This window comes from Streptomyces sp. NPDC002306, assembly GCF_053593435.1.
This window is the reverse complement of record NZ_JBSFCK010000004.1, coordinates 57,672-173,014: the sequence shown is the minus strand read 5'-3', so window position 1 is coordinate 173,014 and position 115,343 is coordinate 57,672. Positions and strand designations below refer to the sequence as shown.

General features: G+C 70.7%; 98 protein-coding genes (2 of these 98 cut by a window edge). 64 read left to right on the top strand and 34 right to left on the bottom strand.

From position 1 onward, the window contains the following. Positions 1-592, top strand: the final stretch of a protein-coding gene (locus ACWCQK_RS10960; protein ID WP_451154222.1) for a carotenoid oxygenase family protein. Its footprint begins 806 nt before the window's first position; the window shows 592 of its 1,398 coding nt (coding positions 807-1,398); its start codon lies beyond the left edge, outside the window; it ends in the stop codon at positions 590-592. 4 nt (positions 593-596) lie between these two features. Beyond that, complete coding sequence (locus tag ACWCQK_RS10955; RefSeq protein ID WP_451154220.1) at positions 597-1,643, top strand: RNA polymerase sigma factor; 1,047 nt, start codon at positions 597-599, stop codon at positions 1,641-1,643. On the opposite strand, the gene ACWCQK_RS10950 is transcribed toward ACWCQK_RS10955, so the two are convergent. The 3 genes from ACWCQK_RS10950 to ACWCQK_RS10940 all read right to left on the bottom strand — a co-directional run bounded on the left by ACWCQK_RS10950 (position 1,548) and on the right by ACWCQK_RS10940 (position 7,426). Continuing rightward, a complete protein-coding gene (locus tag ACWCQK_RS10950; RefSeq protein WP_451154218.1) occupies positions 1,548-2,723 on the bottom strand; it encodes a HupE/UreJ family protein in 1,176 nt (391 codons plus the stop codon). The genes ACWCQK_RS10955 and ACWCQK_RS10950 overlap by 96 nt on opposite strands. A gap of 131 nt (positions 2,724-2,854) precedes the next feature. Beyond that, entirely contained in the window at positions 2,855-6,841 is a 3,987-nt protein-coding gene (locus ACWCQK_RS10945) for a metallophosphoesterase (RefSeq protein ID WP_451154216.1), read from the bottom strand. Between the two features lie 195 nt (positions 6,842-7,036). After that, entirely contained in the window at positions 7,037-7,426 is a 390-nt protein-coding gene (locus ACWCQK_RS10940; protein WP_451154214.1) for a hypothetical protein, read from the bottom strand. A 282-nt stretch (positions 7,427-7,708) separates the two neighbouring features. Between ACWCQK_RS10940 and ACWCQK_RS10935 the strand changes: the two genes are divergently transcribed. From ACWCQK_RS10935 to ACWCQK_RS10925, 3 genes are all read left to right on the top strand, one after another. After that, positions 7,709-8,668: an ABC transporter ATP-binding protein gene (locus tag ACWCQK_RS10935; RefSeq protein WP_451154212.1), complete on the top strand. Its 960-nt coding sequence runs from the start codon at positions 7,709-7,711 to the stop codon at positions 8,666-8,668. After that, positions 8,665-9,519, top strand: a complete 855-nt coding sequence (locus tag ACWCQK_RS10930; RefSeq protein WP_451154210.1) for an ABC transporter permease — start codon at positions 8,665-8,667, stop codon at positions 9,517-9,519. Before ACWCQK_RS10935 ends, ACWCQK_RS10930 begins: the two co-directional genes overlap by 4 nt. Before the next feature lie 155 nt (positions 9,520-9,674). Next, positions 9,675-10,880, top strand: coding sequence for a lactonase family protein (locus ACWCQK_RS10925; protein WP_451154208.1), 1,206 nt, complete (start codon positions 9,675-9,677; stop codon positions 10,878-10,880). A gap of 118 nt (positions 10,881-10,998) precedes the next feature. Here ACWCQK_RS10925 and ACWCQK_RS10920 read toward each other — a convergent pair whose 3' ends face one another. From ACWCQK_RS10920 to ACWCQK_RS10910, 3 genes are all read right to left on the bottom strand, one after another. Continuing rightward, a complete protein-coding gene (locus ACWCQK_RS10920) occupies positions 10,999-11,907 on the bottom strand; it encodes an oxygenase MpaB family protein (RefSeq protein ID WP_451154206.1) in 909 nt (302 codons plus the stop codon). 299 nt (positions 11,908-12,206) lie between these two features. Then, positions 12,207-12,716: an SRPBCC family protein gene (locus ACWCQK_RS10915; protein ID WP_451154624.1), complete on the bottom strand. Its 510-nt coding sequence runs from the start codon at positions 12,714-12,716 to the stop codon at positions 12,207-12,209. 81 nt (positions 12,717-12,797) lie between these two features. Beyond that, positions 12,798-12,929 (bottom strand): hypothetical protein, encoded by a 132-nt coding sequence (locus ACWCQK_RS10910; protein ID WP_451154204.1) that lies wholly within the window; start codon positions 12,927-12,929, stop codon positions 12,798-12,800. 77 nt (positions 12,930-13,006) lie between these two features. Between ACWCQK_RS10910 and ACWCQK_RS10905 the strand changes: the two genes are divergently transcribed. Then, on the top strand, positions 13,007-14,293 hold the full coding sequence (locus tag ACWCQK_RS10905; protein ID WP_451154202.1) for an NAD(P)/FAD-dependent oxidoreductase: 1,287 nt from the start codon (positions 13,007-13,009) through the stop codon (positions 14,291-14,293). Between the two features lie 56 nt (positions 14,294-14,349). Here the strand turns inward: ACWCQK_RS10905 and ACWCQK_RS10900 are convergent, their stop codons facing one another. The 4 genes from ACWCQK_RS10900 to ACWCQK_RS10885 form a co-directional block, all read right to left on the bottom strand. Then, a complete protein-coding gene (locus ACWCQK_RS10900) occupies positions 14,350-15,708 on the bottom strand; it encodes a mycothione reductase (protein ID WP_451154200.1) in 1,359 nt (452 codons plus the stop codon). 136 nt (positions 15,709-15,844) lie between these two features. Then, on the bottom strand, positions 15,845-16,357 hold the full coding sequence (msrA, locus tag ACWCQK_RS10895; RefSeq protein WP_451154198.1) for a peptide-methionine (S)-S-oxide reductase MsrA: 513 nt from the start codon (positions 16,355-16,357) through the stop codon (positions 15,845-15,847). A 207-nt stretch (positions 16,358-16,564) separates the two neighbouring features. Further along, positions 16,565-17,839, bottom strand: coding sequence for an alginate lyase family protein (locus ACWCQK_RS10890; protein ID WP_451154196.1), 1,275 nt, complete (start codon positions 17,837-17,839; stop codon positions 16,565-16,567). 62 nt (positions 17,840-17,901) lie between these two features. Continuing rightward, the gene (locus ACWCQK_RS10885) at positions 17,902-19,626 is read right to left on the bottom strand and encodes a glycosyl hydrolase family 28-related protein (protein ID WP_451154194.1); all 1,725 of its coding nucleotides are present in this window, start codon (positions 19,624-19,626) and stop codon (positions 17,902-17,904) included. A gap of 212 nt (positions 19,627-19,838) precedes the next feature. Here ACWCQK_RS10885 and ACWCQK_RS10880 point away from each other — a divergent pair, with 212 nt between their 5' ends. The 4 genes from ACWCQK_RS10880 (at position 19,839) to ACWCQK_RS10865 (ending at position 22,536) form a co-directional block, all read left to right on the top strand. Continuing rightward, positions 19,839-20,345 carry a DUF6584 family protein gene (locus ACWCQK_RS10880; RefSeq protein WP_451154192.1) on the top strand — a complete coding sequence of 169 codons (507 nt, stop codon included), beginning with the start codon at positions 19,839-19,841 and terminating at the stop codon, positions 20,343-20,345. A 227-nt stretch (positions 20,346-20,572) separates the two neighbouring features. Beyond that, positions 20,573-20,950, top strand: coding sequence for a cupin domain-containing protein (locus ACWCQK_RS10875; protein ID WP_451154622.1), 378 nt, complete (start codon positions 20,573-20,575; stop codon positions 20,948-20,950). Positions 20,951-21,276: 326 nt separating this feature from the next. Beyond that, positions 21,277-21,483 (top strand): DUF6417 family protein, encoded by a 207-nt coding sequence (locus ACWCQK_RS10870; RefSeq protein WP_451154190.1) that lies wholly within the window; start codon positions 21,277-21,279, stop codon positions 21,481-21,483. Positions 21,484-21,708: 225 nt separating this feature from the next. Beyond that, on the top strand, positions 21,709-22,536 hold the full coding sequence (locus ACWCQK_RS10865) for an alpha/beta fold hydrolase (RefSeq protein ID WP_451154188.1): 828 nt from the start codon (positions 21,709-21,711) through the stop codon (positions 22,534-22,536). Between the two features lie 87 nt (positions 22,537-22,623). Here the strand turns inward: ACWCQK_RS10865 and ACWCQK_RS10860 are convergent, their stop codons facing one another. After that, positions 22,624-23,421: a carbon-nitrogen family hydrolase gene (locus ACWCQK_RS10860; protein ID WP_451154186.1), complete on the bottom strand. Its 798-nt coding sequence runs from the start codon at positions 23,419-23,421 to the stop codon at positions 22,624-22,626. 287 nt (positions 23,422-23,708) lie between these two features. Here ACWCQK_RS10860 and ACWCQK_RS10855 point away from each other — a divergent pair, with 287 nt between their 5' ends. Continuing rightward, complete coding sequence (locus ACWCQK_RS10855) at positions 23,709-25,181, top strand: multicopper oxidase family protein (protein ID WP_451154184.1); 1,473 nt, start codon at positions 23,709-23,711, stop codon at positions 25,179-25,181. Positions 25,182-25,327: 146 nt separating this feature from the next. After that, complete coding sequence (gene mdlC / locus ACWCQK_RS10850) at positions 25,328-26,899, top strand: benzoylformate decarboxylase (protein WP_451154182.1); 1,572 nt, start codon at positions 25,328-25,330, stop codon at positions 26,897-26,899. 11 nt (positions 26,900-26,910) lie between these two features. Here mdlC and ACWCQK_RS10845 read toward each other — a convergent pair whose 3' ends face one another. Together ACWCQK_RS10845 and ACWCQK_RS10840 are read right to left on the bottom strand one after the other, a co-directional pair. Next, positions 26,911-28,602 (bottom strand): alpha-keto acid decarboxylase family protein, encoded by a 1,692-nt coding sequence (locus ACWCQK_RS10845; protein WP_451154180.1) that lies wholly within the window; start codon positions 28,600-28,602, stop codon positions 26,911-26,913. Between the two features lie 234 nt (positions 28,603-28,836). Continuing rightward, positions 28,837-29,904, bottom strand: coding sequence for an NAD(P)H-dependent flavin oxidoreductase (locus tag ACWCQK_RS10840; RefSeq protein ID WP_451154178.1), 1,068 nt, complete (start codon positions 29,902-29,904; stop codon positions 28,837-28,839). A gap of 213 nt (positions 29,905-30,117) precedes the next feature. On the opposite strand from ACWCQK_RS10840, the gene ACWCQK_RS10835 reads away from it, so the two are divergent. Then, positions 30,118-30,744 (top strand): TMEM175 family protein, encoded by a 627-nt coding sequence (locus ACWCQK_RS10835; RefSeq protein ID WP_451154176.1) that lies wholly within the window; start codon positions 30,118-30,120, stop codon positions 30,742-30,744. Positions 30,745-30,784: 40 nt separating this feature from the next. Here ACWCQK_RS10835 and ACWCQK_RS10830 read toward each other — a convergent pair whose 3' ends face one another. Then, complete coding sequence (locus ACWCQK_RS10830; RefSeq protein WP_451154174.1) at positions 30,785-31,417, bottom strand: TetR/AcrR family transcriptional regulator; 633 nt, start codon at positions 31,415-31,417, stop codon at positions 30,785-30,787. A 101-nt stretch (positions 31,418-31,518) separates the two neighbouring features. Between ACWCQK_RS10830 and ACWCQK_RS10825 the strand changes: the two genes are divergently transcribed. Next, positions 31,519-32,433 (top strand): NmrA family NAD(P)-binding protein, encoded by a 915-nt coding sequence (locus ACWCQK_RS10825; protein WP_451154172.1) that lies wholly within the window; start codon positions 31,519-31,521, stop codon positions 32,431-32,433. Between the two features lie 88 nt (positions 32,434-32,521). On the opposite strand, the gene ACWCQK_RS10820 is transcribed toward ACWCQK_RS10825, so the two are convergent. Continuing rightward, positions 32,522-33,037 (bottom strand): MarR family winged helix-turn-helix transcriptional regulator, encoded by a 516-nt coding sequence (locus ACWCQK_RS10820; protein WP_451154170.1) that lies wholly within the window; start codon positions 33,035-33,037, stop codon positions 32,522-32,524. A gap of 120 nt (positions 33,038-33,157) precedes the next feature. Between ACWCQK_RS10820 and ACWCQK_RS10815 the strand changes: the two genes are divergently transcribed. The 4 genes from ACWCQK_RS10815 (at position 33,158) to secY (ending at position 37,316) form a co-directional block, all read left to right on the top strand. After that, positions 33,158-33,718, top strand: coding sequence for an NADPH-dependent FMN reductase (locus ACWCQK_RS10815; protein ID WP_451154168.1), 561 nt, complete (start codon positions 33,158-33,160; stop codon positions 33,716-33,718). Positions 33,719-33,837: 119 nt separating this feature from the next. Beyond that, entirely contained in the window at positions 33,838-34,905 is a 1,068-nt protein-coding gene (locus tag ACWCQK_RS10810; protein WP_451154166.1) for an LLM class flavin-dependent oxidoreductase, read from the top strand. Between the two features lie 247 nt (positions 34,906-35,152). After that, on the top strand, positions 35,153-35,608 hold the full coding sequence (locus ACWCQK_RS10805; RefSeq protein WP_451154164.1) for a MarR family winged helix-turn-helix transcriptional regulator: 456 nt from the start codon (positions 35,153-35,155) through the stop codon (positions 35,606-35,608). Positions 35,609-36,005: 397 nt separating this feature from the next. After that, positions 36,006-37,316, top strand: coding sequence for a preprotein translocase subunit SecY (gene secY, locus ACWCQK_RS10800; protein WP_451154162.1), 1,311 nt, complete (start codon positions 36,006-36,008; stop codon positions 37,314-37,316). A 39-nt stretch (positions 37,317-37,355) separates the two neighbouring features. Here the strand turns inward: secY and ACWCQK_RS10795 are convergent, their stop codons facing one another. The 3 genes from ACWCQK_RS10795 to ACWCQK_RS10785 form a co-directional block, all read right to left on the bottom strand. Continuing rightward, positions 37,356-37,595, bottom strand: a complete 240-nt coding sequence (locus ACWCQK_RS10795; protein WP_451154160.1) for a hypothetical protein — start codon at positions 37,593-37,595, stop codon at positions 37,356-37,358. 248 nt (positions 37,596-37,843) lie between these two features. Next, positions 37,844-38,926 (bottom strand): MerR family transcriptional regulator, encoded by a 1,083-nt coding sequence (locus ACWCQK_RS10790; RefSeq protein ID WP_451154158.1) that lies wholly within the window; start codon positions 38,924-38,926, stop codon positions 37,844-37,846. Between the two features lie 115 nt (positions 38,927-39,041). Further along, the gene (locus tag ACWCQK_RS10785; RefSeq protein ID WP_451154156.1) at positions 39,042-39,197 is read right to left on the bottom strand and encodes a hypothetical protein; all 156 of its coding nucleotides are present in this window, start codon (positions 39,195-39,197) and stop codon (positions 39,042-39,044) included. Between the two features lie 209 nt (positions 39,198-39,406). On the opposite strand from ACWCQK_RS10785, the gene ACWCQK_RS10780 reads away from it, so the two are divergent. Then, on the top strand, positions 39,407-40,561 hold the full coding sequence (locus tag ACWCQK_RS10780) for an alpha/beta hydrolase (RefSeq protein ID WP_451154154.1): 1,155 nt from the start codon (positions 39,407-39,409) through the stop codon (positions 40,559-40,561). A 154-nt stretch (positions 40,562-40,715) separates the two neighbouring features. On the opposite strand, the gene ACWCQK_RS10775 is transcribed toward ACWCQK_RS10780, so the two are convergent. After that, a complete protein-coding gene (locus tag ACWCQK_RS10775) occupies positions 40,716-42,401 on the bottom strand; it encodes an FAD-dependent oxidoreductase (protein ID WP_451154152.1) in 1,686 nt (561 codons plus the stop codon). Between the two features lie 449 nt (positions 42,402-42,850). Between ACWCQK_RS10775 and ACWCQK_RS10770 the strand changes: the two genes are divergently transcribed. From ACWCQK_RS10770 to ACWCQK_RS10760, 3 genes are all read left to right on the top strand, one after another. Then, positions 42,851-43,546 (top strand): type 1 glutamine amidotransferase domain-containing protein, encoded by a 696-nt coding sequence (locus ACWCQK_RS10770; RefSeq protein ID WP_451154620.1) that lies wholly within the window; start codon positions 42,851-42,853, stop codon positions 43,544-43,546. A 229-nt stretch (positions 43,547-43,775) separates the two neighbouring features. Next, on the top strand, positions 43,776-44,495 hold the full coding sequence (locus tag ACWCQK_RS10765) for a DinB family protein (protein ID WP_451154150.1): 720 nt from the start codon (positions 43,776-43,778) through the stop codon (positions 44,493-44,495). Between the two features lie 192 nt (positions 44,496-44,687). After that, entirely contained in the window at positions 44,688-45,359 is a 672-nt protein-coding gene (locus ACWCQK_RS10760; protein ID WP_451154148.1) for a beta-glucanase, read from the top strand. Between the two features lie 165 nt (positions 45,360-45,524). Here the strand turns inward: ACWCQK_RS10760 and ACWCQK_RS10755 are convergent, their stop codons facing one another. The 3 genes from ACWCQK_RS10755 to ACWCQK_RS10745 all read right to left on the bottom strand — a co-directional run bounded on the left by ACWCQK_RS10755 (position 45,525) and on the right by ACWCQK_RS10745 (position 51,570). After that, on the bottom strand, positions 45,525-46,529 hold the full coding sequence (locus ACWCQK_RS10755) for a helix-turn-helix domain-containing protein (protein ID WP_451154146.1): 1,005 nt from the start codon (positions 46,527-46,529) through the stop codon (positions 45,525-45,527). A 230-nt stretch (positions 46,530-46,759) separates the two neighbouring features. Continuing rightward, complete coding sequence (locus tag ACWCQK_RS10750) at positions 46,760-50,440, bottom strand: S8 family serine peptidase (protein ID WP_451154144.1); 3,681 nt, start codon at positions 50,438-50,440, stop codon at positions 46,760-46,762. A 374-nt stretch (positions 50,441-50,814) separates the two neighbouring features. After that, positions 50,815-51,570 (bottom strand): esterase/lipase family protein, encoded by a 756-nt coding sequence (locus tag ACWCQK_RS10745; RefSeq protein WP_451154142.1) that lies wholly within the window; start codon positions 51,568-51,570, stop codon positions 50,815-50,817. A gap of 227 nt (positions 51,571-51,797) precedes the next feature. Between ACWCQK_RS10745 and ACWCQK_RS10740 the strand changes: the two genes are divergently transcribed. Continuing rightward, on the top strand, positions 51,798-52,868 hold the full coding sequence (locus ACWCQK_RS10740) for an ABC transporter permease (RefSeq protein ID WP_451154140.1): 1,071 nt from the start codon (positions 51,798-51,800) through the stop codon (positions 52,866-52,868). Positions 52,869-52,908: 40 nt separating this feature from the next. Here the strand turns inward: ACWCQK_RS10740 and ACWCQK_RS10735 are convergent, their stop codons facing one another. From ACWCQK_RS10735 to ACWCQK_RS10725, 3 genes are all read right to left on the bottom strand, one after another. Continuing rightward, positions 52,909-53,811, bottom strand: a complete 903-nt coding sequence (locus ACWCQK_RS10735) for an RNA polymerase sigma-70 factor (RefSeq protein WP_451154138.1) — start codon at positions 53,809-53,811, stop codon at positions 52,909-52,911. Between the two features lie 216 nt (positions 53,812-54,027). Continuing rightward, positions 54,028-54,792 (bottom strand): SDR family NAD(P)-dependent oxidoreductase, encoded by a 765-nt coding sequence (locus tag ACWCQK_RS10730; protein WP_451154136.1) that lies wholly within the window; start codon positions 54,790-54,792, stop codon positions 54,028-54,030. Between the two features lie 63 nt (positions 54,793-54,855). Continuing rightward, positions 54,856-55,329, bottom strand: coding sequence for a carboxymuconolactone decarboxylase family protein (locus tag ACWCQK_RS10725; RefSeq protein WP_451154134.1), 474 nt, complete (start codon positions 55,327-55,329; stop codon positions 54,856-54,858). 345 nt (positions 55,330-55,674) lie between these two features. On the opposite strand from ACWCQK_RS10725, the gene ACWCQK_RS10720 reads away from it, so the two are divergent. The 5 genes from ACWCQK_RS10720 to ACWCQK_RS10700 all read left to right on the top strand — a co-directional run bounded on the left by ACWCQK_RS10720 (position 55,675) and on the right by ACWCQK_RS10700 (position 61,709). After that, positions 55,675-58,179, top strand: a complete 2,505-nt coding sequence (locus ACWCQK_RS10720; protein ID WP_451154132.1) for a SpoIIE family protein phosphatase — start codon at positions 55,675-55,677, stop codon at positions 58,177-58,179. A gap of 429 nt (positions 58,180-58,608) precedes the next feature. Next, on the top strand, positions 58,609-59,166 hold the full coding sequence (locus tag ACWCQK_RS10715; protein WP_451154130.1) for a hypothetical protein: 558 nt from the start codon (positions 58,609-58,611) through the stop codon (positions 59,164-59,166). 33 nt (positions 59,167-59,199) lie between these two features. Continuing rightward, a complete protein-coding gene (locus ACWCQK_RS10710; protein WP_451154129.1) occupies positions 59,200-59,847 on the top strand; it encodes a hypothetical protein in 648 nt (215 codons plus the stop codon). 300 nt (positions 59,848-60,147) lie between these two features. Beyond that, on the top strand, positions 60,148-60,555 hold the full coding sequence (locus ACWCQK_RS10705) for a YciI family protein (RefSeq protein WP_451154127.1): 408 nt from the start codon (positions 60,148-60,150) through the stop codon (positions 60,553-60,555). Positions 60,556-60,563: 8 nt separating this feature from the next. Beyond that, positions 60,564-61,709: an RNA polymerase sigma factor gene (locus tag ACWCQK_RS10700; RefSeq protein WP_451154618.1), complete on the top strand. Its 1,146-nt coding sequence runs from the start codon at positions 60,564-60,566 to the stop codon at positions 61,707-61,709. Positions 61,710-62,105: 396 nt separating this feature from the next. On the opposite strand, the gene ACWCQK_RS10695 is transcribed toward ACWCQK_RS10700, so the two are convergent. Then, positions 62,106-66,188, bottom strand: a complete 4,083-nt coding sequence (locus ACWCQK_RS10695; RefSeq protein WP_451154125.1) for a discoidin domain-containing protein — start codon at positions 66,186-66,188, stop codon at positions 62,106-62,108. A gap of 283 nt (positions 66,189-66,471) precedes the next feature. Between ACWCQK_RS10695 and ACWCQK_RS10690 the strand changes: the two genes are divergently transcribed. From ACWCQK_RS10690 to ACWCQK_RS10610, 17 genes are all read left to right on the top strand, one after another. Beyond that, entirely contained in the window at positions 66,472-66,900 is a 429-nt protein-coding gene (locus tag ACWCQK_RS10690) for a hypothetical protein (RefSeq protein WP_451154123.1), read from the top strand. A gap of 35 nt (positions 66,901-66,935) precedes the next feature. Further along, positions 66,936-68,222, top strand: a complete 1,287-nt coding sequence (locus tag ACWCQK_RS10685) for an ABC transporter substrate-binding protein (protein WP_451154121.1) — start codon at positions 66,936-66,938, stop codon at positions 68,220-68,222. A gap of 1 nt (position 68,223) precedes the next feature. Further along, positions 68,224-69,162: a carbohydrate ABC transporter permease gene (locus tag ACWCQK_RS10680; protein ID WP_451154119.1), complete on the top strand. Its 939-nt coding sequence runs from the start codon at positions 68,224-68,226 to the stop codon at positions 69,160-69,162. Further along, entirely contained in the window at positions 69,162-70,100 is a 939-nt protein-coding gene (locus ACWCQK_RS10675) for a carbohydrate ABC transporter permease (protein ID WP_451154117.1), read from the top strand. The genes ACWCQK_RS10680 and ACWCQK_RS10675 overlap by 1 nt, the downstream gene beginning before the upstream one ends. Continuing rightward, positions 70,097-72,202, top strand: coding sequence for an alpha-galactosidase (locus ACWCQK_RS10670; protein WP_451154115.1), 2,106 nt, complete (start codon positions 70,097-70,099; stop codon positions 72,200-72,202). Before ACWCQK_RS10675 ends, ACWCQK_RS10670 begins: the two co-directional genes overlap by 4 nt. Positions 72,203-72,267: 65 nt before the next feature. Beyond that, positions 72,268-73,041, top strand: coding sequence for an SDR family NAD(P)-dependent oxidoreductase (locus tag ACWCQK_RS10665; protein ID WP_451154113.1), 774 nt, complete (start codon positions 72,268-72,270; stop codon positions 73,039-73,041). A 31-nt stretch (positions 73,042-73,072) separates the two neighbouring features. Continuing rightward, positions 73,073-73,810 (top strand): FadR/GntR family transcriptional regulator, encoded by a 738-nt coding sequence (locus ACWCQK_RS10660; RefSeq protein WP_451154111.1) that lies wholly within the window; start codon positions 73,073-73,075, stop codon positions 73,808-73,810. After that, on the top strand, positions 73,807-74,952 hold the full coding sequence (gene dgoD, locus ACWCQK_RS10655; protein ID WP_451154109.1) for a galactonate dehydratase: 1,146 nt from the start codon (positions 73,807-73,809) through the stop codon (positions 74,950-74,952). The genes ACWCQK_RS10660 and dgoD overlap by 4 nt, the downstream gene beginning before the upstream one ends. Continuing rightward, positions 74,949-75,767, top strand: coding sequence for a hypothetical protein (locus tag ACWCQK_RS10650; RefSeq protein ID WP_451154107.1), 819 nt, complete (start codon positions 74,949-74,951; stop codon positions 75,765-75,767). The genes dgoD and ACWCQK_RS10650 overlap by 4 nt, the downstream gene beginning before the upstream one ends. 66 nt (positions 75,768-75,833) lie before the next feature. Further along, positions 75,834-76,466, top strand: coding sequence for a bifunctional 4-hydroxy-2-oxoglutarate aldolase/2-dehydro-3-deoxy-phosphogluconate aldolase (locus ACWCQK_RS10645; RefSeq protein WP_451154105.1), 633 nt, complete (start codon positions 75,834-75,836; stop codon positions 76,464-76,466). Continuing rightward, a complete protein-coding gene (locus tag ACWCQK_RS10640; protein WP_451154103.1) occupies positions 76,463-77,368 on the top strand; it encodes an SMP-30/gluconolactonase/LRE family protein in 906 nt (301 codons plus the stop codon). Before ACWCQK_RS10645 ends, ACWCQK_RS10640 begins: the two co-directional genes overlap by 4 nt. Continuing rightward, positions 77,365-78,372, top strand: coding sequence for a sugar kinase (locus ACWCQK_RS10635; protein WP_451154101.1), 1,008 nt, complete (start codon positions 77,365-77,367; stop codon positions 78,370-78,372). Before ACWCQK_RS10640 ends, ACWCQK_RS10635 begins: the two co-directional genes overlap by 4 nt. Before the next feature lie 161 nt (positions 78,373-78,533). Beyond that, a complete protein-coding gene (locus ACWCQK_RS10630; protein WP_451154099.1) occupies positions 78,534-78,980 on the top strand; it encodes a MarR family transcriptional regulator in 447 nt (148 codons plus the stop codon). A 202-nt stretch (positions 78,981-79,182) separates the two neighbouring features. Beyond that, positions 79,183-80,334, top strand: coding sequence for an anion permease (locus ACWCQK_RS10625; protein ID WP_451154097.1), 1,152 nt, complete (start codon positions 79,183-79,185; stop codon positions 80,332-80,334). Between the two features lie 69 nt (positions 80,335-80,403). Continuing rightward, positions 80,404-80,637, top strand: a complete 234-nt coding sequence (locus ACWCQK_RS10620) for a hypothetical protein (protein ID WP_451154095.1) — start codon at positions 80,404-80,406, stop codon at positions 80,635-80,637. A 116-nt stretch (positions 80,638-80,753) separates the two neighbouring features. Next, a complete protein-coding gene (locus ACWCQK_RS10615) occupies positions 80,754-81,041 on the top strand; it encodes a hypothetical protein (protein ID WP_451154093.1) in 288 nt (95 codons plus the stop codon). 157 nt (positions 81,042-81,198) lie between these two features. Beyond that, a complete protein-coding gene (locus ACWCQK_RS10610) occupies positions 81,199-81,687 on the top strand; it encodes a hypothetical protein (RefSeq protein ID WP_451154091.1) in 489 nt (162 codons plus the stop codon). Positions 81,688-81,730: 43 nt separating this feature from the next. On the opposite strand, the gene ACWCQK_RS10605 is transcribed toward ACWCQK_RS10610, so the two are convergent. Next, on the bottom strand, positions 81,731-82,642 hold the full coding sequence (locus ACWCQK_RS10605; protein WP_451154089.1) for a LysR substrate-binding domain-containing protein: 912 nt from the start codon (positions 82,640-82,642) through the stop codon (positions 81,731-81,733). A 141-nt stretch (positions 82,643-82,783) separates the two neighbouring features. Between ACWCQK_RS10605 and ACWCQK_RS10600 the strand changes: the two genes are divergently transcribed. Both ACWCQK_RS10600 and ACWCQK_RS10595 read left to right on the top strand, forming a co-directional pair. Next, positions 82,784-83,794 (top strand): aldo/keto reductase, encoded by a 1,011-nt coding sequence (locus ACWCQK_RS10600; RefSeq protein WP_451154087.1) that lies wholly within the window; start codon positions 82,784-82,786, stop codon positions 83,792-83,794. Between the two features lie 28 nt (positions 83,795-83,822). Then, positions 83,823-84,236, top strand: coding sequence for an SRPBCC family protein (locus tag ACWCQK_RS10595; RefSeq protein WP_451154085.1), 414 nt, complete (start codon positions 83,823-83,825; stop codon positions 84,234-84,236). Between the two features lie 162 nt (positions 84,237-84,398). Here the strand turns inward: ACWCQK_RS10595 and ACWCQK_RS10590 are convergent, their stop codons facing one another. Next, complete coding sequence (locus tag ACWCQK_RS10590) at positions 84,399-84,836, bottom strand: GNAT family N-acetyltransferase (protein ID WP_451154083.1); 438 nt, start codon at positions 84,834-84,836, stop codon at positions 84,399-84,401. Between the two features lie 241 nt (positions 84,837-85,077). Between ACWCQK_RS10590 and ACWCQK_RS10585 the strand changes: the two genes are divergently transcribed. The 9 genes from ACWCQK_RS10585 to ACWCQK_RS10545 all read left to right on the top strand — a co-directional run bounded on the left by ACWCQK_RS10585 (position 85,078) and on the right by ACWCQK_RS10545 (position 94,489). Then, complete coding sequence (locus ACWCQK_RS10585; RefSeq protein ID WP_451154081.1) at positions 85,078-85,818, top strand: DUF1684 domain-containing protein; 741 nt, start codon at positions 85,078-85,080, stop codon at positions 85,816-85,818. 51 nt (positions 85,819-85,869) lie between these two features. Next, positions 85,870-87,387, top strand: coding sequence for an ABC transporter substrate-binding protein (locus ACWCQK_RS10580; protein ID WP_451154079.1), 1,518 nt, complete (start codon positions 85,870-85,872; stop codon positions 87,385-87,387). Next, positions 87,387-88,352, top strand: a complete 966-nt coding sequence (locus ACWCQK_RS10575; protein WP_451154077.1) for an ABC transporter permease — start codon at positions 87,387-87,389, stop codon at positions 88,350-88,352. The genes ACWCQK_RS10580 and ACWCQK_RS10575 overlap by 1 nt, the downstream gene beginning before the upstream one ends. Beyond that, complete coding sequence (locus tag ACWCQK_RS10570; protein ID WP_451154075.1) at positions 88,349-89,203, top strand: ABC transporter permease; 855 nt, start codon at positions 88,349-88,351, stop codon at positions 89,201-89,203. Before ACWCQK_RS10575 ends, ACWCQK_RS10570 begins: the two co-directional genes overlap by 4 nt. Continuing rightward, positions 89,200-90,000, top strand: a complete 801-nt coding sequence (locus ACWCQK_RS10565) for an ATP-binding cassette domain-containing protein (RefSeq protein WP_451154073.1) — start codon at positions 89,200-89,202, stop codon at positions 89,998-90,000. Before ACWCQK_RS10570 ends, ACWCQK_RS10565 begins: the two co-directional genes overlap by 4 nt. Continuing rightward, entirely contained in the window at positions 89,997-90,761 is a 765-nt protein-coding gene (locus tag ACWCQK_RS10560; protein WP_451154071.1) for an ABC transporter ATP-binding protein, read from the top strand. The genes ACWCQK_RS10565 and ACWCQK_RS10560 overlap by 4 nt, the downstream gene beginning before the upstream one ends. Positions 90,762-91,151: 390 nt before the next feature. Further along, positions 91,152-91,415, top strand: coding sequence for a hypothetical protein (locus tag ACWCQK_RS10555; protein ID WP_451154069.1), 264 nt, complete (start codon positions 91,152-91,154; stop codon positions 91,413-91,415). Positions 91,416-91,592: 177 nt separating this feature from the next. Next, entirely contained in the window at positions 91,593-93,614 is a 2,022-nt protein-coding gene (locus tag ACWCQK_RS10550) for a SpoIIE family protein phosphatase (protein WP_451154067.1), read from the top strand. A gap of 569 nt (positions 93,615-94,183) precedes the next feature. Further along, positions 94,184-94,489, top strand: coding sequence for a hypothetical protein (locus ACWCQK_RS10545; protein ID WP_451154065.1), 306 nt, complete (start codon positions 94,184-94,186; stop codon positions 94,487-94,489). A gap of 280 nt (positions 94,490-94,769) precedes the next feature. Here ACWCQK_RS10545 and ACWCQK_RS10540 read toward each other — a convergent pair whose 3' ends face one another. Together ACWCQK_RS10540 and ACWCQK_RS10535 are read right to left on the bottom strand one after the other, a co-directional pair. Further along, entirely contained in the window at positions 94,770-95,975 is a 1,206-nt protein-coding gene (locus ACWCQK_RS10540; RefSeq protein WP_451154063.1) for a cytochrome P450, read from the bottom strand. Positions 95,976-96,509: 534 nt separating this feature from the next. After that, positions 96,510-98,807: an FUSC family protein gene (locus ACWCQK_RS10535; RefSeq protein ID WP_451154061.1), complete on the bottom strand. Its 2,298-nt coding sequence runs from the start codon at positions 98,805-98,807 to the stop codon at positions 96,510-96,512. 238 nt (positions 98,808-99,045) lie between these two features. Between ACWCQK_RS10535 and ACWCQK_RS10530 the strand changes: the two genes are divergently transcribed. Continuing rightward, complete coding sequence (locus ACWCQK_RS10530) at positions 99,046-99,588, top strand: hypothetical protein (protein ID WP_451154059.1); 543 nt, start codon at positions 99,046-99,048, stop codon at positions 99,586-99,588. A 339-nt stretch (positions 99,589-99,927) separates the two neighbouring features. Here the strand turns inward: ACWCQK_RS10530 and ACWCQK_RS10525 are convergent, their stop codons facing one another. Beyond that, a complete protein-coding gene (locus ACWCQK_RS10525; RefSeq protein WP_451154057.1) occupies positions 99,928-102,312 on the bottom strand; it encodes a beta-L-arabinofuranosidase domain-containing protein in 2,385 nt (794 codons plus the stop codon). A 311-nt stretch (positions 102,313-102,623) separates the two neighbouring features. Beyond that, positions 102,624-105,227 (bottom strand): PA14 domain-containing protein, encoded by a 2,604-nt coding sequence (locus ACWCQK_RS10520; RefSeq protein ID WP_451154055.1) that lies wholly within the window; start codon positions 105,225-105,227, stop codon positions 102,624-102,626. A 159-nt stretch (positions 105,228-105,386) separates the two neighbouring features. On the opposite strand from ACWCQK_RS10520, the gene ACWCQK_RS10515 reads away from it, so the two are divergent. The 5 genes from ACWCQK_RS10515 (at position 105,387) to ACWCQK_RS10495 (ending at position 111,144) form a co-directional block, all read left to right on the top strand. After that, entirely contained in the window at positions 105,387-106,400 is a 1,014-nt protein-coding gene (locus ACWCQK_RS10515) for a LacI family DNA-binding transcriptional regulator (protein ID WP_451154053.1), read from the top strand. 144 nt (positions 106,401-106,544) lie between these two features. Then, positions 106,545-107,642 carry an ABC transporter substrate-binding protein gene (locus ACWCQK_RS10510; RefSeq protein ID WP_451154051.1) on the top strand — a complete coding sequence of 366 codons (1,098 nt, stop codon included), beginning with the start codon at positions 106,545-106,547 and terminating at the stop codon, positions 107,640-107,642. Position 107,643: 1 nt separating this feature from the next. Then, positions 107,644-109,161 carry a sugar ABC transporter ATP-binding protein gene (locus ACWCQK_RS10505; RefSeq protein ID WP_451154049.1) on the top strand — a complete coding sequence of 506 codons (1,518 nt, stop codon included), beginning with the start codon at positions 107,644-107,646 and terminating at the stop codon, positions 109,159-109,161. Further along, a complete protein-coding gene (locus ACWCQK_RS10500; RefSeq protein WP_451154047.1) occupies positions 109,154-110,116 on the top strand; it encodes an ABC transporter permease in 963 nt (320 codons plus the stop codon). Before ACWCQK_RS10505 ends, ACWCQK_RS10500 begins: the two co-directional genes overlap by 8 nt. After that, positions 110,113-111,144 (top strand): ABC transporter permease, encoded by a 1,032-nt coding sequence (locus ACWCQK_RS10495; protein WP_451154045.1) that lies wholly within the window; start codon positions 110,113-110,115, stop codon positions 111,142-111,144. The genes ACWCQK_RS10500 and ACWCQK_RS10495 overlap by 4 nt, the downstream gene beginning before the upstream one ends. A gap of 167 nt (positions 111,145-111,311) precedes the next feature. Here ACWCQK_RS10495 and ACWCQK_RS10490 read toward each other — a convergent pair whose 3' ends face one another. After that, entirely contained in the window at positions 111,312-111,836 is a 525-nt protein-coding gene (locus ACWCQK_RS10490; protein WP_451154043.1) for an RICIN domain-containing protein, read from the bottom strand. A gap of 428 nt (positions 111,837-112,264) precedes the next feature. On the opposite strand from ACWCQK_RS10490, the gene ACWCQK_RS10485 reads away from it, so the two are divergent. Further along, positions 112,265-113,209 (top strand): RNA polymerase sigma-70 factor, encoded by a 945-nt coding sequence (locus tag ACWCQK_RS10485; RefSeq protein ID WP_451154616.1) that lies wholly within the window; start codon positions 112,265-112,267, stop codon positions 113,207-113,209. 93 nt (positions 113,210-113,302) lie between these two features. Next, positions 113,303-114,505 carry an NAD(P)/FAD-dependent oxidoreductase gene (locus ACWCQK_RS10480; RefSeq protein ID WP_451154041.1) on the top strand — a complete coding sequence of 401 codons (1,203 nt, stop codon included), beginning with the start codon at positions 113,303-113,305 and terminating at the stop codon, positions 114,503-114,505. A 29-nt stretch (positions 114,506-114,534) separates the two neighbouring features. Here ACWCQK_RS10480 and ACWCQK_RS10475 read toward each other — a convergent pair whose 3' ends face one another. Further along, a protein-coding gene (locus ACWCQK_RS10475) for a sensor histidine kinase (protein WP_451154039.1) crosses the window boundary here: on the bottom strand, positions 114,535-115,343 show its end. Its footprint extends 1,003 nt past the window's final position; the window shows 809 of its 1,812 coding nt (coding positions 1,004-1,812); its start codon lies beyond the right edge, outside the window — the gene reads right to left on this strand; it ends in the stop codon at positions 114,535-114,537.

The following is a 115,343-nucleotide window of genomic DNA, read 5'->3' as shown; positions in this document are numbered from 1 at the left end:
CGAGGACGCCCGGGGACACATCGTGCTGGACGCGGTGCGCTACGACCGCGCGGGCTTCCGGCAGGCCTGGGCGGGCATCGGCGGACCCATGGGACCGAGCGGTCCGGCCGGTGTGCCGGAGCCGGATCTTTCCCGGTCGCCCGCCGTGCTGCACCGCTGGATCCTGGACCCGGTCGACGGCCGGGTCACCGAGTCCGGGCTGGACGACCGCCCGGCGGAGTTCCCCACGCACAACGAGACCCGTACCGGGAGTGCGCACCGCTACCTGTACACCGTCTCCGGTGACGGCATCACCAAACACGACCTCACCCGGCACGCCGATCGTGTCCACGAGACGCCCGGCGACCGGTACGCGGGCGAGGCCGTCTTCGTCCCGGCGGCGGACGCCACCGGCGAGGACGAGGGCTGGCTCCTGTCGCTCGTCTCGAACGACGAGGGCGCCGCCGGGGAACTGCTCGTTCTCGACGCCATGGAGCTCTCCGTCCAGGCGGTGGTAGAACTGCCCCACCCCGTCCCGGCCGGCTTTCACGGAAGCTGGCTGCCCGACACCGCACAGCACACGTCGAACGACCCGTCCGCACGGAGGCGTTGAGTTCATGGTGCCCCTCGACCCACCCACGGATGAGGAACTCACCCGCAGGGCGCAGGCCGGCGAGTCCGGCGCCCTCGGGCTGTTGCTGGCCCGGCACCAGGCGCCGATGCGCGCGGTGGCGATGAGCCTGCTGGGCTACGGCCCCGACGCGGAGGACGCGATGCAGGATGCCGCGCTCACCGCGCTGCGGCGCATCGCAGACGTACGGGATCCGGCGGCCGTGGGGGCGTGGCTACGGGCGATCGTCCGCAACGCCGCGCGCATGCGTCTGCGCGCCACCCGGGAGACACCGGGACTGGACGGCCTCGACCACCCGCACCCGCACGACCGTGGGCTCTCGCACCCGGAGGAGGTCGTCGAGCGGCACGCGATGCGGGACTGGATCTGGTACGCGGTGGAGGAACTGCCGCCGCGGCTCCGGCTGGTGGTGCTGCTGCGGCACTTCAGCGGCATGACCTCCTACCAGGAGATCGCCGCCGCCTGCGACATCCCGGTCGGCACGGTGCGGAGCCGGCTCAACCAGGCCAAGGGACGCATGGCGCGGGCGCTGCTGGCGACCGCCACGCAGACGCACGACGACGCCTCCGTGCTCACCGAGGAGAGTACGCAGGAGGCGGTGGCGACGCTGGAGGCGTGGAAGCACGGCTTTCTGCCGGAGGAGATATCCGAGCTGTGGCCGGCGGAGACCGAACTGGTGGGCAGGCTCGCCACGCTGGGGGAACGCACCCATCCCGTCCCGGTCATGCGACAGACCCTGGAGGCCGGAGTGCGCCAGCGGCTGCGGCACGTGGTGGCCAGCCGTGACATCACCCTCTGGGAGATGAACGTCACCAATCCACCCGACTCCGTCGACCCCTGCCCGCCGACCCTCGTCTGGCTCATGTTCCGGGAGAACAGAAGGGTCCGAAGGCTGCGGCTGCTCTTTCCGGAGCCGCCGCCCGCCGGCCCGCGGCGCTCAGGCGCTGACGGCCACCCGGTCCCAGAGCCAGTAGAGGCTGACGAGGACGATGGGCAGCGTCAGCGCGGGCAGGACCCATCGGTGCACCGGTGACCTGCGCACCATGACCAGCAGCGGAAACACGACGGCGATGATGCCCAACTGCACCGCTTCGATACCGACGTTGAAGCTGAGCAGGGACAACAGCAGTTCACCCGACCAGCTTTCGTGGATGCCCAGTGATCCCGCGAAGCCCAGGCCGTGGACGAGGCCGAACACGAAGACGGTGGGCAGCCGCCAGCGCGCGTTGTCCTCACGGTCGCGCAGCAGGAAGCCCGCCACCGCGACGACGGCGATGGACGCGGCGATCACCGGCTCCACGACCGCGCCGGGCACCTCGACGACGCCGCACGCGGCCAGCAGGAACGTGATGCTGTGCGCCGCGGTGAACGTGGTCGCGGTGAGCACGATGTCGCGCAGGCCACGGGCGCCGATGAGCAGCGACAGCAGGAACAGGATGTGGTCCAGGCCGAACAGCAGGTGTTCGGTGCCCAGCAGGAAGAACTCCCACACCTGGTGGGTCTCCTGGCCGGTGGCCGCGACGGCGGTCACGGAGGGGTCGGCGGGGGTGAGGATCTGGGAGCCCCGCTGACCGTCGATGTCGTAGTGCACGATCGTCCTCGTGCTGTGGACGAAGTTCTCGACGTCGGGGAACAGCGCGCTGCTGACGGTGACCGGTCCGTCGGTGCCCGCCGGGCAGGTGTAGGCGAGGGTGATCACGGCGTACGGGCGCTTGCCTCGGGTGCGGACGTCCGCGTCGCCCTCGGCGCGGGCGGCGCAGGCGGTGTCGTCGCGGACGACGGCGAAGTGCCGGGTGGTGTACGCGGACACCGCGTCCGCGTTGAGCCGGAGCTGACGCAGTTGCTCGGCGCGGCCCTTCGCGTCGTACGCCTCGGCGTACAGCCAGGCCGACTTCATCAGCAGGTCGTACTCGAGGTCGAGGGTGGCCACGGGCCGGGCCGAGCTGCCGGTGACCTCGACGTAGGCGTCGGAGGTGGCGTCATGCGCGGCGGCCGGGGCCGCCCCGGCCAGGGCGACGCCGAACAGCGCGGCCAGGGCGGCGAGGACGGTGAGCAGGGCGCCGCGCGGCCGGCCCGACCGGAGCGGGGGAGTGGGAGTGACGCAGGGACGCATGACGGGCTCGGTTCTCCTGTCTGACGGCCACGGCTGTGACGGGCGCCGTGATCAGGGAGGGGACGGAGGGCACGGCCCGCCGCCCGGGACCGGTCGGGTCCGGGCGACGGGCCGTGCCGGAGGTCAGCCGGTCAGGACCGGCTCTTCGACGGGGTGAACCAGTCGTAGTACGGCGTGTCCGGGCCCCACGTGCCGGGCCGGCCCTGGGCGTCCCTCGTCACGAAGACGCTCGGCTCGGAGGCGGTGACCCCGCCGCCGCCGGAGCGGGCCGTGACGAACCACGCGTGGGTGGATCCGGGCCTGAGCCCGCGCCACGTCACCGAGGCGGCCGCGCCGGACTTCACCTTCGTACGCCCGATCACGCTGACCGGGTTGTACAGCGCGACCGAGTCGGTCGCGAGGGTCGTCTCGCGGGAGTTGAGGTCGATCGGCAGCACCATGTTGTCCTCGGTGCCGTCGTAGCGGTGGTTGGTGTCGTACTCGGTGGCCCCGAACTCGTCGAGCAGCGGCGAGTACGTGTCGACGGTCAGCTCGGAGCGGTCCACGTCGAACTGGAGCATCCGGAAGAAGCTCGCGCCGAACTGGAGCTGGTCGTCGGGCCGGTAGCCGCCGATCTCGGTGAGCCCGAGCCGGTCCGCGGACACCGTGTAGAACTGGTAGTCCGCGAGCAGCTCGACCACGTCGTGGCTGATCTCGCCGACCTTCGGCTTCACGTTGGTGCCCACGCCGTGCTCGTGACCGGCCAGGATCAGGAACACGTTCGGGTTGTCCTGGACCACCGTCTTGTACAGCATCGAGCCGTCGGGCACGGAGAACGGGGCTCCGCGGCCGTCGGGGTTGCTGCTCGGCGCGAGGTAGTCGTGCGAGAGCAGGATGCCGTTGCGGTCGGGGTAGCGCTTGAAGACCGAGTCGGCCCACTCGGCCTCCTCTCGCGTCACCCCGTAGGACAGACCGACCACGACGAAGTCCTGGCCGCCGGCGCTGAACAGGTCGTAGTGGTTCTGGTTGTCGCCCGCCCGCCAGGGGCCGCCGTAACTGGCGTGCTCCCAGCCCTGGGAGAGCGCCTGGTAGCGGTCGGGGCCGTAGTACTGGTTGTAGATGGCGTCGGGGCCGTTCTCGGTCCCCGACTGGTTGTCGTGGTTGCCGGCGATGACACCGTTCGGGATGCCCGCGTCGTCCAGGATCTTCTGCTGCCTGGAGGACACCTCCAGCTCACCGACGACCTCCTTGCGGGTGGCCTCGTCGGCGGGCTTGCGGATGTTGTTCTCGATGAGGTCGCCGGTGTGGGCGACGTAGGCGATCTTCCGCTTGTCCTTGTTGGCCGCGATCCAGCGGGAGACGTCCCCGTACGCCTTCTCCCAGACCGCGCGCTCCTCGGCCGTCTCCTGCTCGACCGCGCCCTCGGAGAGGTACTGCGTGTCGGTGTAGTGGACGATCGAGAAGTCGTACGAGCCGGGGTCGGCGAACGAGTTCGCGTCACCGGCGTCGATGTCGTCGGCGAAGGGGTCCTCACCGGTGACCATGACGTGCACCCGCCGGTGGTCGACGTAGGGGCCGTCCAGCACCGAGGTAAGCACGGTGTTGCCCTCGGCGGCGCCGCGGGCGCTGTTGACGACGTCCCACTGCCCGGTGTCGTTGTTCCACACCCGCAGCGCGGCGAGGCGCTCGGGGTCGATGACGCCTTCCCAGCGCAGCACCGGCTGGTCGACGTGGCCCGTCACCTGGACGTCGAACCGCTGGAAGGTGACGTCGGCGGAGGAGGGCGCGGCGAGCGTCCTGCCGTCGGCGGGCGCGAGACCCGCGGCCTTGACCTTCTTCTCGCCCTTGACCTTCAGCGTGGTCGGGACGGCGGTGGCCGTGCCCTGGTACACCTCGCCCGGGGTGAGGATCTCGGCCTCGGAGAAGGTCGCGGTCACGGTGCCGCCGTCGGGCTCGGCCACCTTCGCGGACAGGGTGACGTTCCGGCCGGCGTCGGTGGTGCCGGACGCGGGGGTCAGCTGTGCGGGGGTGTCCGGGATGCCGGCGGAGGTGAACCGCACCTCACGGGTGCCGGTGTTGCCCAGCGCGTCGGTGGCGGTCACGGAGAGCGTGTGCGCACCGGCGGACAGGCCGGGGCCGACCTCGGCTCCGGCCTCGACGGCCGTACCGTCGAGCTTGATGTCCGGGCCGCTCACCACGCCGGAGAGGTCCTTCATCTGCACGCCGAGGACGACCGACGCGGTGATCCTCTGACCGGCCCGGGGGGTGCTGCTGGCGACCTGGGGCGCCGAGTTGTCGGTGGCAAGGACGCGGGTGGCGGTCCTGCCGGTCTTCGAGGTGGCGGCCAGCGTGTGTGTGCCGTCCTGGAGCTTCGCGGTGTCGAGGTCGGCGCGGACACCCTGGGCCGGGCCGTCCACGAAGAACTCGAGGTCGACCTCGGTCAACGGGTTGACGTTGTCACCGCAGTTGCCGTCGCCGAAGCTGTAGGAGCCCTTGACCATCCGGCCCTCGGCGCTGCCGACGGCGGGCGTCAGCGTGATCCCGGACAGTGCGAAGTCGTCCCGGTTGGCGCCGCAGGCGGTGGCGTAGGTGCCGGTGACGATGTCGACGGTGTTCCAGCCGGGCACCAGCCACTCGTCGGGGATCGCCAGATCGACGTGCCGGCTGACGTAGTCGGCGTCCAGCACGGTCTTCTGGCCGTTGACCAGGACGTAGTTCTGGTAGCGGGCCTCGATCGAGTTGCTGCCCACGGTGAAGCCGAGGGTCGCGGTGCCGGAGCCCAGCGTGTCGGTGACCGCGACGGCCGGGGCGTCGATCGTGTAGTGCAGTTCGGCCTCGGCGAGCCGGTCGGTGGCGGTGCCGCAACTGCCGTCGCCCATCGCGTACGAGGCGGCGATGTCCTTGCCGGTGACGGTGGCGCCGTCCAGGGCGAGGCCGAGGTTCGCGAGGTCGAAGTCGTCGCGGTTGTTGCCGCAGGTCTCCTTGTACGGGCCGGTCACGACCTCGACGGTGTTGTCACCGGGGACCAGGAACCGCGCGGGTATCGCGATCTCCACGCGCTGACTGACCCAGGTGCCGCCCAGGTCGATCCGCTTGCCGTTGACCAGCAGGTGGTTGTCGTACTTGTCGTCGAGCGAGTTGGCGCCGACATCGAAGGAGAATGTGGCCGCGCCATTGCCCAACCCGGGTGCGGCGAGGGGCTTGTCGCCGTCCACGGTCAGCGAGGCGACCTCGCCCTCGGTACCCGCCGGGAAGTCGGCGAACACCGACTGTCCGCCCCTCACCAGCGTGCCGTCCTTGGGCAGCAGCCGGGGAGCGCCCGCCGGGGCGTTGTTGACGGTCACCTTGTTGGTGACCGACTTGCGCGAGGCGGTCGTCGCGGTGATCGTGTGCTTGCCGTTGGAGAGCTTCGTGGTGTCCAGGTCGCTCTGGAGGCCGGTGGTGCCCCGCGGGTCGCCGAGAACGAAGAAGCTCAGCGACGCCTGCGTCAACAGGGTGTTGTTGGAACCGCAGTTGCCGTCACCGAAGGAGTACGTGTACTCGTTCTCCTCGCCGTCCGCGACCTCGCCCAGCAGGGTGAGCTCGATGTCGGACAGCACGAAGTCGTCGTAGTTGGTACCGCACGAGCTCTCGACGGTGCCCGCGAGGAACTTGATCGTGTTCTCGCCCTTGACCAGGTGCTCGTTCGGGATCTCGATGGTGCCCCGCTCGTTGACGAGGTCACCGATGTCCGCCCGGTACTCGCCGTTGACGAGTACGTGGTTGCGGTAGCGGGCCTCCGTCGAGTTCGAGCCGACGTCGAAGCTCAGCCGGGACACCCCGAGCGTCTTCGCGGCGTCGACCGGCCGTCCGTCGACGGCGACCTTGGTGACCGAGTCCCCGGCCAGGGTCGGGGTGGCCGCGACCTTCTGGGCGCCCTCGAGATACGTCCCGTCGGCGGGGGTGAGCGTGGGCAGCGTCGTCGCGTTCTCGCTCGACGACTCCTGCTTCGCCGTGGCGCGCTGGTCGTCCGTGCCCGGGTCGGCGTACGCCACCGTGGCGTTTCCGCACACCAGGACGAGTGCGGTCAGGGCGGCACTCGCGAGCCGCCGGCCGCCGGATCCACCAAACTGCCGTCTTCGCGGCTGTGTTGACCGCATCAGCAGTCGTCCTTCCTGATCGTCCGACAATGTGGGCACGCCGCGAACCTGTCGGGCATGCACATGATGAATCGTCGACGACGCAGGTGAACGCCGGTGAGTCGGCTGTGAACGATCAGCGAAAAGATCTTGCGACGGGAGCCGGCCCGCCCGCACCGCGTGGTGGCGGCGCCTCGGTGCGGCGACGCCGGGGGCTCAGGCGCCGAACCAGTCCCGCGTGCGTTCCGTGGTCGACAGGACCGTCAGCACGGCGCCCAGGGTGATCCCGGCGCCACCCCACATCTCCCGCCCGGCCAGCAGAGCGACCGCGCCCGCCACGATGACCACCCAGCCGACGGCCACCGCGCCGACCCGGACCGAGTCGCCGCCGTCGGCGAACTTCCGGGCGAGGACGAAGGAGGTCACGGCGAGGGCCGCGCAGGGAATCGCGGCGAGAGCCATCATGCCCAGGACCAGTTCGCCCAAGGCGCCCGTCCTGAACGTCACGGCGGCCACGATCAGTCCCGTCAGGCCGACGGCGCCGGCCGCGCCCACGACGACGAGCAGGGCGCGGGCGGATCTGGCCGTGCCGGGCAGTTGGGTCATGCGCGTTCCTTCGATCGAGTGCGGCGGGGCTCGGCAATTATCGGCGGCTGCCCGGACGGACAGACAGACCTCGCTGCCGAATCGATATGCGGCTGTGGCGGGGACCGTCCGCGCCGCGGGGCCGCCACGGCGCCACGACGGACCACGACCCGCGTCGGAGCTACCGCGGTACCACCACACGGCGTCATCCACCTCGCCGTGCCGCGGATTCCCGGCCCGCGAGTCCTAGCGTTGCGGGAGAGGGACCAGGAGGGTCCGCCGGCGCGAGGTGAGGGAGCAGCGATGATCGAGGCGCAACAGCTGACGAAGCGTTACGGGGAGAAGACGGCGGTGGACCGCCTGGACTTCGTCGTCAGACCGGGCACGGTCACCGGCTTCCTGGGCCCGAACGGCGCGGGCAAGTCCACCACCATGCGCATGATCGTCGGACTCGACGCGCCCACCGCCGGCCGGGTGACCGTCAACGGCAGGCGCTACGCCGAGCACAGCGCGCCGTTGCAGGAGGTCGGCGCCCTGCTGGAGGCCAAGTCGATCCATCCGGGCCGCTCCGCGTTCGACCACCTGATGGCGCAGGCCCACACCCACGGCATTCCGCGCCGACGGGTGGCGGAGGTCGTGGAGCTGACCGGCCTTCAGTCCGTGGCCAGGAAGCGGGCCGGCGCGTTCTCCCTCGGCATGGGCCAGCGGCTGGGCATCGCGGCGGCACTGCTGGGCGACCCGGCCACCCTCATGCTGGACGAGCCGGTCAACGGGCTCGACCCCGAGGGTGTGCTGTGGATCCGCGGCCTGCTCACCCGACTCGCCTCCGAGGGCCGCACCGTCTTCGTCTCCTCACACCTGATGAGCGAGATGGCGCTGGTCGCCGACCATCTGATCGTCGTCGGGCGGGGCCGTCTGCTGGCCGACACCACGGTGCGTGAGCTGGTCCGCCGGGGCGGCGGCGACACGGTGACGGTCGCCTCCGACCGGGCCACCCGGCTGCGTGAGGTCCTGGCCGGTCCGGGCGTCGAGATCACCGGAGCGATCGGTACCGAGGAACTCCAGGTGACCGGCCTGTCGGCACGGGCCATCGGCCTCAAGGCCGCCGAGCACGGCATCGCCCTGTACGAACTCAGCTCCCGGACGGTCTCGCTGGAGCAGGCGTTCATGGACCTCACCAACGACGCCGTCGAATACCGCGGCACCGCCGCCGCCCGTACCGCTACCACCGCAGCCGTCGAGACCCCCCGGAGTGTGGCATGAGCGCGACGACCGTGACCGAGAGTTCGGCGACCGCACCGGTCCCCGCGCGGCCGGGACATCCGCGGTACAGGGTGACCGGACGCGGAGTGCTGCGCTCGGAGTGGGCCAAACTCTGGTCCCTGCGCTCCACCTGGATCACCCTGGGCCTCGGCCTGCTGTTCCTGGTCGGATTCGGTGTCATCGCCGCGGTGCACTACCACGCCGAGTACACCTCGGGGCGGCCCATGTACCGGGAGAGCGCCGATGCCACCGCCCTCAGCCTCTCGCTGTTCGGCGCCAACTTCGCCCAGTTGGCCGTGGGCGTCCTGGGCGTGCTGGTCGCCGCCGGCGAGTACTCCACCGGCATGATCCGCTCCACCCTCGCCGCGGTGCCGCGGCGCCTGCCGGTCCTGTGGTCGAAGGCGGCCGTGTGCGGCCTGGTCACCCTCGCCGTCGCCACCGTGGGCATCGCCATCGTGTTCCCCGTCGCCGGCGGCATGCTGTCCGGCACCCCCGCGGCCCTGCCGCTGTCGCACACGGGCGTCGTACGCGGTCTTCTGGCCGCCGCCCTCTACCTCGGCCTGGTCGCCGTGATCGGCGTCGCCCTCGGCGCGCTGCTGCGGTCGGTCGCCGGAGGCATCGCGCTCCTGGTCGCCGCGCTGATGCTGGTGCCCGGCCTGGTCGCGCTGCTGCCCGCCTCGTGGCAGGACGACATCAGCAAGTACCTGCCCAGCAACGCGGGTGCGTCGATGTTCGCGCTGACCCACGACACGGCGACCCTGTCACCCGTCGCCGGGCTCCTGGTGTTCGTCGCCTGGACCGCACTCGCGCTGGCGGGCGCCGGGTACCGACTGGTGCGCACGGACGCCTGACGCGGTGCGCGTCCTCGGTGAGCCGATCTCTCCGCCGCAGTTCTTACGAGAGGCTGACGCGAGCCATGAACCTCTCCTGCCACACTCGACTCGTGGGCAACTCTGTCTCTGCCCGCCACCGGTCCGAGGGGGCGGCGAAGGCCGAGGAGCAACGCATGAGCAGGCACCACAGGCGCAGGTCGTCCTCTCAGGTCCGGCTGACCATCGGCGGAGCCGCCGTCCTCGCCGCCGCGGGGGCCGTCGCGACGGTGACCGTCGCCTCCGCGGGAGAGCCGCATCGGTCTCCTGCCACGGCCAGGGCCGACCACGCGGTGTTCGTCCAGGGCAACGAACTCGACGGCAACACCATCCGCGTCTTCAAGCGGTCCGGGAAAGGCGAGTTGACGGCCGCGGGGCGCTACGCGACCGGCGGCAGGGGCGGCGACCAGGTCGACGCTCCGACCGACTCCCTCGCCTCCCAGGGTTCGCTGGTCTACGACGACCGGTCGGGGCGACTGCTGGCGGTCAACGCGGGCAGTGGCACCGTGACCTCGTTCCGGGTGCGCGGCCAGAAGCTGACGGACCGCCAAGTAGTGGCGTCCGGAGGGGATTTCCCGGCCTCGATCGCGGTGTCCGGTCATCTCGCCTACGTCATGAACGCCGGTGGCGCGGGAAGTGTCCAGGGTTTCCGGATCACGGCCGAGGGGCTCCGGCCGCTGAGCGGCTCGCACCGCTCCCTCGGGCTCGACAACGCGAAGGTGCCGCTGTTCTCCAGCTCGCCCGGCCAGGTCGCGTTCACACCGGGCGGTGGTGAGCTGGTGGTCACCACCAAGTCCGCCGACACGGTCGAGGTGTTCCCGATGCGCCGCGACGGTCGTCCCGCGCGCCACGCCGTGGTCAACGACTCGGCCGGCGGTGTGCCCTTCGCGATCACCTTCGATCGGGCGGGCCGGATGCTGGTGGCCGAGGCCAAGGACTCGACGGTCACCACCTACAAGGTGCGCGCCGACGGCACCCTCAAGGTCGTTCAGCGGCCCCTGGCTAACGGTCAGAAGACCTTGTGCTGGCTGGAACGCGCGGGTGACTTCTTCTACGGAGGCAATACCGGCGACTCCGCCGTGACCGGCTACGGCACCGACCGCCACGGCCGGCTCGCGCTCACCGACGCCACGGGCGTCGCCACCCCGCCGTCGGCGGGATCCCAGGGTGTCATCGACCTGGCGGTGACGAAGGACGCGAAGTTCCTCTACGTGCAGAACGCCACCTCGGGCACGGTCGACGGGTTCCGTGTCGGCACCGACGGCGCGCTCACCAAGGTCACCACCGTCACAGGGCTCCCCTCCTTCGCCGCGTCCGGCATGGAGGGCATCGCCGCGGTGTAAGAAGCGGCCACCGCGGCGATGGGCGTCCCGGAATCTCCTTCTCCGGGACGCCGTGCCGCTCCCCTCGCGGCGACCGGGCCGAGTGCGGGCCGGCGGCCATCCGCGCCGCGCGGTGCTCTCACACGGTCGTGACGGTCGGCGGTGGCGACGGTGACGGCAGAGGTGACGGCGGAGGTGCCATCGCCCACCGGATCGCCCAGGTCACGGCGGAGCCGAGCGGCCGTACGCACAGGTCCTCGACCAGTGGCAGCCGGGGCAACCGGAGCTCCCGGGCGGCCCAGTCGGGCAGCAAGGACACGGCGTTCGCGGCGAGGACACCGTAGGGGAGGCGGGCGACGAACGGCAGCGGCGGGTCGAGCAGGAGGAAGCGCGCGGCGCCGCGCGCCTGCTCGCCGGCCCGCAGTTCCGGACGGTATGCGCTCAGCAGCTCGGCGAGTTCCGCCCGGCTCCGCGGTGGATCGGCGACGCCCAGCGCGCCTGCGACGCGTGCCGTGTCCTCGACGTACCCGTCGCATTCCGCCGCCGTCAGCCGGTGGCGTCCGTAGCGTTGGTGAGCGCGCAGGAAGCTGTCGACTTCGGCGGCGTGGACCCAGGCCAGCAGATGCGGGTCTCCCGCCTGGTAGGGCGTACCGTCCGGGGTCACGCCGTACACGCGCTCGTGCACCGCCCGCACCCGCGCACAGGCGAGCCGGGCGCTGTCGGCCGTGCCGTACGTCGTCGTGGCCAGGAATGTACTGGTGCGCTGCAACCTGCCCCACGGGTCGCCGCGGAACCCCGAGTGGGCGGCCACCGCCGCCATGGCGAGCGGATGAAGGGACTGGAGCAGCAGTGCGGACAGACCGCCGATGAACATCGACGCGTCCCCGTGGACCCTGCGGATGGGGCGCTCCGGTCCGAACCAGCGGGGACCCGGCGTGCCGTGGATGCGGGCGCGGTTGCGGGGGCCGTCGGGTCCCGCCACGCGGGCGAAGAGCCCGCTGCCGAGGCGTTCCCGCAGTCCGTCGACGTACGGTCCGGTCGGTCTCATCGGCGCGGTGTCCTCCTGCCGGACGGTGTCTCTGACGCGCCTCGCCCTCTCGATTCTCTCGCTTCCTTCGATTCGCTGCCGTCGATTCCGTGGCTCCCGAGGATGGGCGACGGGCGTAGTGCTCACCCTGTATTCGGGTCCCCGGCGGCTTTCGGACGCAGCAGCCATGGGCGCAGGTTCCATGAAGACACCGCGGGCGACCGGGATCGTGGTCTCCGGCGTCCGGGAGTTCTGGTCCCGGATGGTCTCCAGCAGCGACGGAGCGCTGTCCGCTCACTGAAGGCAGCGCCGTCCAGCGGTCAGGCCGTCCGGTCCAGTTCCAGTTCCCGCTTGAGGTTGCGCAGCGTCTTCTCGATGTTGCGGGTCTGGAAGTCGGCGAAGGTACTGCCCGCGGTGGCGAGCCGGTCGAAGGTGTGGGCCACGAACGTCGGCCACGCGCGTCGGTCGTCGGTCCAGGTCTCCGTCACCCTCGTACCGTCGCCACTCGGCTCGAAGCGGTACTCCCAGGTGGCGATCGGGCCGCGCAGACGCGGTCGGTCGAGTCCGATCGCGTGGACGCGGAAGGCGAAGCGACGGCCGGGATCGGCTGCCGTGACCGTGCAGCGCGTCACCCACCGGAACCGTCCGCGCTTGTTGCGCCCGACGAAGGTCGAACCCAACGCGGCCGGTCCGTCGGCCGGTCCGGCCGTGGTCCCCAGGTTCTCCGGGCTCCAACGGCCCATGTCACCCGGGCAGCTGACGGCCTGATAGGCGACTTCGGGCGGGACGGCGATGACGACGCTGCTGTGCACCGTGAATACGCGGGCCAAGACACTGCCTCTCACCGGGAAAGCCTGCTACTGGCAAGTAGGAATGATGGCATGCGCGGCCGGCACCGTCACTGCCGCCCGTCACCGCCGTCCGCCCTGGCCGCCCGCGACGGCCGCCGGCCCGGTGATCGTGTGCGGGAAGCCGGTCAGCGTGCCGTGCGTCCATCGCGGCGGCGAGCCGGTCAGCGTGCCGTGCGTCCATCGCGGCGGCACGGCGGGAAGATCGGTCGTGGAGACCGCGTACGGACGTGCGCGGCGGTCAGCGAGGCCGGAGACGGCCCCGGTGGCGGATGCGCTGGAGCCGTCGGACGAGGAGAGTGCCTGTGGCCACCCCTAGCGGAGTACCGGATGTCCTGGTGGTCGGCGCCGGCCTCGCCGGTCTTGCCTGCGCCGCGGACCTCCTGAGCGGAGGCCTCGACGTCACGGTCCTGGAGGCGTCCGACGAGGTCGGCGGCCGCATGCGAACCGACCGCCACGAGGGCTTCCTCATCGATCGCGGCTTCCAGGTGTTCAACACCTCCTACCCTCAGGTGCGCCGCAGGCTTCCGCTGCGGGAGCTGCGGCTGCGGCCCTTCACGCCGGGAGTCCTCGTGCACACGCAGGACGGGACGCTGCGGTTCAGCGACCCGACCCGCAGCCCGACCGGCACGTCACGTGGTCTGCGCGATCTGCTCCCCGGACGGCTCGCGGGGACACGCGACCTCATCGCGCTGGGCGCACTGTCGGCGCGGGACATGCTCGCACCCGTACGACTGTTGAAGCACGGCGAGGACCGCACCACCCGGACCGAGCTCGCGGCGGCCGGATTCTCCGAGGAGTTCGTCGAACGCTTCTTCCGCCCCTTCCTTTCGGGCGTCTTCCTGGAGGACGAGCTGGAGACCTCGGGACGCTTCTTCCACCTCGTCTGGCGCAGCATGCTGCGCGGCACGCTCTGCCTGCCGGGGGAGGGGATCGGAGCGGTGCCGCGGCTGCTCGCCGCCGCGCTTCCGGCGGCGACCGTACGGCTCGGCACCGAGGTGGCGCGCCTGACGGACGACGGCGTCGAACTGGCCACGGGTGCCGAACTCCCGGCCCGTGCCGTGGTGGTGGCGACCGGTCCGGGGCCGGTCGCCCGTCTGCTGCCGGAGCTGGACATGCCCGCGTACCGGGTGGTGACGACCTACTACCACGCCGGTACACGCACCCCGCTCGCCGAACCCACCCTCCTCACCGACACGCGCGGGCGGTTCCTGAACACCTGCGTCCTCAGTGAGGTGGTACCCGGGTACGCGCCCGCGGGGATGTCCCTGATCGCGACCTCGGTGCTCGGTGAGGACGGCGCGGGCCGCGAACGCGCGGTCCGGGCCGCACTCGCCGAGGCGTACGACGCTGACACCGACGGCTGGGACCTGCTGACCGCGCGCACCGTGCCCGACGCGCTGCCCGCCATGTCGCCGCCACAGCCTCTCAGCCGCACCACCCGGGTCGCTCCCGGCCGGTATGTGTGCGGAGACCACCGGGCCACCGGATCGGTCCAGGGAGCTCTGGCATCGGGTGCACGCGCGGCCCGCGAGGTGTCCCGGGACCTCGGCCGCTAGGCGACGACCGTGACGTCGGCCGTGGCGCGGGGGACGAAGGCGCCGCGGGTGAGGTGTCACAGGGCCAGCAGCGCCTGCTCCACCACTTCGGTCAGGGCGGGATGGATGTACAGCACGTCCCGGGCGACCTGGTCCACCGTCATCCCCAAGGACATGGCCTGGAGCAGCGGTTGGATGAGCGTCGCGGCCTGGGGGCCGATGATGTGCGCGCCGAGGATCGTGCGATCGGCCGGGTCGGCCAGGATCTTGGCGAAGCTGGTGGTGTCCTCCAGGGCCCATCCGTACGCCGTGTCGGCGTAGTCACGGACGCTCACCAGGAAGTCCGTCCCGCGGCGCCGCGCGGCCTGCTCGGTCAGGCCGACACTCGCGATCTGCGGGCTGGTGAACACCGCGTGCGGAGCGACCGTGTTGGTGAGTGTGCGCACGTCGTCCGGGTGCAGCACATTGTGCTGCACGACCCGCGACTCGGCGTTCGCCATGTGCTTGAGCTGGAAGTGGTTCACCACGTCGCCCAGTGCCCAGACTCCCGGCACGGATGTCCGGTAGGCGCTGTCGGCGATGATGTGGCCGTGCTCGTCGAGTTCGAGTCCGCCGGCGAGGGCGTCCAGGCGGTCGGTGTTGGGCCGGCGGCCGACGCTCACCAGCAGCGTGGCGGCCTCGATGACCTGCTCGCCGCCGTCCGGGAGCCGCACGGTCACCGCCACGCCGTCGCCGTGCCGCGCGACGGAGGTGGTCGTGGCATCGAGCAGCACGCGATGGCGCCGTGCGGCGAGTTCGGTGAAGCGCGCCGACACCTGTTCGTCCTCCGCCATCAGCAGGCGCGGCCCGCGCTGCACGATCGTGACGTCGGTGCCGAAGGCGCTGAACACGTGACTGAACTCGGCCGCGATGAAGCCGCCGCCGAGCACGATCATGGACGGGGGTACCTCGTCGATCCGCATGACGGTGTCCGAGGTGTGGTAGTCCACCGTGTCCAGGCCGGGTATGTCCGGCACCACGGGCCGAGAGCCGATCGCGACGACGAACGTGTCGGCCGTTATCCGCTCGGCGCCGACCTGCAGCACCTTCGGGGCGACGAATCGCCCTTCCTCGGTGTACACGTCGACGCCGCTCTTCCTGCGGTACTCGATCCCGCTGTCATGGATCGGGTCGATACGGCGGAACACCCGGTCGCGGACGGTCTTCCAGTCGACGGGCGCCACGCTCGCGTGCACACCGAGACGCTCCGCGGCCAGCGCGTCCTCGACCGCGTCAGCGGTGAGGACGAACATCTTGCTCGGGATGCATCCCCGGTTGAGGCAGGTGCCGCCGAATCGGCCCGGTTCCACGATGGCGGTGCGGAGAGGGGCGAATTCCTCACTGAGCAGCATGTTGCCGCTGCCCGTCCCCAGGACGACGAGATCGTAGTGCCGCATGCCCGTCCGCCTTCCGTCGACGAAATACCGATCGAGCGAAATGCCGTTGCGGCTGGATACCGTTCCGGCGAGATATCGATCCGGAGAGATAACTGTTCGGCGAGATATCGATCCCGCGGCGCGTAGGGACGCCGGCTCAGGAATCCGCGCGCTTCGGCAGTCGCCAGTTCGGCCGCGGGAAGTGGCAGGTGTAGCCCTCGGGATAGCGCTGGAGATAGTCCTGGTGCTCGGGCTCGGCCTCCCAGAACGGGCCGGCCGGGACGACCTCCGTCACCACGGACCCCGGCCAGAGCCCTGACGCCTCGACATCGGCGATGGTGTCCTCGGCCACACGCTTCTGCGCGTCGCCGAGATAGAAGATCGCGGACCGGTAGTCGGCGCCGATGTCATTGCCCTGGCGGTTCTTCGTCGTCGGATCGTGGATCTGGAAGAAGAATTCCAGGATCGCGCGATAGCTGGTCACGTCCGGATCGAAAACTATCTCGATCGACTCGGCGTGCGTTCCGTGATTTCGGTAAGTGGCGTTCTCCGTGGTGCCGCCGCTGTATCCCACCCGGGTGCTCAATACGCCCGGCAGCGTCCGGACCAGTTCCTGCATTCCCCAGAAGCAGCCACCCGCGAGAAGCGCCGTTTCCTCATGAGTACTCAATTGGTCCCACTCCTTCAAGGCAATGAATAATTCGAGGTGTCACATAATCCGCACCGGCCCGACTGCGGCATCACATTCTACTGCTGTTCCGTGACCGACCGCCGGGTGGTACCGGAGGGGCAGAGGCGCACCGCGACGAGCGGGTGACCGACGACGAGCGGGTGGCCGGTGGTCGCCGGCCACCCGCTCGTCGCGGACAGGTGTGGGTCAGCCCGTGATGGAGTCCAGTTGCTCCGCCGCGGGGCGCAGGGCCCACAGGTCGCCGCCCGGCGGCTCCTCCAGGAGGGGCAGGGCCTTTCGCGCCCGCGTGTCTCCGGCGTCGGCGGCCGCGTGGACGACGTCGGTGGCCGCGTACCGGTAGAACTCGAGCTCCGGGTGTGGCCAGGCGGACGACGCGGTGGCGGCGGGCAGAAGGTAGTCGACCGCCTTGAACAGACTCTGTCCGTCCGGACCCCGGTACTGCCACAGGTTCACACCGACGTGCCGGCCGATGGCGGCGAGCCGCGTGTAGGCGACCAGGTCGAAGGTCGAGTAGTGCCAGCTGCGTGTACGGGCCAGCTCCTGGGGCTGGCTGCCGTCGCCGGCGATCTGCGGCGCGATGCGCCTGCTCCGCGAGTCCAGCACGGTCCGCCGGGCCAGGTCCCTGTCGCCGGTCGCGTAGGCGAGGGCCGCGAGCTGCATGTCGTAGAAGGTGCCGTGATTGTTGGCGGCGGCGCCCTCCTGCCGGCCGAACTCGCTGTTCTTGAGCCAGCCGAGGAAGTCGGTGTTCCACGTGGTCATACCGGTGCTGTCGGTCCTGCTCCAGCCCGGAGCACCGGTGTCCAGGATGGCGAGGGCGTCGAGGACGCTGGTGTAGGACTGCGAGAAGTCGATGATGCCGATGGCCCTGCCGTCGTACTTGCAGGGGATGAACTGCGCGTGGTCGAGGTTCGGGTTCATCCTCGTGGCCGGGGCGAGGAACCAGGTGCGCAGGATCTGCCCGGCCTTCTCGGCGTAGCGCTTCTCGCCGGTGTAGTACCAGGCGAGGGAGAGGTCGTAGGTGGCGTCGAACACCTTCTCGACATCCTGACGGTCGGTGCCGGTGTCGACCTCGGGATTGCGCTGGCCGTCGCGTTGCACGTACGGGCAGCCCCACGGGTTCTCGGCGGTCGGCGGCTGGGAGGGCCACCAGTACGGAGCCTGACTGAGATAGTCGTGGACATCGCCGCCCGGTGCGGGTCTGGGCTTGTCGACGACGGTCCACGGGCCCTGGCCGAGCCACCGGTCGGCGCGGTCCGCCAGCGCCTCGGCGGCTCGCCGCAGCCGGGGGTCGCCGTGATCCAGCCGGATCTTCGCCTGTTGCAGCCGAGTGCCGTCGAGCACGGCGGTGTGCGGCACTCGGGGCGCCGAGTGCGCCGGGTGCGCCGATGCGGCGGGTACGACCCCCGCGGTGAGCGCGGCCAGGACCGTCACGAGGACACCCAGGCGGGAACGCATGGTCATCGATCAACTCCGATCATGTCGGTGAACGCGACGCACCCACGCGGTGAGTCCGTCGCGCGAGCTCAACGCCCGGTCGGCGGAGCCTGCCGGTCCCGCAGCCCTCGCTGGGCCTCGTAGAGGTTCCGCGGCCGTACGGCGTCCGGGGCGCCGTACAGCTCCAGACGCGTGTGCAGGTCGCCGGTGAAGTCGCTGACGTCGATCTGGTCGAACTCCCTGACCTCGTCGATGGCCACGGTGGCGGAGTACGGGGCCAGGTTGTCGATCTTCACCAGGCCCGCCCGGCCGTTGGTGACGCGGATGTTCCAGTGCGTGAAGCGGGCGCCGAACAGGGGGCCGGCGCTCGCGTCACCACCGTGGCGCCCGTTGTTGTTCAGCGTGATGTCGGTGCGGACGTCGGCGAAGGGCAGACCGCGGTGGCTGTCGAACGTGCCCATCCGCATGTCACCCCGTGACCAGACGTTGTACGAGGACAGCCCCTCGACGTTGACGCCGTGCAGCTGGGTGGTGGCCGGCGCGGGAGTCGTCCGCTCCTCGATCGTGAAGTCCTCGATCAGGTTGTCGTGCGAGCCCTCGCGGCAGAAGTAGGGATGGTGGCTGCCACGGCCCGCGACCCGCGTCCGGCGCAGGGTGCAGGCGGACGCGGCGACCAGCCCGAACCCGTTGTCGACATGGCGGACCGTCACGTCGTCCACCCAGCAGTCGTACGCGCATTGCAGGACGACGCCGTTGTACCCCTTGTCGAGGAGGTGCGGCTGCTGCGGGGTCTCCACCGCCTGTACGGTCAGGCCCTCGACGCCCGAGCCGGTCAGCTCCGTCACGTGGGTGGTCAGCTGCGGATTCCACTCCGGGCGCGCGTCGAGCGGCAGGGGGCGCTCCAGCGTGACCCGCCGCCCCCGGACGCGGGTGATGCGCACCGGCCACTCGTAGGGGACGTACGAGGTCAGTTTCGTCTTGTCGTCCCAGAAGTACGCTTCCGGTCCCGGTCCGCCGCCCGCCATGTGCTCCAGGAGTGTGTGCGCGGAGTCGTCGACGAGGCGCAGCAGAACCAGCGCGCCCGGACGCAGTCCGGCGGGGTCGGTGACCGTCACGGTCCAGTCGCCCTGCCGCGCCGGTTCGATACCGGTGAGCGGCCGCCACTCGTCGCGCCGGTTGCCGGTCCAGCCCTCGAACGGCCACGCCTTCGCCCGGATCGCGGCGACGAGCGAGTTCCAACGCGCCTCGGGGGCCAGCCAGATGAGGCCGCCCGCCCAGGACCAGGACGACTTGTCGCCACCGTAGCGGGAGCCGTAGACGCCGATCAGCTCGGTCAGGTTCCGCGTCGCGAGGAGCGTCGTGCGGTCGCTGCCGGCGCCGCGCAGCACGACGTTCGAGTGACCGACGCGGATCACGTCGTCGATACGGAACGTCCCGGGCGGAAGGGTGACCGTGCCACCGCCGGCCCGTCCGGCGGCGGCGATGGCACGGTTGATCGCGGGGGCGGAGTCGGTGTCGGCGCCCGCCCGGGCCCCGAAAGCGCGTACGTCGTACACGCGGCGGTGGCGGAGGAAGCGAGCCGCGCCGGTGCGGCAGCCCGCACGCCCGACGTACGGGATCTGCGGGTGCGTGTACGGAGTTTCGGTGAACTCCCGCCAGAGAAGCGGGATTTCACCACGGGTGACGGGGATCGCGGCAGCCGTACCACTCACGGCGGCGGTGCCCACCGCCACGACCGCGGCGGTGCCGAGCAGGCCTCGTCTGGTGATCCCGGCGCGCCGGTCGTCGCTCCCGGTGCCGTGCGTGTCGGTCATGCCCGTCCCTCCTTGGAGATGAAGTCGCCTACATGAAGTCGCGTACGTAGCAGGTGTATTCATGTACATGAACAGCATTCATAACCGTGTCGGACGCGAGCATGGCACGGCTGCCCGGGGCCGGGAAAGTGGCGTGCAGGGGCCAACTCGCGGCGGGGCCATGGGGTGAAACCGGGTCGACGGCGATGATCGCGGTGGCCGATCATGTGTCTATGCCGCTGAGAGACACCCTTGCCCGAGTGGACACGGACCTGGCCGCCGGTCGAGTGCCCGCCGCGCGCCAGCGCCTGCGCGGGCTGGTGTCGTCCTTTCCGGACGACCTGACACTGCGCCGCCGCCTGGCCGAGGTGTACCGCCTGTACGGAGAGCCCGCGGAAGCCGGCCGCTGGATGTACCTCGAACAGGACCGGGACGCGGCCGAGACGTCCGCCTTCGAGGCGAGGCACCACACCGCTTTCCTGCGCATGCGGGCCCTCGCCTGGCGAGGGCCCGAAGAGCTTGCCTCGACGGCCTTCGCCAGGGAGCAGCTGGCGGCGGTGCGAACGGCCTGCTCCGAGGCGGTGGGACGCCCCGTCGACTGGGACGGCGATCTCGTCGGTGAGCGGGAGGACGGCGGGCGAGGCGCCCTTTCCGGATTCCTGGCAGCCACCGGATGCCTGGTCGCCCTCCTGGCGTTCCTCGCGATCTGGGTGTACGGACTCCTCGCCCTCTTCGGCTGACGCGAATCGCCAGGATTCCCCGTTCCTCGATCCACGGCCGTCGTGGATGCGGCCCGAAATACGTGCACGCTGTTACCGTCGGACGAGAGATATCGGTACACCGAATTCACCGTCCGGCGGCAGGCAGCCGCGTCTCCGGCCAGCAGTTATCGAGGTGTGGAACAGTGAGCGCAAACTCAGCGGGCGACGCCGATAAAGAACCGCGTTCCGAGGTCTGGAAGACCGCGGTGACGGTCATCCAGGACGTCAAACCGCCCCACATTCCGGACGGCGCCGCGGGTATGACCATTCTGGTCGAGTGGCCGCCTGGTGACCCCGGCACCCCTCCGCACCGTCACACGGGACCGGCGTTCGGGTATGTGCTCGAAGGCGAGGTGCGTTTCGAACTCGAAGGGGAGCCGGAACGCGTGGTCAAGGCGGGCGAGACCTTCTGGGAGCCCGGCGGTGACGTGATCCATTACCAGGACGGCAATGCCCGCACGGATGCCCGGTGCCGATTCGTCGTGACCATGCTGTGCGAGCCGGGCAAGCCCATGCTCACGCTCGTCGACGAGGCGGAACTGGCGCGACGGGCCCCGCTGCGTGCTCCGCGTCCCACGGACTGACCCGCGAACCGGAGGCCCCTCGGAATACTCTTCGCGTGGCGCACCGGGCGTAAAGGGCGGGAGTATTTCGGAGTGCGCGGCGGAGTTGTCGCGTAAGACGTGCTGCCCGCCCTTCGAGACATGCGGGAAATCCCCTCACCGCGCATCGCTCCATTGTTCACCGTGGGAAAGGCGAACAGTACCGTCGAGATGCAAAAGCCACTCCGAGATGGTGCGGCACCGGGGCGCCACGCTCGGTGACGGTCCGTGCCGCTCACACGGTCCTGGGGCCGAGTTCGGCACTCCGCGTGCGTGACCTCGGGCTCGGCGGGTACGTTGCCCAGACCATGGATGACTACGACCACCTGGACCTGGACGCCATCATTGCCGCGTCGGCGGAGCGCACCTCCGAGTGTCTCGCTCTGCTCATGCGGGAAGAGGCGCACGACCTGCTCGCGTTGCTCGCGGTCGTCGCGCAGGAGGACGCGACCGTGTCGCCGGAGGCGGACCGGCTGGCGCGCGAGATCGCTGTGCGCATCCCGTCGGAGAACTGACGCGGGGGTGATCCCGTCGCGCACCGCCGCTCGGCGCGCTGATCCGCATACCCCCGACTACAGTGAAACGGACGACGTGCCCCGTCCGGTCGCCCCCTGCTGCTGACCTCGTCCGACTTCCTCCGTGTCGTTCGCAGGGGGCGTGGCGTGACCTTTTACGTGCGGCTCGGGCACTGAACTCCAGCGAAGTACGGAGTTCCGGACCAGCACGAGAGGGACACGCGCATGTCCTTTGTCACTGCCCAGGACGGCACGAAGATCTTCTACAAGGACTGGGGATCGGGCCAGCCAGTCGTCTTCTCCCACGGCTGGCCGCTGACCGCCGACGCCTGGGACCCCCAGCTGAGACTGATGGCGGACAACGGCTTCCGCGCGATCGCCCACGACCGGCGTGGCGGCGGACGATCCGACCAGAGCTGGGACGGCAACGACCTCGACACCTACGCCGACGACCTCGCCGCGGTCATCGAGGGACTCGACCTGCGCGACGTCATCCTGGTCGGACATTCGACCGGCGGCGGTGAGGTCACGCGCTACATGGGCCGGCACGGTACGGGCCGTGTCGCCAAGGCCGTGCTGGTGGGCGCGATTCCGCCCCTGATGCTCAAGACGGACGCGAACCCCGAGGGCCTGCCGCTCAGCGTCTTCGACGAGATCCGCCAGGGGGTGGAGACCGACCGCTCCCAGTTCTACCAGGACCTCAGCGCCCCGTTCTACGGCGCCAACCGTGACGGGTCGACCGTCTCCCAGGGCACGCGTGACGAGTTCTGGCTCTGGAGCATGTCGGTGGGGATCAAGGGCGCCTACGACTGCGTCAAGGCGTTCTCCGAGACGGACACCACCGAGGATCTCAAGAAGATCGACGTCCCGACGCTGATCGTGCACGGCGACGACGACCAGATCGTTCCCATCGTGGCCGCGGGCGACAAGAGCTCCAAGCTGGTCAAGGGCGCGATCTACAAGGTCTACCCGGGCGCCCCGCACGGCCTGGCCATGGTGCCCAAGTTCGCCGAGCAGTTCAACGCCGACCTCCTTGAGTTCGCCCGGAGTTGAGCGACCAGGAGGACAACCTGCTTTCCGCGGGCGGCGGGTGAGCAACGCTCGCCCGAACCCCCGCCCGCGGAACGTCAGGCCGCCTCCTCACCGGCCCCCGGGAGCCTCGATCGCCAGGACGCGGTCGCGCAGCACCGGGAGTTCGGTGCGGATCCGGGCGACCTCGGCCAGATCGCAGTCCACCGTCACGGTCTCCGGCCCGGTGCCGGCCTCGCCCAGGACGGTTCCCCAGGGGTCGATGACCATGCTGTGTCCCCCCTGCTCCATGCCCCCGTGGGTCCCCACCGCGCAACAGGCCAGCAGAAAGACCTGTTCCTCCAGGGCTCTGGTACGCGTGAGGAGCTGCCAGTGGCCGGACCGTGCCGCGGGCCACGCGGCGGGCACCACGATCAGCTCCGCGCCCGCGTCGAGCAGGCCCCGGAAGAGTTCGGGGAAGCGAAGGTCGTAGCAGATGGCGAGGCCGATCACACCGATGTCGGTGGGTACGGTGACGAGGTCGCGACCGCCGCCCATCAGGGTCGCCTCCCCGGTGTCGAAGCCGTACCGGTGCACTTTGCGGTAGCGGCCGCGCAGCTCACCGGCCCGGTCGAAGAGCAGAGCGGTGTTGTACAGCGTCCCGTCCCTGTCCCGCTCCACGATCGACCCGGCATGGAGCCAGACCCGGGCCGCGCGGGCGGCGGCGGACATGACCTCGGCGGTGGGGCCGTCGACCGGTTCGGCGTCGGACGCCCAGCGGTCGTACGACCAGGCGCCGGCCGCCCACAGCTCCGGCAGGACCACCAGATCGTCACCGGTCCGGCCGCGGACCAGCGACGCCGCCCGGCGCCGGCGGTCGTCGGCGGAGTCCGGCGAGTCCACGGACAGCTGGATCAGCGAGACGCGCATGGCTGCCACCTCCGAGACCGTCTTCACGGCCTGAGCGAGACCCTCTTCACGGCCCGAGCGAGACCGTCTTCACGGCCCGAGGGGAGAACCTGTTCCCTACGAGCCTAGGGACCCCGTCGGCCCGTCGCGCGTCCTGCCCGGGGAGGGCCCGGCGTCGGCGGCTCGCTCATCAAGGTGACGCCCGCGCGGATCCTTCGGGTCGTGACCGATCTCATCGGATTCCCGGATGCATGATGGCAGCCCATGGCCGCCCGTCCGCCGCCCTTCGCAGGGCATGGGGGTTCAGCTTGTCCGTACACGCCCGTCGCACCCGGACCACCATCGGATCCGCGCTCGCCACGCTCGCACTGGCGGCGGGATGCACCGCGCCGGATACCGGGACGAGCGCACTCGGCCGTCCGCGGACGGCGACCGCCTCCCTGCCGAGCGTGTCCCCGTCGCCGGCCCTCACCGCGCCGGCGACGGAGGATCTGCGCGATCCCCCGGAGGTCCTGAGCAGCAACGGACTGCTCAGGACCAGGATCGTCGTCGAGCGCAGGAAGGTGCGCCTGGCGGGCCGCGATCTGTGGGCCCTGACGTACAACGGGATGTACATGCCGCCCACGCTGCGGCTGCGACCAGGGGACCGCATGGAGGTCTCCTTCGCGAACAAGCTCGACCAGCAGACGAACCTGCACGTGCACGGCATGCATGTCTCACCCGTCGGCAATTCGGACAACGTCTTCCTCAAGATCGAGCCTGGGAAGTCGTTCACCTACAAGTACGCTTTCCCCAAGAGCCTGGAGCCGGGCACGTATTGGTACCACCCGCACCCGCACACGCTCTCCGCCGCCCAGACCGCCGGCGGCATGGCCGGCCTGATCGTGGTCGACGGTCTCGACACGTATCTGCCCGCGGCGCTGCGCGGGATCACTCAACACGTCGTCGCGCTCAAGGACTTCCAACTCGTGGGAGACGACGTCAAGACCACGGACCTCAAGATCGGCGCCCCCACGACACGTACCGTCAACGGGCAGCTCGATCCACGGATCCGGATCAGGCCCGGCGAGACGCAGCTGTGGCGCCTCGCGAACATCGGGGCCAACATCTTCTACAAAGTGGCGCTGCCGGGCACCAGGTTCCACGTCGTCGCCCAGGACGGCTACCCGGTCAACAAGGTCTACTCCGTCGACTCCTTGGTCATCCCCGCAGGCGCCCGCTACGACGTGCTCGTGCAGGGCCCGAAGGCCGGGGTGTCGGAGCTGCGGACCCTCCCGTACGACACCGGCAAGGCCGGCAACCGGTTTCCCGGGGTGACACTGGCCACGGTCCGTTCCGAGGGCGAACCGATGCGGCCGGTGGCCCTGCCCACGGCCTTCGCCCCGGTGGACGACCTCGGTGACGAGCCCGTCGCGGGACGCAAGACGGTCACCTTCACGGAGAACAAGGCGGGCACGCTCTTCTACATCAACCACAAGCAGTTCGACCATCACCGCGTCGACTTCCGGGCCAGACTCAACACCGTCGAAGAGTGGACGATCAAGAACGACAGCGACGAGGTCCACTCGTTCCACATCCACACCAACGACTTCCAGGTGATGAGCATCAACGGCGAGCCGCAGACCAACTACGGTCTGCGGGACACCGTCGACGTCCCGCCGCGCGGAACCATGGCCGTCCGGATCCGGTTCCTCGACTATCCGGGCAGGACCGTCGTGCACTGCCACATCCTCAACCACGAGGACGCGGGGATGATGGCGGTGCTCCAGATCGACAAGTGACCGCGCCGACCACGGTGGTGCGACGCCCCTGACGTGCCGTCGGTGGACTGGAAGTGTGTCTCGCGGTCCGTTCTGGTTTGCCCAGGTTTGCCGGAGGTCATATCGGCCAGAGTGTGACCGCACCGACTTTTGACAAGGGGCATCCTGTGGCGACCGTCAGCGACGCTTTCTACGACATCCTCCGTCATCACGGGGTGAAGGCGGTGTTCGGCAACCCGGGATCGAACGAACTGTCGTTCCTGACCGGGCTTCCGGATGACATCCCGTACTACCTGGTGTTGCAGGAGGGCGCGGCGATCGGCATCGCGGACGGTTTCGCCCAGGCCTCCGACTCGACCGGATTCCTCAACCTGCACGCCGCGTCGGGCACCGGAAACGCGATGGGGTGCATGACCAACACGGCCAGTTGCCACACGCCGATGGTCGTCATGGCCGGCCAGCAGTCGCGACGGTACGTGCCGGTCGGCGCGATGCTCACCAACGTGGACCCCGTCAAGCTCTGCGACCCGCTGGTGAAGTGGTCCGGTGAGCCGTTGCGTCCCCAGGACGGCCCGGCCCTGGTGTCCAAGGGGCTGATGCTCGCCGACTCCGCGCCCCGGGGTGTCGTCTATCTGTCCGTGCCGCTGGACGACTGGACCGAACCGGCCGAGGACAACGCGCTGCGGCTGCTGCTCGACCGCACCACGCACGGAGACCCGGTGGTGCCGCAGCGGTCCCTGGACGCGCTGGTCGCGGCGCTGGACGGTGCCTCATCGCCCGCCCTGGTGCTCGGGCCGGGTGCCGACACCGAGGAAGGCTTCCAGGCCGCCGTCGAGCTGGCCGAACGGGCCCACCTGCCCGTCTGGATCGCGCCCAGCCCGCCCCGCGCGCCGTTCCCCACCCGACACCGCTGCTATCAGGGGCAGTTGCCCTCCTCCGCGGGCGCCATCGCCGACGTACTCGCGTCGTACGACGTCGTGGTCTGCTTCGGAGCACCGGTCTTCCGCTACCACGCGCCCAGCGACGAGGACTTCCTGGCCCCGGGCATCAGCGTGTACGCGGTGACCGACGACCCCGACGAGGCGGCACGCGCGCCCTTCGGGCACATCTCCGTCGGCGATCCCTCGGACGCGCTCGTCCGGGTCGCCGCCACCGTCGCCGAGAGCGACCGTCCCTGGCCGCCGACGCGCACCCTCGCCGAGGCCGACACCGGTGGACCGCACTTCACGACCGAGGCGATCCTGGACGCGATCGACCGGGGGAAGAACGACGACACGGTCATCGCGCTGGAGTGGACCTCGGCCGACCTGGCGCGCGACCGCCTGACCATCAGCAGGCCCAAGTCGCTGTTCTACCCGGCCGCAGGCGGGCTCGGCTGGGGTCTCCCGGCGGCCATCGGACTGAAACTCGGCTGCCCGGAGCGCCCCGTCGTCGCCCTCCTCGGCGACGGCGCCATGCAGTACACCACGTCCGGTCTGTGGACCGCGATGCGCCACCAGGTACCCGTGACCTTCGTGGTCTGCACGAACACCAAGTACCGCGCGCTCGAGGAGTTCTCCGAGCTCCTGCACGTGCCGAAGGGGGAGTACCTCGACATCTCCGGCCTCGGCGTCCTGGACATCGCCCGCGGCTACGGCCTCGAGGTGCACCGTGCCGAGTCGCTGGAGGACCTCACCGAGTACGTACGGCAGGGCATGACCGCGACCGGACCACGGCTCGTCGAGGTCCTCCAGAGCTGACCGGCGGCCGCTCAGATCTCGGTGCCCGGCCGTGCCTGGGGGCCACGCGGGCCGTAGTCGAGCGCGGCCGACTTGTGGCCTCCTCGGACGAGGTCGGCCGGGGCGTCGAACATGTCCATCCGCAGTTCGATGAAGACCAGGCCGTCGTGGTGCGTGGTGAGGGCGTGGTCCAGTTCGTCGGCCGTCTCGACGACGAAGCTCCGCGCGTTGCCGGAAGGCTTCAGCACCTCGGGAAGTCCCGCGTAGTTCCAGTTCGCCACGTCGTTGTACCGCGCGTCCTTCCCCAGGATCGTGCGCTCGATCGTGTACCCGCGGTTGTTGATGAGGAAGATCACGGGCTTGAGGTCGTGCCGCAGGATCGTGGACAGCTCCTGGGCGGTGAGCTGGAAGGAACCGTCGCCGACGAACAGCAGGTGACGCCGTTCGGGTGCCGCGATGAGCGTGCCCAGCAACGAGCCCACCGTGTAACCGATCGATCCCCACACCGCCTGGGTGACGAAGGTGCAGCCCCGCGGAAGTCTCAGTCCGCCGCAGCCCGCGACCGCCGTGCCGTCCTCGGCGATGATGACGTCGCCCTCGCGCAGGAACCCCTGGACGGCCCGCCACAGTGCCGACTGGGTCAGACGTCCCTCCTCGTCCGGTGGGCTCTGCTCCGCGGTCGGCGCGGGGTAGGCCGCCCGGCTCGCGATGGCGGTGGCCGGCAGCATCCGGACGACTTCGGCCAGTAGGTCACGTAGTGTCACCGCTTGGTAGTTCACGCCGTTCACGTCCACCGAGTAGGCGCGGACGTCGATCGTGTTCTGCGGGAGCCGGGACGCGAAGAATCCCGTGGTCGAATCGATGTTGCGGTAGCCGATCGCCACAGCGCAGTCGCTGTTCTCGACGATCTCGCGGGCCGTCGGGCTGCCCGGGTAACTGCCGCAGAAGGTCGGGTGTTCTTCGTCGATGACGCCCTTGGCGGTGTTCACCGTGGCCACAGGGATGCCCCGCAGGTCGCTCAGGGCGGTCACGAGGTCGCCCACACCGAAGCGGTCGGCGTCCAGGTCGACGACGATGGCGGGCCGTTGCGCCTCGGCCAGCCGCCGGACGACGGCACCCGACGCCGAGCGGAGCCGCTCCCGGTCGCTGGCGGGCAGCGACATGTCGATCGGCCCCTCGGGAGCGGGCACTTCGAGATAGGAGATGTCCGACGGGACCTCCATGTACACGGGCAGTTTCAACCGCCAGGCCGTGTCCAGGAGTCGGTCGATCTCCCGCACGGCGTTCTGCGGTGTCAGTTGTGCCTGGGCCGCCGTCACCTCGGCGAAGGCGCGCAGGAACGCGTTCTGCGAACCGTCCGCGAAGGAGTGGTGCATCAACAGCCCGCGATCGCTCACCACTCGCGGCAGCGATCCCGTCACGCAGATGAGCGGTACGTGTTCGCTGTACGCGCCGGCGACGCCGTTGATGGCGCTCAGGGCACCGACTCCGTGCGTCACGACGACGGCACCGAGACCGTTCAGCCGCGCGTAGCCGTCAGCGGCGTAGGCCCCGTTCAGTTCGTTGCAGGTGCCGACCCACACCGGGTCACCCGCGTCCTCCAGCTGTTGCATGAGTCCGAGGTTGAAGTCGCCCGGGACACCGAACAGATGGGTCACCCCCGCTTCACGGAAGCGGCGCAGCAGGAACTCGCCGATCGTCGTCCTCGACGGGTCGTCCGGCATGATCGGCCTTCTTTCGACGAGTTGGCGCGGAGCGCCGAGGCGGAGACGTGTCTGCCGTCGGCCGCTACGCCCTCCGCCGCTCGCTTGCGCCCTATGCCACCCCTTCAAGTCAACGCCTCTCCCTGGACGGTCGCCACCTGAGACGCGCGCGGCCGAGCATGCGGTCCTGAACAGAGCGAGCCCGCCCCGGATGTCGCGTTCCGGGACGGGGTGTCATGGGTGGCCGTGTGGCCGTCAAGCCAGCAGCGCGGAGGCCTCGTGCCACAGGTCGGCGACCACCTGGCCCGCCGGCTTCGCGGTGGCCAGCGCGGCGCTCTGACCGGCCCAGTGGTTGGCGCGGTCGACGCCGCTCGTGCCACCCTGCCGCCACTCGTCGACGAGTCGCAGTTGATCCGGAAACGGTGCGGGTCCCGCCGCGCCGGGCTCGCTCCACGCCGTGACATAGGGGGTGGCCACCGCCCTGGCCAGCCGTCCGGTGTAGGCGCGGGTGGTCATCGTGGCGTCCGGGGCCAGACCGCTCAGCGCAGCTGTCCATTCCGCGCTGGTGCCTGTCTCCGGGCAGGGCAGCAGGACGGTTCCCACCTGGACCGCGCTGGCGCCCAGGGTCAGCGCGGCGGCCACTCCGCGGCCGTCGGCGATGCCGCCCGCGGCCACGATCGGCACCCGCAGGTGATCGGCGAACCAGGGAAGCAGGGCGAACAGTCCGACATCGGTCTGCTCGGCCTTCTCCTGGTCGAAGCAGCCACGATGGCCGCCCGCCTCCATTCCCTGGGCCACGACCGCGTCCGCGCCGGCCTCTTGGGCGGCGAGCGCCTCGTCGAGCGTGGTGGCACAGGCGAACCAGGCGATGCCCTCGTCGTGGAGGCGGCGTACATAGGCCGGTTCGAAGAGACCCATGATGGACGAGACCACGGTCGGGCGGGCCGCGAGCATGGCCTCACACTGGTCCTGGAACACGGGCGGAGCGGCCTGCCCCGACGGCCGGCCCGGAGCGCCGAACCGGCCCAGGAACGCCCGTGCGTCCGCTACGAGACGCCGTCGCGTCTCCGGATCGGGGCCGCTCCGCTCGGGAATCCAGACGTTCAGTTGAAAGGCGCCGGTGGCTCGGGACCTGAACCGGTCCACCCATGCCGCGATCTCGACCGGCGTGCTCCGCAGTACCCCGGCGGCCCCCATCCCCCCGGCCTGTGCCACCGCCACGGCGAGGTCCGCGGGGGAGGACCCCGCCATCGGCGCCTGGACGATCGGCAGCCGCATCCCGAACCTGTCACAGAACGTGCGTGCTCGTTGCCGTCCTGTCATCGCCAGGCTCCTTGCCGAGATCCGGGCCACTTCGATCGCCGTGTCATCGCGAGAACTGTTGGGTCAATTTTCCCATACTGGGTGGTTTTTCTCGTTCGGCCTGATCCGGTCGGTTCATCAAGCCGGCATCCGTGAACCAGTCGGTTCATCGATGGGGTGACGACCGGCGACCTGGACCGTCCGAGGGTCCCTGTCCGCCCGTAATGTTGCCGTATGACGGATGCGCGTGCGGAGGCGATGTCCCGGTCCGGTACCGACCGGTTGATCACGCTGTCCGACGGCATCTACGCCATCGCGATGACGCTGCTCGTACTCGACTTGCGGATTCCGCCGAACCTGGACAGCGGCGCGTTTCATCAGGCGCTGCGGGAGACCTGGCCCAACTTCGGTGCCGCCGCACTCAGTTTCGCCGTCCTCGCCGGCTTCTGGCGCGACCAGCGCCGCATCCTCGCGCCGCTGACCGCTGTCGGCCCCCTGGTCACCCGTCTCACGCTGCTCGGGCTCGGGCTGGCGGCGGTACTGCCGTTTCCCACCGTGCTCCTGGCCGAATACTCGGCACACCCCGAGACCATCGCGCTCTACGCGGGCACCATCGCCGCCGTGGACGCCGTCCATGTCGCCGTGCTGCTGCTCACTCAGCGACAGGCGCACCCGTCATCCACGGCACCCGCGTTCGGCGACCGTCGAAGGTTCACCGCGCAGCTCGTCGCCAGTGCCGCGATCTTCTCCGTGTCCATCCCTGTCGCCCTCTACGACACGAAGGCCGCCATGCTGACGTGGCTCGCCGTGATCCCCGCGCACCACCTCCTCGCCCGTCGCGAGCGCGACGCACATACCTGAGGTCGGCGGTCCCGCTCGTCCGCGTGGCCGCTCGTCGGGTTCACAGTCGGCCGGCCTCGATGAGGACCAGCAGGTCGGCGGCGGCCTGCTGGGAGCGTGTGCGGACGGCGGTCGCGTCGGGAACCGGTCCGCCGAGCAGGGCGGTGTCCATGAACTCGGCCTGGAGGAGGGCGGAGAAGACGTGCGCGGCCCGCGAGGGGTCGCCGACCTTGGCGCGCAGCTCCGCAGGCCAGCGGGACAGGTAGTTCGTGAACAGGGCCAGGCGGTTGCCGAGGATCTCCTGTTGGTAGCGGCTGCCGAGCTCGGGGAAGCGCTGCGCGTCGCGCACCACCACTCGCTGTAGCGCCAACTGCTCCTTGGCCAGGCTGTGTTGGAGCAGCTCGGCACCGGCCTCCGTCAGGCCCTCCAGGGGTGCCAGGTCGAACCACCCGGGTTCCGCGGTCTGTGCGGCGGTGCCGCAGGCCTTCTGGATGACGGCGACGAAGAGATCGTCCTTGCTGTCGAAGTGCCGGTACAGGGTGGTGATGGACACGCCGGCGCTCGCGGCGATGCGGTTCACCGAGCTGCCGCTGTAGCCCTCGTCGAGGAAGGCCGCGAGGGCGGCAGTGACGATCGCCTCGCGCTTGCGCGCCATCAGGCGTGCTTTGGGGTCGTCCTCGGTCCAGGTACGCACGGGTTTCCTCCGGTCTCATGTCGACTTGACAGAGCATACGACAGCGCTCACTATCGTGTCATTCGACAGCGAGTGCTGTCGTATGACGTCAGGAGAGACGGATGCCCAAGTCGGACACCCCGCGCGTACTGATCCTCGGGGCCACCGGTCGTACCGGAGCGGCGGTCGTGCAGGCGTTGGAGGAGATACCCGGGCACGTCGTCCCGGTGCGCGCCTCCCGCAGCAGGGAGACGGTGCAACAGTGGATCAAGGCCGGCAAGGACGCGGTCCGGATCGATCTCGATGACCCCGACACCTTCCCCGGCGCGCTGGAGGGCATCGACCGCGTCTTCCTCATGACCGGCTACACCTCGGCCATGACCCACCAGACCAAGACCCTGGTGGACGCGGCCGAGGACGCCGGCGTCAGCTTCGTCGTGCACCTCGGCGTGTTCGGCGACAACCGCTCCACCGACCCCCACTTCGCCTGGCACGAGCTGGTGGAGCGCTACATCGCCGGATCCCGGCTGGCCTGGGCGAACGTGCATCCGCACGTGTTCATGGAGAACCTGCTGGGCATCAACCGCCTGCGCGACGGCCAGATGCTCTGGCCCATGGGGGACAAGCGGGTCGGCTGGATCGCCAATGACGACATCGCCGCGGTCGTGGCCAAGGTCCTGGCCGAAGGGCCGGAGAAGCACGCGGGCCAGGACTACTACCTGTCCGCCGATCTCCTCAACGGTGCCGAGGTGGCCGAGGCCCTCTCCGCCGCCCTGGGGCGCGAGATCCCCTCCCTGATCCTGACCCCGGACGATCTGCAGCGCCTGGTCGAGACGGGGCTGGACATCGCGCCGTCCGACATGGACGCGGCCTACGCCGCCAGCGCGCTCATCTGGCTGCGACAGACCTACGAGGGCCGCATGGACTACTCCGCGGTGACCACCAGTACGGTCCAGGACCTGCTGGGCCGCGAACCCCTCCGCTTCGCCGCGTGGGCCGCCGCGCACCGCCAGGAACTCCTGGAGCAGCTCGGCTGACCACCACGGCTCCGGGGTCCGGGCCGCGCGCGGTGCCACCCCCGCCGATGCCCGAGTGGTCGTCGGTGACCCGGGCGGGCCCGTTCGGTCAGGCCGGCCCCCGCGACGCCTTCCTCGCGGCCGCGGATCTCGACGGCGCGGGAGTCCTCGGGTGTGCGATCTTCCGCAGCGCGGCGCTGAGTTCCGTCAGGTCCTGGCCGGTCAGGTGGTCGAAGACGTGCCGCCGCACGCTGGCTAGGTGTGTCGGCCAGGCCTGCTCCAGGCGGGCGAGTCCGGAGGCGGTCAGGACGGCGTTCCAGCCGCGTGCGTCCTCGGCGCACCGGTCGCGCCGGACCAGCCCACGCGTCTCCAGGCGCGCCACCACCCGGGTCAGTCCGCTCAGCGAGAGATTGCAGGCGGAGGCGAGCTCGCTCATGCGCATCCGTCGTTGAGGAGCCTCGGAAAGCTGCATCAACAGCTGGTACTCGGACAGCGGCAGCTGTCCCTCGCCGACCATGTCGGTGTCGATCAACCGCGGCAGGGCGATCATCACCTGCCCCAGCACACGCATGAGCGCCTCTTCGCGCGGGTCGAGGGGCTGCGGGTGGCGCGTGTGTGGTGGCATGCCTCTCACTGTAGTTCCTTGACAAGTCAAGGAGTCGATGCATTTACTTGCCTAGTCAAGCATGTGCTTGACCGAGCAACTAATGATCCTCTGTGGCGATCACCGCATGTAAGGAACCTCATGACCAAGATCGGCATCATCCTCGGCAGCACCCGCCCGGGCCGCAACGGCGCGGCCGTCGCCCAGTGGGTGCTGGAGCACGCCGTCCAGCGCACCGACGCGGAGTTCGAACTCGTCGACCTGGCGGACTACAAGCTGCCGCTGCTCGACGAGGCGTTCCCGCCCGCGATGGGCCAGTACACCCAGCCGCACACCCAGACCTGGGCGGCGAAGATCGCCTCCTTCGACGGGTTCGTCATCGTCACGCCCGAGTACAACCACTCGGTCCCCGGTGCGCTGAAGAACGCCATCGACTTCCTCTTCGCGGAGTGGAACCACAAGGCCGTCGGCTTCGTCAGCTACGGTTCCACCGGAGGCACGCGTGCCGTCGAGCACCTGCGCCTGATCGCCGGAGAGCTGTACCTGGCGGACGTCCGCTCCCAGGTGGCGCTCTCGCTGTTCACCGACTTCGAGAACTTCAGCGACTTCAAGCCGGCCGATGGCCAGCGGGACACGCTCACCACGACCCTCAACGAGGTCATCGCCTGGAGCAACGCGCTCGCCCCCCTGCGCGCCAACTGACCCTGCGCACCGCCTCATCGCGGCCTCGCTCCCGCGCCCGGACCGGCGCGGGAGCGTCCGCGCTCCACGGCCGCCCGGCACCCATCTCGGGCGGCCCCGTTCCAGGCAAGGAACCTGTCATGACGAACCGTTCCGCCCTTCCGGCGGACCCGCACCGGATCACTCTCGGGCTGGACACCTTCGGAGACGTGACGAACGATTCCCTGGGCCGTCCGCTGTCCCACGGGCAGACGATCCGCAACCTCGTCGACGAAGGGGTCCTCGCCGACGAGGTGGGGCTCGACCACTTCGCGATCGGGGAGCACCACACCGACTGGATGCCGCTCTCGGCGGCCGACGTGGTGCTCGGCGCGATCGCGGCGCGCACCACACGCATTCGCCTCGGGTCGGGCGTCACGGTCATCAGCTCGGACGATCCCGTCCGCGTCTACCAGCGCTACGCCACGCTGGACGCGGTCTCCCAGGGCCGGGCGGAGGTCATACTCGGCCGTGGCTCGAGCACGGAGTCCTTCCCGCTGTTCGGCTACGACCTCGGCGACTACGACCGGCTCTTCGAGGAGAAGGTCGATCTGTTCGCCCGCCTCCTCAAGGAAGAACCCGTCACCTGGTCGGGCACTACGAGGGCGAGCCTGGCGGGCCTGTCCGTCTATCCGCACACCGAGTCCGGGACGATACCGACCTGGATCGGCGTGGGCGGCAGCCCCGAATCGGTCGTGCGCACGGCACGCCACGGCTTCTCACTGATGCTCGCGATCATCGGGGGACCGACGGCCAGGTTCGCCCCCTTCTCCGAACTCTTCCGCGAGGCACTCCAGAAGTTCGGGCAGCCGGCGCGGCCGGTCGGCGTGCACTCCCCGGGCCATGTGGCGGCGACGGACGCCGAGGCGGTCGAGCAGTTCTGGCCGTACTACGAAAGCACGATCCGCATGGTGGCCCGGCAGCGAGGATTCCGTGTGCCGACCTTCGAGCAGTTCATGCAGGACGTCGGCCCCGAGGGAGCCCTGTACGTGGGGTCCCCGGAAACCGTGGCCCGGAAGATCGCCGCGACGCTCCGCACGCTGGGCGCGACCCGCTTCGACCTCAAGTACGGAATGAACGGGCTGCCGCACGAGACGCTGATGACGAACATCGAGCTCTTCGGCACTCAGGTGGCGCCGCTGGTGCGCGAGATGGCGGCATCGGCCTGAGCCTTTCCCGGCCCGGCCCGGCCCGGCCCGGCCCGGCTTTCCTCGGCCCGGCCCTCGGAACGGGACGGTGGGGCTCACGGCGAAGCCGCTCCCGTGGGCCCGCGCGCCGTCGTCCAAAACGGGTCGAGGAAAATTCCCGCGCCTACGTCCACGTGCTGAGGCTCGCCCTCTCGTGACAGGTGTCCAGAACGGGCAAGGCGTATACGTGCCTCATTTGCGACCTGGTGCGGCCAATTACACTGGGCCCATGGCAGACGCGACGACGATCAAGCCTCTCGATCGTGACGAGGAGGCGTTCCTGCGCGCGCTCGGCAGGGTCATGGCCCTCCTGCCCCGCACCGTCGACGCGGACATGCTCGAGGAACTCCCGATTTCCACCACCGAGTACATGGTCTTGGTACATCTCTCCGAGGCGCCGGACGACCAACTGCGCATGAGCGAGCTGGCCAACATGTGCGGGCTGTCCCTGAGTGGCATGACCAGAGTGGTGAGCCGCCTCGAAGGGCGGTCACTCGTCCTGCGTGAGAAGTCGTCCGACGACGGAAGGGCGTGGCTCGCCGTCCTCACCGATTCCGGGTGGACGCAGCTGAAGCAGGCCTGGCCCACCAACCTGGCGAGCGTGCGCCGCCATATCTTCTCCAGGCTGGAGGGCTGCGACATCGCCGCGGCCGCCGAGGTACTGGAGCGCATAGCTCCCCGGTAGGAACCAGGACTGACGGCGCTCGCCCTTCGGGGCCGACTGCCGGACTGCTTGCCGCCGAATGGCCGAACGGCCGATCGACGCAGGCGTGGGCGCACGCCGGGATCGCCGCGCGGCTCCACATGAGCGTCTCCACCGCCGGGTCCGGCGTCCGGTGCGCCAGGGGTGACCGCCACGGCGCGCTCCGGTTGCTGGACCGGTGTGCCCGTTCGAGGATGGTGCCTGTCGCAGGCCGTTGAGTGATATCGCCTGTTCAGAGCATGCGTGCCGCGCGTGCCGACTGGTGTTCGCCGGTGTCCACCGGCGTCTGCGGCGTCGTGAACGATCTGCGTTGACCTCTCGCGCTCTGGTTGACGGACTGTCACCTTTGCGTACCGGCGCAGGGGCGAAGGAGGAACCCTTGCACAGCGCGTTCGCCCGGGTGTTCAAGACCCCTGACCTGCGTAAGAAGCTGTTCTTCACGCTCGGAATCATCGTGCTGTACCGCATCGGGGCGCACGTGCCCATCCCAGGGGTGAACTACAGAAGTGTCCAGGCCTGCGTGGATGCGGCGGCCGCGGGCAACAGCGGCCTGCTGGGCCTCGTCAACGCGTTCAGCGGCGGGGCTCTGCTGCAGATCACCGTCTTCGCGCTGGGCATCCTGCCCTACATCACGGCGAGCATCATTCTTCAGCTGCTGACCGTGGTCATTCCCCGGCTGGAGTCCCTGAAGAAGGAGGGCGCGGCCGGGCAGGGGAAGATCACCCAGTACACCCGCTATCTGACGGTCGCGCTGGCGGTCCTGCAAGGCACGGGCCTGGTCGCCACCGCCCGTACCGGTGCGCTGTTCCCCGGCTGTCCGTCGGCGGCGGGCATCGTGCCGGACACCTCGATCCTCATCACCGTGGTGATGGTGGTCTCGATCACCGCGGGAACGGCCTGCGTGATGTGGTTCGGCGAGCTGATCACCGACCGGGGCATCGGCAACGGAATGTCGCTGCTCATCTTCATCTCCATCGCCTCCACCCTTCCGTCCGCGCTGTGGGCCGTGAAGCTACAGGGCAAGATCGCCGGCGGGTGGCTCAGCTTCGGCATCGTCCTTCTCGTCGGGTTCGCCATGGTCGGCCTGGTCGTGTTCGTGGAACAGGCCCAGCGTCGTATCCCCGTCCAGTACGCGAAACGGATGGTCGGTCGTAAGTCGTACGGTGGAACGGCGACCTATATTCCGCTGAAGGTCAACCAGGCCGGTGTCGTGCCCGTCATCTTCGCCTCGTCCATCCTGTACCTCCCCGCGCTGATCGCTCAGTTCTCGCACTCGAAGTCCGGCTGGGCGACCTGGATCACGAACAACCTGGTCCGCGGTGACCATCCGTTCTACGTGGTCGCGTACTTCCTCCTGATCGTGTTCTTCGCCTTCTTCTATGTGTCGATCACCTTCAACCCGGAGGAGGTGGCGGGAAACATCAGACAGGCAGGCGGCTTCATCCCGGGTATCCGGGCGGGCCGTCCCACGGCCGAGTACCTGAGCTATGTCCTCAACAGGCTGACCTGGCCGGGGTCGCTCTACCTGGGGTTGATCGCGCTGGTGCCCACCGTGGCGTTCGCCAGCTTCGGCGGCGCCAATCAGCTCACCGGAACGAGCATCCTGATCATCGTGAGTGTCGGCCTGGAGACGGTCAAGCAGATCAACAGCCAGATCGAGCAGCACAACTACGAGGGCTTCCTGCGATGAGCCGGGCAGGCGGGACGCGGTCGCACCGCGCTCGAGCGTTCAGTCCGGCAGCGGCTTCCACGTCGTGTCGCCGGGTGTCCGGCCCGCCGGAGGGTAGTCGCAGTCGATGCTGGTGACCTCGCGGTCACCGTCGTCCGAGTCGACCACGGCGACACCCGTACAGGCTCTGCCGTGCTCGTCGGTCCAGGTGACGACCTCGCTGCGGTCGGCGCAGCCCGCGAGGAGCAGCGTGCCCGCGACGGCCAGCCCGGCGAGCGCGGTCGTGCGGCGAACCCTCATGTGTTCCCCCGTCATCGCGAGCCCCGTGACACGAGACGGCCTGCCCCGCGTCCACCATGTCTTCCACCTTGGTAGCGGCGGCAGGTGAACACGTCCCCAACGGACCGTCACAGAGGTGGTCGAGCCGGACGGCCGGGCGATCGCGGGAGTGACGCGGACGTCCTTGCCGGGGAGACGCGCTCCTGAGCGTGGATCAGGAGCGAGTCATCCTGACTACGGCTCTCTTCTACGCCTGCCGCGGTTCCCTTCTACGCCTGCCGCGGCTCGATCACGTCGGCGATCACGCAGCTCACGTTGTCGGGACCGCCTGAGCCGTTGGCGAGGGCGACGAGTTCGCGTACGGCCCGCTCGGGTTCGCCGACCTCCGAGAGCACGCGGCGGATCTCCCCGGTCGGTACGACGGTCGAGAGGCCGTCGGAGCAGAGCAGGTACCGATCTCCCTGTCGGACGTCGTGCAGGCGTATGTCGGCGGTGGCGTCGGATCCCTGTCCGAGGGCTCGCACCAACAACGAGCGCTGTGGATGGGAGGCGGCCTCCTCCGGGCTGAGGCGCCCCTCGTCGACCATCGACTGCACCATGGTGTGGTCGTGCGTGATCTGGAACAGCCCTCCGTCGCGCAGGAGGTAGAGGCGGGAGTCGCCGATGTGGACGAGGGCCAGCTGTGACCCGGTCCAGAGCATCGCGGTCAGCGTCGTACCGGCCTCCTCCGACGCGGTGCCGGTCCCGGCGACGCCGTGCACGGCCCGCTCGGCCTGTTCGACGGCGTCTTCGAGGACGTCGAGGAGGTTGCCGGCCGGGATGCCGTCCGTTTCGAGGCGCTTGAGCACGTCGACGGCGGCGGCACTCGCGGGTGCTCCCGCGGTGCCGTAGCCGTCGGCGACGGCGAGCAGCCGCGACCCGGCGTAGACGGTGTCCTGGTTGCTCGCGCGGACATGCCCCGGGTCGGAGAGCGCGGCGTAGCGGATACCGAGGGGCTTGGCGGTCGAGGACATGGCAGGGTCCTTCCATGACAGGTGGTCGATGAGGAAGGCGGCCAGGTCCCGCCGTGCGGCGGTGTCGGCCTCTACCTGGGACCAGTACGCGCGGATCTCCTGAGCCGCCGGCCCGGCCTCCAGCGTGCAGACGCGCTGGATGCGGGCCAGGGGCATCCCCAGGCGTCGGAGCCAGGCGACGAGCCGTGCCTGCTCCAGTTGCTCCGGCGCGTAACGGCGGTAGCCGTTCACCGGGTCGACGCGGACGGGGCGCAGCACACCGAGTTCGTCGTAGAGTCGCAGTGCCTTCGGCGACAGCCGGGACGCCTTCGCGAACGCCCCGATGGTCAGCAACCCCATGCTCGCTCCTCCTCATGCCGGGCACATCGCCCGGCCCCACCGATGCTGTGGGTTCCCCCAAGGTGAAGGTCAACCGAGGACCCGGCGACGGTTCCCGGTCGAGTGGTTGCTGACGTCACTCACGGCTCAGCGGGGCCGCCGATCGTTCCGCCACCCAGTCGTCGAAGTCGGCCGACGATCCGATCCGGCGGCCCGCGCTTCCGGGACGGACCGCATCCTTCAGATCCGTCGGCCCCACATACGGATAGGTCCGCCGCCCCCACACGCTCATACGGGCCAACCTAGAACACGCCGAGCGACCGCTCCCACCCGTGACGACAGCGGTCCGCCGGTGCCCGCCCCCTTCCCTGTTCCGCGGGACATCAGCCCGCTCCGGCCGAGGTGCCGCCCGGGTGGCCTAACCCGGCTGGTCGACTCATGGCCGCCCCCTCAGGCTGACAGCGAGGAGGGGGCCGTCCTACGTTCAGGTTGGGAATCCGCATGAATTCGTCCCGAGCCGTGTCCAAGTACCGGCGCCTGCGCCGCGCCGCGGTGGCAGCGCTCCTGGTGGCCGCCGCCACGACGCTCAATGCCTGCGGTACCGAGCGTGCCGGCAGCGAAACCGGCCAGGACCTGACCGGCGCGGCCAAGACCGAGGCCAAGTACGTGCCGTGCGGCGATCCGGCGCAGAAGCTGGAGAAGATCGACCAGGACTTCCTCGACGGCCTCGCCGCCGCGGGAGGCAAGCCGCTGTACGACCTGTCCTACCCGGCCGCACGTGAGGTGCTGGACAAACTTCAGGCCGGTCCCGTCGCGATGCAGCCCGCGCAGATAAGCGAGCGCACCGTGCCCGGCGGTCCGACCGGCCCGGTGTCCGTGCACATCGTCCGCCCTGACGGAGCCAAGGGTGACCTGCCCGGCATCGTCTACATCCACGGCGGTGGCTGGGTCCTGGGCAACTTCAAGACCCACGAGCGCCTCGTGCGGGAGATCGCCAACGGGGCCAAGGCAGCGGTCGTGTTCGTCGACTACACCCCGTCGCCCCAGGCCCAGTTCCCGGTCCCGATCGAGCAGGCGTACACCGTCGCCAAGTGGGTCGCCGACCACGGTGGCGAGATCGGCGTCGACTCCGACCGGCTGGCCGTGGCCGGTGACTCCGTCGGCGGTGACATGACCGCCGCCGTCACGATGATGGCCAAGGAGCGCGGAGGCCCGCACTTCCGGCAGCAGGTCCTGCTCTACCCCGTCACGGACGCGAACTTCGACACGGCGTCCTACCACCGCTACGCCGAGAACTGCTGGCTGACCCGGCCCGCCATGAAGTGGTTCTGGGACGCCTACGCGCCCCGGGTCGCCGACCGCGCCAACCCGCTGGCGTCGCCGCTGAAGGCCACCGTCTCCCAACTGCGCGACCTGCCGCCCGCCTTGGTGATCACCGACTCCGATGTGCTGGAGGACGCGGCGAAGGCCTACGCGGCCAAGCTGCGGCAGGCCGGGGTGCAGGTGACCTCGTCCCACTACAGCGGTGTCACCCACGACTTCATGATGCTCGACGCGCTCCGGGACACCCGGTCCAACAAGGACGCCGTCGCCCAGACCACGGAAGCCCTGCACGAGGCCCTCTACGCCCCGACCGCTCCGGCGGGCGGCAAGTAACAGGACCGCGGCACAGCCTCCGTACCCGACTGTCCCGCCGCCCGGCGTGGTGAGCTGACCGCACCAGCCGTCAGCGCGGTGTCGGTACCCAAGACCCGTACCAAGGTCTTGGGTACCGTCGGCGGTGCGTCCGGCGCCGCACCGCCCCCTCGGCTCACCGTCTGGCCCGCATGGCGGTGATGGCCTGGTGCACGGAGGAGATCACGACGGAGCCTTCTCCCACGGCCGAGGCGACACGCTTCACCGATCCCGAACGCACGTCACCTACGGCGAAGACCCCCGGGACGGACGACTCCATCCCCATGGGCCGACGGCCACGGGGGAAGGCGGACGTGTTCGTGACGTCGCCGCCCACGTGCACGAAGCCCTTGCCGTCGGTTTCCAGGAATCCGTTGAGCCAGGTCGTGTTCGGTACGGCGCCGAGCATCAGGAAGGCGCTGGACGCGGGGTGCACCGTTGATTCGCCGCTGACAGCGCTCCGCCACCGAACAGCCTCCAAGTGCTCGGTCCCCTGGAACTCGGCCACCTCGCTTCGGGTGTGTACGGAGATCTTCGGTGATGCCTCGATACGGGAGAGGAGGTACTGGGACATGGTGGTGGACAGTCCCGGGCGGCGCACCAGCATGTGGACATGCGCGGCACTCTGCGACAGGAACACCGCCGCCTGGCCCGCGGAGTTGGCTCCGCCGACCACGAAGACCTCCTCGCCCACACAGAAGGATCGCTCCAGGGCGGTGGCGGCGTAGTGCACGCCGTTGCCCTCGAACCGGGGGAGTTCGGGCAGTTCGAGCCGCCTGTAGTGAGCGCCGGTGGCGACGACCACGGTCCGGGCGCAGAGTTGTTCGCCGTCGCTCAGGTGCAGGACGAACGGCGCCTGGGCGCAGTCGAGCCCCACTACGGTGCGGGGGACCGCGATGCGCGCGCCGAACTTGCGTGCCTGGACCTGTGCGCGCGCCGCGAGTTCGTGCCCGCTGATACCGAGAGGGAACCCGAGATAGTTCTCGATCATCGAGGACGTGCCGGCCTGGCCTCCCGGTGCCGTGGCCTCGCACACGACGGTACTGAGTCCCTCGGAGGCCGCGTACACCGCCGCGGCCAGGCCTGCCGGGCCGGCGCCGACCACCACGACATCGACCGTACCGGTGTCGTCGATCGTCTCCCTGATACCGAGGCACGCGGCGACCTGAGCGGTTGACGGGTTCTCCATGAACACGCCTGGCCGGCATACGACCACCGGCCATTGTGTGACCTTTTCCAGCGCGTAGTCACAGAGGGATTCATCGGCATCGGCGTTCTCGGTATCGATCTGGCGCACCGGATAGTCGTTGCGTTCCAGGAAACTGCGAATCCGTAGCATGTCGCCGGAGGCGCTGGGGCCCGCGAGCAATACCGTTCCCAGCCCCAGGTGAATATACCTGAGGCGTCTCAGGATAAAGGCTTGCAGGACTATCCGAGCGATATTCGGCTCGTTCGCGATCAGTCGCCTCAGTTGGGGCGGGCGCAGCCGGATGACCGTGGACGCCTCACGTGCCACCGCCTGCACGAGCGATTTCTGCCTGTTCAGTAGTGAGAGTTCCCCGGTGAACTCCCTGGCGGAGTACACCGTGATAATTCGTTGCTCGAGGGACTCGCCGGGCCTGCCCTGGTGATACACGTCGATGGTGCCGTCGAGGACCAGGTAGAAGTCGAAGTCCTGAGAGCCGCGGTCGTAGAGAATTTGGCCCGGTTCCAGACGCTCTTCCTGCCCGTACGCCCGTACACAGGCGATGTGCGCATCGACCAGCTTCGGGAAGGCGGTCTCCGTATCCGCCGTGGTGAGAATGTCCTCGTCGTTCGTCATGTGGCTCACCGCTCGCGATGTCCGTGATACCTCATGGAGGCGGCCGGTCCGAGTCGCCCTTGGCGCTCTCCAGGGCGGTGGCGGGGCGAGGTGTGCGACCAGCCGTGAAAGGGGCCGCGCGCCGCCCGGCCGGCTGATGCGCCGCACCTCTCGACCCACCAGTCTAGTTGTCGCTCGGGCCGCGCGCATTGCCCGAGGCGGTCTCACTCAAGACGCGACGGGTCGGAAGGCCTATTCCATTTCGGTATTCAATTTCGGTGCCTATGGAAGGTGCGTGCCAATTCTGAATAGCAGCGACAGGGTGTGCCGGGGAAATCCGTGGATACCCAGGAAACTTGCCGGGGGATGTGCGGGACGGTACGTTATTACTTCATAGCGAGCTCAATCTGGCAATGATCGTTACCGTGGCGGTGTCTGCTGACCGCCCAGCCAGTGGAGGCGAGATTTTCATGGCCAGGATCCTGTTCGTCATGACCGGCGCGAGCTACTGGACCTTCAAGGACGGCCATCGGCACCCAACGGGGTACTGGGCCGAGGAGTTCGTGGCTCCCTACAGCCTGTTCACGAAGGCGGGTCATCAGATCACCGTCGCCACCCCGGGAGGCGTTGTACCCGTCGTGGACACGATGAGTCTGCGTCCCGGTATGGCCGGTGGTGAAGAGAATTCCCTCAAGGAAGAAGAAGTCATCGAGGAAGCAGAGGAACTGCGTCACCCCATCGCTCTGCACGACGTGCGGTTGGAGGATTACGACGCCCTCTACCTTCCAGGCGGACACGGCCCCATGGAGGACCTGGCTGTCGACAGCGATTGCGGTGCTCTCCTGAAGGCGACACTCGCGTCGGGCAAGCCGTTGGCCATCGTCTGTCACGCTCCGGCCGCTCTCCTGGCCACGCGGGACGAGACGGGCGCCACACCCTTCGCCGGCTATCGCGTCACTGGCTTCACGAATGACGAGGAAGCCGGCGTGGGCTTCGCCGACAAGGCGAAATGGCTCCTGGAGGACGAACTCAAGAAGCTGCCCACGGACTACTCGCGAGGTCCTGTCTGGGAGCCCTACACGGTGGTGGACCGCACCCTGTACACGGGTCAAAACCCGGCGTCGTCCGGCCCGTTGGCGGAGAAGGTCCTGCCGCTGCTCTCCTGAGCTGAACCACGTTCTGTCTGATCAGCGGACGCGAGTCCGTGACGGTCGGTGCAACGATCGGCCCACCCGCAGTAGCTCGTGCGCCGGCCCGCGAGCCGGGGCGCGTCGCCCGGAGGGGCCGGGGCGGGGCTGTGTCGCGCGCGGAAATCGGTCGCGTCGCGCGCGCTGAGCCGATAACTTCCGCCTGAACGTACTGGAGTACGAGACACCACCGTCAGGGGAGTCAGGCATGGAGCCCGCGGGCACGCGAACCGATCGTCTCAGCCTCCTGCTCGACCAGTTCGACAAGGCCAGGGAGATGGCCCAGGTGCGGCTGACGGGGCTCGGTGACGAGGAGTATCTGTGGGAACCGGTCCCCGATTGCTGGTCGATCCGGCGCCGGGACGAGGCGGCGACCCCCAGGGCGTTCGGGCCGGGCGAGTGGGTGCTCGACCTGGGCGCCGCGGACATTCCGGCGAACGAATACGCCGAGGTCGCCCGGCAGGCCGCCAGTGGCATGACCGTCGACAAGATCGCCGCCGACTGGAGTGTGAGTGTCGAGCGGGTCGAGCAGGTCCTCGCCCACACCAGTACACCGGAGCCTGACCGGACGCCGGTCTCCACCATCGCGTGGCGGCTGGGGCACCTTCACTTCGGCTTCGCGGGTGGATGGGAGTGGGCCTTCGGTGAACGACGGCATGAGCCGAAGACGCTGGTCGACTTCACCCCCTCCGCCGCCGTGGCGCTCGACCGGTTCTGGGCCGTGATCGACCGCTGGCGCGACAGCGTCGCCGCCGTCACCGACGAGCAGCTCGACACCGTCGGCTTCTCCCAGTACCCGTACGGCTCCGACCCCGACGACCCCTTCATCGACGTGCTGTCGGGGTCCAACCTCGAATTCATCCACCACATGGCCGAGATCGCGTTGCTCCGCGACCTGTGGCAGTCCCGCTTCACCACTTCCCGATAGATCCGGACGGGCCGGAGCGCGGCGCGAGGGCGTGCAGGTGCGGTCCTTCACTCACCCGGGTGAAACACGCGCCGTGTCGTGGGGGAAAGGGCATGGCCGGTGTGCCTCGGGGGAGAACTCCCGCGGGTGATGCTGTCGTCGGCAGGTCGCTGACGTGTCGCCGGTATGCGCCGGTACCGAGGGGGTCTTCGCGTGAGCGTCGTCGTATTCACAGCGGACTTCGCCTCTGAGCAGCAATGGGTGGCGGGGCGTTCCTGGGCCTATCCCGATGGTGGCCCCACCAACCCGGGCGACAACAAGCTGGATCACCTCACCGCTGATCCAGGACACTGCCGTACGGGCACGTTCCGCGCCACGCGCAGAGCCGACGGCCTGTGGGACGCGGGCCTGCTGACCACCGAGGGCAGCGCGGACGGGTTCATGGTGCGTACCGGGGACAGCCTGGACGCCAGGGTGCGGCTGCCGATCGGGCTCGGTGCGTGGCCCGCGATCTGGACCTGGCGGGACGGGGGCAACGAGGTGGACGTGTTCGAGTACCACCCGGACAACCCCGACCTGCTGGAGCTCAGCAACCACGTACGTCAAGGCCACCGATACGTACGCGACGAGGCCGTACGCCCCGGTGGCGTCGTCGATCTGAGTGTGACGTTCGGCAGGCGCAGCGTGGTCTGGTCGCTCAACGGCAGACGCGTCTTCGCCGACGGGGTGGGTGTCGGTTCCGACTGGCATGCCTATCTCATCGTCAACCTCTCGGTCTGCGCGGGCCGTTATCACCCGGCCCCCGACCCCGCGGTCACCGAGCTGTCCTACCAGGTGGAGAGCCTGGTCGTGCACCGCGCCGGGGCTTCGCCGGCAGGCGGCTGACGCGCACGGCGGACCGGCTCCATGACCGCGTCGGACCTCCCGGACTTCAAGGCCGCCCCGGCACCGCTGACTTCGGTCGGCCCGCGACGCCTTGGTGCGGAAGCGCGAAGGGCTCTCGGAGACAGAAACCGCCTGGAGTGCGCCGTGAGGGGTGCCGACGCCGGCTCACAGCCATCCTCGGCGTGCCGCCTGCCAGGCGAGTTGCATACGGGTGGAGGCGTCGGCGCGTTCCATCATGCTCTGGATGCGGCGCTGGACGGTCCGCCGGCTCAGCCCCATCTGGGAGGCGATCGCCTTGTCGGTGACTCCCGCGACCAGCAGGGACAGCAGCTTGCGGTCGGCCGAGGCGAGTGAGTCGGGCGAGCCGGCCGCGTCGGTGCCCGAGATGGTGCCGGTGTCGTCGACCTCCAGGGGGACGGCGGTCTCCCAGTAGCGTTCGAACAGGGCGACCAGGGCGGCGAGCAGGTTGCTGTCCCGGACGAGTGCCGTGGTGGGCTCTTCGGGGCTGCCGTCAGGTCCGCCGGCCACCAGGGGGAAGAGGGCGACGGAGCGGTCGGCGATGGCCAGGCGCAGCGGGAGTTGCGGTACGGCTCTGGCCATCTCCCCGGCGCGTACGCCCGTCACCACGTTCTCGACCGCGCCCTCGTCGTCGAAGAACGCCTTCTCGTACAGCACCCGGTAGCGGACGCCCCGGGCGAGCGCCTCGTACTCCTCGGCGTTGCTGCCCGAGGGCATCGCGACGTACTGGGCCCGGCAGAACCACAGGACCTCCTCCCGGGCGCTGCTCTGGATCTGCCGCAGATGCTGGCGCAGGGCCTCCGCGCCGGTGATCACCTCGACCAGCTGGCCCGCGTCGTGCCTGCGCATCGTGTCCCGGTGGGCCTCGATCAGCGCGGCGGCCTCGTGCCGGGCCTGGTCGAGGACGTCGGCGCTGTGCCGCAGCCGGGGCAGCAGTGCCACCTCCGGGGGCGTGGCCTGGTACACCGGGGGAGTCCTGGCCGTATGGCTGACCATCGCCTTGGCCGCCAGCGAGTCGAGGATGTGCTGGGCTCGCGTCGGCGTCAGTCCGGAGCGCAGGGCGACGCCCGCGGCCGTGGAAGGTCCGGACGTCACGAGCTCCCGGTAGACGGACTCCTCCTCGGGGGTGACCCCGGCGACCTCAAGTGCCACGGATACCCCTCCCTGAGCCCTGGCCCACAGCGGTTGAACATCGTATTACAAGGGAGGGCGAGGCGGGACGGCGACGCCCCCCGGGGCCTACCCGGGTGAGCGGGGTGGTCCGGCACGGAAGCGGTGGGGGCCGGGCGCGAAAGGCGTGGTGGCCGGGGCCGATCGGCGCGTGCGCGGATGGGCGGGACCGCCGGCCGCGGTCCCGCCCACCTGGTGTGCACTCGGTGCCGTCAGCGCAGGCCGAAGGCCCGGGTGATCGTCTGGGACACGGTGTTGCCGGCCTCGTCCCGGGCCGTGACCCGCAGCGTGGCGAAGCCCGCCGACTTCGGGGCGCTCAGCGACGTCCGCCATCCGTCACGGGTCGGGGTCAGGCCGCCGGTGTGCCAGACCTTGCCGTCGTCGTAGGAGACCTCCAGGGTCGGCTTCTTGATGGCGGCGGTGGTCCCGGGCAGGTGGGAGGCGTTCACCGTCAGCGTGGCGTGCCGGTCGGCCCGTCCGGCCGTGTCGGTGTCCACGCCGTAGTCGAGCTGGATCAGCGGCAGGGAGGCGGTCGACTCGGCCCCGGTCGCCGCGGAGGTGAAGTCCCACTCGGTCAGGGTGTGGGTCGAGTACGGGGCGGCCCAGGTGCCCCGGTCGTTGTCGATCACCAGCCGGTAGGGGAGCGCCTCGGGTGCCAGCGCGGGGACCTGGAGCCATTCGGCGTTGCCCCAGTCGAGCTGCTGGTCGCCCTGGTAGAGCGACATCCAGTCCTTGACCGCGAAGTTGGCTCCCGCCTCGCCGACGTGGCCGGCGCCCGAGTCACCCCAGCCGGGCGCGGTGATGTACATCGCGTCGAGGTAGCGCACCGGCTGGTAGCCCATCGGGCCCATCCGGGGGCGTTGGATCGGTCCGAACCAGCTGACCTTGCCCGTGCGGCGGGCCGGGTAGCGCAGCACGTCGATCGAGTGCTGCCCGGTCTCGCCCTGGATGAAGGCGTCGTCGAGCCAGGTGGCGCCGGAGGTGACCCAGTCGGTCCGCTCTCCCTGGGCGGGGGCGGTCAGCTGGTTGCCGACGGCCCAGCCCCGCCAGACGTCGGCGCGGTACTCGAGCGCCTTGCCGGGCCGGTAGTTGCGGAACGACACGTCGACCTTGCCCAGGTCCTCGGCCTTCTCCCGCCAGGTGGGGTCCGCCGGGACCGCGCCGGACCAGTGGTGCACCACGTCGTACAGGTAGTCGGTGGTGGGGTGCGAGGTGACCTCGAGCTTGACCGGTCCGTGGCGCAGCGCGTCCGTCAGGTCGGCGCCTTGGTCGGCGTTGAGGGTCGCCACGGTGAGCGGCGCCGGGTTCTGCGGGCTCCAGGGCGTCTCGTCCCACGGCTGGAGTCGGCCGGTGCCCTCGTTGACGACGACCAGCAGCGACGCTCCCGCGTCCGCCGCGGCCTGTGCCGGTGCCGCGATGTCGTGCTGGTCGCCGGCCCGGACCACCACGGCCTTGCCCCGTGCCGCCAGGCGGCCCAGCTCCTTGGCCGTGCCGGTTCCGGCGTCCACCGCCGTCAGCGTCCGCGTGCCGGCCGGCAGCGGCTTCGCGGCACGCTTGACCAGCGGATCGACGAAGTCCGTCGACGTCGTACTCAAGGTCAGCGCGGGCTGCTCCATACGGAAGCGCGCACCGAACTCGAACTCGCCGTCGGTCACCTTCTTGCCCGTGGGCAGTGCCCAGATGCTGTCGTAGGCGGCGTTGGGCAGCATGGACGACTCGACCAGGCTGTCGGTGAACGACCGGTGGATGTCCAGACGCGGCGCGACGGGCGTGGTCTGCCGCGGCACGCGTACCCGGACCTCCCGGGCCTTGCGGCCGTCCAGGGGGACGGTACGGTCCTGGTCCAGTCGCACGTCGTTGAAGGCGAGCATCGCCATGCCCAGCGAGTGCGGACCATGGGCGCCCCGGACGTCGCTGATGAGCCATCCGCTGTAGGTGCCGACCGGCAGCCGGGCCGTGCCCGTGCCGGACTCGTCGAGGTCCAGCACCGTGAACAGGTGCTCGGCGGTCAGGACGACCCGGCCCGCCAGCGGCTTGCCGGAGCGGTCCTTGGCGGTGACGGTCAGCTGCTGCCGCTGTCCCTCCCTGGCCGCGCCGACCAGGGTCCGGGTCCGTACCTCACCGGCACTGTCCGTACCGGTGAGCTGGGCGCTGACCGACTGGTCGGGTGCGACCCGGTCCAGATGCGCGGTCAGTTCCACCGAGGTGGTGCCCCGCGCGGGAACGGTGATCCGGTTCTGCGAGAGAGTGAACAGCCCCGACGGTACGGTCCCGGCGACGGCCAGATCGAGCGTGACCGGGGCGCCACCGGTGTTCGTGTACGTCACGTGCTGGACGTCGGTCGCGTCCGGCGGCAACGGCCAGGTGTGGAGGCCGGAGTAGGCGCTGGAGGTGGCGAAGACGGAGGTGTGCGTCGCCGCCAGCGCGTCGAGCCGGCCGGCGCCCGCCTGGTACGGCGTGTACGACGGGGTCGCGTGGACGCTGCTGACCAGCGCCTCCTTCAGCCGGGAGCCGGTCCAGTCCGGGTGCTCGGCGGCCAGCAGCGCGGCGGCTCCGGCGACGTGCGGGGTCGCCATCGACGTCCCGCTCATCGATGTGTAGTAGCCCGAACCTCGCTTGTAGTGCGAGCGCGCCGCCACGATGTCGACGCCGGGCGCGGTGAGTTCGGGTTTCAGGCCGCTGTCACCTTCACGCGGGCCCTGGCTGGAGAAGTCGGCGAGGTGGTCCGCCGAGTCGACGGCTCCGACCGTCAGCGCGGCGTCCGCGGCACCGGGGCTGCTGATCGCGTGGGGACCCCCGTTGCCCGCCGCGATGACGAACAGCGCGCCCGTCTCGTCGCTGAGCCGGTCGACCGTCTGGCTCATGGGGTCGGTGGCGTCACCGCCGCCGCCCAGGCTCATGCTGATGACCTTGGCCTTCTGGTCGCGGGCGGCCCACTCCATGCCCGCGATGATCCAGGACTCCTGGCCCCTGCCCTCGCTGTCCAGCACCTTGCCGACGGCCAGCCGGACGCCGGGCGCGACACCCTGCTCCTTGCCGTCGGAGGCCTTGCCGGTCCCGGCGATGGTCGAGGCGACATGGGTACCGTGGCCGTTGTAGTCGGCGACATCCTCCTCGTACGGGACGAAGCTGGCGCTGGTGTCGACCTGCCCGGTCAGGTCCGGGTGCTCCCCGTCCACGCCGCTGTCGAGCACCGCCACCTTCACGCCCGTGCCGGTGTTCCCCTCCGCCCAGACCTGCTGCGCGCCGATCTGCGCGGTCGAGTCGGCCAGGTCGGACTTCACCTTGCCGTCGAGCCAGACCTTGGCGATGCCACCCGCGAAGGCCGGTCGCGCGGAGCGGGCCCTCGCGCCGTCACCGCCGGTGAGCGCGGACCAGAACGCGTCGGCCTGCTCGCGGTTCTCGGCGAGGGACGCGCCCTGGATGCTCTCCAGCCGGCGCACGACCTCCGATCCGGCGACCTTCGGCTGGACGCGGGACCGGGCGGCGGCGTCGGTGTAGCTCACGATCAGCGGCAGCCGGGAGGTGTGCGCGTCGTCGTAACCGTCGGCGATCAGCCGGGTCACGTTGAACAGCTGCTCGTCCAGCTTTCCGGCGCTCACGTACGGCAGGACGGCGTCGGGGTACACGTACGTGGCCCCGTCGATCACGGCACGGTGGAAACCCGTGGTGGCACCCCCCGCGGCTTCGAAGGACCGCACCTCGGTGCCGTCGGCCGCGGTGCCGATCGTGACCCGGTCACCGGTGATCAGGGTGACGGTATGGGCGCCGCCGCTCTTGGGCGACGGCTGCGCGGTGGGGGCGGACACGGAGACGAGCGGGTCCGCGGGCACGGCGGCGGTGGCCGGTATGACCCCGAGCGCCAGGGAGGCGACCACGCCGAGCGCGGTCAACCCCGGTCCTGCAACAGGCAATCTGAGCACGGACAACCCCTAGTGGGAAGGGAACGCGATTGGTCTGGATCATCGGGGTGTCCCCAACCCGCAGCAAGGAATTTGCACTGGCGCAGCTGCGCCATGGCACAACTGCGCTACGGCCCGCACCGGTTCATGACACGGCGGTAACTCGTCCGTCGTAGCGGCCGATTCACCACCGGCGAATGTTCCGGGTGTCGCATCCTTCGCCGCAACTGCCGCTCAGGAAAGGCGACTTGACGGCTGGGCTGCGACCGGTCGGCCTCGGTGGCGACGACTCGTCCCCGGCGTCGAAGTCGCCGGGGACGAGTGGTGTTCGGTCACGAGCGGGGCGAGGCTGCTGTCGTCCGTCCTCAGGAAGCGACGAAGCGGGCGATCTGGCCCAGTACGACCGTGTCCGTCAGGTACCCGATGTGGGTCTGACAGGCCACGTTGTTGTTGGTCGCGCCGTCCAGCCGGGTGCTGGTGTACGGCAGGATGATGCCGTCGCACGCCGAGTACCAGGTGGAGTACCGGGTACTGCCCGGCGTCTCGTCGCCCGCGGAGATCTGGGCGATGAACGAGGACCCCGGGTACATCTGCTGGCAGGTCGTGTAGATCAGGCAGGCGCCGGCGTACGTGGTCCCGTGGTTCGCGCCGGCGATCGAGGCGAGGTGGCTGACGCTGGTGTTGCCGCCCAGCACCTTCAGGTAGTACTGGCTGACGAGCCCGCCCATCGAGTGGTTGACGATCGCGACCTTGCTCGCGCCGGTCCGCGACTTCACGTTGTTGACGAAGGTCGCGAGACCCTGGGCGTTGGTGATGTTGTTGCCGTAGGAGTTGTACTCGTAGGCGAACAGGTTCGAGCTCGACCAGCCGTTGGCCCGGAAGACGCTCATGGCGGTGACCCAGTTGGACGCGTTGCCGGTGTAGCCGTGGACGAAGACGACCGGCGTGCTGGTCGCCAGCGGCTGAGCGGCCGCGTCGGCCGCCCGTACGGCGGAGGCGGCCGACGCGGCCGTGGTCGAGGAGTCGGCCGCGCCGGCCGTCGACGCGGAGAAGAACAGGGTGGACGCGACCGTGGCGGCCGCGAGAACGCCGAGAAGCCGGCGCGGGAAGCGACGACGCATGGAGCCCTCCTGACGAGGATGCGGGGATGCGGGTGCCTGACCCGACCAGAGTCGTGGGGCACGGCACGGGCGCCATCGGCGAAATCACCAGTGTCCGTGGTGGCGGCGGACGTACGGCGGACGCTCCGGGACGCGGGGTGGCCGGGCGGGGCGGCCGGCCTCGGGGCCCCTGCCGTACGGGCGTATCCCGGATGCGCGTCATGATCGCCTGACCTAGCGTCAACGCCATGGCCGAGCCGAACGAGCAGGGCGGACCTGTCCATGAGGCTGCCCGGAGGTCTCCGCGGCACAGGGAGCTCTGGGACGCCTTCAGGAAGTCCCCCTTCCTGCCGGCGACGGTCCTGGTGATCCTCGTCTCGGCGGCGGCAGGCGTTTTCGCGTGGTCTTACACGTACGCGTTCGCCAACCCCTCCCCGCACCGCGTTCCCGTCGCCGTGGTGGGCTCGGCCCGGCCGGAGCACGGCGCCTTCCTGGCCGGGATGGACAAGGCGCTGGACGCCGCGCTGGTCCCCCACCGGTACTCCGGCTATCCGCAGGCCAGGAACGCGATCGACGCGCAGACGTCGTTCGCGATCTTCGACGTACGGCAGGCGCGCAGGGTCACCCTCGACGTGTCGTCCGCGTCGGGCGCGTCCGTGGCCGCACTCCTGGAGCAGGCGGCTCCGGCGGTGGGAAAGGCCGTGGGGGTGGACGTCGTGGTGCGGGACATCAACCCCGACCAGAAAGGCGATCCGCGAGGGCTCGCGATCTTCTACATCACACTGGCGGCCGTGGTGGTCGGTTTCGTCGGCGCGATCCAGCTCAACGTCCACGCGAGCGCGCTCGGCCCCGCCACACGCATCGCCTTCACCGTCGCCTACAGCCTCCTGGGCACGTTCACCATCGCGGCGGTCGTGGACTGGCTCCTCGGCGCCCTCGACCTGCCCTTCGTGCGGGTGTGGCTGACACTGGCCCTGGCCATGTACGTCGCGAGCACCCTGTTTCTCATGTTCATGGTCCTGATCGGACGCTGGGCCATCCTTCCCACCTGGGCCATCATCGTCCTGATCGGCAACCCGGCCTCCGGCGGCGCGGTCTCCTGGCCGTTGCTCCCCTCGTTCCTGCGGATCGTCGGCCCCTGGCTCCCGTCAGGGGCCGCGATCGGCGCGATTCACACCGAGGTCTACTTCCCGGGCCACCTGCACACGTTGCCGTTCCTGGTCCTCGCCGGATGGGCCCTGCTGTCGACCTGTGTCTTCTGCTTCGTGAAACGCCGGCAGCTGCGAGCGGAGCGCGCGTCCTCGCCGGACGAGGCATGACCCGGCCTCCGACCGGCGCCCGCGCCGGCTGACAGTGGGTTCAGCCGGTCAGGGAGGCCGTATAGAGCGCCAGCTTGGACGGGCTGAGGACCCACATGAGCCGGTCGATCCCCTCCGGGGACACGTCGATGGACAGCAGGGCCACGGCGTGGCCACCGGAGGTGACGAGCACGGCCGGACGGTCGTTGGCCTCGACCCAGCGGACCTCCGCCTGGGGCCAGAACCGTGGTGCGAAGGCAACCAGGTACTTCGACACATGGGCGCGCCCGACGACCGGGATCTTCGACGCGCCGCGCATTCCTCCGCCGTCGGCGTAGCTGACGACGTCCGCGGCGAGCACGTCTTCGAGCACCGCCAGATCGCCCGTGCGGGCAGCGGTGAGGAACACTTCCAGCAGACGCCGGTGTTCCGTCGGCTCGACCTGCTCCCTGCGTTCGGCGGCCAGGTGCCTGCGCGCACGGCTCACCAGCTGGCGGGCGTTGGCCTCGCTCGTCTCCAGGATGTCGGCGATCTGCTTGTAGGGGTAGTCGAAGGCCTCCCTCAGGACATAGGCCGTCCGTTCCACCGGGTTGAGCTTTTCGAGGAGGAAGAGCACGGCCAGTTCGATCGCCTCCGCGCGTTCCGCGCCCACCTGCGGATCCGCGCTGGTGTCGACCGGTTCGGGGAGCCAGGGCCCTACGTAGGACTCCCGCCGCATCCTGGCGGACTGGGCGTGGTTGATGGCCAGACGGGCCGTGATCGTGGTCAGGAAGGCCGTCGGCTCGACGACGCGCGTCCGGTCGGTGTCCTGCCACCGCATCCAGGCCTCCTGAAGGATGTCCTCGGCCTCGACCACGCTGCCGAGCACGCGGTACGCGATGCCGAACAGCCGTGGGCGCGCCGCGAGGAAGTCCTTCGTCGCCTGGTCGAGGGAGTCGATGTCGATGTCGTCACCAGCGTGCATAGTCCGTGGTCCCGCCTTTCGGCCTCGGACTTCCACGCTACAAGGCGTCGCGGCGCTGTCCACCGCAGGCCGCGTGCGGCGCGGCCGCGCCGGTCCTCGCGCACGGCGGCGGCACCTGGAGCGCACTCACCGACCACGGAGAGTCGGCGAGTGCCACACGCGGGCACGGGAGCCCGACTGCACGCGGGCGCGGGAGCCCGATGCGTCCCGTGACGGTCAGACGAGTTCGAGTCCGCCGTCGATCGTCAGGACCTGCCCGGTGACATGCGCTCCCCGCGGGTCGGCGATGCGGAGGATCCAGTCCGCGATGTCCTTGGGATCGCCGAGCCGGCCGGTGGGGATACGCTCGCGCTCGGAGGCGCGCAGCTCCCTGATGGTGTCGTCGGGCAGGCCCGCCGCCGCCAGGACATCGGTCTCGGTGGGGCCTGGGGCGACGGCGTTGACACGGACACCCGCGGAGGCGAGTTCGAGTGCCCAGCTTCGTGTCAGTTGCTCCAGGGCGCTCTTGGTGGCGCCGTAGTGGGCCGCGCCCGCGAGCGGGCGGTGACCGTAAGTGCTCGACACGTTCACGATGGAGCCGGACGACTCGCGCAGGTGCGGCAGGGCCGCGTGGGCGAGCAGGCTCGGAGCCGTCACGTTGAGCTCGAACAGATACCTGATCACCGCACGGTCGGTCTCGGCCAGTGGCATGACGGCGGTGGTGCCCGCGTTGTTCACCAGCAGGTCGAGGCGTCCCCACCGCTCCACGGCGGCGCTGACGACGGTGTCGGCCGCGTGGTCCGCGCAGATGTCGATCGGCAGTACCGCGATGCCGGGGTGCTCTCGGGCGGTCGCCTCCAGGGCGTCCTTTCGGCGACCCACTCCGAGGACGCGCGCCCCCGATTCCGCCAGGGCCATCGCCGTAGCCCGGCCGATACCTGAACCCGCGCCGGTGACGATGGCGACATGGTCCGCGAAGGGCTGGGCTGCAGAGCTGGTCATGTGATCACCTTGATCGATGTGCGGGGATCGGGGGTCGACGTCAAGCCGGTGGTGGCGGCTCGCTCAGCCGAACATGCCGGGCTGGTAGCTGCCGGCGGGCTGCTGGTTGATGACGTTGATGCGGTTGTACGCGTTGATGATGGCGATGAGCGAGATGAGCGCGGCGAGCTGGTCCTCGTCGAAGTGCTTGGTGGCGTTCGCCCAGGCCTCGTCGCTCACGCCGCCGGCCGCGTCCGCGATGCGGGTGCCCTGCTCCGCCAGCTCCAGCGCGGCACGCTCCGCGTCGGTGAACATGGTGGCCTCGCGCCAGGTGGCGACGAGGTTGAGCCGCTGCGCGGTCTCACCGGCCTCGGCGGCGTCCTTGGTGTGCATGTCGGTGCAGAAGCCGCAGCCGTTGATCTGGCTGGCGCGGATCTTCACCAGCTCCTGGGTGGCGTGCGGCAGACCGGACTCCGACGCCGCCTTGCCCGCGGAGTTGATGTGCTTCAGCACCTTGCCGGCGAGGGGGTTGGCGAAGTAGTCGATGCGCGATTCCATGGCGAACTCCCGGGTGGGGTGTGGTTACTTACGCACTACTGACCGGAGAGCGCGACCGGATGTGACAGCGGCGTGGGTGTGACCGCGGACACGCGGAGCGGAGCAGCGCACCGCGGCGCAGAGCAGGGCGCCGCGGTGCATGGCAGCGCTGTCCGAGTCGGCGAGCGCCCTCGGACAGCGCAGTCCTCGAAGCTGTCCGCGCCGTCGTACGGGATCGCCGTCGCATCGCTTCACTGTGCGTTCTGTCACAGAGCGGAGGCGTGTCCGGTCAATGGTGCAAATGGGGCGAATCGCCTTCAAGCTCCTGCGTCACCCGCCCCCCGTGCCATCAAGGACGGCGATCCCATGACCATGACCAGTCAGTACGCAGTGACGCTCGGTAAGCAACTGAGCGCATCCGACATGTCCGACACGGCCATCGCGCTGCTGGACCAGCAGGGCACGGTGGTCGGATGGACGCAGGCCGCCGAGCGGCTCGTCCGGTACTCAGCCCCGGCCGCGGTGGGCCGCTCCGCCGCCTTCTTCGTCCCGTCCTTCGGGGGCGCGTCGACGACATCGGCGTTCGTCGACCGGTGCCGGGTCCGGAACGGCTGGTCGGGCACGGCGGGGGTGCGCCACCGGGACGGCCGCGTACTCGACGTCAGCCTGCGGATCTCGATGTTGCGGGGGTGCGACGGAGAGGCGCGCTGGCTCCTGTCCCTGGTCGACACCGGGGCGCTGTCGGGCGAAGAGCTGTCCGCGGCCGTGCGGGGGCGGCTCCTGTCCCGTGCGCCGATCGGCGTCGTCGTCCGTGACCGGCAGTTGCGGTGCGTCTTCACGAACGACGCGATGGAGAGGCACGACGGTGTCCCGGCCGACCGGCGGCTGGGACGCAGGTGCGCCGACGCGCAGCCCGCCGAGGGGTCCGACGTGCTCGAGGCGCTGATGCGGCAGGTGTTCCGGAGCGGTGCCCCGCTGGTCCACGAGTACCGGATGTGGCTGTCGGAGAGCCTGGACCGGGATCAGCCGGGAGCCGTGTCGTTCCACTGCCTCCTGGGCGCCGACGGCCGTCCGCTGGGAGTGTGTGTCATCAGCGCGGACGTCACCGAGAGCCGACGGGCACGTGAGCGCCTCGGCGTCCTCAGCCGGGCCGGTACGCGCCTGGGCAGCACCCTGGATGTGATGCAGGCGGGCCAGGAACTCGCCGACGTCGCCGTGCCCCTGCTCGCCGACTACGTCGCCGTGGACCTGGAGCAGTCGGTCCCGTTCGGCGAGGGGCCCCCGGTCCGCGTCGGCCCGCAGGGGGACCACCTCCCGGTGTTCCGGCGGGCCGGTCTCGCGTCGATCCACCAAGGGGCCCCCGAATCGCCGTGGCTCCGCGGTGAGCCGGTCCAACTGCCGGACACCGCGCCCGCCGTCGAGGTGCTGCGCACCGGCAGGTCCCACCTGGAGCCGGTCCTGGACGCGGCCCCGGGGACGTGGCTCGAACGGGCTCCGGCACTGGCGGAGAGGATCCGCCGGCACGGTGCGCACTCGCTGATGGTGGTCCCCATCCGCACCCGGCGCGCCGTGCTGGGGATGGTGGTCTTCCTTCGCACCGAGGACCCGACGCCGTTCCAGGACGTCGATCTGCTTCTGGCCGAGGAACTCGTCAGCCGGGCCGCCCAGTCGCTGGACAACGCCCGCCGGTACGCCCGTGAGCACACCGCCGCCCTCGCGCTCCAGCGCAATCTGCTTCCCCGCCGGCTGGCGGGCGGTATGGCGGTCGACGTGGCCTCACGCTACCTGCCGGCCGATGTGGACCACGGTGTCGGCGGCGACTGGTTCGATGTGATCCAGTTGTCCGGCGCCCGGGTGGCTCTCGTCGTCGGCGATGTGGTCGGACACGGCGTGCACGCCGCCGCGATCATGGGCCGGCTCCGCGCCGCCGTCGGCGCCCTCGCCGACATGGACCTGCCGCCCGACGAAGTGCTGGGCCGCCTCGACGCCACGGTCCAGCGCATGGCCGCGGAGGACGCCGGTTCGCCGCGTCAGGCCTCCGCCGTGGGCGCCACCTGCCTGTTCGCCGTCTACGACCCGGCCACCCGGCGGTGCGCCATGGCCCGTGCCGGCCACCCCCCACCCGCGATCGTCGACCCGCGGGGCCGGGTCAGCTTCCCGGACCTCCCCGCCGGAACGCCGCTGGGCATCGGGATGGGAGACCCCTTCGAGACCGTGGAACTGGAACTGCCCGAGGGAAGCCTCCTGGCCCTGTACACCGACGGTCTCATCGAGGCCCGCGACCACGACATCGAGGAGGGGATGCGCCGCCTGGGCACCGCCCTCGCACAGCCGGGCCGCTCCCTGGACGACCTCTGCGACCTCGCGACGGACACCCGCCCGGGCCGGGAGGCGCCCGACGACATCACCCTGCTCCTCGTACGGACGCGTTCGCTCAGCCCGGCCCGGGTCGCCTCCTGGACGCTCCCCGGTGACGAGACCGCCGTGTCCCGCGCCCGGAACCTGGCGGCGCTCCAGCTGGCCGAATGGGGCCTGGACGGTCTCAAGGACTCCATGAAGCTGATCGTCAGCGAACTGGTCACCAACGCGGTCCGCCACAGCGACGGTCCGATCGGTCTGCGGCTGCTCCGACACCGTGCCCTGACCTGCGAAGTGTTCGACAGCGACATCTGCTCCCCGCGACTGCGCCGCGCGCGCATCACGGACGAGAGCGGCCGCGGCCTCTTCATGATCGCCCAGATGTCCCGCAGTTGGGGTGCCCGCTCGGTGCCGGGCGGCAAGGTCGTGTGGGTCGAGATGGACCCACCGGCGGGGAACATGAACGCTCTTGACGCCAGCCCGTTGGCCACTCTGCCGGGATCGCCCGCCTGAGCTGCGGGAAGGAGTCCGAGAACTCCGCAGCCGAACAGCGGGTTTGGGACAGGACTTCCTCAACGGGACCTCCTGCGGGGTGAGTCGCGCAGGGAACCTGAGCGGGCCTGGGGAGCAACGCGCCAGAGCGTTCCGCTGTCGGTGGCGAACGCGTCCGCGCTCGGTGAGGGCGTACGGATCTCCGGCGAACCGTGATCCGAGGATGCGGCCGCCGCCCGGGCGAAGTGATCACGGGCGGACGGGGGTGTGGCGTGCCGGGCGGCGCGGTCGGGGACGTACGGGCATAGGTGTGTGGGCGCGGTCGGGGCGGTGCGGGAGTCGGCGTGGTCGGGCGGGGTCTGCAGTTCTCCGGGGTGGCGAGTGTGTACGAGTGGTGCATAAGGGAAGTCGTGGGATGTATGTCACTACTCGTTGAGGAGCGTGCGCCTCATGTCTACGGGAACGCTTCTGGCGATCATCATCCCGATCGTGGTGGTGGTTGCCCTGGCCATCGTGGCGGTAGCACTGCTGATGCGTCGCCGTCACCTCCGTGAACGCTTCGGACCCGAATACGAGCGCACCGTCGAGGGGTCCGGCAGCCGGATCGCCGCCGACCGTGAGCTCAGGGAGCGTGAGAAGCGCCATGACTCGCTGGAGATCAAGCCGCTGCCTGCCGGCTCGAAGGACCGCTACGCGCAGGAGTGGGGCAGTGTGCAGGAGGAGTTCGTGGACCGGCCGGTGGACGCGGTGCATGACGCGGACCAGCTGGTGACCTCGCTGATGCACGACCGGGGATATCCGACCGAGGGGTTCGAGCAGCAGATGCGGGACCTGTCGGTGGAGCACGGCCGCACGCTGGAGCACTATCGCGCCGCGCACGACGTGGAGTCCCTCAGTACGCGCAGCGAGGCGACGACCGAGCAGCTGCGGGGTGCCATGGTGCACTACCGCGCTCTGTTCGAGGAGTTGCTCTCGGACGGCGGTCGCGCGCAGCCCGCCCGGTCCTGACATCGACATCGATCCGCGTGAAGGAACGACGCCATGCACAGCCATGAGGACAAGAATCGTACGAGGAGCGCCCTGACCACCGAGGACCTGGTCCGGCCGGCCGGTACCGACGAGATGCAAGGAGAGGCGAAGACGGGGCCCGCGCGGCCCCCGGTCTTCCCGGGCGAGGCCGGCAGATCGGCCGAGAAGGAGCGCCGGGGTTCCACCGCCACGGGCACGTCCGGGGGCGAGGCCGCGGCCTCCGCCCCGAGCACATCGGACGCCCCGGCCAGGCCGGACGCCTCGGGCATCTCGGACATGCCGGGAACGTCGGACGCCTCGGGTACCCCGGACGCCCGGGGCGCGCAGGACCAACGAGGTGCGGAGAGTCAACGAGGCGCGGAGAGCACGTCGGGGGCTTCGGAGGACGAGGCTCCGCAGCTGCTGACGGACGACGACGAGCGAGCGTTCCGCGATCGCTGGCAGGAGACCCAGAGCAAGTTCGTGGACGACCCGCGCGATGCCGTGCATGACGCGGACGCCCTGGTGGCGGACCTCATGCAGACCCTCGCGGCCACCTTCGCGCAACACAAGAAGGACCTGGAGGGGCAGTGGAGCGAGGGCGAGCAGGTGAGTACCGAGGAGCTGCGCGGGGCCCTGCGCCGCTACCGGTCCTTCTTCAAGAGGCTGCTCACCACGTGAGGCGCCTTCGGTTCCGGTAGTGGTTCCGGTCTCTCGTCCGAGTTCCGGTCTCCGTCCGATCGCCACGGTGCGTGCTCCGCGCCGTGGCGATCGGTCATGACGCGAGCGCTGAGCCGTCCAGGGCCCGCGGCGGGATGGTGGGTGATGCCGCAGCCCCCCCCGGATCCCTTTCACACCGGATTCACACCGGACGACTCACCGGTGAGAAATCTTGGACGTCGATGTCGAGAACGCGAGCCTGGCTCCGTCCCCGAGGTGAATGCGGCCAGACTGGTCGCACCAGCACCGAGGAGAAGCACCATGGCCAAGTACTTGCTGCTCAAGCACTACCGAGGCGCTCCGGCCGCGGTCAACGACGTGCCCATGGACCAGTGGACGCCGGAGGAGATCTCCGCGCACGTGCAGTACATGAACGACTTCGCGGCCCGGCTCGAAGGGACCGGCGAGTTCGTCGACGGTCAGGCGCTCGCCCCGCAGGGCACGTTCGTCCGGTACGACGGTGAGGGGCGCCCGCCGGTCACCGACGGCCCGTTCGCGGAGACCAAGGACCTCATCGCCGGCTGGATGGTGATCGACGTCGACAGCTACGAGCGCGCCGTCGAGCTGGCCGGGGAACTGTCGGCCGCCCCCGGCAAGGGCGGGGAGCCGATCCACGAGTGGCTCGAACTGCGCCCGTTCCTGACCGAGCCGCCCACCATCACGGAGTGACCTCGACGATGGACGGGGCCCTGCTCCGGACCCTCTCACCGAGCGTGCTGGCGATCCTCGTCCGCCGCGGAGCCGACTTCGCGGCGGCCGAGGACGCCGTGCAGGACGCGCTGGTCGAGGCGGTCCGCGTGTGGCCGGCCGACCCGCCGCGGGACCCCAAGGGCTGGCTGGTCACCGTGGCCTGGCGCCGGTTCCTCGACGCGACCCGGGCGGACGCCGCCCGTCGTCGGCGTGAGGACCGCGTCGACGAGGAGCCGGCGCCCGGACCGGCGGCCGCGGTCGACGACACGCTCCAGCTCTACTTCCTGTGCGCCCACCCGTCGCTGACGCCGTCGTCCGCGGTCGCGCTCACCCTGCGTGCCGTGGGCGGGCTGACCACCCGGCAGATCGCCCAGGCGTACCTGGTGCCCGAGGCGACCATGGCCCAGCGCATCAGCCGTGCCAAGCGCACGGTCTCCGGCGTGCGGTTCGACCAGCCCGGCGACGTCGCCACCGTGCTGCGCGTGCTCTACCTGGTCTTCAACGAGGGCTACTCCGGCGACATCGACCTCGCCGCCGAGGCCATCCGGCTCACCCGGCAGCTCGCGGCCGCCGTCGAACACCCCGAGGCGGCCGGGCTGCTCGCCCTCATGCTGCTCCACCACGCCCGGCGGGCGAGCCGGACCGCGGCCGACGGCGGCCTGGTGCCGCTCGCCGAGCAGGACCGTGGCCGGTGGGACACCGCGTCGATCGCCGAGGGCGTCCAGATCCTCCAGGCGGCGCTCGCCCGGGACCGGTTGGGCGAGTTCCAGGCCCAGGCCGCCATCGCGGCGCTCCACGCCGACGCGCCCACCGCCGAGGAGACCGACTGGGTGCAGATCGTCGAGTGGTACGACGAACTCACGCGCCTGACCGACAGCCCGATCGTGCGGCTCAACCGCGCGGTGGCCGTCGGCGAGGCCGACGGACCGCGCGCCGGGCTGGCGGCGCTTGCGGCGCTGGACGACTCACTGCCCCGCCACGCCGCGGTGGCGGCGTACCTGCACGAGCGCGACGGCGACCTGGCGACGGCGGCGCGGCTGTACGCCGAGGCGGCCCTGCGGGCCCCCGACCTCGCCGAGCGCGACCACCTCACGCGGCAGGCCGCCCGGATCAACGCCCGCCGGAACGGCTGACGCGTCGGGTGATGTCGGTCGCCAGCCCGCCAGCCCGCCAGCCCGCCAGCCCGCCAGCCCGCCAGCCTGTACGCCTGCCTGCCCGCCCAGAGCCCAGAGCCCAGAGCCGGTAATCCGGGATCTCGCGGGCCCCCGTCGCCCACCACGGCCCGGTCGACCCGATGCGGCCGACCGGAAGCGCTCCGCGGCGGTCCCGAGTTCGTCCCCGAGGCGTGCGAAGCAGGCCGTCTCCGCCACCCTCTCCGCAGACGAGACGATCGCTCGGCCCCGCCCGCCTCAGTGGGGGAGGCGGGCGGCCATCGCGTCCCGGGGACCGGGGGCCGTATCGTCCCCGGGACCGTGTGACCGCCCGCCCGACGTGCACCGGCCCGCGGGTCAGGGGCGCGGGCCGGTGGGTCAGTGCCGTGCCGTCGCGGTGACCGCCGGCGCGTTGTAGGCCTCCACCCGCAGCCTCGGCTCGCCCGAGCGCAGCGCCCCCGCCGGCCAGGACAGGGTGAGCGTGCGGGCCTCACCGGGCAGCAGCCACAGGTAGTTGTCGCTGTACAGGGTCGGCAGCACCCGCTCGCCCGTGGTGGAGTCGACGAGCGAGACGCGCACCATCGCCGCGACCGACCCGCCCTTGTTGCGCACGCGCGCGGTGAGCCCGCCGCGACCACCCGTCCGGTCCGTGTCGGTGACCTCGGCGGACAGCCGGGTCCGGTCGGCGCGGTTCAGCGCCTGCATGGCCTGTGCGTCCCGGTGGCGCCAGTAGGTGTTCTCGGCCAGCAACCTGCCCTTCGCGTCCTCCAGGCGCAGCCGCAGCAGATGGAGGTCCGGCAGGGCGTCCGTCCAGCCCGCCGTGAACGCCTCCGCCGTGGCGGACGAGGCGATGTCGACCGACTTCCGCTGCCGCGCCGCGACTTCGCGCCCCGACAGGTCGAGGAACGTCGCGGTCACCGTGGCGCGATCGACCCGGTTCGGGGTGTGGTTGACCGCGATCACCCGGCCGTCCCGTGGATCCGCCTGGACGTGCAGGGCCTCGTTGGCCTTGCGGGCGCCGTAGTAGGCGCCGTTCACGTCGAAGTCGTAGTCGTACGTCTGCCAGACGGTGCTGTACCAGGCGGGGTGCGACATCCACAGCATCAGACCGGTCGCGTTGTCCCACAGGTTCGCGTTCCAGGCCTCGAACATGGCGCGGAAGTTCTCGTAGTTGACGAACTGCGCCTTGCGGCAGAAGTCGTCGAGATCCTTCGCGGTGCCGAGCCGCGCCTCGACGGCCGCCAGGTAGTTCTGCGGGGCCTGGTTGCCGCGCGTGCTCCAGTCGTGGTGGTACCAGGCATCGCCCACGGGCCACTCGGGCTCGTCGCCGACGAGCCGGCGCATGGTCTGTGCCGTCGGGACGACGGGCATGCCTATTTCCGTGTGGAAGCCGAAGTCGCCACTGCCGTAGGTCCCCGGCGAGTAGTAGCGCTCGGGCTCCACCCAGCCGTAGGGACCGCCACCGGTGACGATGCCGCCGGCCGAGTTGTTCTGGTACAGCACGTCCGGCGCCGCGTCCCGCACCGCCGCGCGCATGCCCTCGTCGACCGGGGCGGGAGGGTTGCCCTCGTTGGCGCCGCACCACACCACCACGCTGGGGTGGATACGGTAGCGCAGCACCGTGTCCCGCGCGGCGTCGAGGAACAGCCGGTGGTCCGGCGGGTCCATGCCCCAGGCGTTGGGGAAGTCGTTCCACACGAGCAGGCCGTGCTCGTCGCAACTCGCGAAGAACTCCTCACGGTTGCTGCACCCGACCCAGTTGCGGATCATGGTGAAGTTCATGTCGCGGTGCATCCGGACGGCCGCGTCCATGCGTGCGGCGGGCATCCGGCGCAGCAGTTCGTCCCAGCCCCAGTTGCCGCCGCGGCAGAAGACGCGGACGCCGTTGACGCTGATTCTGAGCGGATCGACGGAGTTGTCGACGGAGGTGACATCCGTCCACGTCTCGCCGTCGTCCGACACCTGGACGGTGTAGGTCTTCGCGTACGCCTGCTCCCAGGTGATCGCCACCCGGTCGAACCGGACTGCCGCGCCGAGGTCCACCTGGATCCACTGCTCGTCCTCGTAGGCCGAGGCCCAGCGGGAGTTCGGGTTGCCGTCGACGGCGTTCCCCGGACCGTTGGAGTCCTGCTCGACGGACGAGGAAGTGGCCTTCTTGCGCAGGGCGAGGTCGATGTCGGCGGCGGTGCTGTCCACCACCGACAGGCCCCACATCGACGAGCCCCAGCTGGTGGCGCGTCGGTGGCAGACGATCCGCACATGGCGTGCGGTCCGCGCGGCGAAGTCCACGTTCTGCAGGCTCGCCGAGCCCGAGGTGTGGAACGGCAGCGGCACCGCCGAGTTGTCCACGGCCTTCACGTCCGTCCACTTCTCGCCGTCGTCCGACACCTGGACGGTGTACGTCTTCGCGTACGCCTGCTCCCAGGTGAGGACCACACGGTCGAAGGAGAGGGAGGACCCCAGGTCGATCTGGACCCACTGCTCGTCCTCGAAGGCGGAGGACCACCGCGTACCGGCGTCGCCGTCCGTGACGTTGCCGGCGCCGTTGGAGTCGGTGTCGACCGTGGAGGCGGTGGCCGGCCTGTGCAGCGCGAGGTCGGTGTCGGGCGCCGTGCTGTCGGCGACGTTCAGGCTCCACAGGGAGGAGCCCCAGTCGGTGGCCCGGGTGTGGCATACGACGCGGACGTGACGCGCCTTCTGCCGGGCGAAGTCCACCCGCTGCGCGTACGCGTCGCTGCCGGTCTGGAAGACCAGCGGGACCTGGTACTCGTAGCCGAACTGGCGGATGCCGAACCGGGTGGTGCGCCGGTCGCTCTCCTGGCCGTCGACCGTCGCGGTCAGCGTCAGCCCGTGCAGCGCCGCCTCGCCGTAGCCGTTGGGCCACCACAGCTTCGGGTCGCGCAGCCTGAGCCGGGGGTGGTCGGACGGGCTGAGGACGACGTCGGCGCTCGCGCCGCCGGCCACCGTGACCGTCCGGGTGACGCGTACGTCGTCGAAGGCGGCGGAGACGGTGATCCGTCTGCTCTCGGTGTCGGCGTTGCGCACCGGCACGGTGATCGTCAGCTCGGCCGTCCGCGTGTCCGGCAGGTCGGGCAGCCGCGACTCCACCCTCGGGTCGCCGATGACGGCCGCCCCGGTGGAGCGCAGCCGTACGTGGTTCCAGATCCCGGCCGCCCGGTCCCGTACGGCGGGCATCCAGTCCCAGCCCGAAGAGGCCAGGTAGGTCGGAGAGTTGCGGTTCATGGTGTTCGCGCCGGCGTCGACGAAGGCGAGGCCCCGGGGGCCCTTGTCGCCCGGGCTGCCGGGCACCGGCATCGGGCTGATCCGCACGGCGATGGCCTGCTCGCCGTCCTGGAGAAGCTTCGTCACGTCGAAGGCGCCGCGGGCGAACGGGCTCGTGACGGTGCCGGCCTTCGAGCCGTTGAACCAGACCTCCGCCTCGTGGTTGACGCCGTCGAACTCCAGCCAGACGTGCCGGCCGGTCCCCGTGCGCAGGCCCTTGGGCAGGGCGAACTCGCGGCGGTACCACCAGGCGTGGCGGGAGAGCGCCTCGGGGATGTGCAGGTTGTTCATCCCGGCGACCGGGTCGGGCAGGTGGCCGCGGTCGACGAGGGAGGTCAGGACCGTGCCGGGGACCGTCGCGGGCAGCCAGCGGCTGGTGTCCACCGAGGGCCTGGACAGCTCCGCGCCGCCCTTGCCCGCCCAGTCGTCCATCGTCAGGTCCCAGCCGGACTCCAGCGGTACGGTGCCGTCCGCGCCGGTCCTCAGGGCCGGAGGCGTGCCGTGGTGGGTGCCCCAGTCGGTCCAGCCGGTGACGGCCGGCCGCGCGGTGCGGCAGGTGCCGTACACCTGGAGACCGTTGAGGCCGACGGGGTTGGTGTTGGAGCGCTTGTTGACGGTCATCCGTACCCAGCGGGCGGTGACGGGCTTCGCGAACGGGATCTCCATCACCCCGCCCCGGCCCGCGTCGGTGCGGTACGCGGTGGTCCAGGTGCGCCGGTCGCGTGAGGTCTCGATGACGAAGTCGGTCGCGCAGCTGGACAGGATCTCCTGACCGGTGGTGTCCAGACGCGGGTTGCCGCTGGTCGAGTCGACGTACGGGGGATCGTCGAGCGTGGCCTCGAAGGTGAGCCGCAGTGACTCCACCTCGGACAGCGCCTGGAGGTCGACGCAGATCCACTGGGGGTCACCGACCGCGGCGCGCCAGCCCGAGTTCTTCACGCCGACCCCGACCAGGCCGTCCACGGCGAACTCGGCGGGAGTGGGGCCGTAGTCGGTGGAGGACACCGTCACCGGCCGGTTCGCGGCGAGTTCACCCCGGCCTGAAACCGTGCCCGGCCGATCGGTGCCGGCCGCGGCCGCGGCCGTCGGCAGGGTCATCCCGACGCCGAACCCGGCGAGCAGGGTGGAACCGGCGGAGAGAACGGCACGCCGAGAGGGCGGCGAGGACTGATTCGACATGAACCTTGGCTCCGATCAGGGCTGTCGAAAGAACGAGGCGCTCGACCCGATGGGGGATGACAACGTTGCCAACGTCCATGACAACGTTGCCAAACAGTGCCGCGACGGGTGCGCCCTGTCAAGGTTTCCGACAGATGACGTCCCTCAGTTTCTATTAAATTAGGAATTAATATTGACAAGGTTTCGGCCGCGGTCCAAAGTCATCGCCGTGAGCCGAGGTTCCTGCACACCCGCACGGTCCGCGTCACGCCCCTACTGCTTCCCCAAATCCCGGGAGTGGCACTTGACTTCGCAAGCACCCGCACCGAGGCCCGGATTCCGCCGCCTCACCGGCCGTGCCGTCGCCGCCGCCGTCATGGTGGTCGTCGCGGCGACCGCGGCCCCCTCCGCCTCCGCCGCGACGCCCCGGAGCACACCCGTCAGCAGCGGTCTGCGGGACAGCGGCCACGACATCGTCCGGCTCGACGGCGGCGGAACCAGCCCCACCCTCGTCACGGCCGGCGACCAGGTGCTCCGGTACGCGCGGGCCGGTGACCACACCCTCCGGCAGCAGCGCCACGAAGCCGGCGCCTGGCAGGGCCGGCTGAAGCGGCAGGAGTTCTCCAGCGCCGCGTTCGACGGAGCGCTCGGAGCCGTACCAGGTGCGAACGGAACGGTCGACGCGGTCCACCGCGGAGTCGACGGCACCGTACACCGCACCGCGTTCATGTAGATCACTCAACCATCCTGACCTTGCGGGAGCCATCCATGACCCCTCCACAGACCAGCCGTCGGCGCTTCCTCGCCGGAGCGGGCGCCGCCGGAACCGCGGCGTTGCTCAGCGGTTGCGTGACCTCCAGCCCGTCCACGTCCAAGACCTCCTCCGAGGGCGCGGTATCCCTCCAGTCCAACCTCTCCGCGCCGCAGGCCAAGGCCGCGATGCAGGACCTGGTCGCCGCCTACAAGAAGAAGGGCGGCGGCGTCGAACTCAACACCGTCGCCGCCGAGACGTTCCGCACCCAGCTGCCGACGTACCTCACCTCCGCCAACCCGCCGGACGTCTACACCTGGTACCCCGGCTCCGTGGCGGACGCGTACGCCGGCAAGGACCTGCTGCTCGACCTGGACGAGGTGTGGGCCTCGCCCGACCTCCAGCGCTACTCCAAGGCCCTGCAGACGCTGTGCACCTCCAGCAACGGCAAGAAGGTCTTCGTGCCCACCACGTACTACTGGTGGGGCATGTTCTACCGTAAGTCGAACTTCGCGAAGTGGGGCGTCAGCCCGCCCACCGACTGGGACGGCTTCCTCGACCTGTGCGACAAGCTCAAGTCGAAGGGTGTCGCCCCGATCGGCCTCGGCGCCGGCGGCAACACCCCCTGGGTCGCCTCCGCCTGGTTCGACTACCTCGACATCCGCATCAACGGCGCCGAGTACCACCGCCAGCTCCTCGCGGGCAAGCACCGCTTCGACGACCCCGAGGTCCACCGCGTCTTCGACCGCTGGAAGGAGGTGCTGCCGTACTTCGACCCCAGCGGCACCGCCGTCGCCTTCCAGGACGCCAGCACCGCGCTGCTCAACGGGCGTTCGGGCATGATGCTGATCGGCACGTTCTTCGCCGACGCGGCACCCAAGGACGCCCTGGACGACATCGACTTCTTCCGCTTCCCCGTCATCGACCCCAAGATCCCGCTCGCCGAAGAGGCCCCCACCGACGGGTACTTCGCCAGCGCCCGGTCCGGGCACCGCGAGCAGGTCGTCGACCTGCTGCGCTACATGGCGGGCGTCGAGGCCCAGGAGCTCTATCTCAAGGGCTCCTCCGGCACCGCGCTGCCGTGCCACCCCGACGCCAAGGACACCGGCACCCCGCTGGTGATCAAGGGCCGTAAGCACGTCGCCGAGGCCGCCGAGATCACCCAGTTCTTCAACCGCGACTCCAGCGACGCGCTCCAGCCCACCGCGGACACCGCCCTGACCAAGTTCATCGCCAAGCCCAAGGAGATCAACAGCATCCTCACGGACTGGCAGCGTGACGCCCAGAAGATCTGGGGAGCGTGACGTGGCCGTCCTCACCACGGCCGCCCGCAAGACGACCCCGGTCCCGACGCCGCCCCGCGGCCGAGGGGCCGGGGGCCCGCGCCGCACCCCGCCACTCGTCCTGGCGTTCGTCCTCATCCCGCTGCTGGTCGAGGCGATCTGGGTGTTCTGGCCGGCCCTCCAGGGCTTCTACCTGGCCTTCACCAGCTGGGACGGGGTCTCCGCACCGCGCTTCGTCGGCTTCGGCAACTTCCAGGAGATGCTGCACGACGAGGTCTTCCGCACCGCGGCGATCGACACCGTGCTGTGGCTGGTCCTGTTCGGCGGACTGTCCGCGATGCTCGGCCTCGGCACCGCCATGCTGCTCCAACAGGAGCGCCGCGGCGTCGGTTTCTACCGCGCCGCCCTGTTCCTGCCGGTGGTGTTCTCCCTGGTCGCCACCGCCCTCGTCTGGCAGGCGATCTACCAGCCGGACGGCGTCCTCAACCAACTCCTCCAGTCGGTCGGCCTCGGCAGCCTGCGGCACGCCTGGCTCGCCGACCAGGACACCGCCCTGTACGCCGTCATCGTGCCCGCCCTGTGGCGGCAGATCGGCTACGTCATGGTGCTCTACCTGGCCGGCCTCAAGGGCATCGACCCCGTACTGTACGAAGCCGCCAAGGTCGACGGCGCCGGGCGCTGGCAGACCTTCCGCCATGTGACGCTCCCCCAACTGCGCAGCGTCAACGCGGTGGTCCTGTCCGTCATCGTCATCGACTCGTTGCGCTCCTTCGACGTGGTGTGGTCTCTCACCCGCGGCGGGCCCTACCACTCCTCGGAACTGCTGAGCACCTACATGTACTCCACCGCCTTCCAGTCCCTGCGGCTCGGCTACGGCTCCGCCCTGGCGGTCGTCATCTTCCTGCTGGCCTTCGGAGTCATCGCCTCCTACCTCGTGCGTGCCTTCCGGGAGGCGGACTGATGACGACATCGCACGACTCCACTACGACGCCGACCTCCTACGGCTCCGACCGCACCGGGACCTCGCACGGCTCCGACCCCGCCCGGAATCCGTACGGCTCCGCCGTCGCCCTGCGCAGGCGCCGCCTGTCGACCGCCGGCTTCCACGCGGGCGCGGGCGTCCTGTCCCTGCTGTGGCTGCTGCCGATCATCCTGGTCCTGGTCACCAGCCTGCGGACCTTCGACGACATCGCCGCCCACGGCGTGGGCAGTTGGCCGCAGTCCTTCACCCTCGGCAACTTCCGGCAGGCCTGGGTCGACGGCGGCCAGCAGCGCGCCCTGATCAACAGCCTGCTCGTGACGATCCCCTGCGTCGTGGTGACGCTCGCCCTGGCCGCGATGGCCGCGTTCGGGCTCAGCCGCTACGAGATGCCGTTGCGCCGGTCGCTGCTCCTGCTCATGCTCGGCGGAAACCTGCTGCCGCCGCAGATCCTGCTCATCCCGGTGGCCAAACTCAGCGAGATGATGGGTGTGTACGACACCCTGCCCGCGCTGATCGGCGTGCAGATCGGCTTCGGCGTCGGCTTCTACGTCTTCGTCCTGCACGGCTTCATGCGGTCCATACCGGTCGAGATCCAGCAGGCGGCGGTGGTCGACGGAGCGGGGCCCTGGCAGATCTTCTGGCGGATCATCCTCCCGCTCACCCGGCCCGCCCTGGCCGCGCTCAGCGCCCTGTCGTTCACCTGGATCTTCAACGATCTGCTGTGGGCGATCACCGTCCTGCGCAGCGACACCCGCATGCCCATCACCGCTGCCCTCATCGGACTTCAGGGACAGTACGTGTCCATGTGGAACGTGATCGCCGCCGGATCCGTCATCGCCGCGGCCCCGACCGTGGCCGTCTTCCTCCGCTTCCAACGGCACTTCGTGGCCGGACTCAACCTCGGAGCAGTGAAGTGACCTCGCACGACCGCTGGACCCTGTACACCGAACACACCAGCTACACCGTACGGCTGTCCCCGGACGGACCCTGGGCCGAACTGGACGCCTGGGGCCCGCACGGCGTCGAGGACGGACCCTCGGCCCTCGACTGGTCGCACCGCACCCACTTCATCACCCCCGCCGACGTGGCCCCCGCCGAGTACCTGCCCCACGGGCAGCGGCCCTTCACCGACGCGGACCTGATCGCCGCCCGCCCCGGACAGGAACGCGACGTCCGGTGGGAGTTCAGCGGGGCACAGGAGGACACCGGTGAACTCCGGCTGACCTTCACCGACGACCTCCTCGGCCTGCGCACCACCCTGTGCTACGCCGTCGTCCCGGGCACCGACGTCCTGCACCGCTGGACCGAACTCACCTGCACGGGCCCGCAGGAGCTGCGCCTGGAGCGGTTCGACTCGGGCGCCGTCAACGTGCCGGTCACCGCCGGCGCCCGGCTCACCTACCTGAGCGGACAGTGGTCGCAGGAGTTCCAGCACACCCAACTGGACCTCACCCGGGGCACCTTCACCATGGGCAGCACCCAGGGCAGCCCCGGACACGCCTACGCGCCGTGGCTCGCCGTCCAGGATCTCGCCGGGGACGACGCCCCCGCCTACGGCATCGCCCTGGAGTGGCCCGGCAACTGGCACATCACCGCGCAGGCCCAGCCCGGCGGCGCCATCCGGGTCCGCGCCGGGCGGGTGCCCCACGAGGGCGCCGTGCTCCTCGCACCCGGCGAGACCCTCACCACCCCGCGGCTGGCCTGCGCGATGAGCGCGGACGGGCTCGACGGCCTGACCCGCGTCTGGCACCGCTACGAACGCCGGCTCAGCGGAGAGCGGCTGCACCGCCCCCGCAAGGTCCTCTACAACTCCTGGGAAGCGACCGGCTTCGACGTCGAAGCGGCCGGACAGCTCGAACTCGCCAAGTCCGCCGCCGACATCGGCGCCGAACTGTTCGTCGTGGACGACGGGTGGTTCACCGGCCGCGCGGACGACACCGGCGGCCTCGGCGACTGGCACCCAGACCCGGACGCCTTCCCGCAGGGCTTCGGCCGCTTCGTCGAGGACGTCCGCGCCCTCGGCATGGACTTCGGGCTGTGGGTCGAACCCGAGGCCGTGAGTCCCGGCAGCCGGCTGCTGGCCGAACACCCCGACTGGATCTACCGGATCGACGGCCGCCCCGCCCGCCTGGTCCGCAACCAGCTCCTGCTCGACCTCGGGCGACCGGACGTCCAGGACTTCGTCATCGCCACCCTCGACCGGCTGCTCACCGAGTACCGCATCGACTACCTCAAGTGGGACATGAACCGGCCGCCCACCGAACGCGGCCGGCCCGGCGACGTTCCCGCCGACCGCCTCGACCTCGACGCCGCCCACATCCACGGATACCTGCGCGTCCTCGACCACCTGCGCGCCACCCACCCCCAGGTGACCGTCGAGGGCTGCGCCGGCGGCGGCGGCCGCGTCGACCACACCACCCTCGCCCGCACCGATGTCCTCTGGCCCAGCGACAACACCGCGCCCCTGGACCGGCTCGCCATCCAGTACGGATTCCTGCGCGCCCACGCCCCCCACGTGATGAGCTCCTGGGTCACCGACGCCCCCGGAGTCTTCGACCTCCGCCCCCGCAGTCTCGCCTTCCGCTTCGTCACCGCGATGTGCGGCGTCCTGGGCGTCGGCGCCGACCTGCGCACCTGGTCCCCGCAGCAGCGGACCGAGGCCGCCGAGTGGATCGCCCGCTACAAGGACGTACGGGACGTGATCCACCACGGCGAGGCCCACCTGCTCGGCAGCCCGGACGACGGCACCTGCGGCGTGCAGTACGACGGCGCGGACGGCCGGACCGTCGTCGCAGCCCTGAACACCGGACGCCTGGACGGCGCCCCCCTCATGCCCGGCCGCCCCGCCCGGCTGCGACTGCGCGGCCTCGACCCCCGCTCCCGCTACCGCGACGAGGCCAGCGGCACCACCTACGGCGGCGCCCACCTCCTGCACTACGGTCTGCCGTTCGCGTGGAGCGCCGATCACGACGCCGACCTGGTCGTCCTGACCCGCCACCCGGACCCGCGACCGGCGTAGGTTCGACCTACCCAGCCCCTGGGCACGCACTCCGTGCCCGACCTGCGAAGGAGCCCAGAGTCACGATGGACCAGCCCGCACGACACGGCGGTGCCCGTTTCACCGGCCGCACGGCCGTGGTCACCGGGGCCGCCTCCGGTATCGGAGCCGCCACCGCCGCCCGCCTCGCCCAGGAGGGAGCCGCCGTCGTGCTCGCCGACGTGGACGAGAAGCGGGGCCGCGGCGAGGTGGAACGGATCACCGCCGAAGGCGGCCGGGCCCACTTCGTCACGGCCGACGTCGCCTCCGAGGACGACTGGCGCCACGTCATCGACGCCGCCCACTCCTTCGGACCGGTCGACCTCCTGGTCAGCAACGCCTACACGGTCGACGTCCGGCCCGCCCACGAACTCTCCCTGGACTCCTGGCGCCGCCAGGTCGACGTCAACCTGACCGGCGGCTTCCTCGGCGTCCGCGCCGTCCTGCCCGACCTGCGCGTCCGGGGCGGCGCGGTCGTGCTCACCTCGTCCGTCCACGCCCACAAGGGCATCCCCGGACATCCCGCCTACGCCGCGTCCAAGGGCGCCCTGTTGTCCCTGTGCGGCCAGCTCGCCGTCGAGTACGGGCCCGAGGTCCGCGTCAACGCCGTCCTGCCGGGACCGATCCTCACCGCCGCCTGGGACCGCGTGCCGCCCGAGGACCGGGAGCGCAGCGTCGCCGAGACGGCGGCCCGCCGCTTCGGCACCCCCGACGAAGTGGCCGCGGCCATCGCGTTCCTCGGCTCCGACGAGGCCTCCTACATCACCGGCTCGCACCTGCTCGTCGACGGCGGCTGGAGCGTCCTGAAGGCTTCCGCATGACCGCGTCCCGATCACCGAAAGGCTGTACTACATGACGCCCTACGCCCGCCGCGGCGTGCACGGTCAGACCGTGGAGTTCCTCGCCCGCCGCATCCTCGGCGGCGAGATCCCCGAGGGGGCCACGCTCGACCTCGTGGGGCTGCAGCGTGAGCTGGACGTCAGCCTCACCGCGCTGCGCGAGTCCCTCAAGGTCCTCGCCGCCAAGGGCATGGTCGACGCCCGTCAGAAACGCGGCACGTTCGTGCGCGCCCGCGCCGACTGGAACCTGCTCGACGCGGACGTGCTGCGCTGGCAGATCCAGGGCGCCGGCTCCGCCGAGGCCGACCGTCACCTGCTGCGCAACCTCTCCGAAGTGCGCGCCATCGTCGAACCGGCCGCGGTCCGGCTGGCCGCCGAACGCCGCACCGACGCCGACCTCGTGGCCCTGGAGGACGCCCTGACGGCGATGGGGGAGCACGGCACCGGCGCCGTCCACGCCGTCGAGTCCGACCTCGCCTTCCACCGTGCCCTGCTCGCCGCCACCCACAACGAACTCCTGGAACGCATGGAGGTGGTGATCGAGTCGGGCCTCGCCCACCGCGACCACATCGTGCACAGCGCCCCCCACAGCGAGGACCCCGTACCCGCCCACCGCGCCGTCCTGGACGCCGTACGCGACCGCGACCCGCGGGCCGCCGAGGCGGCCATGCGCGCCCTGCTCGACCAGGCCGTACGCGACCTGGACCGGCTCGACGGGCCCGACGACACGAAAGGCACCGGTGGCCGGTGAAGATCACACGCGTCGAAACCTTCCTCGTCCCGCCGCGCTGGCTGTTCTGCCGCGTGGAGACCGACGAGGGCGTGGTCGGCTGGGGTGAACCCGTCGTCGAGGGCCGCGCCGAGCTGGTCAGGACCGCCGTCGACGTCCTCGCCGAGTACCTCGTCGGGCAGGACCCGCTGCGGATCCAGGACCACTGGCAGGTCCTCACCAAGGGCGGCTTCTACCGCGGCGGCCCGGTCCTCTCCAGCGCCGTCGCCGGACTCGACCAGGCCCTGTGGGACATCGCCGGCAAGACCTACGGCGCCCCCGTGCACGCCCTGCTCGGCGGCCCCGTGCGCGAGCGGGTCCGGGTCTACGCCTGGGTCGGCGGCGACGAACCCACCGAACTCACCGACCAGATCACCGAGCAGGTGGAAGCGGGCTTCACCGCGGTGAAGATGAACGGAGCCGGCCGCGTCGGACCGCTCGCCACCATGGGCGAGACCGCCGCGGTCGTCGCCCGTGTGGCGGCCGCCCGCGAGGCCCTCGGCCCCGACCGGGACGTCGCCGTCGACTTCCACGGCCGTTTCACCGCCGCCAACGCCCGCCGTGTCCTGAACGAACTCGCCCCCCTGCACCCCCTGTTCGTCGAGGAACCGGTCCTGCCCGAGCAGAACCACCTGCTGCCCGGCCTCGTCGCGGCGAGCCCCGTGCCGCTGGCCACCGGAGAACGCCTTTACTCGCGGTCCGAGTTCCTGGCCCCGCTGGCCGCGGGCATCGCCGTCGCGCAGCCCGATCTGTCCCACGCGGGAGGTATCTCCGAGGTCCACCGCATCGCCTCCCTCGCCGAGACCTACGGCGCCCACCTCGCCCCGCACTGCCCACTCGGCCCGATCGCCCTCGCCGCCAGCCTCCAAGTCGCCTTCGCCACACCCAACTTCCTCATCCAGGAGCAGAGCCGGGGCATCCACTACAACAAGGACGCCGACCTGCTCTCGTACGTCGTCGACCCCGAGCCCTTCCGGTTCGTCGACGGGCATGCCCCGCTCGGGACCGCGCCCGGCCTCGGCGTCAGCGTCGACGAGGCAGCCGTGCGCGCCGCGGACCGCGCCGGGCACGCCTGGCGCAACCCCGTGTGGCGGCACCCCGACGGTTCCTTCGCGGAGTGGTGAGCGTGCCGCTGGACATTCTCACCGACCCTCGCCACGGCGGACGTTGGACCTCCCTCGCGGCACCCGGCCGCGAGTGGCTGTGGCATCGCCCGGACCCCCAGCGCGAACGGGCCGTTCCCGGCGGGGCGTTCGTGGACGTGGGGGGCCTGGAGGAGTGCCTGCCCACCGTCCGCGGTACCCCGGACCACGGTGACGTCTGGTCCCGGCCCTGGACCAGGGACGGCGCCACCGAGTCCGTACGCGGCGCGGACTTCGTCCTGCGCCGTACGATCCGCGCCACGGCGGACGGAGCCGTGGCCGACTACCTCCTCGCCGCCGAACCGGGCTTCCGCTTCGTCTGGGCCGCGCACGCCCTGCTCGACCTGTCCGCGGACGCCACCCTGCACCTGCCCGACGGCGCGCCCACCCGCCTGTACCCGGAGGCCGCCCCACTCGTCGACCGGCCCTGGCCGGACGGCGCCCCCTGGGTCGGCGGCGCCTGGCCCGCCCCTCTCGGAGTGCCGCTGGACCGGCTCGGACCCGACGACGGCACCGCGGTGGGAGCCGTCGTCGACGCCCGGGAGGTCTGCGTGCACGACGGCCCCGACCGCCTGAACCTCGCCGTGCGCGCCGAAGGGCAGCCCATCTCGGTCGCCCTGTGGCGCAACCTCGGCGGCTTCCCCGAGGCGGACCCCTACCGCAGCACCGGCGTCGAACCGATGCTCGGACGCGTCTTCGACCTGGCCGAGGCGGGCCCCGACGACGCGGCCCGTGTCCCCGCCTGCGGCGAGGTGCGCTGGTGCCTGACGCTGACCTCCGCCTGCCGCTGTCCCTGAACAGGTCCCGCCGCACCGCGGCCGCCGCCTGCTGATCGACCCTGCCCAGCAAAGGAGTTCCCTTCCGTGGACCTGCAAGCCGCCCTGGCCGACCGCCGATTGCTCGCCATCGTGCGCGGACGCGACGCGGACGCCGCGCTGCGCGCGGTGGTGACCCTCGCCGAAGAGGGTGTCGACCTCATCGAGGTGTCCCTGAGCGGAGCGGACGCCCTCACCGTCATCGAGCGGGCCAGGCAGGCCCTCGGCCCCGACGCCCTGCTCGGCGCCGGGACGGTCCTGAGCGCGGACGACGCGAGCGCCGCCCACCGCGCGGGAGCCGCCTTCGTGGTGACCCCGGGCCTCGGCGACGGCGTCCGCGCGGCCCGGGACCTGGGCCTGCCGGTCCTCGCCGGAGTCCTCACCCCGACCGATGTCATAGCCGCCCGCGCGTACGGCGCGGAGGCACTGAAGCTCTTCCCGGCCGGGGCCTTCGGCGGCGCGGACTATCTGAAGGCGTTGCGCGGCCCCTTCCCGGACGTGCCCTTCGTTCCCGTCGGCGGAATCGACGCGGCAGCCGCCCGGGCCTGTCTGTCGGCCGGTGCGACAGCGGTGGGTGTCGGCTCACCGCTGGTCGCGGACGCCGCCGACGGAGGCAGCCTCGACGCGCTGCGCGAGCGGGCCCGCGCCTACCTGGCCCTCGCGCGGGAGTGCGGCCGATGAGCACCCCCGCCCTCACCACCCGCCCCGACCTCCTGGAACTCGGCGAAGGCATCCGCTGGACGGGCGAGGCGGTCGTCCTCGTCGACCTCCTCGCCGGCCGCCTGTTCCGGGCGCCGGCGGATCCGGCCGCCCCCCTCGAACCGCTGGTTCGGCTCCCCTTCCCGCTCGGCGCGGTGGCCCCGGTCGCCGGGCACCCCGGTGCCTGGATCGTCGCCGCCGACACCGGCGTCTGCCTGCTGGCCTCCGACGGCGCGACCCGCTGGCTCGGCCGGCCCGAGGACGGCGCGGCATCCCGGACGCGCATGAACGACGCGGTCGCCGACCCCACCGGCCGCTTCTGGGCGGGCAGCATGGGCTACGACGCCGACGCCGACGCCGGCTCGCTGTACCGGGTCGACCACGACGGCGCCGTCGTCCGCGTCCTGGACGGCATCACCATTCCGAACGGGCCCGCCTTCACGCCCGACGGCAGGGCCATGTATCTGGCCGACAGCGCGCGCGGAGTGATCCGGCGCTACCCGGTCGACCCGGACACCGGCACGCTCGGCACCCCCGAGGTGTTCGCCACGGTCGACGACGGCAGTCCCGACGGCATGACCGTCGACACCGAGGGCGCCCTGTGGGCCGCCGTGTGGGGGAGCGGCACCGTACGCCGCTACCTCGCGGACGGCACCCCCGACCGCGTGCTGCGGCTGCCCGCGCGTCAGCCCGCGGGGGTCTGCCTGGAGCACGACGTCCTGCACATCACCACCGCGCGGCTGGGTCTGAGCGACCCACGTCCCGAGGACGGCGCCGTGTTCTCCGTCCGCGTGGACGTCCCCGGCCTGCCGACGCCCGCGTTCCGTCCGTACGACACCGTGCCGATGCCCACGCCCGGGCGTGCGCCCGCGGAGCGCGCGTGACCGCCCGGTGGCGGCCCGCCCCCGGCCTCGTCGTGTGCGTCGGGGAGACGATGGCGGCCCTGGCGCCCGACCCGCCCGGCCCGCTGGAGGACGCCGGACACCTGCGTCTGACGGTGGCCGGGGCCGAGTCCAACGTCGCGATGTACCTGGCCGACCACGGCATACCGGTGGCCTGGCTCTCCGCCGTCGGCGACGACGCTCCCGGCCGGCGGGTGCGGGCCGCCGTCGCGGCCTCCGGCGTGGACGTCGGCCACGTACGCGTCGACCCGGACCGGCCGACCGGCCTGCTCCTCAAGGACCCCCGGGGCGACAAGACCCGCGTCCACTACTACCGCACCGGCTCCGCCGCCTCCGCCCTCGGCCCCGGCGTGCTGGACACCGCACCCGTGCGCGCGGCGACCGTCCTGCATCTCAGCGGGATCACCCCGGCGCTGTCGCCCTCCTGCCGTGAGCTGGTGACCCGGGCGGTCGGCACTCCGCCCGACCGGCGCCCGTACGCCGTCAGCTTCGACGTCAACCATCGGCCCGCCCTGTGGCGCGACGGCACCGCGAGCGCCGTCCTGCGCGACCTGGCCGACCGCGCGGACATCGTCTTCGTCGGCCTGGACGAGGCCCAGGGCCTGTGGGGCGCCGACCTGACGGCCGACGGCGTACGGGAGCTGCTGCCGCACCCGAGGATCCTCGTCGTCAAGGACGGCGCCGACCGCGCCACCGCCGACGTACGCGACGGGGACGTCGTCACCGTTCCCGCGCTGCGCACGTCGGTGGTCGAGTCCGTCGGCGCGGGCGACGCCTTCGCCGCGGGATTCCTGGCCGGGCTGCTGCGCGGCGAGACCATGACGCGTGCGCTGCGCCTCGGCCACCTCACGGCCGTCTCCGCCCTGAAGGTGACGGGCGACCATGGCCCGCTGCCCGACCCGGGGGACATACGCCGGCTCCTGGCCCTGTCGGCCGAGGAGTGGACGCGGGTGCCCGGCGGGGAGGACACCGGCCACGGCGGGTGAGCCGCACCGGGCTACCCGAGGCTCCTGACGCCCACCCTCGCGCTGCGGCCGAAGGGCCGCAGCGCTGACCGGTGAGTCCGGGAAATTAGTAGCCATGTACATAGTGTCCATGTACTGTATGTCGGGTGAGCGACATCGGTCGCCGACGACAAGGAGCAGTCATGACCACCAGCGCACCTGCGGTCAACGGCAGGGACATAGCCTTGGCGCACTATGCGGGGCGTGCCCTCCTGGAGGGCGTACTGACCCGCCATGGCACGACGTTCCATCAGAGTGTGACGCTCCGGGCCGTCGTGGTCGCGGGCGAGTCCATCGGCGGTGATGAGCTCGCCCGGCACGTCGCCGGCTCACTGAAGACCGACGAGTCGGCCGTGCGCGGCGTCATCGACGAGCTGACGGCCGCGCGACTGCTGGAGCAGGACCCGGCGGAGGCGTCACGGATGCGGCTGACGGACGCCGGACGGCAGCTGTACGAGACCACATCCGCCGAGTCCGCCGAGATCGCCGTCCGGCTGTACGCCGGCATTCCGGCCGAGGACCTCGCGGTCGTGGGCCGGGTGCTGGCTCTGGTCACGGAGCGCGCCAACGCCGAGTTGGCCCACCACTGAGGCGCTGGTGTGGGACGGGTCCGTTCGGGGGAAGCGCGGCCGCGTACCACGGCGCCGGACACCGGGCGTTCAGTGCCGGCGGGGCGGCGCGAAGCGGGACGGTGCCCAGGTTCGGGCTTGACGTCACTCGCACCCTCGGCCCGGACTCGCCGGGTCCCGGCATAGCGGTACGAGAGTGGATCCAGTTGCTTAAATCGCCTCCGTGGAAAACATTTCGTTCATCGTGGTGGCGGTCATCGCCGCGGCGTTGGTATTCGACTTCACGAATGGCTTTCACGACACGGCGAACGCGATGGCGACGTCCATCGCGACCGAGGCGTTGCGTCCCAAGGTCGCCGTCCTGCTCAGCGGCGTACTGAACGTCGTCGGTGCGTTCCTCTCCACCGAGGTGGCGAAGACGATCTCCGACGGCATCGTGGACGACGGGAAGGTCACCCCCGCCCTGATCTTCGCGGGTCTGGTGGGCGCGATCCTGTGGAACCTCCTGACCTGGCTGGTCGGCCTTCCTTCCTCGTCCTCGCACGCGCTGTTCGGCGGGCTGATCGGCGCGGTGTGGGTCGGCGTGGGCGCCTCCGCCGTCAACTTCTCCGAGGTGGTCGAGAAGATCATCATTCCCGCGTTCGCGTCGCCGTTCATCGCCGGTGTGGCCGCGTTGATGGCCACGTACGCCGCCTACCGGATCACCGCGCGGGCCGGCGAGCGGACGGTGACCCGCGGGTTCCGGCTCGGCCAGACGGCGTCGGCGTCCTTGGTGTCCCTGGCGCACGGCACCAATGACGCGCAGAAGACCATGGGCGTCATCACCCTCACCCTCATCTCCACCGGCGCGCTCCCGGCCGGCTCGGACCCTCCGTTGTGGGTGATCATCACCGCCGGGTTCGCCATCGGACTGGGTACGTATCTCGGCGGCTGGCGGATCATCCGCACGATGGGCAAGGGCCTGACCGACATCCAGTCACCCCAGGGCTTCTCCGCCGAGACGTCGTCCGCCACCGTCATCCTCGCCTCGGCGCACTTCGGCTTCGCGCTGTCCACCACGCAGGTGTGCTCGGGCGGCATCATCGGAGCCGGTATCGGCAAGAGGCTGGCCCAGGTGCGGTGGGGCACGGCGGGACGTATGGCGGTCGCCTGGCTGGTCACCCTGCCCTCGGCCGGTCTCGTCGGTGCCGTCGCCGCGCTGGGGGTCACGCGTGGCGGCAGCCTCGGCATCGCCCTGGTGGCCCTGTGCGCGCTCGCCGTCGCCGCCGTCATCGTCGTGCTGGCGCGCCGCAACGCCGTCACCGCCCAGAACGTCAACCAGGGCCAGTCCGTGCACGTACGTCCCGTCGCTCAGCCGAGCGGCGGCGGCCGGTGACCGGTCGGCCCGTCACCTCACGGGACGACGAACCGAAGCCGTGAGACCGAGCGAGAGGAAGACGGCCGGATGAACTTGCGCTGGGGTGCACTGATCCAGGTCGCTGTCGTGGGAGCGGGGGCATCACTCGCCATCGTCGTCATCTTCGCCACCGGTGTCCTCGCCCTGTCCCGGCGGGCCGCCGCCCGCGAGCACAGCGGAACCGCGAACGTGGCACTCACCGCCGCGGGCCTGTGCTTCGCTTCCTGCCTGGCCGCGGTCCTCTACGGGATCTACCTGATCGTGCCCCAGTTCCACAAGTGACCGGCGCCCCACAAGGACACCCGGCTCGGCTTGATCGTTCATGCGGCGTTTCCCTGAGTGTGCGGCGGTTCTGAGATCTTCACGGTTTCCGCTCTCACCCTGCCGAGGAAACACCCATGGCCAAGCTGCCTGACCCGCGTATCGATGCCTCGGAACAGAATGTGTTCAGGCAGATCACCAGTCTTCCCCTGTGGCAGGCCATTCTTGCGGGCCTTCCCCTGACTCTGCTCTTTCTCGGCGGCTTGATCGGCGGTCTGGTCGGCGGGCTCGGCACGGCCATCAACGTGAAGATCGCTCGCGGATCGCTGACCCCTTTTCTGAAGGGGCTCTCCATGTCGGGCGTGGTGCTCGGCGCCGTGATCGTCGACGTGTGGATCGTCGTGGTGCTGCAGGCGTCGCTGTAGGGCGTCCGTCGAACGGCCCGGTCTCTGCCGCACGTTGACGACCGAGACCGGCACGGGTCGTCTCACGGATCGAGTTCATCGCCAGTCGGCGTCTCCGTGCGAGGGTGCGCCGGAAATCCAGGTGCGGCGGCTGCGGCCGTCTCCTACGGTTCCGGGTATGCGTGTGGAGTTCACCAAGGGCCCCGGTACGAGTTACGGCATAGCGGTGCAGCGCGAGAGCGGGGCACGGCTCGCGCCGCGCAACGGCCCCGGCGGGCATCCGTATCTGCCGCACGACCTGGTGCACTTCCTGGTCGAGGTGGAAGCGGGTATCGCACTCGGGGTCTACGGCCGGTTGGCCGCCGGCGACAACGGCCTGTTCTGGCCCGCCGACCCCGCGGAGCGCGCCAAGGCCGCGCGGCGCCGCAGGTCGAAGCCGGTGAAGCCGTCCCCCCGGGCACGGGCGGACATGGCCCGGTCGGAACAGCTGGCGGCCATCGCCGTACACGTGTGGGAGGTACGGCACGGCCATGCGCGAACGTTGCCGGGCATGGGGACAACGGGTGACGCCGACGCGGTGGTCGAGCGGATCGTGTCGCGGTTCGACGACTACGCCGACCGCTGGCACACCCTGCCGATCGGGGATTCGCTGACCCTGACGTGGTGAGCCCGGCCCGGCCGTGCCGATGGCCGCAGCCCGGTGACCACCGCTACGCGACCGGCTCCGCGATGCCGCTGGTCCGCAGGACGGTCGTACGGAACGAGGTGACCACGGGCCGCAGATCGACTCGGTGCCAGGCCGCCCACAGCTGGACGAACCTGTCGTGCCAGGGGAGTTCACGCACGGCGATGTCCTCGGTCGTGGCGCGGACCATACTCCGCTGCACCAGGGCCAGCCCGAGTCCGGAGGCGACCAGCCCGAGCGCGGTCAGGGGCTCGGCGGCGTCCAGGCGGATGTCGGGGGAGAAGCCGGCCGCGCCGCACGAGGCGATGAAGGAGTCACGCCAAGCGGGGTCCTCGGCGTTCTCGATCGCGATCCACGGCTGACCGTCGAGGTCCCCGGGGGTCAGTTCCTCCTGTGCGGCGAGTGGATGCCGTGCGGGCAGGGCGAGGAGCAGCGGGTCCTGGAGCAGCGGCGCGGCCAGCAGGTCCGGGTCGTCCGCGGCCGGAGACTCCTGGACGAGCGCGATGTCGAGGCTGCGCTGCCGCAGGCCTTCGAACTGCTCGGCGGCGCGCAGGTTGTACAGGGCGACGTGGATGCCGGGGCGGTCCTCGTGCAGCGCGCGCAGTGCCGCCGGCAGGATGCCGGTGTGCATGGCGTCGGCGACGTAGCCGATGCACAGGCCGCCTTCCTCGCCGCGGCCCAGCCGACGGCCCAGGTTCTCCAGACGGTCCGCGTGCCGCAACAGTGCGCGGGCCTCGGCCAGGAAGACCTGGCCGTCACGGGTGAGCCGGATTCTCCGCTGGTCGCGTTCGAACAGGTTCAGGCCCAGGTTCTTCTCCAGCTGTGCGATCTGCCGGCTCAGCGGTGACTGGGAGATGTGCAGGCGCTCGGCGGCCTGGCCGACATGTTCCGTCTCGGCGACGGCCACGAAATAGCGGAGTTGTCGCAGGTCAAGCATGTAAGACCTCAAAGGACTCAAGTGCGTCCAAGCAAGTCTTGGACAGTCTCAAGTCCCGATCCTAACCTCGAACGAGTCAGGCCGACGGATCAGCTCAAAAGCCGCGTCCGTACCATTGCGAAGTAAAGAGGATTTCGGATCATGTCCCTCACGTCTTTCCTGCCCGGCCGCCTGGGTTTCGGCACCGCCCCGCTCGGCAACATGTTCCGCGCCATCCCGGACGAGGAGGCCGCGGCCACCGTCGAGGCGGCCTGGGACCAGGGCATCCGCTACTTCGACACCGCCCCCTTCTACGGCGCCGGCCTGTCCGAGATCCGGCTCGGTGACGTGCTGGCCGGCAAGCCCCGCGACGAGTTCGTCCTGAGCACCAAGGTCGGCCGCGTCATCCTCGACGAGACCGAGGATCCCGCGACCCGCGACCTGGGCGAGAAGGGCGGACTGTTCGAGCACGGCCGCCCCAACAAGATCGTCAACGACTACTCGGCGGACGCCACCGAGCGCTCCATCGAGGACAGCCTCAAGCGGCTGCGGACGGACCGCCTCGACATCGTCTGGGTGCACGACGTCGCGCAGGACTTCTACGGCGACGAGTGGCTGGCCGCGTACGAGACCGCCCGCACCGGCGCCTTCCGCGTCCTGCAGAGGCTTCGCGACGAGGGCGTCATCAAGGCCTGGGGTCTCGGTGTCAACCGCGTCGAGCCCCTGGAACTGACCCTCGACCTCGACGAGCCGAAGCCGGACGCGTTCCTGCTCGCCGGTCGCTACACCCTGCTCGACCACGAGCGCGCCTTGCAGCGGCTGCTGCCGGCGGCCGAGGCGCAGGGCGTGGACATCGTCGTGGGCGGCCCCTACAGCTCCGGCGTCCTGGCCGGCGGACAGCACTTCGAGTACCAGAAGGCACCCGCCTCGATCCTCGACAAGGTGGACCGCGTCAAGGCGCTCGCGGAGCGGCACGGCGTCGGCATCAAGGCGGCGGCGCTGCAGTTCTCCCTCGCCCACCCGGCCGTCGTCGCCGCGATACCCGGCGCCACCCGGCCGAGCCGCATCGCCGAGGACGTCGCCGCGCTGGGCGCGACCGTCCCGGCGGCCTTCTGGGCGGAGCTGCGCGCGGAGGGGCTCGTCGCGCGGCACGCTCCCGTACCCACCGCCTGACCCCACCTCACACCCCTAGGAGACGACCATGGCGACGGCGACCGCGACCATCGACCTCCCCGTACCGGCACACCAGGTCTGGCAGCTCATCGGCGGCTTCGACTCGCTGCCGGACTGGCTGCCGTACATCCCGGAGAGCGTGCTCGGCGAAGGCGGCCGGGTCCGCAGCCTGATCAACGACGAGGGCGGTGTCATCGTCGAACGCCTGGAGAAGTTCGACAACGACGCCCGCGCCTACACCTACTCCATCCTCCAGGCGCCCTTCCCGGTCACCGGCTACCGCTCCACCCTCGGCGTGCACGCGGTGTCCGAGGCGCGGTCCCGAGTCGAATGGTCCGGCATCTTCACGCCGGCGGGGGCGAGCGAGGACGAAGCGGTGGCCCTGTTCCACGGCATCTACACCGAGGGGCTGGCCGCGCTGAAGGACACCCTCGGCGCGTGAACGCGGGCGCGGCCGCGCCAGGGTCACGCGGGCGAGGTCGCGCCCGAGAGGTTCGGTCGCGGCCGACGGGCTTGGTCGCGGCCGAAGGGGCTTGGTTCGCCGGGTCGCCCGAGGGCGACCCGGAGTGCCTGGTGATCGCTCCCGCACGTCGGCGGGAGCGGGCTACGGCCGCACGACGAACCGGTAGACCTGCGAGTCGCGCGCCTTGAATCCCAGGCGTTCGTACAGTCGGTTCGCCGACCGACGGGACGGCCGTGACGTGAGGTCGACGGTCCGCGCGCCGGACGCCTCGGCCAGGCGCAGCGCCTCGCTGGTCAAGGCCGCGCCGACGCCGTGACCCCGGGCCGCGTCGTCGACCACGACATCTTCGATGCGGCACCGCAGCCCCGAGGGCAACGGAAACCTGATCAGCGTCAGCATGCCGACCACGCGGCCGTCGGTCCGGGCCAGCAGCAGAGTGTTGGCGTCACTGCGCAGCATCCGGTCCACCGACTCGTGGTCGGGGGCGTCGGCCGTACTCGAAAGTTGCGGCAACAGGCGCGCGACCGCCGCGATCACCTCGTCGGTCGCCTCGCGGGCGACCTCCACCTCGACGCTCATGATCGTGACCCTACTGCCGGGTCCGCTGGGACGGCCAGGCGGTGGGGCCGGAGTTCCGCCTGCCGACCGCGAAGGGAGGAGCCCGGGGGTGCGACAGGCGGGCCGACGAGGGCGCCCGGTGCTGAGACCAGGTGTCTCACCTGTCGAGAAGGGGGTTTGACATTAGGCCACCTTATGGCCGATAAAGAACTTGCTTTGGCCATCAATTCACGATCCCTGTCGGCCGTGCCCTTCTAGCTGAATGAGTCCCGCCGTGTCCCAGTCCAACGCCTCCCCGGCCTCCGTCGATCCCGGGCAGGAGTGGAACGCCTGGCGTGACGAGCGTCGTCGCACGCTCCCCTCGCCGACCGGGAACCTCGCTCTCGTGGAGACCCGCTGGCTCCCGGCCGGTGAGCAGCCCGACATCGAGGCGGCCCGTGCCGGACAGCCGGACAGCGTGACCGTCACCGCACTGCGGCGCACCGACATCGTCACCGGCGAACCCGAGCACGGCCTGCGCTTCTGGGACGCGGACGCGCCCGCCATCCGTCACTTCGAGGGCGTCGAGACCTTCCCGTACGACCCGGCCTGGGTCCTGGAAGCCACCTACACGTCCGTGCCCGGCGCCCGTCGCATCCCGTTCGAACACCTCCGGGACAACGGCGGCACCCGCGACCTCGTGGTGCCGGGCGACATCACGGTCACCGTCGACGGCCGCGACTACACCCTCAGCGCCTTCGACGACGACGGCACCCTGCTGCTGGTCTTCGGCGACCCCACCAACGGGGACACCACCTACGACGCCGGCCGCTTCCTGTTCGTCCAACGCACCGACGACGACAGCCGCGTCGTCCTCGACTTCAACCGGGCCTTCGTGCCGCCCTGCGGTTTCTCCGCTCAGTACAACTGTCCGATGCCGCCGCGGCAGAACCGGTTCCACCTGCCTGTCGAGGCAGGCGAGAAGCGCCCCGTCTTCCGCGACGGCTTCCTCGCGCAGCACTGACCGACCGATCCGCAGACCTCCCGCCTCACCAGCACGAAAGCGCCCCCAGCCATGAGACTGAACAAGTCGACCCTGTATGTCACCGCGACCGCGGCCTCCCTCGCCCTCGCCCTCACCGCCTGCGGTGGCTCCGGCGGGAAGAGCGCCTCGGCCGGCACCTGGGACAAGAACGCCACCGTCAACATCGGTTCGCTGTACGAGCCGCAGAACCTCGACAACACCGCGGGCGGCGGCCAGGGCGTCACCGAGGCACTCAACGGCAACGTGTACGAGGGCCTGTTCCGGCTGACCGACGACGGCAAGGTCGACAAGCTCCTCGCGCGGGACTACCAGGCGAGCGCCGACGGCCTCACGTACACCTTCACCCTGCGCGACGGCGTCAAGTTCCACAGCGGCAAGGAACTCACCAGCGCCGACGTCAAGTACAGCCTGGAGAAGGTCCTCGCGGACGACTCGCAGTCCGCACGCAAGAGCAACCTCGAGGTCATCAAGGACATCGCCACCCCGGACGCGCACACCGTCAAGGTCACGCTGTCCAAGAAGTCGATCTCCTTCGTCTACAACCTCTCCTATGTCTGGATCATCAACTCCCAGGCGAAGGACCTGAAGACCGGCGAGGACGGCACCGGCCCCTACACCCTCGCCAAGTGGACCCGCGGCTCAGCGCTCAGCCTCGACCGCTTCGCCGGCTACTGGGGCGACGCCGCCGCCAACAAGCAGGTCGTCCTCCACTACTACAAGGACGCCACCGCGCTGAACAACGCGCTGCTGACCAACGCCGTCGACGTGGTCACCAGCGAGCAGTCGCCCGACGCCCTGGAGCAGTTCAAGACCAACCAGAACTACAAGGTCAACGACGGCGACTCCACGACCAAGCTGCTGCTGGCCTTCAACGACAAGGCCAAGCCGTTCACCGACGTCAAGGTCCGCCAGGCCGTCTCGGCCGCCATCGACGACAAGAAGCTCCTGGAGTCCGTCTGGGGCGGCTACGGCAAGCTCATCGGCTCGATGGCGCCGCCCACCGACCCCTGGTACGAGGACCTCACCAAGGTCAACGCCTACGACGTCACCCAGGCCAAGAAGCTGCTCGCCGAGGCCGGTTACGCCAAGGGCTTCTCCTTCACCCTCGACACCCCGAACTACGACCCGCACCCCACCGCCGCGACCTTCATCAAGTCGCAGCTAGCCAAGGTCGGCATCACCGTCAAGATCAACACGATCACGCCGGACGAGTGGTACACGAAGGTCTACAAGAACCACGACTTCACGGCCACGCTCCAGGAGCACGTCAACGACCGCGACCTCGTCTGGTACGGCAACCCCGACTTCTACTGGGGGTACGACGACAAGCAGGTCACCCAGTGGGTGGAGCAGGCCGAGGAGGCCCCCACGACCGCCGAGCAGACCGAACTGCTGAAGAAGGTCAACCGCAAGACCGCCGAGGACGCGGCCAGCGACTGGCTCTACCTCTACCCGCAGATCGTCGTCGCGAGCAGCAAGCTCTCCGGCTACCCGCTCAACGGCCTCAACTCCCAGTTCTACGCCTACGACATCAAGAAGAAGGGCTGATGGGGCGCTATCTGCTGCGCCGCCTCGGCTTCCTCCTGGTGTCACTGGCCCTGGCGAGCGTGGTGCTGTTCGTGCTGCTGCGCCTGCTCCCCGGCGACCCGGCCAACGCGCTCACCTCGGTGGGCGCGAGCCCGCAGCAGATCGCCGCGGCCCGCCACTCCATCGGCTCCGACCGGCCGCTGCCCGAGCAGTTCACCCACTGGCTCGGGCAGCTGGCCAGCGGCGACCTCGGCACCTCCTTCGTCAGCTCGCTGCCGGTCGGCCCCGAGGTGAGCGCCCGGCTCGACGTGACCGTCCCGCTGACGCTGGCCGCGTTCGTACTGGCCGTCGTCATCGCCGTACCCGTCGGCTTCGTCGCCGCGTACAAGCGCCACACCTGGTACGGCGCCCTGCTCAGCGGGATCTCCCAACTGGGCATCGCCATCCCGGTGTTCTGGCTCGGCATGATCCTCATCGCGGTGTTCGCGCTGAACGCGGGCTGGCTTCCGTCCGGCGGCTTCCCGCTCGACGGCTGGTCCGCTCCCGCCGACGCCGTCCGCTCACTCGTCCTGCCGGTCCTCACCATCGCCCTGGTGATGAGCGCCTCGCTCATCCGCTACGTCCGCTCCGCCGCCCTCGACGTCCTCGGCAGCGACTACCTGCGGACCGCCCGCGCGCTCGGCGCGTCCTTTCCCCGCGCCATGTGGCGGCACGGGCTGCGCAACGCCTCCGTACCGGTGATCTCCATCCTCGGCATCGAACTCGCCTCGACGCTGCTCGGCGCCGTGGTCGTGGAGTCGGTGTACGCGCTGCCGGGCCTCGGCTCGCTGCTCGCGACCGGCATCGCCCAGCACGACTACCCGGTCATCCAGGGCGTCCTGTTCGTGTCCACGCTGGCCGTCCTCGTGATCGGCTTCGTCGCCGACCTGGTCCAGCGCGTCATCGACCCGCGGCTGCGCGGCCGCCTCTCGGGAGGTACCCGGTGACGCACACCGACGTCCGGCGCGAACCGGCGGCCGCCCGCCGCCGCTCCGTCACCCTCCTGTCCGGCTGTACGCTGACCGCACTGATCGCGCTGCTCGCCGTCGTCTCGCTCGTCTGGCTGCCCTACGACGTCGACGACACCTCCGGCGGCCGGCTCGCGGGACCGGGGGAGGGGCATCTGCTCGGCACCGACAAGCTGGGCAGGGACCTGTTCACCCAGCTGATGACGGGCTCCCGTATCGCCGTCGAGGCCGGTCTCGGCTCGGTCCTGATCGCCGCGCTCGTCGGTGTCACCCTCGGGGTGCTCGCCGCGTTCGCGCAGGGCTGGCTCGACGACACCCTCGCCGCGTTCCTGGACATCCTCATCGCGTTCCCGACCCTGCTGCTGGCGATGCTCGTCGTCGCCGCCCGCTCGGCCACGCTCGGCTCCGCCGTCCTCGCGATCGGTCTCGCCCAGAGCGCCATCGTCGCCCGCCTGGTACGCATCCTCGTCAAGCGGGTCCTGGCCCAGGACTACGTCACCGCCGCCCGCACCTCGGGCACCTCCTGGCCGCGCACGGTCGCCGGGCACGTCCTGCCGAACATCTGGCCCACCCTGGTCGTCAACCTGGCCCTCCAGTTCGGCCTCGCCGTGCTCGCCGAGGCCGGTCTGTCCTACCTCGGCCTCGGCGCACCGCCGCCCAACGCCTCCTGGGGCCGCATGCTCCAGGAGGCGCAGGCCACCTTCACCACCGCGCCCGCCGGGGCGCTCGCTCCCGGCATCCTCCTGGTCCTGCTCGTCATCGGGGTCAACCTCGTCGCCGACGGACTGCGCGACACCCTCGACCCGGCGACCCGGCGGAGGCGGACATGACCCTCCTCGACGTACACGGCCTGACCGTGCGTACCGATGACGGGCGCACCCTGGTCGACGACCTCTCCTTCACCGTCGACACCGGCGAACGACTCGGCCTGATCGGCGAGTCCGGCTCCGGCAAGTCCCTGACCACGCTCGCCGTGCTGGGCCTGCTCCCCGACGGCATGACCGCGACCGGCAGCGTGGAACTGGCCGGTACCCAGATCGTGGGCGCCCCGGAGAAACGGCTCACAGCCGTCCGCGGCCGGGACGCGGCCGTCGTCTTCCAGGAACCGCTGACCGCCCTCGACCCCTTGATGCGGGTGGGCCGTCTGATCGCCGAGCCCCTGGCCCGTCGCACCGGCCTCAAGAGACGGGCCCTGCGCACGGCCGTCACCGAAGCGCTCGTCCGGGTGAGGATGCCCGAGCCCGAGCGCATCGCCCGCGCCTTTCCGCACGAGATGTCCGGCGGTCAGCGTCAGCGCGTCGCCCTCGCCATGGCCCTGGCCTGCGAACCGAGCCTGCTCATCGCCGACGAGCCCACCACCGCGCTCGACGTCTCCGTGCAGGCCGAGATCCTGGAGCTTCTCGACACCCTGGTCCGCGAACGGGAGATGGCCGTGCTGTTCGTCAGCCACGACCTCGCCGTCATCGCCAAGGTGACCGACCGCGCCCTGGTCCTGAAGGACGGCCGAGCCGTCGAGCAGGGCCCCGTCCTGGACGTCATCGGCTCCCCCCGGGCCGCGTACACCAAGGCGCTCGTCGCGGGCGCCCGCAAGCTGGAGTCCGCCCTGGACCTGAGGAGCGCGCCATGACCCCCGTGCTGGAACTGACGGACGTGGCCGTACGGTACCGGGGCGCCGCCGCCGACGTCGTACGGGACGTGTCACTCGCCGTCGAGCAGGGGCAGTCCCTCGCCCTCGTCGGTGAGTCGGGCGCCGGCAAGACCACCCTGCTGCGCCTCCTGCTCGGACTCGCCCGTCCCACGGCCGGCACCGTCCGCTTCGACGGCGAGACGCTGTCCCCGCGCGACCGGCGGCAGATGCGCCGGTTCCGGCGCGGTGTGCAGTGCGTGTTCCAGGATCCGTACTCCTCGCTCGACCCGCGTCGGCGCGTGGCGGCGATCGTCGCGGAACCACTGCGGTCCCTGGGCCTCGACACCCGGACGACCGCCGCCCCGAAGGTGGCCGCCGCACTCGAACGGGTCGGCCTGCCCGCCGACGCCGCCGCCCGCTACCCCCACGAGTTCTCCGGGGGCCAGCGCCAGCGCATCGCCATCGCCCGCGCCATCGTGTGCGACCCGCGTGTCCTGCTCGCCGACGAACCCGTCAGCGCGCTGGACGTCACGACCCGGGTCAAGGTCGTCGACCTGCTCGCCGAGCTGAAGGAGGAGCGGCGGCTGACCCTGGTGATGGTCTCCCACGATCTGTCGGTCGTCGCCTCCCTGTGCGAACGCACAGCCGTACTGGAACGCGGCCGCCTGGTCGAACAGGGCGACACCGCCCAGGTCCTGGGCTCCCCGGCCCACCCGTACACCCGCCGCCTGATCGACAGCGTGCCGCGCCTGCCCGTCTGAGCGACGCGCGAGCCCACGGCGGGGAAGCCTGTCGTGGGCGCCGCGGGACCTACTGGGTTCCGGCCCGGCGGGTGAGGCCGCCGGAGAGCGCAGAGGGCGGCGCAGCGTCCGAGGTGACGCATGACACGTGGGGGATTAGGCTCTTCGAGTGAAAGCCGCGACGCGGCGGAACGCCGGCCGACGAGGCGGGGCGACCGTACATCGATCCGGTCCCGTGCCCCTGGGCGTCAGCCTGTGTGAGGGCTGAGGACGTCGGAGTTTCACGGCGCGCGCCCACCTGCGACGTGGTGAGCCAAGAGACCGCCGCAGCACTTCTCCTTGTCCGGCGGCGGCCATCCGACTCGTGCCCTCTCTTGCGGGAGCGCGAGACACGATGAGAGGTACCTTCCCATGCGATCACAACGTGCGAGGCGCGTCTTCGCGATATCCGCCGCCGGCCTGCTCATCGCCGGTGGTGCCGCCATCGGCGCCGCGGGAACCGCCTCGGCGAGCCCGACTCACGCCTCCGGCTACAGCAGCTCCCACGACCACGGGGGATCGTACTGGAACGACGACGATGACGGCGGTGGCTGGGGCGGTGGCGGCGACGGCGGCGGCTGGGGTGGCGGCGGCGACGGCGGCGGTGGCTGGGGTGGCGGTGGTGGCGGCAGGTGACTGCCGCTGATTCCCGGCCGGGATGAGGCACGCGGCTCTGTCAACGGGCCGCGGCGGGCCGGTCCGTGAGCCCCGAGCCACGGACCGGCCCTTCGCCGTAAGGGAGATGACCATCTCGTCATGCCTCGTAGACAACGACACGTTCGCGGCGCCGGCCCGCCGGGCGAGGCGGCGAACATGGAAAAGGCTCTGTTCGACCAGGCCGGCGAGGGCATGGAAGCGTATGACCTGCGTCTGGAGATCGTGCGGGCCAACGACGCGGCCCTGACGATCCGCGGTCTTCCCGCCGCCATGGTGATCGGGGCTCGCCTGAGCGAGCTCGACCGGAGCCTGCCGCTCTCACCGATCATGGACGAGGTGCTGGAGAGCGGCGTCGCCGTCACGGACCGCGTGGTCACCGCCCACCCCGCCTCCCACCCCGGCGACCACCGTGAATACGCCGTCACCGGATACGCGTTGCACAGGGCCGGGCGGCCTTTCGGTGCCGCCGCGGTCATCCACGACGTGATCCATGAGGCCCGCACGCGGCGGGAACTGGACCTCCTCAGCGACGCGCGCGTCAAGATCGGCAGCACCCTCGACGCGATCACCACGGCGCAGGAGTTCGCCGATACGGCCGTGCCAGGCTTCGCCGACGCCGTCGCGGTCGACCTGTTCGACTCCGTACTCACCGGGGACGCGCCCGTCGGCCCGGTCACGGCCCAGCTGGCGATGCGGCGGGCGGCTTTCAAGGCGAAGGAGAGGCAACAGGGCGCCTATCCCGCCGGCAGTTACAGCCAGTACGGATTCCCCACCCCGTACACACAGGCACTGGCCGATCTCCAGCCGCGGCTGGTCCGGTCGGTGTCGGCCTTCGGCGGGTGGCTGGCGCACGATCGGGTGCGGGCGGAGTTCATCTCGCAGTACGGCGTGCACTCGCTCATCGTGACGCCGCTGGTCGCGCATGGACTGGTCATGGGCCTGGCGAGCTTCTACCGGCTCGGCTCGAGTGTCGCCCCCTTCGACGAGGAGGACATGGCGCTCGCGGCACAGCTCGCCGCGCGCACGGCGGTGTGTGTCGACAACGCGCGCCGGTTCACCCGCGAGCACACCGTCGCGACCACACTGCAGCGCAGCCTGCTCCCGCGGGAACCGCCCGATGTCACGGCCCTGGAGTGTGCCCACGGCACCCGGCCGGGCCGCTACGGCGCCCACTGGTTCGACGTTCTTCCCCTGTCCAGTTGCCGGGTGGGCCTGGTGATCGGATATGTGTCGGGTGAGGACCTGGAGGCCGCTGCGGCGATGGGGCGGCTGCGCACCGCCGCGTCCACCCTCGCCTTCATGGACCTGCCACCCGACGAGATGCTCGGATACCTCGACGAGGTCGCCCAGCGCCTGGTGAGCGAACAGGACGCCGCCCCGCTGACGCTGCACCGGGCACGGCCGCCGTTCTGTGCCACGTGCCTCTATATGACGTACGACCCGGTGACCCGGAAGTGCGCGGCGGCCTCCGCGGGACATGACAGTCCGCTGCTCACCGTCCCCGGGGGAGCGGTCACCACCTTCCAGATGCCGCGCGGGGCTCCGCTGGGCCAAGGTGTGCCCTACGAGGTCGGCGTCGCCGAAGTACCGATCGGGAGCCTGCTGACCCTCTACTCGGACGGCAGTACGCGGCGCTACCCGGCCGGGGCCGACGAGCGGCTGGGCCGGCTGCGCCGAGTGGTGGCCGATGTCAGGTCGGCACCGCACGAGATCTCCGACGCGGCCGTGTACGAGGTGCTGGGCGGGGTGACGCCGCGCGACGGGGCGGCGCTGCTGGTGGCCAGGACTCGGAGCCTCGGCGTGGACCACGTGGCTTCCTGGACCTTTCCGGCCGAGCCGCTGTCGGTACGAAAGGCCCGCGGAGCGGCCCGCGACCGGTTGACGGAGTGGGGGATGGAGGAGTTCATCGGCACCACCAACCTGGTCGTCAGCGAACTCGCCACCAACGTGATCCGCCATGCGACAGGCGCGATCAGGCTGCGCCTGATCCGCGACCGCGTGCTCACCGTGGAGGTCTCCGACGACGCCGACACCGCCCCGCACCTGCGTCACGCGTGCATGCAGGACGAGGGTGGTCGCGGCCTGTTCATCGTCGCGTCCGTCACCCGCCGCTGGGGGACGCGGTACGAGGAGATCGGCAAGACCATCTGGGCCGAGCAGGCGCTGACGTCGGCGTGACGGCGCCCGTCCCCTGAGCCGCTCCGCCCTCGCGGTGCCGTGTGCCGTACGGCACCCCATGTCCTCGGCGCCCCCTCTTGCACCGGAGGCATGCCTCCGCTTAATGTGGAGCTACTCCTCCGGTATAGCGGAGGGGTACTCCCTCTTCGGTGTCTGACAGGGTCGGCCCGGGTCGGCCCTCAGGTCTCGGCGAGGCGACGGTGCAGACGCTCCGAGGGCGCAGCCGTCGTCGTAGTACGCGGCTGTGACAAGGCGCGCGCCGAGGCCGTCGCGCAGGCGGGTCGTCGCCGATGGCGGTCACGCGGAAGTCGCCGTCGGCGATCTGAGCAATGAAAGTCGAGGAAATCATGGAAAAGTCAACTGATCGCGGCAACCTGCGAAGCGGCCTGCGAAGGGTCCGCCTCCCCGGCACCGTGGCCTCGTCCGGATGGTCCCGGGCGGGCGGAGGAGAACACCACGGCAGCCCGGCCGGCAAACCGTCCGGCGCCTCGGGAGCCGTCGTCACCGCGGAACCCCTCGTGCGCACCCCCTGCACGGCGCAGGCCATGACGACAGCATGCTGACATCACTTGGTCCAGCTCTTCGGCGACCCGCCGCACCCCGCGTTCGTTCGGATGCTGGAGGGTTCGTCAACGGGCTCCGGGATCCCCACTCTTGAGCTGCTGGCCATGCGTGGCCCCCATGTGCAGGCGATCGACGGGGACTTCGAGGGGTACGTGGACGGTGAACTCGTCCTGACTCTGCGGGAGTTCGACAGTTCCAGCTGGGATGTCCGCACGGCCGACGAGTGGGTGCTCGGTGAGCTCGGGCGGTGCTACCCGGATGCCAGGGCGATGACCGCGGACGAGTGGGACGCCTCGGGCGCGCCACGCTGATGAGCGGAGCAGGGTGAGGGTGCCGTCGGTGGGACTGTCGCCGCCGCACGTGGCGTTGCCGACATCCCTCGGCCCTGTCGGCTGTCCGTGTGCGCGGGAACGGGGTTGTCGTACCTCGTTCCGCGTGACAGCGCGACGCCCGGCCGGGAAGCCCCGGCCGGGCGTCGCGCGACACTCCGCGCCGTCAGCGCGTGAACAGCTGTGGTGTCCTCACTCTTCGCGTGAGCCTCGTGGCGACGGGCCGGCAAGGCCTTCAGCGAAGCCGGTCACCAGGCAACTCCTACCAGGTGACCGGCAGTTCGATCGGGAAGCGGCGAATGGTCTCCGTGTCCCAGCGCACTTCCTCCGGTGACACCGCCAGCCGCAGCCCCGGGAACCGGTCCACCAGTCGCCCGATCGCCACTTCCAGCTCCGCCATGGCCAACGGCACGGCGATGCAGCGGTGTCCGCCCCAGCCGAAGGTCATGTGCGGCAGCGGGGGCCGGTCCGGGTCGATGAACTCCGGGTCCGGGTACCGCTCGGCGTCACGGTTCGCCGTCAGGTACGACACGTGGACGATGTCACCCTTCTGGATGACCACCCCACCCATCTCGACGTCCTGCAACGCCACCCGGGGGATACCGACCCCCTTGCGGAAGGGGATGACACGCAGCAGCTCGTTCAGGACGTCGGTCAGGTCCTCCGGCCGGCTGCTGACGTGCTTCATCAACTCGGGGCGGGTCAGGAGGAGGTAGCAGATGTTGCTGATCTGGCAGGTCGCCGTGTCCTGCCCGCTGAGCGTCAGCGTCAGCAGCATGACGGCCAGTTCCTCGTCGTCGAGGACGTCCTCGCCGTCCCTGGCGGCCGCCAGCGCGCTGACCAGGTCGTTGCCGGGGGACCGTCGCCGCTGGTCGATCAGGTCGCCGAAGTACGCCCGCAGCTCCGCCTTGGCGGTCGCGGCGCCCTTGCGTCCGTCCGGGCCGGTGGCGAGCAGCTGGTGGAAGTGGTGCTGTGTCGTCGCCCAGTCGTCCCGGGGGATCCCGAGCAGATCGAAGATGGTCTGCTGGGGGAGCGGGTCCGACAAGTGACGCACCAGGTCGACGGACGGCCCCTGTACGGCCATCTCGTCCAGCAGGGTGTCGGCGAGCTTGGTGATCCGCCCGCGCATCTCGTCGGCCCGCCGCTGGGTGAACGCCTGCGACGCCAGGCGCCGGAGGCGGCTGCTGCGCGGCGGGTCCATCACGTTGATGGACTCGCGGGAGACGATGGGTTCCGGCGTCAGCCGCGGGTAGTCGTGGTCGACGATCGCCGCTCTGCTGAACCGCTGGTCAGTGGTCACCTGTCGTACGTCGTCGAACCCGGTGACCAGCCAGGCGTCGCCTTCACCGTACGGCAGTCGGATCCGGGTGATGGACTCGCGGTCCATGAGCGCCGTCAGGGAGGGATCGAACTCCAAGCCCTCGCTGAAGTCGAACGGACACGTGATCGCTTGGTCGCCTGAGGTCATCGCGCAGTTCTCCTTCTTACCGAATCTTGCCAGCTCCATGTATATGCCGGTCGGTGGTTCGAGGCCATCGGAAGACCTCCGGTGCGGTGCGCCACCCGCTGCGTGCGTGGCGGTCGGCCGGGATCGGCCGTCCGTGCCACTGGCGCAATGTCCATAGCGTGCACCGCCGACGGCGATCGCGCAGTCGGCGGACCGACCCGCACCGGCTGGGGAGCCCGCCCTCGCAAGGCCCCTGCCGCCGGGCTGCCGGGCTGGTCCGGCTGCGGTCGGGCCGTCTCGCCGAACGGCTGGGCGGCAGGCGTGGGCGACCTCGGTCCGGCGCTGCCGACCGGCCGCAAAGTGCGTACGGGGCCTACGGCGGTGGAGTGATGTGCGGCCGATCCGTGGTCTCCCGCGCACGGCCCGACCCGCCACCGCGGCACCCGCGCCCGGGTGTCGTCGTCGACGCGGGCACCGGTTCCGTACGGTTCACCCGACTGGACGACACACGTCTCGCACCCGCGGGTCGACGACACACGTCTCGCACCGCGGGCGTCAGGACGGGCGGTCCACCGCCGCGGCCGCCGCCAGGCTCGGTTGGAGGCGGCGCGCGACATCGAGGTGGTCCGCCGTCCAGATGATGCGGACGGCCGTGGCGGTGGCCTGGCCCCGCTCGTCGGTCAGGTCACGACGCAGGGACTCCACCAGCTGTCCCTCGGCCGCGGGGTTGCGGGGCAGGGGATCCGGGAGGTCGCCGACCCGGTTCAGCGAGGCCGCCAGATCCCGGTACCAGCCACTCACCCGGCCGGCCGCGCCCAGGATGACGAGCCGGGCCTCCGTCCGGTCCGCTTCGGCACGCTGTTCCTCGGCGTGCTGCCACAGACCCACCACCGCGTCGGCGGCGAGGCGCAGCCCCACGATGCCGGTGACCAGCGTGGCCATGTCGGCTAGCGGTACGGGCTTGGCGCCGCGCTCGGCGAGATAGCTGCGGAAGGCGTCGTCGAGCCGTCGTGCCGCCGCGGCCGCCACCCGTCCGTCCTCCAGCGCGGCATCCGCCGCCGGGGCCGGGCCGGGACCGCATCGGCCCACCGCGAACGCCACCGCACCGGCGAGATAGCGGGCGCCGTCGGCGTACGCCTCGGCGAGCGCCCGGTGCACGGCGGCCGTCGCTCCACGCGGCCAGAAGAACAGGGCCACCAGCAGGCTCACGGCGCAGCCGATGGCGATGTCCTGGATGCGCAGCAGCACGATGTGCCAGTCGGGGTCCTGGCCGATGTTGAACAGGATGACCAGAGTGATCGTGAAGGACGCCTGGCCGGCGGCGAAAGAGATGACGGAAGGGGCGGTGCCGGCGAGCAGGACGGCGAGGGGCAGCAGGATCCAGAGCACCGTGCCGTGATGGCCGATCAACTGCAGCAGCAGGGCGCCGATCAGTGAACCCGCGACAGTGCCGCCGACGGCGCGGATCGCGTTCTGCCCTGTGTTCAGGGCGTTCGAACGCAGCACCGACAGGGTTCCGAGGACCACCCAGAAGGAGTGCTGGACGCTGGTCAGGTTCGCGAGGGCGACCGCGATTCCGATGCCGAGCGCGCCCCGGAGGCTGTTGTGCAGCCACACGGACTGCGGCTGGAAGTGGGCGGCGGCGCGCTCGCGCGCCGAGGCCAGAGGGGCGGTCACGGTGCCGGGCTCACGGCCGAGGAGGCGATCGGGCCAGGAGCGGCGGTCGGCGGCCGCCGCGCGATCCACGTTGTTCGCGATCTGCAGCGTCGCGAACCCCACTTCCTGCGCGCGGAACGACAGGTCCAGGAACCCGATCACCGGATGCACCCGGGACGGCGTACCGCTTCCCTCCTTGTGCACGGGAAGTCGCACGGTGGCGTTGCGCTCCATTGCGTCGAGGGTCGTGCGCAGGCGCTCCGACGCGGAGCGCAGTGCCCGCGGGGAGTCGCGTGGGGTCTCGAGCAGGACGGCTGCCTCGTCCAGCACCGCGGCGGCGGCCCGCCGCGCCTGGTACGCGGCCGCGTCGCAGTCGGGGTGGCCGTCCGGCGGAAGCGCACTGTCGGCGAGAACGCTGCCGAGCCAGGTCAGTTCGTCGACCAGACGGACGAGGGCCCTCGAACCGCTGGACAACCCGGTGGGCCGGTAGGGGGTGGCGTCGAAGACGGCGCGCAGTTCGTCCGCCGCGGCCGTGGCCTCGGCTGCCGTGACCCGGCACTGGGCGGGACTCGGGGAGTGCGGTTCGTCGGCCAGGCGGCGTGCGTCGCTGCGCAGTTGCGCCGCCGCGGCCCGGCATACTCGGGCGGCGGGTGCGCTGAGCGGGTCCGCCCCGGGCCGGGGCCACAGCAGGGAGACCGCGAGCATGGCGGCGGCCGCGGCCAGTCCCGCCCCGAGGAGCCGGTCCGGGAGCTGGGACAGCGGCGCGGGCGAGGTCGCCGGGAGGACGAAGGCCAACAGCAGCGCGGTGGACGCGCTCGCGAGCACGGAGCTGACGACTCCGGCGAACAGCACCAGGAAGGCGAGGACGACGGTGACGCCGACGGACAGCCAGACGTGATGGGCCACGAGTGTGCCCAGGCAGATGAGGACGACCCAGGCGACGCCGAGACCGAGGTGCGCCCGCAGGCGCTCGGTCATGGGACCGGTGAAGTCCACGAGCAACAGCATCGCGAACGAGGCGAAGGCGGCGTACGTCGCCATCGCGGGCGAGCCGATCGCCTGGCTGCACAGCGCGAACAGGCCGGGCATCACCAGGGCGGCGCGTCCGGCGCGGCGGGTGGCCGCCAGCTCGGGATCGCGGGCCCGGAGCCAGGAGAGGGCCGCCCCGCGACGGCTGTCCGGGTCTGATGTCTGCACGAGCCCGCTCCTCCTGGCGACAGGGCACCCACCTCACCTGGCGCCTCCTCCACAGACGATGACACGGGATCACAGCCCCGGCCCTGATCATCGTGGCCGCGTTGTCCATGGCCGGCTCGGTGACCTCCCGGCCGCGCTCCGCGCTGTGCGTGGTTCGTCGACATCGCGCAGGTCATCGAAGGTTAAGCGGTTCCTAAAAGGGCTTTCCCGAAGACACGATCGCCACCATGATCCAGACATGGTCGACGACAACTCACCCGTGTACGAGGTGCGGTACGGCTGGAACCTCAGGACGACGGGAATCGTGGCGGTGGGTGCCGGCTTCACCGCGGTCCTGCTCGTCTCCGACACGCCGCCGCTCATGCGGGTACTGGGCCTGCTCCTGTTCGGCGGGGGCGGGGTGTTCATGGCGTTCGTGGCGCTGAGCCGCAAGGTCGCCTTCAGGGTGGACGAGACAGGCGTGCTGCTCGGCGGCAGCCCGGCCCGGTACGCGGGCACCACCGCTCATGTGCCCTGGCATGACATCACGGCTGTCGTGCTCTGGCGCCAGAGGGTGCGCAGCGCCTCCGTCTTCTACGTCGGGGTCAGCCGTCGTGAGCATGCTCCGCCGCTTCCCGGCGACGGCCCCAGACGCCGTGCCGTCGTCGAGCACATGGTCCCGGTGCCGGCCGACGTCGCCATCGCGTCCCGGCCGATGACGGGATGGCGACTCGACGAGGTCCGGCTCGTCACCGCCGTCGCCCACTTCGCGCCCGACGTCCCCGTCCTCGACCATCGCTAGCGCGCTGACCGCCACGGTTCCGGGGTGGGCTGCGCGCCGTGTCTCGTGATGCGGGCAGGCAGCCCGTCCCCGGAGCGGAGAGCGGACGAGGGGAGGGTCAGCGATTGCGGAGGGCTGTGGTGGCGAGGAACCCGGTGGCTGCGGCGGTGATCAGGGCACAGACGGCGAGGAGCTTGGTGCGGTGCATCGGAGGCCTTTCCTGTGACGGGTGGGATCCTGTGTAACGCCGGTCGTGCCGGGGTGGGTTCGGTGATGCGCGGCGATGTGACCCATTTGGATGCGGCCGGCCCGGGGCGGACGGTGTCGAGGCCGCCTGGGCGTCGGAGGGGCGGAGCCCGCTCAGAGCAGGCGCCACAGATGGTCGTCGGTCCCGTTGTCGTCGAACTGCACGACCTGGGCGCTGTTCTGGGTGGACATCCCGTCGACGCCGAGGACCTTCCCGCTGTGCCGGTTGCGCAGCAGGAACCAGCCCTCGCCCCGGTCGACCCGGGTCCACAGGTGATCGTCGGTCCCGTTGTCCTCGTACTGGACGACGAGGGCGCTGTTCTGGGTCGACATCCCGTCCACGCCCATGACCTTGCCGCTCTGCCCGTTGCGCACCAGGAACCAGCCGTCGCCCTTGTCGATCAGCTGCCACGCGTGGTCCCCCGTTCCGTTGTCGTCGAACTGCACGACGCGCGCGCTGTTCGCCGTGGACATCCCGTCGACCCCGAGCACTTTTCCGCTGTGTTTGTTGAGAACGCGCCGGAACCGCGGCTCCGGCACCCACGGCCTGCCGTCCGGGGCGGCCGTCGGGAAGGAGGTGATCCGCAGCCTCGCCGCGCCCATCGGGACCAGCGTCACGCGCTCCACGGCGCCGGTCGCCCGTGCCGGGCTCTGCTGGAGAGGAGCGATCACGTGCTCGTCGTCGGCGACCCATTCGGTGACCCGGCGCGCCTCGGCGGTGAGGGTGATCGGCGTGGTCGCGTGGGTGAACGGGTTGGCCGCGAGCGGGCCGGGGGCGCGGTGCGGCACGGGGGACGTGCCCGGTACCAGGCCGTAGTTCCAGGGTGTCGTCGCGTGGACCGCGTACTCGGGGAACGTGTCGTCGCCCGCGTAGCGGACGTACTGCTCGCCGATCCGCAACGCGTAGGTGAGCGGGCCGTGTTCGACGCTCACCGCGTCGCGGTTGGCGTGCCAGGTACGGAGTGTGGTGCGCTGCGGCAGGCTCAGCGTGACGCGGTCGCCGTCCTGCCAGGTGCGTTCGACGCGTACGAACGCCGGGCCGGCCGGGGCGTCGACGGACTGGCCGGCGACCTGTAGCCGGGGCGTCGTGCACCAGCCCGGCACCCGCAGCAGGAGGGGGAACGCCACGGGACGCGGGGTGGACACGGTCAGGGTGACGGTCTCGTCGAACGGATAGTCCGTGTCCTCGGTGACGGTGACCGTCGTGCCCGCCACGGTCGTCCGGACACGGCTGGGCGCGTACATCGCGGCGGCCAGTCCGCCGTCCGGCGTGGCCAGCCACAGCTCCTCGCTGAAGTAGGGCCAGCCCATGCCGTAGTTGTGCGGGCAGCAGCGGTACTGGTCGACGCCGGGCTGGAAGGACTGCATGGCGAAGCCGTTCTGGAACTGCCCCTGGGTCTTGCGGAGATCGTCGAGGTCCACGCTGTTGGCGCTGGTGATGTAGTGCACCCCCGTGCCGTCGGGGTCGAGGGACGCGGGCAGCAGGTTGAACGCCAGCTCCTCGCAGCGGTCGGCCCACACGGGGTCGCCGGTGATCCGGGTCAGCAGTTCGTGGCTGGCCATGAACTCGACGATGCCGCAGGTCTCGAAGCCCTGCCGCGGGTCGCCGAAGCCCGGCCTGATGTTCTCGTCACCGGCGATCCCGCCGCCGGGGAACTGACCGTAACCGCCCAGGACTTGCTCGTAGGTACGGTAGGTCGCCCTGGTCAGGTCGGTGGAGCCGGAGCGCTGGGCGTACTGGGCCGGCTCGCGGAAACCCTGCGCGATGTTGACGTTGTGCGGGCTGGGCAGGGGGCCGGTCCAGTCGGCGCCCCAGTCGTGCATCTTGTCGACGAGGTCGAGGAGGAAGGTCTCCCCGGTGCGGCGGTACAGCCACAGCGCGACGTCCATGCCGTCGCCCCAGCGAAGGGACACCCAGCTCGTGTCGAACGCGCCGGTGCCCTGGGCGTTCATGAAGCGCAGGAACCGGCTGAGGAAGGGCACGATCCGCCCGTCGTGCGCGTACTCCTCGTAGGTGCGCAGCGCCTGGAGCAGCGGAAGGAAGGGCCAGAAGTCGGGACCGCCGTTCAGTGACGTGCGAAGGGCCCGCGGTCCGAAGAAGCCGTCGGACTGCTGGGTGGCGAGCACGGCGTCGATCCAGCGGCGTGCCTGGTCGAGGGCGGCGGTGTCGCGGGTGGCGATGGCGAGGGGGACGTATCCCCGCAGCCAGTAGGGGAGTTCCTCCCAGCCGTCGCGGTCGGGGTGCACCCAGCCGCTGGTCGCGAGGTCGAGGAAGTGGGAGCGCTCCGCGTAACGGCCGCACAGGCCGGTGAGCTGCATCCGCAGCTGGCCGGCGAGCCAGCCCCGGGCGGTGATGCTGCCGGGCGGCAGCCGGGTGAAGGCGTCGGGGGCGAGGCCGTCCGCCGCGGCGGCGGGTGCCGCCGGGAGCAGGGCGCCGACGGCCAGAGAACCGACGGCCAGGCAGCCGCTCTGCAGGAAGTGTCGCCGGGCGAGAGGCATACGGCTTCTCCTGTCGGGGGTGGGGGGAGCGGGGGGAGTGGGGGAGTCGGGTACGGGAGCCTTGTCGGAACCGGGGTCCCTTGGCAGGCCGGACCTGCCGTTGTCGGGCTGGTGCGGCCGTGAGGTGGGGGTATCGGGGGCCATCCCCGTGCGCGGGTCACCTGGCCCCGGTGGGGGTGCGGTCCGCCCGTCCGACGCCCAGCGAGCGAGCGAGCGGATGGACGGACCGCACCATGTGCGCGGATCGGGCTGGTCGAGCGCACGGCTCTCGGCGGGTGGCGGGGAGGCGTCCGCCGAGAGCCGTCACGAGCTCAGACGCACCCGGCGGGCGTCGCCCGTGAGGCGTCGTCGACCAGCGCGCGCTGCGCCGCGCCGAGCCGCTCGACATCGGGCTTGACGACCTTGCGGTCGTACGTCAGCAGGCCGTTGAGCTCGCCCTCGACGTCCGAGATCTGCGTGTAGACGGCGCCGTTGCCGCCCCGGCAGGCGAGCGCGTGCACCTCGGCCAGCTTCTTGAGGTAGTCGTCCGTGTAGGTCGAGGGATCGACGTCCACGTACGACTGCTGCACCGACCAGGCGTGACCCGGGACCGCGAGCCCCAGACCGCCGTACTCACCGGCGACCAGGGCCCGTTCGCCGTCCGGGTGGGGCGGCAGCGCCGGGCTCGGATAGCCGTGCTCGTCCATGATGTCGCCGGTGCCGCCGTCGGCCCCCAGGTTGAGGCCCGACATGCTGTTGACCAGCCGGGTCGGGTCCCAGGCCTTGGCCTGGTCGGCGATGCGGGCCATGTCGTACTGGCCCCACCCCTCGTTGAAGGTGACCCACATGACGATCGACGGGCTGCTGCTGTGCTCGTCGATCACCTGCTTCATCTCGCGCTCGTACTCGGCGCGGGCCGCGGTGCTCGGGTTCACCCCCGCCGCCATCGCCGGCATGTCCTGCCACACCAGCAGGCCCAGCCGGTCGGCCCAGTAGAACCAGCGGTCGGGTTCCACCTTGATGTGCTTGCGGACCGAGTTGAAGCCCATGTTCTTGTGCATCTTCAGGTCGTAGGCGAGCGCCTCGTCGGTCGGCGCGGTGTGCAGGCCGTCCGGCCAGAAGCCCTGGTCGAGCGTGGCCATCATGAAGACCGGCTCTCCGTTGAGCACGGTGCGCGGCACGCCGTTCACCTTCTCGACCGCGATCGACCGCATCCCGAAGTAGCTGCCGACGCGGTCACCGCCGACGCTCACCTTCAGGTCGTACAGGAAGGGGTCGTCGGGCGACCACAGGTGGGCGTTCGGGATCCGCAGGGTCAGGGCGCCGCCGCTGCGGCCGGTGACCGTGCCGACCCTGCGCTTTCCGGCGTACGCGGTGGCCGTGACGGGCAGGCCGTCCCGGACGCCCCGCGGTTCGATCGTCACGGTGCCCGCGTCCACGTCCGGGGTGAGCTTGAGCGTGTCGACGTGGTCGGCGGCCACCGGCTCCATCCACACGGTCTGCCAGATACCGGAGGACGGGGTGTACCAGATGCCGCTCGGGTCCAGGCGCTGCTTGCCCATCGGCGGGTTCTCGCCGTCGGCGGCGTCCGTCGGGTCGTAGACGCCGACGATCAGTTCCTGGGTGCGGCCGGGCTTGAGGGCATCGGTGATGTCCGCGCCGAACTTGTCGTAGCCGCCCTTGTGGTCGGCGACCTTCGTGCCGTTGACGTACACCTCGGCCTGCCAGTCGACCGCGCCGAAGTTCAGCTCCAGACGCTTGCCGGAACCGATCTTCCAGCCGGCCGGGACGGTGAAGGTACGCCGGTACCACATGCGGTCCTCGTGCCGTTCGATGCCGGACAGCTGTGACTCGACGGGGTAGGGGACGAGGATCTTCTCACCGAGGTTCCTGCCCACCGGCGGCCGCTCCCCGGCCTCGGCAGCGGCGAACTGCCAGGAGCCGTTCAGGTTCTGCCAGGAGTCCCGGGTCAACTGCGGCCGCGGGTACTCCGGGTGGGCGTTGCCGGGCGAGACCTTGTCGGCCCACTTGGTGCGCAGCTCGTAGGTGGACGTGTTGGCGCCGCTGCTCCAGAAGGCCTTGACAACGTTGCCGTCCTTGCCGGTCAGGCCGCCTGCGCCGTCGTAGCGGACGTCGGCGAGCCCCGGTGCCGTGCCGGTCTTGTTGCCGACGACGGGCTCCTTGAGCGCGATCAGGAGCGACTTGGGGTCGGCGGGGTCGAGGCGGGCCGTGCCGAGCGGCCAGGTGGCGCCGCCGATCACGGCGTCGAGGTGGTCGGTCAGACCCGCCGGGGGAGCGGAGAGGGCCTGCGCGAAGTCGAGCCGGAGCGTGCGGCCGTCCGTGCCGACGGTGGTGGAGACGGCTCCGTCGTAGTCGAAGCCGTCGGGCAGCCGCAACGCGGACTGCGGGACGGCGGTCTTGGCGCCGCCGGGCGGTGTCCAGCGCAGGTGGAGGTTGGAGCCTCCGTAGTGCTCGAAGTACTCGATCTTGATGTCGTAGGCCTGCCCCGCGGTCAACTCGACCGGCTGTCCGGTCTGTTCACGGTCCCAGTCGTCCACCCAGTGGTCGATGACCAGGGTGTCGCCGACCCAGAGACGGAAGCCGTTGTCCCCGATGATCGAGAAGGTGGTGGGGCCGGTCTTCTCGGGCACGATCTTGCCGGTCCAGCGGACGCTGACGTCGTCCGACTGTCCGGTGGCGAAGTTCAGGCGCGGCTCCAGGGTGTCGAAGTCGAGTCTCGGGTCGAATCCGGTCGCCTTGAGCTCGTGGAAGTCGAAGGCGCCGGGGGCCGACTGCGTGTAGTACTCGCCCTTGAGCCCGTGGACCGCGACGGGGTCGTCGGCCACGCCGACGGCGGGTGTCGCGGCGAGTCCCGCGGCTCCCAGTGCCGCGGCGAGCAGCAGGGCGAGGCGCTGTGTGAGGGGTCTGATGCGCACGGATCCTCCTTGGCTGAGGAAGGGTGGCGGCTCGTTGCTTCAGTCTGTACAACGTTGGAAGGAACGGCAGTTGGCATGAGAGCACGGCTCCCGGCCGCTGTCCAGGGGCATGACAAAAGGCTCCGGGGACGGGCCACCCATCGACGCTGAGGAGATCCCTTGCGGGTCAGCCTGAAGGACGTGGCGGAACGCGCGGGCGTTTCGATCAAGACCGTGTCCAACGTTGTGAACAACTATCCGCACGTCACTCCGGCGATGCGGGCCCGGGTGCAGTCGGCCATCGACGAGCTCGGCTACCGTCCCAACCTGACCGCGCGGCATCTGCGCAAGGGGCGTACGGGGATCATCGCGCTGGCCGTTCCCGAGCTCGGCAACCCGTACTTCGCCGAGCTCGCCGGCGCCGTGATCGACGCGGCCGCCGAGCACGACTTCACCGTGCTGCTCGACCACACGAGCGGCGAGCGGGGCCAGGAGATCCTGGTCAGCCAGGGTTTCCGGGCCCGGGTGATCGACGGGCTGATCCTCAGCCCGCTGGAGCTGGAGTCCGAGGATCTGCAAGGCCGCTCCGACGACGTGCCGTTGGTGCTGCTCGGTGAGCGGGAGTACGACGTGCCCTACGACCACATCGCGATCGACAACGTGGCGGCGGCCCGGTGCGCGGTCCGCCATCTGCTGGGCCGCGGCCGGACCCGGATCGCCTATCTCGGCGCGCGCACCGACTCCGCGAACCGGCCCGCCCACCTCCGGCTGGCCGGCTGGCGCCAGGAGCTCGCGGCGGCCGGGGTGCCCGCGCCGGACAGCCTGGTGGTGCCGGTGGGCGGCTGGGACCGGGACGACGGGGCGCGCGCGATGGCCGAGCTGCTCGACTCGGGGGTGCGCCCGGACGCCGTGTTCGCGTTCAACGACCTGATCGCGATCGGAGCGATGCGGGTGCTGCACGAGCGGGGTCTGCGAGTGCCCTGGGACGTGGCGGTGGTGGGTTTCGACGACCTCGCGGAGGGGCGCTTCGGAGCCGTCACCCTGACCACGGTCTCGCCGGACAAACAGGCCATCGCCCGGATGGCCGTCGCCTCGCTGCTGCGCAGTCTGTCGGGGCGCGAAGTGCCCGGTGGACGTGAACTGACCGCGGAATTCAGGCTGGTGGAGCGGGAGAGCACGCTGGGGCGCCGCTGACGGGTTTCGGACGGAAGGGTTTACAGCCTCCTTCCAACGATGTAAAAACCTCACCGGAACGACGTGCAGACCGAGTTGACCGCAAGAGCCAGCCTCCCCGAGAGCGCTCTCACGCGCCGGGGCCGCCGTGTTTGGGGGACTCCCATGAAGCCCACCGCAGTTGTCCGTCGCATCTCCGCCCGACACCTCCTCGCAGCAGGCCTCGTGACGAGCCTGGCGCTCGTGACCGGATGCACCAAGTCCGAGGGCGACTCGGACAAGAAGCCCGCCGCCTCCGAGCCGGACGGCGCCGGGCAGGTGGTCGCCACACCGAGCACCGGCTCCGGACCGACCTGCACCATCGACGCCTACGGCGGCGAGAAGCTCGACCTGAAGAGCGCCACCGTCGGCTTCTCCCAGTCCGAGAAGGAGGCCAACCCCTTCCGGATCGCGGAGACCGCGTCCATCAAGGCCGAGGCGCGGACGCGGGGCGTCGAACTGCTCACCGCCAACGCGCAGTCGCAGTTCTCCAAGCAGATCACCGACGTCCAGGATCTCATCGCCAAGGGCGCCGACCTGCTGGTCATCGCGCCGCTGAACTCCGACGGCTGGGAGCCGGTGCTGCGCGCCGCGGCCGCCAAGCACATCCCGATCGTGACGATCGACCGCAAGATCAACGCGACCGCCTGCAAGGACTACGTGAGCTTCATCGGCTCCGACTTCGTGCAACAGGGCCAGCGGGCCGCGGACCAGATGATCGAGGCGACCGGCGGCAAGGGCGAGGTCGCCATCCTGCTCGGCGCCGCGGGCAACAACGTGACGACCGAGCGCACCAAGGGCTTCGAGGACCGGATCAAGGAGAAGGCGCCCGGCCTGAAGATCGTGTTCCGGCAGACCGGCGAGTTCGCCCGCGAGAAGGGCCAGTCGGTCACCGAGAACCTGATCCAGTCCAAGCCCGGCATCACGGGGATCTACGCCGAGAACGACGAGATGGGCCTCGGCGCCGTCAACGCGCTCAAGGGCGCGGGCAAGAAGCCCGGCGATGTGAAGATCGTGACCATCGACGGCACCCGCAACGCCGTGCAGGGCATCGTGGACGGCTGGATCTACGGCGTCGTCGAGTCCAACCCGCGCTTCGGGCCGCTCGCCTTCCAGACCCTCGACACCTTCACCAAGGGCGAGAAGGTCGGCCAGGACATCGTCATCCAGGACAGCTCCTACGCCAAGAGCAACGCCCAGGCGGACCTGGGCAAGGCCTACTGACGTGCTCTCGGTGACCCGGCTGTCCAAGTCCTTCCCCGGCGTGCGCGCGCTGTCCGACGTGGACTTCACCGCGCACGCCGGGCAGGTGCACGCACTCGTCGGCGAGAACGGCGCCGGCAAGTCGACGCTCATCAAGGTGCTCACCGGGGTGTACCGGCCCGACGCGGGCGAGGTGTCGTACGACGGCGCGCCGGTGCGCTTCGCCACCCCGCTCCAGGCCCAGCAGGCGGGTATCTCCACCATCTATCAGGAGGTCAACCTCGTCCCCCTGATGAGTGTGGCCCGCAACCTCTTCCTCGGCCGTGAACCGCGCGGCCGACTGGGCCTGATCGACTTCCGGCGCATGCACCGCGAGGCCGACGAGGCCCTGCGCCGGCTCGGCATCCGGGTCGACGTGCGCCGTCCGCTGCGTGAACTCGGCGTCGGAGCACAGCAGATGGTCGCGCTCGCCCGGGCTGTGGCCGTCGACGCCCGGGTCGTCATCATGGACGAGCCGACCTCGTCGCTCGAACCACGGGAGGTGGCCACCCTGTTCGGGGTGATCCGCATGCTGCGCGAGCGCGGCGTCGCGGTCATCTACGTGAGCCACCGCATGGACGAGCTGTACGAGATCTGCGACGCCGTCACCGTGCTGCGTGACGGACGCGTGGTGCACACCGGCCCGCTGGCCGGCCTCGACCGGCTGCGGCTGGTGGCCATGATGCTCGGCCGGGAGATCGGTGAGGTGCGCGCGGAGGGCCTGACGAAGTTCTCCGGCTCGCACGACACGGCGTCCGAACCCGTCCTGCGAGCGCAAGGACTGACGGTCCGTCACCGATTGCGGGACGTCTCGCTCACGGTGCGGCCCGGCGAGGTCGTCGGGCTCGGCGGGCTGCTCGGCTCGGGCCGCAGCGAGACGGCGAAGGCCATCGCCGGGGCACTGCCCACCGACGCGGGCCGGGTGGTCGTCGCCGGAACCCCGGTACGCACCGGCTCCACCGCCGCCGCGATCCGCGCCGGCATCAGCCTGCTCCCGGAGGACCGCAAGGCCGAGGGCATCGTGCCGGGCCTGTCGGTGCGCGAGAACATCGCGCTCGCCGCGCTGCCCGCGCTGTCCCGTTTCGGCCTCGTCGACGACTCCCGCATCGACCGGATCGTCGAGACCTTCATGAAGCGGCTGCGCATCAAGGCGGCGGGCCCCCACCAGAAGGTCGGCGAGCTGTCCGGCGGCAACCAGCAGAAGGTGCTGCTGGCCCGCTGGCTGGCGCTGCATCCCAAGGTGCTGTTGCTGGACGAGCCGACGCGCGGCATCGACGTCGGCGCCAAGGCGGAGGTGCAGGCACTCATCGACGAACTCGCCGACGACGGACTCGCGGTCCTGCTGATCTCCTCCGACCCCGAGGAACTGATCGAGGGCAGCGACCGTGTGATCGTCCTCAAGGAGGGCGTCGTGGTCCGCGAACTGACCGGCGACGGCGTCACCGAGGACGGCCTGATGCGCGCCATCGCGGCCGTACCCGCTGGAGGACACGATGACTGACCTCGCACTCGCGCGCGGCTCGCTGGACCGCGCGCGACTGCTGCGCCTGTCGCAGGAGTACGGCGTCTACGCGGGCGTCGCGGTCCTGCTGCTGTTCAACTTCGCCTTCACGCCGTACTTCCTGTCCACGGAGAACTTCCGCACCCAGGCCGTCCAGGTCGCCCCGGTCCTCGTCGTCGCGCTGGGCATGGCCCTGGCGATCGGCACCGAGGGCGTCGACCTGTCGGTCGGCTCGGTGATGGCCCTGTCCACCTCGCTGCTGTCCCTGTACCTCGGCTACGGGCCGTGGATCGCCGCGCTGATCGCGGTGGTCGGCGGGATCGTGGTCGGCGTGGCCAACGGTGCGCTCATCGCGTTCGTGGGTGTCCAGCCCATCGTCGCCACACTCGCCCTGATGGTCGCGGGACGCGGACTGGCCCTGGTACTGCTCCCCCAGCTCAAGGACGTACGCGATCCCGGCATGGCGGCGCTCGGCTCCGGGGACGTGCTGGGCGTGCCGTACCTGGTCCTGATCGCCGTCGCGCTCGCGCTGCTGGTGGCGTTCGTGATGCGCCGCAGCACCTTCGGACGCCAGGTGCTGGCCATCGGCGACAGCCGGCCGGCCGCCCGGCTCGCCGGACTGCCGGTCAACAGGGTGCTCGTGGTGGTCTACGTCTGTTCCGGCGCGCTCGCCGCCATCGCGGGCATCCTCGCCACCGCACGCCTGACCGCGAGCGACCCCACCTCGCTCGGCAACCTGATGGAACTCTCCGCCATCACCGCCGTGGTCGTCGGCGGCACCCCGCTCAGTGGTGGGCGGGTGCGCATCGGCGGGACCGTCGCGGGCGCCGTACTCATCCAGTTGCTCACCACCACCCTCATCAAGCACGATCTGCCGCCGTCGTGGACCCAGATCGCCCAGGCCGTGGTGATCGTCCTCGCCGTCTACGCGGCCCGGGAACGAGGCAGGCGATGACCGCGCACACCGAGGAGGCCGGCGTGCCGCTCCCGACCACCGGCCGGATCCAGGACGAGCCCCCGCGCGCGAGCCGCTCCGAACGGCTCAGCGCCCTGGCCCAGCAGCACGGCGCGCTGGTGACCCTGGTGATCGCCATGACCATGGCGTCACTGAGTTTCGACACGTTCCTGACCGGCGACAACCTGGAGAACATGGCGCTGTCCTCGGCGTTCCTCGCCGTGGTCGCGCTCGGCATGACCTTCGTGATCGTCACCGGCGGGATCGACCTGTCGGTGGGCTCGTCGTTCGCCCTGGGCGGGGTGCTCGCGGCCTGGGGATCGCGGTACGGGACCGTCGTCGCCCTCCTGCTCCCGCTCGCCGTGTGCGGGCTGATCGGACTCGTCAACGGGCTGCTGATCGCGCGGGTCCGGCTGGCCCCGTTCATCGTCACCCTGGCCGCCATGCTGGGCGCCCGGGGACTCCTTCTGGCGATCACCGACGAGGGCTCGACGACGTATCTGGTCGACAAGGACTCGTTCTTCGCGACCCTGGGCCAAGGCTCGTTGATCGGCATCGGGACACCCGTGTGGATCACCGTGGCGCTGTTCGTGCTGGGCGCGGTCGTGCTGCGGCGGAGCCGGTTCGGACAGTACGTGTACGCGGTCGGCGGCAACGAGGACGCCGGAGCCCTGATGGGCGCGCCGGTGGCCCGTACGAAGATCACGGTCTACACGCTCTCCGGGCTGTGCGCCGGGCTCGCCGGCGCGCTCAACGCGGCCTGGCTGGCGTCCGGCGTGACCATCCTCGGCACCGGGATGGAACTGGAGGCGATCTCGGCGGTGGTCATCGGCGGCACCCTGCTGAGCGGTGGATTCGGTTTCATCAGCGGCTCCCTCGTGGGGGTGCTGCTGCTGAAGGTCATCCAGAACGTCATCAACCAGATCGGCTCGCTCGACTCGGCCTACCAACAGGTCGTCAGCGGCGCCTTCCTGGCCGTGGTGGTCGTCGCGCAGACCTGGCTGGGCCGCCGACGAAGGGTTCTGTGACCGGTGGAGCTGTCGTCGCCGACCGGTCGAGGGGACCGGCCGGCGACGACGCGGGACCCCCCGGCCGTGCGGTGTCCGGCCGGGGCGACGTGGGGGACCAGGTAGTGTCCGGCGGCCGCTGACGCGCCCGGCACGCTGGTACGCGGTGGGGGCTCTCGGCGCGCCGGTCAGCTGACGAAGCGCCACTTCTGGTTGGCGTCATCGGAGTCGCGGCAGCTCCACTGGTGGATCTTGGCACCGTCGTCCTTCGACCACGCCTCGACGTCCACGCACTTGCCGCTGTACCGGCTGACGAGCTTGAACCACTCCCCGCCCGCCTCCTGGATCCGCCAGTCCTGGCTCGCACCGCCGTGGCACGCCCACTGGTGGATCTTGGCTCCGTCGGCATACGAAGGCCCCTCGATGTCGAGGCACTTCTTGCTGTTGAGGTTGACCAGCCGCCAGTAGCCGGAGCCTCGGGGCTGGAACGTCCACTTCTGGTTCGTGTCGTTGTCGAGTCGGCAGCTCCACTGGTGGACCGCGGCGCCGTCGTCCTTCGACCACGCCTCGACATCGGCGCATTTCGCGGAGTTCAGACTCTGCAGTTTGGTCGGGCCGCTCGGTGGGACGGCGATCGAAGCGCCTTCCGCCGAGGTCGCCATGACGGCGGCCAGTCCGAGGGCGAGCGTCGTGGCTACCAGTGATGTCCGCATAGGTGCTCCCGCATCCGATCCGATGTCCGGGCCTGCCCCGTGCGGGCCCCGCAGGCGAACGTAGCGGGGGCGGCGGCGGCTCCGGATCCGCCAGTTGAGTGACCGTACGGCCTTCTGACCAGCAGAAACGATCCCGCGTACCGGTCGGGGGCCGGGTCGCAGCCGGGGGGCGGTCGACATCCGCTCCGCCGTACCCGGTCGCCGGGAACGTGGTGCGGACGCGTCTCCACGTAGGCGCAGGGGTGGTGCGTGGCCGGGACGGCCGAGCCCGCCCGGCGCGGGGCCGGGACGGCCGGGGTCGGGACGGCGGGGGTCGGGACGGCGGGGGCCGGGACGATCACTGTCCGCGCGTGCCGACCACGCGGGCCGTGCCGGAGGCGGCGGCCGTCGGTGACGAGGCGAACCGGCCCGGGGCTAGGATCCAGGGCATGGCCCTGACCGTGAAGGACGTGGACCGGTTCGAGGCGTCCAGGCCCCGTCTGGAGGCCATCGCCTACCGCCTCCTCGGCTCGGCGAGCGAGGCCGAGGACGCCGCGCAGGAGACGTTCCTGCGCTGGCAGGCCGCCGACGTCGACCACATCGAGGTCCCCGAGGCCTGGCTGACGAAGGTACTCACCAACCTCTGCCTCAACCAGCTCACTTCGGCCCGCGCGCGGCGTGAGACCTACGTCGGCCAGTGGCTGCCCGAGCCGTTGCTCGCCGGCGACCCGATGCTCGGCCCGGCCGACACCGCCGAACAGCGCGAATCGGTCTCGTACGCGGTCCTCGCCGTCCTGGAGCGCCTCACCCCCAACGAGCGGGCGGTGTACGTGCTGCGGGAGGCGTTCGGCTACCCGCACCGGGAGATCGCCGAGATCCTCGACATCGGCGAGGCCGCCTGCCAGCAGATCTTCCACCGTGCCAAGAAGCATGTCGCGGAAGGCAAGGCCCGCACCGAGGTCGACGAGGCCGCCGCCCGGAGGATCATCGACGAGTTCCTCACGGCCGCCACCAGTGGCCGGACCGAACTGCTCGTGCGGCTGCTCACCCAGGACGCCGTCGCGGTCGGCGACGGCGGCGGGAAGGTCCCGGCCCGCGCCAAGGCGTTCGAGGGCGCCCTCGCGGTCGCGAAGTTCATGCGAGGTCTGTTCAAGCCCAGCCAGGCCAAGCGCACGCTGGCCGGCGGCTCACCCGAGGTCTACGCCACGACGGCCAACGGCGACCCCGCCATCGTGGCGGTCGTCGACGGCCGGGTCATCGGTGTCATGTGCCTGGACATCACCACCGAGGGCATCGCCGCGTTCCGCAACCAGGTCAACCCCGACAAGCTCGAACGCGCGAACCGGCGATGGGCGGCCGACGACCACGGCGAACCGCTGCTCCAGCTCTTCTGACCTCGATGTGAGGTGCTTCACACCACGTTCCTGTCAGGAAACGGCGGGCCGCCCGGTTCAGGTGGCGAATCCGCTCAAGACAGGAGCCAGGAAATGCAGCACCGAATCGTCGTGCTCGGAGCCGGATACGCCGGAGCCATCGCCGCCGGACGCCTCGCCAAGCGGCTGCGCCGCGAAGAGGTCGCCATCACTCTCGTGAACGCCGAACCCGACTTCGTCGAGCGCGTCCGGATGCATCAGCTCGCGGTCGGCCAGGACCTCAAGTCCCGCCCGTTCAGGGAGATGTTCGCGGACACCGGCGTCCAACTGAGGCTCGCGAAGGTCACCGGCGTCGACGTCGACCACAGGAGCGTCGCCGTCACCGGCGCGAACGGTGCCGAGGAGCTGGCGTACGACACCCTCGTCTACGCCCTCGGCAGCGGCTGGAACGACCAGGGCGTCCCCGGCACCACCGAGCACGCCCACGACATCGCCGCTCGCCCCGGAGCGCTCAGGCTGCGCGAACGCCTCGCCCACCTGGACGCCGGCCGGCCCGTGACGGTGGTCGGCGGCGGCCTCACCGGCCTGGAGTTCGCGACCGAACTCGCCGAGGGCCGACCGGACCTCGACGTGGCCCTCGCGGTCCGGGGCGAGCTCGGCGACTGGCTCTCGCCCAAGGGCCGACGGCACCTGCGCGAGGTCGTCGACAGGCTCGGCATCACCGTGCACGAGCACGCCACCGTCACGGCGGTCGAGGCCGACCGCGTCGTCACCGCGGACGGCACGTCCATCGCGGCCGCGGTCACCGTGTGGACCACCGGCTTCGCGGTACACCCGATCGCGCGGGCCACCACCCTGGAGGTCACCGACACCGGCCGGATCGTGGTCGACGGGTCCATGCGCTCGATCTCGCATCCCGACGTGTACGCCGTCGGGGACGCCGCCATGGCGATGGGCCCCGGCGACAAACCGCTGCGGATGTCGTGCGCCTCGGGCACTCCCATGGCCTGGCAGGCTGCCGACTCCATCGCGGCCCGCCTGACCGGCGGGAAGCTCCCGAACGCGCCGCTGCGCTACTTCAACCAGTGCGTCTCGCTGGGCCGCAAGGAGGGTCTGATCCAGTACGTGACCGCCGACGACCGCGCCGTCCGGGCGGCCCTCACCGGACGGCTCGCCGCCGTCTACAAGGAACTGATCTGCAAAGGCGCGGCCTGGAGCGTCGCCAATCCGACCCTCGGGATCCCGACTCGGCGTCGCCGCGTGACGGCGGAGCCGGACCACCGGGTGGCGGCTGCCACCGCGGATCGGCCGCAATGATCGACAGGACGTCATCGCTCGTGGCTTCGTCACCGGTTCGGAGGTCCTGGCGGGCTCTTGGGCCGGTTCTTGGCGGGCTCGCTCGGCGGCGCGTACGGGAGGCGGAGTTCGAAGAGCGCGCCGCCCGAGGGCGCCTCGCCGGCGGTGAGCGAACCGTCGTGGCGGCGTGCGATGTCGCGGGCGATGGCCAGACCGAGGCCCGCGCCGCCGTCGTCCCGGGTGCGCGCGTCGTCCAGGCGTACGAACCGCTGGAAGACCCGTTCTCGTTCGGTGGCCGGTATGCCGTCGCCGTCGTCCGCGACGGTGAGCACGACGCGGTCGCCCCGCCGTTGTACGCGTACGGCCACGGCGGTGCGCGCGTGCCGTTGCGCGTTGTCGAGGAGATTGCCGATCACCCGGGCCAACTGGTGGCGAGAGCCGGCCACTTCGCATCCTTCGCCAGCGCCAGCGCCAGCGCCAGCGCCTTCGCCTTCGCAGGCGTCGGCGTCGACGGACACGGGCGTGCGGTCGGCGGGACGGCGCTCCACCTCCTCGCGGACCAGCTCGGCCAGGTCGACCCGCCCCTGCGCGGGCCGCTGCCCGGCGTCGAGCCGGGCGAGCAGCAACAGGTCGGCCGCGAGGTGCTGCAGCCGCTCGGTGTCCTTGACCGCTCCGGGTACGTCCAGCAGGTGCGGGTGGGCCGAGCCGACCTCGAGTTGGGTGCGCAACGAGGCGATGGGGCTGCGCAGTTCGTGGGAGGCGTCGGCGACGAAACGGCGCTGGCGGTCCACGGCGGCCTCCAGCGCGGTGAGCGTCTCGTTGGTGGTGTGGGCCAGGCGGGCCACCTCGTCGTGGGAGG

Coding starts and splice junctions, on each gene's coding strand:
- ACWCQK_RS10725 (WP_451154134.1), bottom strand. CDS start 55,329: ATGGAATCGCGCATCGACTACTTCGCCAACCCCCTCGCCGGCAAGGTG.
- ACWCQK_RS10870 (WP_451154190.1), top strand. CDS start 21,277: ATGGATGACTACGACCACCTGGACCTGGACGCCATCATTGCCGCGTCG.
- ACWCQK_RS10765 (WP_451154150.1), top strand. CDS start 43,776: ATGGAGCCCGCGGGCACGCGAACCGATCGTCTCAGCCTCCTGCTCGAC.
- ACWCQK_RS10630 (WP_451154099.1), top strand. CDS start 78,534: ATGACCACCAGCGCACCTGCGGTCAACGGCAGGGACATAGCCTTGGCG.
- ACWCQK_RS10740 (WP_451154140.1), top strand. CDS start 51,798: ATGGCCGAGCCGAACGAGCAGGGCGGACCTGTCCATGAGGCTGCCCGG.
- ACWCQK_RS10595 (WP_451154085.1), top strand. CDS start 83,823: ATGGCGACGGCGACCGCGACCATCGACCTCCCCGTACCGGCACACCAG.
- ACWCQK_RS10805 (WP_451154164.1), top strand. CDS start 35,153: ATGGCAGACGCGACGACGATCAAGCCTCTCGATCGTGACGAGGAGGCG.
- ACWCQK_RS10935 (WP_451154212.1), top strand. CDS start 7,709: ATGATCGAGGCGCAACAGCTGACGAAGCGTTACGGGGAGAAGACGGCG.
- ACWCQK_RS10695 (WP_451154125.1), bottom strand. CDS start 66,188: ATGTCGAATCAGTCCTCGCCGCCCTCTCGGCGTGCCGTTCTCTCCGCC.
- ACWCQK_RS10500 (WP_451154047.1), top strand. CDS start 109,154: ATGACTGACCTCGCACTCGCGCGCGGCTCGCTGGACCGCGCGCGACTG.
- ACWCQK_RS10745 (WP_451154142.1), bottom strand. CDS start 51,570: ATGCGTCGTCGCTTCCCGCGCCGGCTTCTCGGCGTTCTCGCGGCCGCC.
- ACWCQK_RS10590 (WP_451154083.1), bottom strand. CDS start 84,836: ATGAGCGTCGAGGTGGAGGTCGCCCGCGAGGCGACCGACGAGGTGATC.
- ACWCQK_RS10665 (WP_451154113.1), top strand. CDS start 72,268: ATGGACCAGCCCGCACGACACGGCGGTGCCCGTTTCACCGGCCGCACG.
- ACWCQK_RS10530 (WP_451154059.1), top strand. CDS start 99,046: ATGGTCGACGACAACTCACCCGTGTACGAGGTGCGGTACGGCTGGAAC.
- ACWCQK_RS10880 (WP_451154192.1), top strand. CDS start 19,839: ATGCCGCTGAGAGACACCCTTGCCCGAGTGGACACGGACCTGGCCGCC.
- ACWCQK_RS10775 (WP_451154152.1), bottom strand. CDS start 42,401: ATGACGAACGACGAGGACATTCTCACCACGGCGGATACGGAGACCGCC.
- ACWCQK_RS10955 (WP_451154220.1), top strand. CDS start 597: ATGGTGCCCCTCGACCCACCCACGGATGAGGAACTCACCCGCAGGGCG.
- ACWCQK_RS10950 (WP_451154218.1), bottom strand. CDS start 2,723: ATGCGTCCCTGCGTCACTCCCACTCCCCCGCTCCGGTCGGGCCGGCCG.
- ACWCQK_RS10480 (WP_451154041.1), top strand. CDS start 113,303: ATGCAGCACCGAATCGTCGTGCTCGGAGCCGGATACGCCGGAGCCATC.
- ACWCQK_RS10715 (WP_451154130.1), top strand. CDS start 58,609: ATGTCTACGGGAACGCTTCTGGCGATCATCATCCCGATCGTGGTGGTG.
- ACWCQK_RS10585 (WP_451154081.1), top strand. CDS start 85,078: ATGAGTCCCGCCGTGTCCCAGTCCAACGCCTCCCCGGCCTCCGTCGAT.
- ACWCQK_RS10940 (WP_451154214.1), bottom strand. CDS start 7,426: ATGACCCAACTGCCCGGCACGGCCAGATCCGCCCGCGCCCTGCTCGTC.
- ACWCQK_RS10925 (WP_451154208.1), top strand. CDS start 9,675: ATGAGCAGGCACCACAGGCGCAGGTCGTCCTCTCAGGTCCGGCTGACC.
- ACWCQK_RS10865 (WP_451154188.1), top strand. CDS start 21,709: ATGTCCTTTGTCACTGCCCAGGACGGCACGAAGATCTTCTACAAGGAC.
- ACWCQK_RS10815 (WP_451154168.1), top strand. CDS start 33,158: ATGACCAAGATCGGCATCATCCTCGGCAGCACCCGCCCGGGCCGCAAC.
- ACWCQK_RS10890 (WP_451154196.1), bottom strand. CDS start 17,839: ATGACCATGCGTTCCCGCCTGGGTGTCCTCGTGACGGTCCTGGCCGCG.
- ACWCQK_RS10905 (WP_451154202.1), top strand. CDS start 13,007: ATGCGCTGGAGCCGTCGGACGAGGAGAGTGCCTGTGGCCACCCCTAGC.
- ACWCQK_RS10790 (WP_451154158.1), bottom strand. CDS start 38,926: ATGGGGTTGCTGACCATCGGGGCGTTCGCGAAGGCGTCCCGGCTGTCG.
- ACWCQK_RS10720 (WP_451154132.1), top strand. CDS start 55,675: ATGACCATGACCAGTCAGTACGCAGTGACGCTCGGTAAGCAACTGAGC.
- ACWCQK_RS10510 (WP_451154051.1), top strand. CDS start 106,545: ATGAAGCCCACCGCAGTTGTCCGTCGCATCTCCGCCCGACACCTCCTC.
- ACWCQK_RS10580 (WP_451154079.1), top strand. CDS start 85,870: ATGAGACTGAACAAGTCGACCCTGTATGTCACCGCGACCGCGGCCTCC.
- ACWCQK_RS10900 (WP_451154200.1), bottom strand. CDS start 15,708: ATGCGGCACTACGATCTCGTCGTCCTGGGGACGGGCAGCGGCAACATG.
- ACWCQK_RS10495 (WP_451154045.1), top strand. CDS start 110,113: ATGACCGCGCACACCGAGGAGGCCGGCGTGCCGCTCCCGACCACCGGC.
- ACWCQK_RS10685 (WP_451154121.1), top strand. CDS start 66,936: ATGACCCCTCCACAGACCAGCCGTCGGCGCTTCCTCGCCGGAGCGGGC.
- ACWCQK_RS10705 (WP_451154127.1), top strand. CDS start 60,148: ATGGCCAAGTACTTGCTGCTCAAGCACTACCGAGGCGCTCCGGCCGCG.
- ACWCQK_RS10735 (WP_451154138.1), bottom strand. CDS start 53,811: ATGCACGCTGGTGACGACATCGACATCGACTCCCTCGACCAGGCGACG.
- ACWCQK_RS10840 (WP_451154178.1), bottom strand. CDS start 29,904: ATGACAGGACGGCAACGAGCACGCACGTTCTGTGACAGGTTCGGGATG.
- ACWCQK_RS10550 (WP_451154067.1), top strand. CDS start 91,593: ATGGAAAAGGCTCTGTTCGACCAGGCCGGCGAGGGCATGGAAGCGTAT.
- ACWCQK_RS10620 (WP_451154095.1), top strand. CDS start 80,404: ATGAACTTGCGCTGGGGTGCACTGATCCAGGTCGCTGTCGTGGGAGCG.
- ACWCQK_RS10810 (WP_451154166.1), top strand. CDS start 33,838: ATGACGAACCGTTCCGCCCTTCCGGCGGACCCGCACCGGATCACTCTC.
- ACWCQK_RS10605 (WP_451154089.1), bottom strand. CDS start 82,642: ATGCTTGACCTGCGACAACTCCGCTATTTCGTGGCCGTCGCCGAGACG.
- ACWCQK_RS10845 (WP_451154180.1), bottom strand. CDS start 28,602: ATGCCGGACGACCCGTCGAGGACGACGATCGGCGAGTTCCTGCTGCGC.
- ACWCQK_RS10920 (WP_451154206.1), bottom strand. CDS start 11,907: ATGAGACCGACCGGACCGTACGTCGACGGACTGCGGGAACGCCTCGGC.
- ACWCQK_RS10490 (WP_451154043.1), bottom strand. CDS start 111,836: ATGCGGACATCACTGGTAGCCACGACGCTCGCCCTCGGACTGGCCGCC.
- ACWCQK_RS10700 (WP_451154618.1), top strand. CDS start 60,564: ATGGACGGGGCCCTGCTCCGGACCCTCTCACCGAGCGTGCTGGCGATC.
- ACWCQK_RS10525 (WP_451154057.1), bottom strand. CDS start 102,312: ATGCCTCTCGCCCGGCGACACTTCCTGCAGAGCGGCTGCCTGGCCGTC.
- ACWCQK_RS10710 (WP_451154129.1), top strand. CDS start 59,200: ATGCACAGCCATGAGGACAAGAATCGTACGAGGAGCGCCCTGACCACC.
- ACWCQK_RS10560 (WP_451154071.1), top strand. CDS start 89,997: ATGACCCCCGTGCTGGAACTGACGGACGTGGCCGTACGGTACCGGGGC.
- ACWCQK_RS10860 (WP_451154186.1), bottom strand. CDS start 23,421: ATGCGCGTCTCGCTGATCCAGCTGTCCGTGGACTCGCCGGACTCCGCC.
- ACWCQK_RS10730 (WP_451154136.1), bottom strand. CDS start 54,792: ATGACCAGCTCTGCAGCCCAGCCCTTCGCGGACCATGTCGCCATCGTC.
- ACWCQK_RS10820 (WP_451154170.1), bottom strand. CDS start 33,037: ATGCCACCACACACGCGCCACCCGCAGCCCCTCGACCCGCGCGAAGAG.
- ACWCQK_RS10835 (WP_451154176.1), top strand. CDS start 30,118: ATGACGGATGCGCGTGCGGAGGCGATGTCCCGGTCCGGTACCGACCGG.
- ACWCQK_RS10885 (WP_451154194.1), bottom strand. CDS start 19,626: ATGACCGACACGCACGGCACCGGGAGCGACGACCGGCGCGCCGGGATC.
- ACWCQK_RS10675 (WP_451154117.1), top strand. CDS start 69,162: ATGACGACATCGCACGACTCCACTACGACGCCGACCTCCTACGGCTCC.
- ACWCQK_RS10575 (WP_451154077.1), top strand. CDS start 87,387: ATGGGGCGCTATCTGCTGCGCCGCCTCGGCTTCCTCCTGGTGTCACTG.
- ACWCQK_RS10945 (WP_451154216.1), bottom strand. CDS start 6,841: ATGCGGTCAACACAGCCGCGAAGACGGCAGTTTGGTGGATCCGGCGGC.
- ACWCQK_RS10540 (WP_451154063.1), bottom strand. CDS start 95,975: ATGACCTCAGGCGACCAAGCGATCACGTGTCCGTTCGACTTCAGCGAG.
- ACWCQK_RS10780 (WP_451154154.1), top strand. CDS start 39,407: ATGAATTCGTCCCGAGCCGTGTCCAAGTACCGGCGCCTGCGCCGCGCC.
- ACWCQK_RS10600 (WP_451154087.1), top strand. CDS start 82,784: ATGTCCCTCACGTCTTTCCTGCCCGGCCGCCTGGGTTTCGGCACCGCC.
- ACWCQK_RS10930 (WP_451154210.1), top strand. CDS start 8,665: ATGAGCGCGACGACCGTGACCGAGAGTTCGGCGACCGCACCGGTCCCC.
- ACWCQK_RS10660 (WP_451154111.1), top strand. CDS start 73,073: ATGACGCCCTACGCCCGCCGCGGCGTGCACGGTCAGACCGTGGAGTTC.
- ACWCQK_RS10795 (WP_451154160.1), bottom strand. CDS start 37,595: ATGAGGGTTCGCCGCACGACCGCGCTCGCCGGGCTGGCCGTCGCGGGC.
- ACWCQK_RS10485 (WP_451154616.1), top strand. CDS start 112,265: ATGGCCCTGACCGTGAAGGACGTGGACCGGTTCGAGGCGTCCAGGCCC.
- ACWCQK_RS10825 (WP_451154172.1), top strand. CDS start 31,519: ATGCCCAAGTCGGACACCCCGCGCGTACTGATCCTCGGGGCCACCGGT.
- ACWCQK_RS10640 (WP_451154103.1), top strand. CDS start 76,463: ATGAGCACCCCCGCCCTCACCACCCGCCCCGACCTCCTGGAACTCGGC.
- ACWCQK_RS10770 (WP_451154620.1), top strand. CDS start 42,851: ATGGCCAGGATCCTGTTCGTCATGACCGGCGCGAGCTACTGGACCTTC.
- ACWCQK_RS10610 (WP_451154091.1), top strand. CDS start 81,199: ATGCGTGTGGAGTTCACCAAGGGCCCCGGTACGAGTTACGGCATAGCG.
- ACWCQK_RS10555 (WP_451154069.1), top strand. CDS start 91,152: ATGCGATCACAACGTGCGAGGCGCGTCTTCGCGATATCCGCCGCCGGC.
- ACWCQK_RS10785 (WP_451154156.1), bottom strand. CDS start 39,197: ATGAGCGTGTGGGGGCGGCGGACCTATCCGTATGTGGGGCCGACGGAT.
- ACWCQK_RS10615 (WP_451154093.1), top strand. CDS start 80,754: ATGGCCAAGCTGCCTGACCCGCGTATCGATGCCTCGGAACAGAATGTG.
- ACWCQK_RS10565 (WP_451154073.1), top strand. CDS start 89,200: ATGACCCTCCTCGACGTACACGGCCTGACCGTGCGTACCGATGACGGG.